Annotated in this window: 103 protein-coding genes, 2 tRNA genes and 1 pseudogene (2 of these 106 cut by a window edge); 52 read left to right on the top strand and 54 right to left on the bottom strand. The window is 71.0% G+C overall.

The features are described 5' to 3' along the window. Window positions 1-443: the 3' portion of a hypothetical protein gene (locus ACIRR9_RS04055; RefSeq protein ID WP_365340565.1), read on the top strand. It extends 34 nt beyond the left edge of the window; only the last 443 of its 477 coding nucleotides appear in the window; its start codon lies beyond the left edge, outside the window; the stop codon is at window positions 441-443. Window positions 444-464: 21 nt separating this feature from the next. Here the strand turns inward: ACIRR9_RS04055 and ACIRR9_RS04050 are convergent, their stop codons facing one another. The 3 genes from ACIRR9_RS04050 to aspS all read right to left on the bottom strand — a co-directional run bounded on the left by ACIRR9_RS04050 (window position 465) and on the right by aspS (window position 4,472). Then, window positions 465-1,442: a dioxygenase gene (locus tag ACIRR9_RS04050; RefSeq protein WP_403747281.1), complete on the bottom strand. Its 978-nt coding sequence runs from the start codon at window positions 1,440-1,442 to the stop codon at window positions 465-467. A 173-nt stretch (window positions 1,443-1,615) separates the two neighbouring features. After that, complete coding sequence (locus tag ACIRR9_RS04045) at window positions 1,616-2,569, bottom strand: intradiol ring-cleavage dioxygenase (protein ID WP_403747280.1); 954 nt, start codon at window positions 2,567-2,569, stop codon at window positions 1,616-1,618. A gap of 139 nt (window positions 2,570-2,708) precedes the next feature. Continuing rightward, window positions 2,709-4,472 (bottom strand): aspartate--tRNA ligase, encoded by a 1,764-nt coding sequence (aspS, locus tag ACIRR9_RS04040; RefSeq protein ID WP_365340571.1) that lies wholly within the window; start codon window positions 4,470-4,472, stop codon window positions 2,709-2,711. A gap of 157 nt (window positions 4,473-4,629) precedes the next feature. On the opposite strand from aspS, the gene ACIRR9_RS04035 reads away from it, so the two are divergent. Beyond that, complete coding sequence (locus ACIRR9_RS04035) at window positions 4,630-6,789, top strand: SpoIIE family protein phosphatase (protein WP_403747277.1); 2,160 nt, start codon at window positions 4,630-4,632, stop codon at window positions 6,787-6,789. Here ACIRR9_RS04035 and ACIRR9_RS04030 read toward each other — a convergent pair. The 4 genes from ACIRR9_RS04030 to ACIRR9_RS04015 form a co-directional block, all read right to left on the bottom strand. Continuing rightward, on the bottom strand, window positions 6,786-7,817 hold the full coding sequence (locus tag ACIRR9_RS04030; RefSeq protein WP_403747274.1) for an AI-2E family transporter: 1,032 nt from the start codon (window positions 7,815-7,817) through the stop codon (window positions 6,786-6,788). The genes ACIRR9_RS04035 and ACIRR9_RS04030 overlap by 4 nt on opposite strands. A gap of 231 nt (window positions 7,818-8,048) precedes the next feature. Beyond that, window positions 8,049-9,026, bottom strand: a complete 978-nt coding sequence (locus ACIRR9_RS04025; RefSeq protein WP_403747272.1) for a pirin family protein — start codon at window positions 9,024-9,026, stop codon at window positions 8,049-8,051. Between the two features lie 54 nt (window positions 9,027-9,080). After that, complete coding sequence (locus ACIRR9_RS04020) at window positions 9,081-9,503, bottom strand: hypothetical protein (RefSeq protein WP_403747269.1); 423 nt, start codon at window positions 9,501-9,503, stop codon at window positions 9,081-9,083. A 53-nt stretch (window positions 9,504-9,556) separates the two neighbouring features. Next, window positions 9,557-10,039, bottom strand: a complete 483-nt coding sequence (locus ACIRR9_RS04015) for an SseB family protein (protein ID WP_365340581.1) — start codon at window positions 10,037-10,039, stop codon at window positions 9,557-9,559. 176 nt (window positions 10,040-10,215) lie between these two features. Here ACIRR9_RS04015 and ACIRR9_RS04010 point away from each other — a divergent pair, with 176 nt between their 5' ends. The 4 genes from ACIRR9_RS04010 to ACIRR9_RS03995 all read left to right on the top strand — a co-directional run bounded on the left by ACIRR9_RS04010 (window position 10,216) and on the right by ACIRR9_RS03995 (window position 14,003). Continuing rightward, entirely contained in the window at window positions 10,216-12,042 is a 1,827-nt protein-coding gene (locus ACIRR9_RS04010) for an acyl-CoA dehydrogenase (protein ID WP_403747265.1), read from the top strand. A 92-nt stretch (window positions 12,043-12,134) separates the two neighbouring features. Continuing rightward, window positions 12,135-13,439: a M18 family aminopeptidase gene (locus ACIRR9_RS04005; protein ID WP_403747264.1), complete on the top strand. Its 1,305-nt coding sequence runs from the start codon at window positions 12,135-12,137 to the stop codon at window positions 13,437-13,439. A gap of 86 nt (window positions 13,440-13,525) precedes the next feature. Continuing rightward, window positions 13,526-13,771, top strand: a complete 246-nt coding sequence (locus ACIRR9_RS04000; RefSeq protein ID WP_403747263.1) for a DUF6458 family protein — start codon at window positions 13,526-13,528, stop codon at window positions 13,769-13,771. Between the two features lie 85 nt (window positions 13,772-13,856). After that, window positions 13,857-14,003 (top strand): hypothetical protein, encoded by a 147-nt coding sequence (locus ACIRR9_RS03995; protein WP_403747261.1) that lies wholly within the window; start codon window positions 13,857-13,859, stop codon window positions 14,001-14,003. A gap of 99 nt (window positions 14,004-14,102) precedes the next feature. Here ACIRR9_RS03995 and ACIRR9_RS03990 read toward each other — a convergent pair whose 3' ends face one another. Beyond that, window positions 14,103-15,938 carry a thioredoxin-like domain-containing protein gene (locus ACIRR9_RS03990; protein WP_403747258.1) on the bottom strand — a complete coding sequence of 612 codons (1,836 nt, stop codon included), beginning with the start codon at window positions 15,936-15,938 and terminating at the stop codon, window positions 14,103-14,105. Between the two features lie 65 nt (window positions 15,939-16,003). Then, window positions 16,004-16,396: a cupin domain-containing protein gene (locus ACIRR9_RS03985; RefSeq protein WP_403747257.1), complete on the bottom strand. Its 393-nt coding sequence runs from the start codon at window positions 16,394-16,396 to the stop codon at window positions 16,004-16,006. A gap of 53 nt (window positions 16,397-16,449) precedes the next feature. Here ACIRR9_RS03985 and ACIRR9_RS03980 point away from each other — a divergent pair, with 53 nt between their 5' ends. Next, window positions 16,450-17,457, top strand: a complete 1,008-nt coding sequence (locus ACIRR9_RS03980) for a GlxA family transcriptional regulator (RefSeq protein ID WP_403747255.1) — start codon at window positions 16,450-16,452, stop codon at window positions 17,455-17,457. Beyond that, window positions 17,454-17,948: an LURP-one-related/scramblase family protein gene (locus ACIRR9_RS03975; protein ID WP_123975650.1), complete on the top strand. Its 495-nt coding sequence runs from the start codon at window positions 17,454-17,456 to the stop codon at window positions 17,946-17,948. Before ACIRR9_RS03980 ends, ACIRR9_RS03975 begins: the two co-directional genes overlap by 4 nt. Here ACIRR9_RS03975 and ACIRR9_RS03970 read toward each other — a convergent pair. Then, window positions 17,945-18,742 carry a carbon-nitrogen family hydrolase gene (locus ACIRR9_RS03970; protein ID WP_403747251.1) on the bottom strand — a complete coding sequence of 266 codons (798 nt, stop codon included), beginning with the start codon at window positions 18,740-18,742 and terminating at the stop codon, window positions 17,945-17,947. The two genes, ACIRR9_RS03975 and ACIRR9_RS03970, sit on opposite strands and share 4 nt — an antisense overlap. A gap of 182 nt (window positions 18,743-18,924) precedes the next feature. Here ACIRR9_RS03970 and ACIRR9_RS03965 point away from each other — a divergent pair, with 182 nt between their 5' ends. Then, on the top strand, window positions 18,925-19,749 hold the full coding sequence (locus ACIRR9_RS03965) for a maleylpyruvate isomerase family mycothiol-dependent enzyme (RefSeq protein WP_403747249.1): 825 nt from the start codon (window positions 18,925-18,927) through the stop codon (window positions 19,747-19,749). A 74-nt stretch (window positions 19,750-19,823) separates the two neighbouring features. Next, on the top strand, window positions 19,824-20,588 hold the full coding sequence (locus ACIRR9_RS03960; RefSeq protein ID WP_403747248.1) for an SAM-dependent methyltransferase: 765 nt from the start codon (window positions 19,824-19,826) through the stop codon (window positions 20,586-20,588). A gap of 321 nt (window positions 20,589-20,909) precedes the next feature. Here ACIRR9_RS03960 and ACIRR9_RS03955 read toward each other — a convergent pair whose 3' ends face one another. Both ACIRR9_RS03955 and ACIRR9_RS03950 read right to left on the bottom strand, forming a co-directional pair. Beyond that, window positions 20,910-22,211 carry a nitrate/nitrite transporter gene (locus ACIRR9_RS03955; protein WP_403747246.1) on the bottom strand — a complete coding sequence of 434 codons (1,302 nt, stop codon included), beginning with the start codon at window positions 22,209-22,211 and terminating at the stop codon, window positions 20,910-20,912. Next, the gene (locus tag ACIRR9_RS03950; protein WP_365340601.1) at window positions 22,208-22,858 is read right to left on the bottom strand and encodes a GntR family transcriptional regulator; all 651 of its coding nucleotides are present in this window, start codon (window positions 22,856-22,858) and stop codon (window positions 22,208-22,210) included. The genes ACIRR9_RS03955 and ACIRR9_RS03950 overlap by 4 nt, the downstream gene beginning before the upstream one ends. Window positions 22,859-23,051: 193 nt before the next feature. On the opposite strand from ACIRR9_RS03950, the gene ACIRR9_RS03945 reads away from it, so the two are divergent. Next, window positions 23,052-23,951 (top strand): serine hydrolase, encoded by a 900-nt coding sequence (locus tag ACIRR9_RS03945; protein WP_365340603.1) that lies wholly within the window; start codon window positions 23,052-23,054, stop codon window positions 23,949-23,951. Between the two features lie 135 nt (window positions 23,952-24,086). Beyond that, a pseudogene (locus ACIRR9_RS03940) lies at window positions 24,087-24,710 on the top strand (DNA-binding protein); the annotation flags it as partial. 74 nt (window positions 24,711-24,784) lie between these two features. On the opposite strand, the gene ACIRR9_RS03935 reads toward ACIRR9_RS03940, so the two are convergent. From ACIRR9_RS03935 to pdhA (ACIRR9_RS03925), 3 genes are read right to left on the bottom strand one after another with little or no spacing between them, the layout of a single operon-like run. Further along, a complete protein-coding gene (locus ACIRR9_RS03935) occupies window positions 24,785-26,176 on the bottom strand; it encodes a dihydrolipoamide acetyltransferase family protein (RefSeq protein ID WP_403747244.1) in 1,392 nt (463 codons plus the stop codon). Between the two features lie 10 nt (window positions 26,177-26,186). After that, window positions 26,187-27,164 (bottom strand): alpha-ketoacid dehydrogenase subunit beta, encoded by a 978-nt coding sequence (locus ACIRR9_RS03930; protein ID WP_365340609.1) that lies wholly within the window; start codon window positions 27,162-27,164, stop codon window positions 26,187-26,189. Window position 27,165: 1 nt separating this feature from the next. Further along, on the bottom strand, window positions 27,166-28,383 hold the full coding sequence (gene pdhA, locus ACIRR9_RS03925) for a pyruvate dehydrogenase (acetyl-transferring) E1 component subunit alpha (protein ID WP_403747240.1): 1,218 nt from the start codon (window positions 28,381-28,383) through the stop codon (window positions 27,166-27,168). A gap of 646 nt (window positions 28,384-29,029) precedes the next feature. On the opposite strand from pdhA (ACIRR9_RS03925), the gene ACIRR9_RS03920 reads away from it, so the two are divergent. Beyond that, window positions 29,030-30,046: a phosphotransferase gene (locus tag ACIRR9_RS03920; protein WP_185149242.1), complete on the top strand. Its 1,017-nt coding sequence runs from the start codon at window positions 29,030-29,032 to the stop codon at window positions 30,044-30,046. Between the two features lie 125 nt (window positions 30,047-30,171). On the opposite strand, the gene ACIRR9_RS03915 is transcribed toward ACIRR9_RS03920, so the two are convergent. Beyond that, window positions 30,172-31,761: a protein kinase gene (locus ACIRR9_RS03915; protein ID WP_403747236.1), complete on the bottom strand. Its 1,590-nt coding sequence runs from the start codon at window positions 31,759-31,761 to the stop codon at window positions 30,172-30,174. Window positions 31,762-32,080: 319 nt separating this feature from the next. Between ACIRR9_RS03915 and ACIRR9_RS03910 the strand changes: the two genes are divergently transcribed. Continuing rightward, on the top strand, window positions 32,081-33,715 hold the full coding sequence (locus ACIRR9_RS03910) for a protein kinase (RefSeq protein ID WP_403747234.1): 1,635 nt from the start codon (window positions 32,081-32,083) through the stop codon (window positions 33,713-33,715). Window positions 33,716-33,832: 117 nt separating this feature from the next. On the opposite strand, the gene ACIRR9_RS03905 is transcribed toward ACIRR9_RS03910, so the two are convergent. Continuing rightward, window positions 33,833-34,372 (bottom strand): bacterial proteasome activator family protein, encoded by a 540-nt coding sequence (locus ACIRR9_RS03905; RefSeq protein ID WP_403747231.1) that lies wholly within the window; start codon window positions 34,370-34,372, stop codon window positions 33,833-33,835. A gap of 188 nt (window positions 34,373-34,560) precedes the next feature. Here ACIRR9_RS03905 and ACIRR9_RS03900 point away from each other — a divergent pair, with 188 nt between their 5' ends. After that, entirely contained in the window at window positions 34,561-35,088 is a 528-nt protein-coding gene (locus tag ACIRR9_RS03900; protein WP_403747229.1) for a hypothetical protein, read from the top strand. A gap of 100 nt (window positions 35,089-35,188) precedes the next feature. Here the strand turns inward: ACIRR9_RS03900 and ACIRR9_RS03895 are convergent, their stop codons facing one another. Next, on the bottom strand, window positions 35,189-36,169 hold the full coding sequence (locus ACIRR9_RS03895; RefSeq protein ID WP_123975664.1) for an NAD(P)H-quinone oxidoreductase: 981 nt from the start codon (window positions 36,167-36,169) through the stop codon (window positions 35,189-35,191). A 212-nt stretch (window positions 36,170-36,381) separates the two neighbouring features. On the opposite strand from ACIRR9_RS03895, the gene ACIRR9_RS03890 reads away from it, so the two are divergent. Further along, entirely contained in the window at window positions 36,382-36,816 is a 435-nt protein-coding gene (locus ACIRR9_RS03890) for a hypothetical protein (RefSeq protein WP_403747226.1), read from the top strand. Between the two features lie 66 nt (window positions 36,817-36,882). On the opposite strand, the gene ACIRR9_RS03885 is transcribed toward ACIRR9_RS03890, so the two are convergent. Then, the gene (locus tag ACIRR9_RS03885; RefSeq protein WP_403747223.1) at window positions 36,883-37,395 is read right to left on the bottom strand and encodes a hypothetical protein; all 513 of its coding nucleotides are present in this window, start codon (window positions 37,393-37,395) and stop codon (window positions 36,883-36,885) included. Between the two features lie 247 nt (window positions 37,396-37,642). Between ACIRR9_RS03885 and ACIRR9_RS03880 the strand changes: the two genes are divergently transcribed. Then, window positions 37,643-40,246, top strand: a complete 2,604-nt coding sequence (locus ACIRR9_RS03880; protein WP_403747220.1) for an ATP-binding protein — start codon at window positions 37,643-37,645, stop codon at window positions 40,244-40,246. Between the two features lie 303 nt (window positions 40,247-40,549). Here ACIRR9_RS03880 and ACIRR9_RS03875 read toward each other — a convergent pair whose 3' ends face one another. The 5 genes from ACIRR9_RS03875 to pdhA (ACIRR9_RS03855) form a co-directional block, all read right to left on the bottom strand. Further along, complete coding sequence (locus ACIRR9_RS03875) at window positions 40,550-41,923, bottom strand: molybdopterin molybdotransferase MoeA (protein WP_403747217.1); 1,374 nt, start codon at window positions 41,921-41,923, stop codon at window positions 40,550-40,552. Beyond that, window positions 41,920-42,864, bottom strand: coding sequence for an NTP transferase domain-containing protein (locus ACIRR9_RS03870; protein ID WP_403747215.1), 945 nt, complete (start codon window positions 42,862-42,864; stop codon window positions 41,920-41,922). The genes ACIRR9_RS03875 and ACIRR9_RS03870 overlap by 4 nt, the downstream gene beginning before the upstream one ends. A 169-nt stretch (window positions 42,865-43,033) precedes the next feature. Continuing rightward, entirely contained in the window at window positions 43,034-44,362 is a 1,329-nt protein-coding gene (locus ACIRR9_RS03865; protein ID WP_403747213.1) for a dihydrolipoamide acetyltransferase family protein, read from the bottom strand. Next, on the bottom strand, window positions 44,362-45,366 hold the full coding sequence (locus ACIRR9_RS03860) for an alpha-ketoacid dehydrogenase subunit beta (RefSeq protein WP_365340632.1): 1,005 nt from the start codon (window positions 45,364-45,366) through the stop codon (window positions 44,362-44,364). The genes ACIRR9_RS03865 and ACIRR9_RS03860 overlap by 1 nt, the downstream gene beginning before the upstream one ends. Next, on the bottom strand, window positions 45,366-46,511 hold the full coding sequence (gene pdhA / locus ACIRR9_RS03855) for a pyruvate dehydrogenase (acetyl-transferring) E1 component subunit alpha (protein WP_403747210.1): 1,146 nt from the start codon (window positions 46,509-46,511) through the stop codon (window positions 45,366-45,368). Before pdhA (ACIRR9_RS03855) ends, ACIRR9_RS03860 begins: the two co-directional genes overlap by 1 nt. Window positions 46,512-46,682: 171 nt before the next feature. Between pdhA (ACIRR9_RS03855) and ACIRR9_RS03850 the strand changes: the two genes are divergently transcribed. Then, window positions 46,683-47,186 carry an Lrp/AsnC family transcriptional regulator gene (locus ACIRR9_RS03850; protein WP_403747208.1) on the top strand — a complete coding sequence of 168 codons (504 nt, stop codon included), beginning with the start codon at window positions 46,683-46,685 and terminating at the stop codon, window positions 47,184-47,186. A gap of 2 nt (window positions 47,187-47,188) precedes the next feature. Here the strand turns inward: ACIRR9_RS03850 and ACIRR9_RS03845 are convergent, their stop codons facing one another. Beyond that, window positions 47,189-47,776 carry a TetR/AcrR family transcriptional regulator gene (locus ACIRR9_RS03845; protein WP_316771682.1) on the bottom strand — a complete coding sequence of 196 codons (588 nt, stop codon included), beginning with the start codon at window positions 47,774-47,776 and terminating at the stop codon, window positions 47,189-47,191. Beyond that, window positions 47,773-49,287: a 3-hydroxyacyl-CoA dehydrogenase gene (locus ACIRR9_RS03840; RefSeq protein WP_403747205.1), complete on the bottom strand. Its 1,515-nt coding sequence runs from the start codon at window positions 49,285-49,287 to the stop codon at window positions 47,773-47,775. The genes ACIRR9_RS03845 and ACIRR9_RS03840 overlap by 4 nt, the downstream gene beginning before the upstream one ends. A gap of 148 nt (window positions 49,288-49,435) precedes the next feature. Here ACIRR9_RS03840 and paaN point away from each other — a divergent pair, with 148 nt between their 5' ends. Continuing rightward, the gene (gene paaN, locus ACIRR9_RS03835) at window positions 49,436-51,127 is read left to right on the top strand and encodes a phenylacetic acid degradation protein PaaN (protein ID WP_403747203.1); all 1,692 of its coding nucleotides are present in this window, start codon (window positions 49,436-49,438) and stop codon (window positions 51,125-51,127) included. Window positions 51,128-51,208: 81 nt separating this feature from the next. Here the strand turns inward: paaN and ACIRR9_RS03830 are convergent, their stop codons facing one another. The 4 genes from ACIRR9_RS03830 to pepN all read right to left on the bottom strand — a co-directional run bounded on the left by ACIRR9_RS03830 (window position 51,209) and on the right by pepN (window position 56,727). Continuing rightward, window positions 51,209-51,943 carry a TrmH family RNA methyltransferase gene (locus tag ACIRR9_RS03830; protein ID WP_403747200.1) on the bottom strand — a complete coding sequence of 245 codons (735 nt, stop codon included), beginning with the start codon at window positions 51,941-51,943 and terminating at the stop codon, window positions 51,209-51,211. Next, window positions 51,940-53,163, bottom strand: a complete 1,224-nt coding sequence (locus tag ACIRR9_RS03825; protein ID WP_403747197.1) for an HTTM domain-containing protein — start codon at window positions 53,161-53,163, stop codon at window positions 51,940-51,942. Before ACIRR9_RS03825 ends, ACIRR9_RS03830 begins: the two co-directional genes overlap by 4 nt. Continuing rightward, window positions 53,160-53,927: a DUF5819 family protein gene (locus ACIRR9_RS03820; protein WP_403747195.1), complete on the bottom strand. Its 768-nt coding sequence runs from the start codon at window positions 53,925-53,927 to the stop codon at window positions 53,160-53,162. The genes ACIRR9_RS03825 and ACIRR9_RS03820 overlap by 4 nt, the downstream gene beginning before the upstream one ends. 376 nt (window positions 53,928-54,303) lie before the next feature. Continuing rightward, window positions 54,304-56,727: an aminopeptidase N gene (gene pepN / locus ACIRR9_RS03815; RefSeq protein ID WP_403747193.1), complete on the bottom strand. Its 2,424-nt coding sequence runs from the start codon at window positions 56,725-56,727 to the stop codon at window positions 54,304-54,306. Between the two features lie 197 nt (window positions 56,728-56,924). Here pepN and ACIRR9_RS03810 point away from each other — a divergent pair, with 197 nt between their 5' ends. Next, window positions 56,925-58,058: an acyl-CoA dehydrogenase family protein gene (locus ACIRR9_RS03810; RefSeq protein ID WP_403747190.1), complete on the top strand. Its 1,134-nt coding sequence runs from the start codon at window positions 56,925-56,927 to the stop codon at window positions 58,056-58,058. A gap of 146 nt (window positions 58,059-58,204) precedes the next feature. Here the strand turns inward: ACIRR9_RS03810 and ACIRR9_RS03805 are convergent, their stop codons facing one another. The 5 genes from ACIRR9_RS03805 to ACIRR9_RS03785 form a co-directional block, all read right to left on the bottom strand. Then, window positions 58,205-58,534 carry a rhodanese-like domain-containing protein gene (locus ACIRR9_RS03805; RefSeq protein ID WP_123981709.1) on the bottom strand — a complete coding sequence of 110 codons (330 nt, stop codon included), beginning with the start codon at window positions 58,532-58,534 and terminating at the stop codon, window positions 58,205-58,207. Between the two features lie 39 nt (window positions 58,535-58,573). Then, window positions 58,574-59,386: a hypothetical protein gene (locus ACIRR9_RS03800; RefSeq protein WP_316771667.1), complete on the bottom strand. Its 813-nt coding sequence runs from the start codon at window positions 59,384-59,386 to the stop codon at window positions 58,574-58,576. A 9-nt stretch (window positions 59,387-59,395) separates the two neighbouring features. After that, window positions 59,396-59,860 carry a hypothetical protein gene (locus tag ACIRR9_RS03795; RefSeq protein WP_403747189.1) on the bottom strand — a complete coding sequence of 155 codons (465 nt, stop codon included), beginning with the start codon at window positions 59,858-59,860 and terminating at the stop codon, window positions 59,396-59,398. Between the two features lie 44 nt (window positions 59,861-59,904). Further along, entirely contained in the window at window positions 59,905-61,368 is a 1,464-nt protein-coding gene (locus tag ACIRR9_RS03790) for a DUF2252 domain-containing protein (RefSeq protein ID WP_403747187.1), read from the bottom strand. A 109-nt stretch (window positions 61,369-61,477) separates the two neighbouring features. Next, complete coding sequence (locus ACIRR9_RS03785; protein ID WP_403747185.1) at window positions 61,478-62,425, bottom strand: ACP S-malonyltransferase; 948 nt, start codon at window positions 62,423-62,425, stop codon at window positions 61,478-61,480. A 222-nt stretch (window positions 62,426-62,647) separates the two neighbouring features. Here ACIRR9_RS03785 and ACIRR9_RS03780 point away from each other — a divergent pair, with 222 nt between their 5' ends. The 11 genes from ACIRR9_RS03780 to ACIRR9_RS03730 all read left to right on the top strand — a co-directional run bounded on the left by ACIRR9_RS03780 (window position 62,648) and on the right by ACIRR9_RS03730 (window position 74,819). Beyond that, window positions 62,648-64,270, top strand: a complete 1,623-nt coding sequence (locus tag ACIRR9_RS03780) for an acyl-CoA carboxylase subunit beta (RefSeq protein ID WP_403747182.1) — start codon at window positions 62,648-62,650, stop codon at window positions 64,268-64,270. Continuing rightward, entirely contained in the window at window positions 64,267-64,488 is a 222-nt protein-coding gene (locus tag ACIRR9_RS03775) for an acyl-CoA carboxylase subunit epsilon (RefSeq protein ID WP_384574671.1), read from the top strand. Before ACIRR9_RS03780 ends, ACIRR9_RS03775 begins: the two co-directional genes overlap by 4 nt. Window positions 64,489-64,637: 149 nt before the next feature. Next, window positions 64,638-65,687, top strand: coding sequence for an AfsA-related hotdog domain-containing protein (locus ACIRR9_RS03770; protein WP_403747180.1), 1,050 nt, complete (start codon window positions 64,638-64,640; stop codon window positions 65,685-65,687). Next, window positions 65,684-66,721 carry a 3-oxoacyl-ACP synthase gene (locus ACIRR9_RS03765; RefSeq protein WP_403747177.1) on the top strand — a complete coding sequence of 346 codons (1,038 nt, stop codon included), beginning with the start codon at window positions 65,684-65,686 and terminating at the stop codon, window positions 66,719-66,721. Before ACIRR9_RS03770 ends, ACIRR9_RS03765 begins: the two co-directional genes overlap by 4 nt. A 46-nt stretch (window positions 66,722-66,767) precedes the next feature. Further along, the gene (locus tag ACIRR9_RS03760; RefSeq protein WP_403747175.1) at window positions 66,768-68,519 is read left to right on the top strand and encodes an FAD-dependent monooxygenase; all 1,752 of its coding nucleotides are present in this window, start codon (window positions 66,768-66,770) and stop codon (window positions 68,517-68,519) included. After that, complete coding sequence (locus ACIRR9_RS03755; protein ID WP_403747172.1) at window positions 68,516-69,535, top strand: beta-ketoacyl-ACP synthase III; 1,020 nt, start codon at window positions 68,516-68,518, stop codon at window positions 69,533-69,535. The genes ACIRR9_RS03760 and ACIRR9_RS03755 overlap by 4 nt, the downstream gene beginning before the upstream one ends. Window positions 69,536-69,628: 93 nt before the next feature. Further along, on the top strand, window positions 69,629-69,892 hold the full coding sequence (locus ACIRR9_RS03750) for an acyl carrier protein (protein WP_384574657.1): 264 nt from the start codon (window positions 69,629-69,631) through the stop codon (window positions 69,890-69,892). Window positions 69,893-69,897: 5 nt separating this feature from the next. After that, window positions 69,898-71,130 (top strand): beta-ketoacyl-[acyl-carrier-protein] synthase family protein, encoded by a 1,233-nt coding sequence (locus ACIRR9_RS03745; RefSeq protein ID WP_403748155.1) that lies wholly within the window; start codon window positions 69,898-69,900, stop codon window positions 71,128-71,130. Window positions 71,131-71,213: 83 nt separating this feature from the next. After that, the gene (locus ACIRR9_RS03740; RefSeq protein ID WP_403258978.1) at window positions 71,214-72,179 is read left to right on the top strand and encodes an aldo/keto reductase; all 966 of its coding nucleotides are present in this window, start codon (window positions 71,214-71,216) and stop codon (window positions 72,177-72,179) included. A gap of 33 nt (window positions 72,180-72,212) precedes the next feature. Continuing rightward, window positions 72,213-73,994, top strand: a complete 1,782-nt coding sequence (locus ACIRR9_RS03735; protein ID WP_403747169.1) for a 3-hydroxyacyl-CoA dehydrogenase family protein — start codon at window positions 72,213-72,215, stop codon at window positions 73,992-73,994. Window positions 73,995-74,078: 84 nt separating this feature from the next. Next, window positions 74,079-74,819: an HAD family hydrolase gene (locus ACIRR9_RS03730; protein WP_403747167.1), complete on the top strand. Its 741-nt coding sequence runs from the start codon at window positions 74,079-74,081 to the stop codon at window positions 74,817-74,819. On the opposite strand, the gene ACIRR9_RS03725 is transcribed toward ACIRR9_RS03730, so the two are convergent. Beyond that, the gene (locus ACIRR9_RS03725) at window positions 74,779-75,708 is read right to left on the bottom strand and encodes a ScbA/BarX family gamma-butyrolactone biosynthesis protein (protein ID WP_403258971.1); all 930 of its coding nucleotides are present in this window, start codon (window positions 75,706-75,708) and stop codon (window positions 74,779-74,781) included. The two genes, ACIRR9_RS03730 and ACIRR9_RS03725, sit on opposite strands and share 41 nt — an antisense overlap. Window positions 75,709-75,824: 116 nt before the next feature. On the opposite strand from ACIRR9_RS03725, the gene ACIRR9_RS03720 reads away from it, so the two are divergent. Then, window positions 75,825-76,511 (top strand): ScbR family autoregulator-binding transcription factor, encoded by a 687-nt coding sequence (locus tag ACIRR9_RS03720; RefSeq protein WP_403747164.1) that lies wholly within the window; start codon window positions 75,825-75,827, stop codon window positions 76,509-76,511. Continuing rightward, on the top strand, window positions 76,508-77,272 hold the full coding sequence (locus ACIRR9_RS03715; RefSeq protein ID WP_403747161.1) for an HAD family hydrolase: 765 nt from the start codon (window positions 76,508-76,510) through the stop codon (window positions 77,270-77,272). Before ACIRR9_RS03720 ends, ACIRR9_RS03715 begins: the two co-directional genes overlap by 4 nt. A gap of 190 nt (window positions 77,273-77,462) precedes the next feature. Here ACIRR9_RS03715 and ACIRR9_RS03710 read toward each other — a convergent pair whose 3' ends face one another. Further along, window positions 77,463-78,212 (bottom strand): SDR family NAD(P)-dependent oxidoreductase, encoded by a 750-nt coding sequence (locus tag ACIRR9_RS03710; RefSeq protein WP_403747159.1) that lies wholly within the window; start codon window positions 78,210-78,212, stop codon window positions 77,463-77,465. A gap of 210 nt (window positions 78,213-78,422) precedes the next feature. Between ACIRR9_RS03710 and ACIRR9_RS03705 the strand changes: the two genes are divergently transcribed. The 3 genes from ACIRR9_RS03705 to ACIRR9_RS03695 all read left to right on the top strand — a co-directional run bounded on the left by ACIRR9_RS03705 (window position 78,423) and on the right by ACIRR9_RS03695 (window position 81,574). Next, the gene (locus ACIRR9_RS03705; RefSeq protein ID WP_403747156.1) at window positions 78,423-79,043 is read left to right on the top strand and encodes a TetR family transcriptional regulator; all 621 of its coding nucleotides are present in this window, start codon (window positions 78,423-78,425) and stop codon (window positions 79,041-79,043) included. A 297-nt stretch (window positions 79,044-79,340) separates the two neighbouring features. Further along, window positions 79,341-80,516, top strand: coding sequence for an IS701 family transposase (locus tag ACIRR9_RS03700; protein WP_403747153.1), 1,176 nt, complete (start codon window positions 79,341-79,343; stop codon window positions 80,514-80,516). 251 nt (window positions 80,517-80,767) lie between these two features. Next, on the top strand, window positions 80,768-81,574 hold the full coding sequence (locus ACIRR9_RS03695; protein WP_365340692.1) for an AfsR/SARP family transcriptional regulator: 807 nt from the start codon (window positions 80,768-80,770) through the stop codon (window positions 81,572-81,574). A 32-nt stretch (window positions 81,575-81,606) separates the two neighbouring features. On the opposite strand, the gene ACIRR9_RS03690 is transcribed toward ACIRR9_RS03695, so the two are convergent. Next, window positions 81,607-82,545 (bottom strand): LysR family transcriptional regulator, encoded by a 939-nt coding sequence (locus tag ACIRR9_RS03690; RefSeq protein WP_384574627.1) that lies wholly within the window; start codon window positions 82,543-82,545, stop codon window positions 81,607-81,609. Window positions 82,546-82,687: 142 nt separating this feature from the next. On the opposite strand from ACIRR9_RS03690, the gene ACIRR9_RS03685 reads away from it, so the two are divergent. Further along, a complete protein-coding gene (locus tag ACIRR9_RS03685; RefSeq protein WP_403747151.1) occupies window positions 82,688-84,184 on the top strand; it encodes an MFS transporter in 1,497 nt (498 codons plus the stop codon). A 161-nt stretch (window positions 84,185-84,345) separates the two neighbouring features. Next, a complete protein-coding gene (locus ACIRR9_RS03680; protein ID WP_403747148.1) occupies window positions 84,346-85,173 on the top strand; it encodes an MBL fold metallo-hydrolase in 828 nt (275 codons plus the stop codon). 146 nt (window positions 85,174-85,319) lie between these two features. On the opposite strand, the gene ACIRR9_RS03675 is transcribed toward ACIRR9_RS03680, so the two are convergent. Continuing rightward, a tRNA-Leu gene (locus ACIRR9_RS03675) sits at window positions 85,320-85,403 on the bottom strand. Between the two features lie 407 nt (window positions 85,404-85,810). Here ACIRR9_RS03675 and ACIRR9_RS03670 point away from each other — a divergent pair. The 7 genes from ACIRR9_RS03670 (at window position 85,811) to ACIRR9_RS03640 (ending at window position 95,207) form a co-directional block, all read left to right on the top strand. Continuing rightward, window positions 85,811-86,677, top strand: coding sequence for an FhaA domain-containing protein (locus tag ACIRR9_RS03670; RefSeq protein WP_403747145.1), 867 nt, complete (start codon window positions 85,811-85,813; stop codon window positions 86,675-86,677). A gap of 10 nt (window positions 86,678-86,687) precedes the next feature. Further along, on the top strand, window positions 86,688-87,209 hold the full coding sequence (locus tag ACIRR9_RS03665; protein WP_123975685.1) for an FHA domain-containing protein: 522 nt from the start codon (window positions 86,688-86,690) through the stop codon (window positions 87,207-87,209). A gap of 98 nt (window positions 87,210-87,307) precedes the next feature. Further along, on the top strand, window positions 87,308-88,876 hold the full coding sequence (locus ACIRR9_RS03660) for a Stp1/IreP family PP2C-type Ser/Thr phosphatase (protein WP_403748153.1): 1,569 nt from the start codon (window positions 87,308-87,310) through the stop codon (window positions 88,874-88,876). Between the two features lie 27 nt (window positions 88,877-88,903). Next, window positions 88,904-90,343 (top strand): FtsW/RodA/SpoVE family cell cycle protein, encoded by a 1,440-nt coding sequence (locus ACIRR9_RS03655; protein ID WP_365351131.1) that lies wholly within the window; start codon window positions 88,904-88,906, stop codon window positions 90,341-90,343. Beyond that, entirely contained in the window at window positions 90,340-91,824 is a 1,485-nt protein-coding gene (locus tag ACIRR9_RS03650) for a peptidoglycan D,D-transpeptidase FtsI family protein (protein ID WP_403747142.1), read from the top strand. The genes ACIRR9_RS03655 and ACIRR9_RS03650 overlap by 4 nt, the downstream gene beginning before the upstream one ends. Window positions 91,825-91,993: 169 nt before the next feature. Beyond that, window positions 91,994-93,976, top strand: a complete 1,983-nt coding sequence (pknB, locus tag ACIRR9_RS03645) for a Stk1 family PASTA domain-containing Ser/Thr kinase (protein WP_403747139.1) — start codon at window positions 91,994-91,996, stop codon at window positions 93,974-93,976. 247 nt (window positions 93,977-94,223) lie between these two features. Beyond that, the gene (locus tag ACIRR9_RS03640) at window positions 94,224-95,207 is read left to right on the top strand and encodes a restriction endonuclease (protein WP_403747136.1); all 984 of its coding nucleotides are present in this window, start codon (window positions 94,224-94,226) and stop codon (window positions 95,205-95,207) included. Window positions 95,208-95,303: 96 nt separating this feature from the next. Here ACIRR9_RS03640 and ACIRR9_RS03635 read toward each other — a convergent pair whose 3' ends face one another. The 6 genes from ACIRR9_RS03635 to ACIRR9_RS03610 all read right to left on the bottom strand — a co-directional run bounded on the left by ACIRR9_RS03635 (window position 95,304) and on the right by ACIRR9_RS03610 (window position 99,485). Next, complete coding sequence (locus tag ACIRR9_RS03635) at window positions 95,304-96,056, bottom strand: class E sortase (protein ID WP_403747133.1); 753 nt, start codon at window positions 96,054-96,056, stop codon at window positions 95,304-95,306. Window positions 96,057-96,075: 19 nt separating this feature from the next. Beyond that, entirely contained in the window at window positions 96,076-97,134 is a 1,059-nt protein-coding gene (locus ACIRR9_RS03630) for a class E sortase (protein ID WP_403747131.1), read from the bottom strand. Next, on the bottom strand, window positions 97,131-97,769 hold the full coding sequence (locus tag ACIRR9_RS03625) for an aminodeoxychorismate/anthranilate synthase component II (protein ID WP_403747128.1): 639 nt from the start codon (window positions 97,767-97,769) through the stop codon (window positions 97,131-97,133). Before ACIRR9_RS03625 ends, ACIRR9_RS03630 begins: the two co-directional genes overlap by 4 nt. After that, window positions 97,766-97,927, bottom strand: coding sequence for a hypothetical protein (locus ACIRR9_RS03620; RefSeq protein WP_123975693.1), 162 nt, complete (start codon window positions 97,925-97,927; stop codon window positions 97,766-97,768). Before ACIRR9_RS03620 ends, ACIRR9_RS03625 begins: the two co-directional genes overlap by 4 nt. A 61-nt stretch (window positions 97,928-97,988) precedes the next feature. Continuing rightward, on the bottom strand, window positions 97,989-98,669 hold the full coding sequence (locus ACIRR9_RS03615; protein ID WP_403747126.1) for a class E sortase: 681 nt from the start codon (window positions 98,667-98,669) through the stop codon (window positions 97,989-97,991). Window positions 98,670-98,696: 27 nt separating this feature from the next. Further along, entirely contained in the window at window positions 98,697-99,485 is a 789-nt protein-coding gene (locus tag ACIRR9_RS03610) for a DUF881 domain-containing protein (RefSeq protein ID WP_123975695.1), read from the bottom strand. 152 nt (window positions 99,486-99,637) lie between these two features. Between ACIRR9_RS03610 and crgA the strand changes: the two genes are divergently transcribed. Beyond that, a complete protein-coding gene (crgA, locus tag ACIRR9_RS03605; RefSeq protein WP_123975696.1) occupies window positions 99,638-99,892 on the top strand; it encodes a cell division protein CrgA in 255 nt (84 codons plus the stop codon). 294 nt (window positions 99,893-100,186) lie between these two features. Here crgA and ACIRR9_RS03600 read toward each other — a convergent pair whose 3' ends face one another. Both ACIRR9_RS03600 and ACIRR9_RS03595 read right to left on the bottom strand, forming a co-directional pair. Then, window positions 100,187-101,086, bottom strand: coding sequence for a rhomboid family intramembrane serine protease (locus tag ACIRR9_RS03600; RefSeq protein WP_403747122.1), 900 nt, complete (start codon window positions 101,084-101,086; stop codon window positions 100,187-100,189). Window positions 101,087-101,190: 104 nt separating this feature from the next. Beyond that, window positions 101,191-101,724 (bottom strand): peptidylprolyl isomerase, encoded by a 534-nt coding sequence (locus ACIRR9_RS03595; protein ID WP_365351122.1) that lies wholly within the window; start codon window positions 101,722-101,724, stop codon window positions 101,191-101,193. Between the two features lie 290 nt (window positions 101,725-102,014). Here ACIRR9_RS03595 and ACIRR9_RS03590 point away from each other — a divergent pair, with 290 nt between their 5' ends. Next, window positions 102,015-102,710 (top strand): DUF5324 family protein, encoded by a 696-nt coding sequence (locus tag ACIRR9_RS03590; protein WP_384560879.1) that lies wholly within the window; start codon window positions 102,015-102,017, stop codon window positions 102,708-102,710. Between the two features lie 60 nt (window positions 102,711-102,770). Here ACIRR9_RS03590 and ACIRR9_RS03585 read toward each other — a convergent pair. Beyond that, a tRNA-Ala gene (locus ACIRR9_RS03585) sits at window positions 102,771-102,843 on the bottom strand. A gap of 142 nt (window positions 102,844-102,985) precedes the next feature. Here ACIRR9_RS03585 and ACIRR9_RS03580 point away from each other — a divergent pair. Further along, the gene (locus tag ACIRR9_RS03580; RefSeq protein ID WP_316771601.1) at window positions 102,986-103,534 is read left to right on the top strand and encodes a DNA-binding protein; all 549 of its coding nucleotides are present in this window, start codon (window positions 102,986-102,988) and stop codon (window positions 103,532-103,534) included. 164 nt (window positions 103,535-103,698) lie between these two features. Further along, the gene (locus ACIRR9_RS03575) at window positions 103,699-105,477 is read left to right on the top strand and encodes a serine/threonine-protein kinase (protein WP_403747119.1); all 1,779 of its coding nucleotides are present in this window, start codon (window positions 103,699-103,701) and stop codon (window positions 105,475-105,477) included. Here the strand turns inward: ACIRR9_RS03575 and ACIRR9_RS03570 are convergent. Next, entirely contained in the window at window positions 105,441-106,742 is a 1,302-nt protein-coding gene (locus ACIRR9_RS03570) for a hypothetical protein (RefSeq protein ID WP_403747117.1), read from the bottom strand. The genes ACIRR9_RS03575 and ACIRR9_RS03570 overlap by 37 nt on opposite strands. Window positions 106,743-106,962: 220 nt before the next feature. Continuing rightward, window positions 106,963-107,091 carry a DLW-39 family protein gene (locus tag ACIRR9_RS03565; protein ID WP_003999697.1) on the bottom strand — a complete coding sequence of 43 codons (129 nt, stop codon included), beginning with the start codon at window positions 107,089-107,091 and terminating at the stop codon, window positions 106,963-106,965. A gap of 361 nt (window positions 107,092-107,452) precedes the next feature. Here ACIRR9_RS03565 and ACIRR9_RS03560 point away from each other — a divergent pair, with 361 nt between their 5' ends. From ACIRR9_RS03560 to ACIRR9_RS03550, 3 genes are all read left to right on the top strand, one after another. After that, the gene (locus tag ACIRR9_RS03560) at window positions 107,453-107,794 is read left to right on the top strand and encodes a DUF6344 domain-containing protein (RefSeq protein WP_365351113.1); all 342 of its coding nucleotides are present in this window, start codon (window positions 107,453-107,455) and stop codon (window positions 107,792-107,794) included. Between the two features lie 169 nt (window positions 107,795-107,963). Beyond that, window positions 107,964-108,752 (top strand): GntR family transcriptional regulator, encoded by a 789-nt coding sequence (locus ACIRR9_RS03555; RefSeq protein ID WP_403747114.1) that lies wholly within the window; start codon window positions 107,964-107,966, stop codon window positions 108,750-108,752. Window positions 108,753-108,760: 8 nt separating this feature from the next. Next, window positions 108,761-109,519: a glycosyltransferase family 2 protein gene (locus ACIRR9_RS03550; RefSeq protein WP_403747112.1), complete on the top strand. Its 759-nt coding sequence runs from the start codon at window positions 108,761-108,763 to the stop codon at window positions 109,517-109,519. On the opposite strand, the gene ACIRR9_RS03545 is transcribed toward ACIRR9_RS03550, so the two are convergent. The 4 genes in view from ACIRR9_RS03545 to ACIRR9_RS03530 are tightly spaced (at most 56 nt apart) and all read right to left on the bottom strand, a layout consistent with a single transcriptional unit that may run on beyond the window. Next, window positions 109,516-109,692 carry a hypothetical protein gene (locus tag ACIRR9_RS03545; protein WP_403747110.1) on the bottom strand — a complete coding sequence of 59 codons (177 nt, stop codon included), beginning with the start codon at window positions 109,690-109,692 and terminating at the stop codon, window positions 109,516-109,518. The genes ACIRR9_RS03550 and ACIRR9_RS03545 overlap by 4 nt on opposite strands. Window positions 109,693-109,716: 24 nt before the next feature. Continuing rightward, on the bottom strand, window positions 109,717-110,646 hold the full coding sequence (locus tag ACIRR9_RS03540) for an FkbM family methyltransferase (protein WP_365351109.1): 930 nt from the start codon (window positions 110,644-110,646) through the stop codon (window positions 109,717-109,719). A gap of 3 nt (window positions 110,647-110,649) precedes the next feature. Continuing rightward, on the bottom strand, window positions 110,650-110,853 hold the full coding sequence (locus ACIRR9_RS03535) for a ferredoxin (RefSeq protein ID WP_365351108.1): 204 nt from the start codon (window positions 110,851-110,853) through the stop codon (window positions 110,650-110,652). 56 nt (window positions 110,854-110,909) lie between these two features. Continuing rightward, a protein-coding gene (locus ACIRR9_RS03530; protein WP_365351107.1) for an amidohydrolase family protein crosses the window boundary here: on the bottom strand, window positions 110,910-111,917 show its 3' portion. The gene runs 204 nt beyond the window's last position; only the last 1,008 of its 1,212 coding nucleotides appear in the window; its start codon lies beyond the right edge, outside the window; the stop codon is at window positions 110,910-110,912.

The raw sequence follows: 111,917 nt of genomic DNA, 5'->3' as shown, positions 1-111,917 counted from the left end.
AGCCGCACGGCCGTACCGAGGCGATCGGCCGTTACGCCGACGGACAGTTCCTGGCGTCGGTCACCTACGCGTTCCCCGAGGGGTTCCGGCTCGACGAGGGCTGGGAGGAGCAGAAACGGCTCTACTCGGTGGTCCATCTCTTCGACGCCGAGGGCCGCTACCGGGACTCGCAGATCTGGTGTGCGGGCAGCTGGGCCGAACAGCAGCGGGACCCGGACGGCACCGGCTCGGTGCTGTCCCGGGCCCGCGCCCACCTCGCGACCATGCTGCGCAGCCTGCCGAGGCGGACCTACACGGACATCGCGATACGCCCGTTCCAGCTCACCGTCGACGGTGTGTTCTTCGGCCTGGTCGCCAAGGAGGACGACGACGGCCCGTGGGCCGAGCTCTACCCGGACCACCTGGGCTTCGGCGAGCCGTGGGACGGCCGGTACGACACCTGACGCACCGGCCGTCCCACGGGTTCAGCTCGCCGAGGCGGACGGCGACGCCGAGGCCGAGGCCGAGGGGGCCGGGCCGCTGTCCTCGCCGTCGTTGGTGGCGTCGGAGTCCACGGTCATGGTGATCGAGCCCAGGACGCCCTTGGCGATGTCGTCCTTGCGGTAGCGGAGCTTCAGCAGGCCGCCCTGGGTGCCGGACTGGTCGTAGATCGTGTCCTCGGTGAGCGTGGTGCGGGTGGTGGTGTTGGTGACGTACGGGTCGAGGGTCGTCGTCGCGATGACCGACTCCTCGTCGAAGAAGAACTGGCCGGTGTGGCAGGTGTGCCCGCCCTCGTAACCGGCGTCCGTCCACTCGCCGTCCACGTGCACCTTGACGTGGACGTGCACGCAGCGGCCCCGGTACCAGCCCGGGAAGATCGTCTTGAAGGTGACATGGCCGTGCCGGTCGGTGCGCCAGGTGCCGCGCAGGTAGCGCTTGTCGTCGGTGGGGTCCTGGTGGCCGCCGCCACCGCCGCCGGGCGGGGGTCCGGTCGGGGTGTCGGTGGGCGTGCCGGTCGGGGAACCCGTCGGCGCGGGACCGCCGCCGCCACCGCCGCCGCTGGCCGCCTCGTAGCCCGAGTAGTAGCCGATCGCGTCGCAGTGCCAGATGTCCACCGCCGCGTTGCGCACCGGGCGGCAGGTCTCGGTGTCGATCACCCGCAGGGCGAGGGTCAGCGGGATGCCCTCCTTGTCCTCGGTGATGTCCTGACGGATCTTGTCCGCGTCGATGTAGTAGGGACCCTCGGTGGTCTCCGAGGTGAGCTGGTAGCAGTCCTCGGGCGGCGCAGGCCGATGCCCGTGCTGCGGGCCGTCCCCGGGCGTGTTTCTCTCCCCTGCGGCCGCGTTCGCCGCGAACGCCCCGACCAGACCCACCGCCGCGACCGCGCCCGCGCCCACGGTGACGACCTTGCGCCGGGTCGGGTCGTCGAGACGCCTCTCGCTGAGCTTTTCGTTGTCTGTCATGCGGCTGGAAGGTAGGTATGAAAGCTGGGAGCGAGCTGAGAAAAAGGCACTCTTTTTCCAGCACGGGGGATTAGGGCCGGAAACCATCACCGGAGACACCGGACATCTCTCCGAAAAACAACGGAAAAGGCGCCGTAAGCGAGTACGACGCCTTTTCGGGAGCGCGGGGTGAATCAGCTGGACGTGGCCGAGGCCGACGCGCCCGGCTGGACCGAGTCGTCCGTGCCGTCGTGCGTCGCGTCGGGCTCGACGCCGACCGTGAGGGACGCGCGGACCCCCTTCGCGATGTCCTTCTTGTGGTACTCCAGCTTGAGGAGACCGCCCTGGGTGCCGGACTGGTCGTAGATCGTGTCCTCGGTGAGCGTGGTGCGCTCGGTGGTGCTGGTGGAGTACGGCGCGACGGCGGCCGAGGCGATGACCGCTTCCTCGGCGAAGAAGAACTGGCCGGTGTGGCAGGTGTGCCCGCCCTCGTAACCGGCGTCGGTCCACTTGCCGTCCACGTGCACCTTGACGTGGATGTGCACGCAGCGGCCCCGGTACCAGCCCGGGAAGATCGTCTTGAAGCTCACCCGGCCGTGTTTGTCGGTCTTCCAGGTGCCGCGCAGGTAGCGGGTGTCGCTGGTGGGCTCCTCGTGCTGGCCGCCGCCGGTGCCGCCGGAGGGCGCGCCGGACGGGGGCTCACCGGTGGGGGTGTCCGTCGGGGTGCCGGAGGGGGCGTCCGAGGGGGCGGAACCGCCGCCGCTGGACAGGCTCTCGTAGCCCGAGTAGATGCCGAGGGCGTCGCAGTGCCAGACGTCGACGGCGGCGTTGCGCACCGGCTTGCAGGTCTCCGAGTCGATCACGCGGAGGCTCAGGGTGAGCGGGATGCCCTCCTTGTCCTCGGTGATGTCCCGGCGGATCTTGTCCGCGTCGATGTAGTAGGGACCCTCGGTGGTCTCCGAGGTGAGCTTGTAGCAGGCCTCGGCGGAAGCCGACGCCGTGGCCGTCGTGGACGTCGACTCGTCCGCGAAGGCATTGGCGGCGAGCGCGCTGCCGACACCCGCGACCGCCACGGCCGCGCCGCCCGCCACCACGACCTTGCGTCGCGTCAGATCCCTTTTGTGTGCTGGTTTCTGTGTTCCCGTCATGATCGGGACGCTAGGTAAGAAGGCTGTCCGGGTGATGGGAACAACCTGTGATCAGCCAAGAAATCTGAAAGCGCGGGCCGGCACAGAGAAAGAGGGCCGGAAATCTACGGCGATTTCCGGCCCTCATCCATGTTCGGGATTACTTCGGCTGCGGCTTCCGGATGGTCAGGTGCAGCTCGCGCAGGCGGGTCTCCTCCAGCTCGGTCGGCGCGCCCATCATCAGGTCCTGGGCGTTGCCGTTGAGCGGGAAGGCGATGGTCTCGCGGATGTTGGGCTCGTCGGCGAGGAGCATCACGATGCGGTCCACGCCCGGGGCGATACCGCCGTGCGGCGGGGCGCCGAAGCGGAACGCGCGCAGCATGCCGGCGAACTTGTCCTCGACGGTCTCCCGGTCGTAGCCCGCGATCTCGAAGGCCTTGAGCATGATCTCGGGCTCGTGGTTCCGGATCGCGCCGGAGGACAGCTCGACGCCGTTGCAGACGATGTCGTACTGCCAGCCCAGGATGTCCAGCGGGTCCTGGGTCTCCAGGGCCTCCAGACCGCCCTGCGGCATGGAGAACGGGTTGTGCGAGAAGTCGATCGCGCCGGTGTCCTCGTCCTTCTCGTACATCGGGAAGTCGACGATCCAGCAGAACCGGAACACGCCCTCCTCGAAGTGCCCGGCGCGCTTGGCGGCCTCGACCCGGACCGCGCCCATGATCTTCGAGACCTCGCCGAACTCGCCCGCGCCGAAGAACACGGCGTGACCGGCGGCCAGCTGGAGGCGCTTGGTCAGCTCGGCGACGTTGTCCTCGGTGAGGAACTTGGCGATCGGGCCGGACAGCGAGCCGTCCTCGGCGACGCGGACCCAGGCCAGGCCCTTGGCGCCCTGCGAGACCGCGAAGTCACCGAGCTGGTCGAAGAACTTGCGGGGCTGCGCGGAGACGTCCGGGACCGGAAGGGCGCGCACGTGCTTGCCGGCGAAGGCCTTGAACTCCGAGCCCTCGAAGATGTCGGTGATGTCGACGAGCTCCAGCTGGGCGCGGAGGTCCGGCTTGTCGGAGCCGTACTTCAGCATCGCCTCGCGGAACGGGATCCGCGGGAACGGCGAGGTGACATGGCGGCCGCCGCCGAACTCCTCGAACAGCTCGGTCATCAGCTGCTCGATGGGCCGGAAGACGTCCTCCTGCTCGACGAAGCTCATCTCGACGTCGAGCTGGTAGAACTCGCCCGGCGAGCGGTCGGCGCGGGCGTCCTCGTCGCGGAAGCAGGGCGCGATCTGGAAGTAGCGGTCGAAGCCGGAGATCATCAGCAGCTGCTTGAACTGCTGCGGGGCCTGCGGCAGGGCGTAGAACTTGCCCGGGTTCAGCCGGGAGGGGACGACGAAGTCGCGGGCGCCCTCGGGGGAGGTCGCCGACAGGATCGGCGTCGCCATCTCGTTGAAGCCCAGCGCCGTCATCTTGTGGCGGATGGCCGAGATCACGGCCGTACGCAGCATGATGTTGCGGTGCATGCGCTCGCGGCGCAGGTCCAGGAAGCGGTACTCCAGACGCCGCTCCTCGTTCACCCCGTCCTCGGTGTTGATCGTGAACGGCAGCGGGGCGGCCGCGCCGAGCAGCTCGACCTCGCCGACCTCGACCTCGACCTCGCCGGTGGGCAGGTCGGGGTTGATGTTCTCGCCACCGCGGGAGACGACCTTGCCGTCGACCCGTACGGTCGACTCCTTGCTCACCTTGTCCAGGGCCTCGTAGGCGGGCGTACCCGGACGGGCCACGAGCTGGGTGATGCCGTAGTGATCGCGCAGATCGATGAAGAGGATGCCGCCCAGGTCGCGCCGATTGTGCAGCCAGCCACTCAGCCGGACGTCGGTGCCGACGTCAGAGGAGCGGAGCTCGCCGCAGGTGTGGGACCTGTACCGATGCATCGTGGTTCATCCAGCCTTCGCGGATCGGGGTGGGATTTCAGCCTGGTGTTTCACGTGAAACACCACCCAGCGTACCGGGCCCCTCAGGGCCGCCTCCCCCGATTACCCACTCGGTGATCGGTAGCATTTTCCGATCCGGTCTTCTTAAAGTGGGGCAATGCGAACTGGCGAGCCCCTGCCCGCCGTGGAGGACGTCCTCGCCGCCCTCGCGACCGGGCTGTGGCACTGGGACACCGCCACCGGGCTGGTCACCGCGGACGCGGAGGCGGCCCGGCTCATCGGGCTGCCACCCGAGCCGGGCATCCTCTCGGAGGCCCTGGTCAGGTCCCGTTTCCACCCCGTCGACTGGAACGAGAACACCAGCATCACCCGGCTGGCCGCCGTCGAGGGCACGCTCGGCGAGGTACGGCTGCGGGTCATGGACGAGCGGGGCCGGCTGATCCGGACCGTACGCAGCCGTTTCAGACCGGTGTACGACTCCGAGGAGCGCGTCTACCGGGTCACGGGCACCATCCAGGAGGTCACCGAGCCGTCCCCCGGCGCCGCCGCCCAGCATCCGGTCACCGGTGACTGGCGGCGCTCCCGCGAGGCGTTCCTGCTGGACGCCGGACGGGCGCTGGCGGAGGCACGGTCCACCGAGGAGGTGCTGCGGGTCGCGGCGGGCCTGTCGATGCCGGGGTTCTCCCCGGACGGGCTGGTCCTCTACGGCGCCAAGGGCGACCGGCTGACGATGCTCGGCCACCACGGCCAGCACATCGACGAGGACAGCCCCTTCACCAGCATGCCGCTGGAGACGGACTACCCGGCGGCGGAGGTGGTGCGGACCGGCCGGGCCGTCTATCTCTCCTCCCCCGAGCAGTACAAGTCCCGCTACCCGGTGACCTGGCCGCTGGCCGAGCGGTTCGGCCGCAAGTCCTGGGCCTTCCTGCCGCTGACGGTGGCCGGACGGACCATGGGCGCCTGGATGGCGGGCTTCGCCTATCAGGTGTCGTTCACCCCCGACGAACGCTCCGTGCTCACCACGGTGGCCCGGATGCTGGCGCAGGCCCTGTCCCGGGCCGGGATCGCCGACTCGGAGCGGGAGCTGACGGACGGTCTCCAGCGCTCCATGCTGCCGACGCTGGGCCCCGAGATCCCCGGCATGGAGGTGGCCGCCCGCTACATACCGACCGGCGGCGGGCTCCAGGTGGGCGGCGACTGGTACGACATGATCCCGCTGCCCTCCGGCCGCTACGCCCTTGTCATCGGCGACGTCCAGGGCCATGACGTCCGCGCGGCCGGCCTGATGGGCCAGCTGCGGATCGCGCTGCGCGCCTATGCCTCCGAGGGCCACCGCCCGGACGCGGTGCTCTCCCGGGCCTCGCGCTTCCTGCACGGGATCACCTACGACGAAGAGATCGCCGACCCGCGCTTCGCGACCTGCCTGTACGTCGAGGCGGACCCGGTGACCGGGGTACTGGAGATCGCCCGCGCGGGGCATCTGGACCCGGCGATCCGGATCGCGGACGGCACGATGCTGCGACGGCCGACGGCGGGCGGGCTGCCGCTCGGCATCGACCCCGACGCCGACTATCCGACCACGCGGTTCGCCCTCGAACCCGGCGAGACCATGATGATGTGCACCGACGGTCTGATCGAGACCGGCGGCCACGACATCGAGAGCGGCTGGCGGCGGATCCGGGCGACCATGGAGGAGCACGACGGCGACCTGGAGAAACTGGCCGACGCGCTGGTCCAGGCCGTGCACGGACCCTCCTCGCACCACACCACCGGGCCGCTGGCCGACCGCCGCGAGGACGACATCGCGGTCCTGCTGCTGTCCCGGCCCGGCACCGGCCGCGGCGACGAGCCCTTCGCGGTACGGCCCCGGGTCCGCCGCACGCTCCTCTCGGTGGCCCAGGACGAGCCCGAGCGGGTCGCCGAGGCCCGCCAGCAACTGCGTGAGCTGCTGCACGACTGGGGCTCGCCGGACCAGCTCGACTCGGCGGTGCTGCTGGTCTCCGAGATGCTCACCAACGTGCTGGTCCATACCGACGTCGATGCGCTGCTGCTCGCCGAGGTCTCCGGACAGGCCCCCGAGCGCCGGCTCCGCGTCGAGGTCACCGACGCCGGCGACGACCTCCCGCACAAGCGCCGGCCCGGCGAGCTGGCCTCCTCCGGCCGTGGCCTGGTGCTGATCGAACTCCTCGCGGACGCGTGGGGCGTCGCCCCGCGCGGGGAGGGCAAGAGCATCTGGTTCGAGCTGTACGAGGGCAACGAGGGGAAGGAGGGGGAAGAGAGCGCGGAGGGGGAGGGACTCCTGGACGAAGGCGTCTAGGTGGTGGCGAAGCGGGCGCGCAGTTCGTGGACGACCCCGAAGGCGGCCGCGGTGAGCGGTACGGCCAGCAGCATGCCCAGGATCCCGGCGACGGAGGCCCCGGCCGTGATCGCCAGCATCACCACCGCCGGGTGCATCTGCACGGTGCGGCTCTGGATCATGGGCTGCAGCACATGCCCCTCCAGGACCTGCACGGCGAGGACGACACCGAGCGTCCACAGGGCGATGACGAAGCCGCGGTCGGCGAGGGCGACCAGCACGGCGACGGCGCCGGAGAGGAAGGCGCCGAGGTAGGGGATGTAGGCGCCGACGAAGACGAGCGCGCCGAGCCCGACGGCCCCCGGCACCCGGAGGATCAGCAGGCCGATGGTGATGCAGGTGGCGTCGATGAGGGCGATGACGGTGGTGCCGCGCATGAACCCCTCGATGCCCTCGAAGGCACGGCGGGCCATGGCCTCCAGCATGTCGGCGCTGCCGCCGGGTGCCACGGCCCGCAGGGTGTCGACGAAGAGGTGCGAGTCGCGCAGGAAGAAGAAGACGAGCAGCAGCGCGAGCACGGCCATGGCGATGGACTCGCCGACCACGCTCACGCCGCTGATGACGTTGGAGGCCGCCGTCCCGCCGAACTTGCTCAGCAGTTCCCTGGCGCTGCCCGCCAGGTCGCCGAGCGAGGTCCCGGCGGCCCCGAAGTGCTCGGCGACCGACTTCGCCGCGTCCTTCAGCGAGGCGACGATCTCGTCGCCGGTCTCCACGAGCGCGGCGACGACGACGTAGACGGCACCGCCGACGACCGCGACCACCGCGACACAGGTGAGGCCGGCGGCGAGGGACCGCTGCACCCCGGCCCGTACGAGCCACCGGTAGAGCGGCCCGAGCAGCGCGGTGCCGAGCAGTGCGAGCAGCACGGGTGTCACCGCGGTACGGAACTCCGAGCAGAGCCGGATCCCGACCCAGCCGACGCCGGAGGCCAGCAGCAGCACGGCACACCAGGCGGCGAACCGGCGCACGGACTCGGGCAACAGCGACACGGCACCAGCGGATCATGCGCGCCGACGCCTGTCCTGCCGTACACCTCCCGGCGGGTGAACCGGCGCTCCGGGCCCCGTACCAGGGGGCTCCGCCCCCTGGACCCCCCAGACCTCTGCCCGCCCACCACCCGACTCGGTCCGTCGAGAAGCGCGGTCGAAAAGCGCAGTCGAGGAGCAGGGAAGGAAAGAGGCCTGACGCGAATGCCGCGTCAGGCCTCTGTCGTTGTCCGGTTACGCCTGCGGGCCGCTCTCGGTCATTCCGTGCACCGCCGGGATCGTCCCCAGGCGGCCCTTCTGGAAGTCCTCGAAGGCCTGCATCAGCTCGTCCTTGGTGTTCATGACGAACGGGCCGTAGTGGGCCATCGGCTCACGGATCGGCTGTCCGCCGAGGAGCACGACCTCCAGGTCCGGCGTGTGCGAGTCCTGCTTCTCGTCCGCGCGGACGGTGAGGGAGGAGCCCGCGCCGAAGACCGCCGTCTGACCGAGCTGGATCGGGCGGCGCTCGGCGCCCACCGACCCCTTGCCGGCCATGACATACGCCAGGCCGTTGAAGTCCTCGCGCCACGGGAGCGTGATCTCCGCGCCCGGGGCGAGCGTGGCGTGGATCATCGTGATCGGCGTGTGGGTGATGCCGGGGCCGGCGTGGCCGTCCAGCTCGCCCGCGATGACGCGCAGCAGCGCACCGCCGTCGGGGGACGTCAGCAGCTGGACCTGGCCGCCGCGGATGTCCTGGTACCGCGGCGCCATCATCTTGTCCTTGGCCGGGAGGTTCACCCACAGCTGGAGGCCGTGGAAGAGACCGCCGGACACGACCAGCGACTCCGGCGGAGCCTCGATGTGCAGCAGGCCCGAGCCCGCCGTCATCCACTGGGTGTCGCCGTTGGTGATGGTGCCGCCACCGCCCTGGGAGTCCTGGTGGTCGAAGATGCCGTCGATGATGTAGGTGACGGTCTCGAAGCCACGGTGCGGGTGCCACGGCGTGCCCTTGGGCTCGCCCGGCGCGTACTCCACCTCACCCATCTGGTCCATCATGATGAACGGGTCGAGGTGGCGGTAGTTGATCCCCGCGAACGCCCGGCGCACCGGGAAGCCCTCACCCTCGAAACCGCTCGGCGCGGTCGTGACGGCGAGCACGGGCCGGGCCACGGCATCGACGGATGCGGCCACTCGGGGCAGGGTCAACGGGTTCTCGACGGTCACTGCAGGCATGTTGGCTCCTCCTTGTGCGCCCACTTTAGTTGAGCGTTGAACTTTCTGCCACCCCTAACGGAGCGCGGCCGGCGAACATTCCCGGATCGCCGTCAGGCGCGCAGGGCAGCCGGCGCGCTCGCCGCCCTGCCGAGGCCGACTCGGCTCCACGGACACCAGCGAGGCGCCGTCCGGGCGCGGCTCGGCGGCGTCCCGCACGGGCAGCGCACGACGCGGGGCCTCCGCGAACTCCCGTACGGCCGGGGCGCTTCGGGAGACGAGGGAGCGTCCGGGCGCGGCCGGACGCGGATCGTTGGAGGTCAGAAAGACGGCGAGCTCTCGCCCCGTGCGGCCGCGCACTTCCACGCGTTCGATCGCGGCCACGGGTATCCGGCGCCGTACCCCGCCCTGTTCCCGCAGCAGTACGCCGGACCGCAGCCGGGCAGCAGAACGCCGCCGGCCATGCAGGACCAGCGGCGATGAGTCGATCTCGGTCACGCGGGCACAGTAGGCGAGCCCGACGAGCGGAAGGGGATATTCAGGAGTAAGGCTCAGCCGTACATCCGGCGCATCGCGAACTCGACCATCTGCTCGACGGCCTTGGCGTCGAAGACCATCCGGTGCTCGCCCTCCATGTCGAGGACGAAGCCGTAGCCGGTCGGGAGGAGGTCGATGACCTCCGAGCCCGTGATCACGAAGTACTTGGACTCCTTGCCCGCGTACCGGCGCAGTTCCTTCAGCGAGGTGAACATCGGGATCACCGGCTGCTGGGTGTTGTGCAGGGCGAGGAAGCCGGGATTGTCACCGCGCGGGCAGTAGACCTTCGACGTGGCGAAGACCTGCTGGAAGTCCTCGGCGGTCACCTGACCGGTGGTGAAGGCCCGCACCGCGTCCGCGAGGGACGGCGGGGACGGCTCGGGGTAGAGCGGTGGCTGCTGGCCGTATCCGCCATGGCCGCCCGGCATCTGCTGCTGCGGCTGGGCGTACTGCTGCTGAGCAGCCCCACCGTCCATGGGCTGGCCGTATCCATACATGCGCGCAAGCCTACCGAGACACGCGGTGCACGCGAGAAGGTAGACCCATCTCACACTTCACCGGATGGGGGTTGCGTCTTATTACCGACGGGTAGCATCATCTGAGCTACTCGTTGGTATGTGAAAGCTTGCGCGAGGATTCAGTGCCTCGCCGATCCGGATACGGAGCCGTCACCATGGGGCACTACAAGTCCAACCTGCGCGACATCGAATTCAACCTGTTCGAAGTGCTCGGTCGCGACAAGCTGTACGGCACCGGTCCGTTCGGCGAGATGGACACCGACACCGCGAAGAGCGTCCTGGAGGAGCTGACCCGGCTCGCCGAGAACGAGCTCGCGGAGTCCTTCGCCGACGCCGACCGCAACCCGCCGGTCTTCGACCCGGAGACCAACACCGCGCCGGTCCCGGCGTCCTTCAAGAAGAGCTACAAGGCCTTCATGGACTCCGAGTACTGGCGCCTCGGCCTGCCCGAGGAGATCGGCGGCACGACCGCTCCCCCGTCGCTGATCTGGGCGTACGCGGAGCTGATCCTCGGCGCCAACCCGGCCGTGTGGATGTACTCCTCCGGCCCGGCGTTCGCCCGGATCCTCTTCGAGGAGGGCACCGAGGAGCAGAAGAAGTGGGCGCAGATCGCGGTGGACCGCACCTGGGGTTCGACCATGGTGCTCACCGAGCCCGACGCGGGCTCGGACGTGGGCGCCGGCCGTACCAAGGCGATCCAGCAGGAGGACGGCTCCTGGCACATCGAGGGTGTGAAGCGCTTCATCACCTCCGGTGAGCACGACATGGAGGAGAACATCCTCCACTACGTGCTGGCGCGCCCCGAGGGTGCCGGTGCCGGCACCAAGGGCCTCTCCCTCTTCCTCGTCCCGAAGTACCTGTTCGACGGCGAGTCCGGCGAACTGGGCGAGCGCAACGGCGTCTACGCGACCAACGTCGAGCACAAGATGGGCCTGAAGGCCTCCAACACCTGCGAGATGACCTTCGGCGACCGTCACCCGGCCAAGGGCTGGCTGATCGGTGACAAGCACGAGGGCATCCGCCAGATGTTCCGGATCATCGAGTTCGCCCGGATGATGGTCGGCACGAAGGCCATCTCGACGCTGTCGACCGGCTACCTCAACGCCCTGGAGTACGCCAAGGAGCGCGTCCAGGGTCCGGACCTCGCGAACTTCCTGGACAAGACCGCGCCCAAGGTCACCATCACCCACCACCCCGACGTGCGCCGCTCGCTGATCACGCAGAAGGCCTACGCCGAGGGCATGCGCGCCCTGGTCCTCTACACGGCCTCGGTCCAGGACGCGATCGCGGTCAAGGAGACGACCGGCGAGGACGCCTCCGCCGAGCACGCGCTCAACGACCTGCTCCTGCCGATCGTCAAGGGCTACGGCTCCGAGAAGGGCTACGAGCAGCTCGCCCAGTCGCTGCAGACCTTCGGCGGCTCCGGCTTCCTGCAGGAGTACCCGATCGAGCAGTACATCCGCGACGCCAAGATCGACACCCTGTACGAGGGCACCACCGCGATCCAGGGCCAGGACTTCTTCTTCCGGAAGATCGTCCGCAACCAGGGCGCGGCCCTGAACTCCCTCGCCGAGGACATCAAGAAGTTCCTCGCGCTCGGCACCGGCGGCGAGGACCTGGCGGGCGCCCGCGAGCACCTCGCGAAGGCGGCCGTCGAGCTGGAGGCGATCGTCGGCCTGATGCTGACCGACCTCGCGGCCACCGAGCAGGACGTCAAGAACATCTACAAGGTGGGCCTGAACACCTCCCGCCTGCTGCTCGCCTCCGGTGACGTGATCGTCGGCTACCTGCTGCTCAAGGGTGCCGCGATCGCCGCCGAGAAGCTCCAGACGGCGTCGAGCAAGGACAAGCCGTTCTACACCGGCAAGATCGCGGCGGCGAAGTTCTTCGCGGCCAACGTGCTGCCGGGTGTCACCCTGGCCCGCAAGGTCGCGGCCGACGTGGACCTCGACCTGATGGAGCTGGACGAGGCGGCTTTCTGACCGTCCCGGTCCACTGATCCTCTGATCCGCCGACGGAGGCCCGGTCCCCTTTCCAGGGGAGCGGGCCTCCGTACGTCGTTAAGGTGAGGCACATGAGCGCATCCGCACCCTCTCGCTTCGACCGCGGGCACACCGACGACCTGATGTCCTTCCTCGCGGCGAGCCCGACGCCGTACCACGCCGCGGCGAACGCCGGTGAACGGCTGGAGAAGGCCGGTTTCCGGCAGGTCGCCGAGACGGACGCCTGGGACGGTACGGCCGGCGGCAAGTACGTGCTGCGCGGCGGCGCGATCATCGCCTGGTACGTCCCGGAGGGCGCCGCGCCCCACACACCGTTCCGGATCGTCGGCGCGCACACCGACTCCCCGAACCTGCGGGTGAAGCCGCGGCCCGACACCGGGGGGCACGGCTTCCGCCAGGTGGCCGTGGAGATCTACGGCGGACCGCTGATGAACTCCTGGCTCGACCGGGACCTGGGCCTGGCCGGCCGGCTGAGCCTGCGGGACGGCACCACCCGCCTCGTCGACGTGCACCGGCCGCTGCTGCGCGTGCCCCAGCTCGCCATCCACCTGGACCGTGCGGTCAGCAGCGAGGGGCTCAAGCTCGACCAGCAGCGTCACCTCCAGCCCATCTGGGGCATCGGCGACGACGTCCGCGACGGCGACCTGATCGCCTTCCTGGAGCAGGAGTCGGGCCTGCCGGCCGGCTCGGTCACCGGCTGGGACCTGATGACCTACGCCGTCGAACCCCCGGCCTACCTGGGCCGCGACCAGGAGCTGCTGGCCGGGCCCCGGATGGACAACCTGCTGTCCGTGCACGCCGGCACGGCGGCACTGGCGGCCACGGCGGCGGGCGGCTCCGCGCTCCCCTGCATCCCGGTCCTCGCCGCCTTCGACCACGAGGAGACCGGCTCCCAGTCGGACACCGGCGCGGACGGACCGCTGCTCGGCAACGTGCTGGAGCGCTCGGTGCTGGCGCGCGGCGGATCGTACGAGGACCGGGCGCGGGCCTTCGCGGCCACCGTCTGTCTCTCCTCCGACACCGGCCACGCCGTCCACCCCAACTACGCGGAGCGGCACGACCCGACGCACCACCCCCGCGTCAACGGCGGACCGATCCTCAAGGTCAACGTCAACAACCGCTACGCGACGGACGGTTCGGGCCGCGCGGTCTTCGCCGCCGCCTGCGAGAAGGCCGGGGTCCCCTTCCAGACCTTCGTCTCCAACAACTCCATGCCCTGCGGCACCACGATCGGCCCGATCACCGCGGCCCGCCACGGGATCCGGACCGTCGACATCGGCGCGGCCATCCTCTCCATGCACAGCGCCCGCGAACTGTGCGGCGCCGACGACCCGTTCCTGCTGGCGAACGCGCTGGTGGCGTTCCTGGAAGGGTAGTTGCGCGGGGAGACGCACATGACCCGCCCGCCCTTGGGTACCCGGCGCGGACCGGAACCACCGGACCTGAAGGGGAGGCAACACTCATGGGGCTCGGCGGGTGCATCATCCTCATCGCCGTGGGGGCCATCCTCACGTTCGCGACCGACTGGCACATGCAGGGAGTCAACCTCGACGTCGTCGGCCTGATCCTGATGGCCGTCGGGATCATCGGCGTCGCCACGTTCAGCAGCATCGCCCGCCGCCGGCGGGTCATGGTGCCGCCGACGGCCGTCGTCGAGGAGGACCGGCACCGTCACCGTGACGGCTACACCGACCGGTATGGCATGTAACGGACACAACCGCACCCACAGGGCCATCACAGGCAACCGTGAACAATCCGTTACGGAATTCAACTACCGCGGTTGTAGGAGTTTCGTGATTGGCGCGGGCACGGCAGGCGCGGGCGGTGCGACCCTGGCCGCCACCGGGCTGTGGATCAACAGCATGGCGATGGTGGTGGCGGCCACGACGTTGGTGGCGGCCGGGGTGGCGGTGTGCAAGTTGGTTCCGCGACGGCGGTAACCGGTCGCGTTCCGACTGCGGGTGGGTGGGGGCTGGTCGCGCCCACGCGGCGGCAGCCGCAAATCGACACAGCCCCGCACCCCTTCCGGGGCGCTGAGGCTAGGCGTCTTGATCCATTCCGGCCAGGACCAGGGGCAGTCGGTCCGCCCCGCCCTCTGTCAGTCTCACCGGAACTCCCCAGTCCTGCTGATGCACATGGCAGGCCGGGTATTCGTTGGCCTCGTCGTCGTCGCAGCTCGCCGCCATCGCCGAGACGTGCAGGACGCCTTCCGCCACGGCCGGGTTCAGGTCCAGCTCTCTCGACAGGTCGGTGTCGGCGCCCTCGCCCTTGAGCAGCAGTTCCGGCGGGGTCGAGGAGACCAGCAGACGGGTCGAGGGGCCGTACCGGGTGTCCAGCTTCTGGCCCGCCGGGGCCTGGAAGATCACGTCCAGGCGGAGGCGGCCGGGGGCCACCTCGGTCGCCGCCCGCTGGGTGCGGTGGGCGACCGACTCCACCCGGACCGCACCCTCGGGCAGCCGCAGCCGGGTCAGGCGGTGACGGGCCGACTCGACCACCACGATGTCGTCGCCGACCAGCACCGCGTCGCTCGGTTCTCTGAGGTCCGTGGCCAGTGTGGTGACTTCCCCGGTCGCGGGGTCGTAGCGGCGCAGTGCGTGGTTGTAGGTGTCGGACACCGCCACCGAACCGTCGGGGAGGGCGGTCACGCCCAGCGGATGCTGGAACAGGGCCTGTTCGGCCGCGCCGTCACGATGCCCGAAGTCGAACAGCCCTGTCCCCACGGCGGTGTGGACATGTCCCTCCGGGTCGACCCAGCGCAGGGCGCTGGTCTCGGAGTCGGCGAGCCAGAGCCGGTCGGCGGTGGCCGCGAGCCCGGACGGCTGCGCGAACCACGCCTCGGCCGCCGGGCCGTCCACCAGCCCCTCGTTGGTGGTACCGGCGGCGACGGCGACCGTCCGGCGCTCCGGGTCGTACGCCCACAGCTGGTGCACGCCCGCCATCGCGATCCACACCCTGCCGCCGAAGACCGCCACGTCCCAGGGGGAGGACAGGTCGATCTCGCGGGCCGGGCCGGAGGTCGGGGAGCCCTGCCACCACTGGCGGCCGGTGCCGGCGAGCGTGGTGACCTCACCGGTGGCCGGGTCCAGGCGCCGTAGCGCGTGGTTGACGGTGTCGGCGACGACCACCGAGCCGTCGTCGAGAAGCGCCAGCCCCTGCGGCTCGCTGAAGGAGGCCTCGGCCGCCGGGCCGTCCGTGAAGCCGCGCGTCCCGGAACCGATCCGCCGCACGACCGTCTCCGCGTCCTGTGCAAGCTCCACCAACTGGTGCCGGGTGGTGTCGCTGACCAGGAAGTTCCCGGAGGGGAGCAGCAGCGCCTTGCCGGGGAAGCGCAGGGCGGTGGGCTCGGGCTCCGGCGGCACGTAAGGGCCGTCGCCGCGGCGCAGGGTACCCTTCGCCGCGTGCTCCGCCTCCAGCTCCTCGACCAGCCGGCCGATCGCGTGCGCGTGCCCCTCACCGGCGTGCTGCGCGACCACGTACCCCTCGGGGTCGATCACCACCAGCGTCGGCCAGGCCCGCACCGCGTACTGCTTCCAGGTGGCGAGCTCCGGGTCGTCGAGCACCGGGTGCTCCACGCCGTACCGCTCCACGGCGTCGACGACCGCCTGGTGCTCCGCCTCGTGCACGAACTTCGGCGAGTGCACCCCGATGATCACCACCGTGTCCCGGTGCCGCTCCTCCAGCTCGCGCAGCTCGTCCAGGACGTGCAGGCAGTTGATGCAACAAAATGTCCAGAAATCGAGGACCACGATGCGTCCTCGCAGGTCAGCGAGGGTGTACTGCTTGTCGCCCGTGTTCAGCCAGCCGCCCTTGCCGGTCAGCTCGGGGGCACGGACGCGGGCACGGCGCGGGGTGGGGGCCGGGGATGTCTCGCTCATGGATCAAGAGTGCCACTCGCCGCCGACAGGCGATCCCGCCTGTGGACAACTCGAATCGGCCCTGGTCAGGACAGTGTGTGCCCCGTCGTAACGTCCACGTGGTCCGGGATGTCGTCGTGGCGGTCGCCGACCGTGGACGTGCCGGTCGGTTCGAAGAGGAGGATCGATGCCCCGGCCGGGGCGACCGGCTTGTGCTCGGTACCTCGGGGAACGGTGAAGACGGAGCCCTTGGGAAGGACGACCGTGCGCTCGCCGGCCGCTTCCCGCAGGGCGATGCGCAGCTCGCCCTCCAGGACCAGGAAGAACTCGTCGGTGTGGTCGTGGACGTGCCAGAGGTGTTCGCCGTCGACCTTGGCGACGCGGACGTCGTAGTCGTTGACGGCGGTGACGATGCGGGGGCTCCACAGGTCGTCGAAGGAGGCGAGGGCATGGGCGAGGGAGACGGGTTCGCTGGTCATGACGATCATCCTGGGGCGTCGGCCGGCCTCCGCGTGAGTGCTAGAAATCGCATATGACGCAAGGATCCTCTCAAGCGAACGGGTCGACCCATCGTGTCGCCGTGATCGTCGACGCGGGCACCAATCCGTTCGAGGTCGGGGTCGCCACCGAGCTGTTCGGGCTGCCGCGGCCCGAGCTGGGACTGCCCGTGCCGCCGTACGAGGTGACGGTGTGCGCGCCCACGCGCGAGGTGCGCATGAACCACGGCTTCTTCACCCTCAGCGGGGTGGCGGGGCTGGCGGCCGTGGACGGGGCGGACACGGTCGTCGTACCGGGACGGCCCGACAACGTCGTACCGCGCGGCGCCGACGTCCTCGACGCCGTCCGGCGTGCACACGCTCGGGGAGTGCGGATCGTGAGTTTCTGCACCGGGACCTTCGCGCTCGCCGAGGCCGGGCTGCTGGACGGACGGCCGGCCACCACGCACTGGCGCTGGGCGGACGCCTTCCGGGAACTGCATCCCCGGGTGCTGCTCCGGCCGGACGTGCTCTTCGTCGACGACGGCGACCTGCTCACCGCCTCGGGCAGCGCGGCCGCGCTCGACCTGGGGCTGCACATCTGGCGGCAGGACCACGGCGCCGAGATCGCCAACGCGGTGTCCCGGCGGCTGGTGTTCGCCTCGCACCGCGACGGCGGGCAGCGGCAGTTCGTGGAGCGGCCGGTGCCCGAGGTGCCGGACGAGTCGCTCGGCCCGCTGCTGGCCTGGGCGCAGGAGCGGCTCGGACAGCCGCTGACCGTGGCCGACCTGGCCGCGCGGGCCGCCGTCTCCCCCGCCACCCTGCACCGCCGGTTCCGCGCCCAGCTGGGCACCACCCCGCTGGCCTGGCTGACGGGGGAACGGGTCGCTCTCGCCTGCCGTCTGATCGAGCGCGGGGAGGAACGGCTGGACGTGGTGGCGGCGCGCAGCGGGCTCGGTACGGCGGCCAATCTGCGCGCGCGGCTGCGGCGCGAGACGGGACTCAGCCCGTCGGGCTACCGCCGGCGTTTCGGGCCGGTGGCCCGGGAAGGGGTACAGGTATGAGATTCCTGGTACGCGACCGGCTCCTCGGCTTCGGCGAGGACTACTGGATCGAGGACGAGCACGGCGACAAGGTGTTCCTCGTCGACGGCAAGGCCATGCGGCTGCGGGACACGTTCGAGCTGAAGGACCGGCACGGGCGCGTGCTCGTCGACTTCCACCAGAAGATGTTCGCCCTGCGCGACACGATGGTGATCGAACGCGAGGGCGAGCCGCTGGCCACCATCAGGCGCAAGCGGCTCTCGCTGCTGCGCAACCACTACCGGGTGCGCCTGGCCGAGGGCACCGAACTGGACGTCAGCGGCAAGATCCTCGACCGCGAGTTCGCCGTCGAGTACGACGGCGAACTGCTCGCCGTGATCTCCCGGCGCTGGCTGCACGTACGGGAGACCTACGGCGTCGACATCGTGCGGAACGACGCGGACCCGGCACTGCTGATCGCGGTCGCGGTGTGCGTGATCCATCTCGCGGAGAAGGAGCGGGAGGAGGACTAGCGGTGGCTCGGGGGCTCCAGGCCCAGCAGGCGGTCCTTGAGGGCGGGGAACTGTTCGCGGGTCGTGGCGACCCTGGCAGGGTCGAAGTCGACGGTGAGGATCTCCTCGCCGGCGCCCGCCTCGGCCAGTACCTCGCCCCAGGGATCGACCACGATCGAGTGACCCGCCTGCGGAACTCCGGCGTGTGTCCCGGCCGTTCCACACGCGAGCACGAACGCCTGGTTCTCGACCGCCCGCGCCTGGGCCAGCAGCGTCCAGTGCGCGCGTCGCCGCTCGGGCCAGCCCGCCGAGAGCACCATCGTCTCGGCGCCGGCGTCGACGAGTCCGCGGAAGAGTTCGGGGAACCGGAGGTCGTAGCAGGTGGCCACGCCCAGCGTGGTCTCCGGGAGCCGGACGGTCACCAGTTCCCGCCCGGCGCCCATCAGCACCGCCTCGCCCTTGTCGAAGCCGAAGCGGTGGATCTTGCGATAGGCCGCGGCCAGCTCACCGGAGGGGGAGAAGACGAGAGACGTGTTGTAGAGGGGGCCGTCAAGGTCCCGCTCGGGGATCGAGCCGGCGTGCAGCCAGACGCCCGCGTCGCTCGCCGCCTTCGCCATCGCCTCGTACGTCGGGCCTTCGAGCGGCTCGGCCTCCGTGGCGAACTCCTGGTAGGCGAACGCACCCGTCGTCCACAGCTCGGGCAGTACGACAAGATCGGCACCAGCCTGCTCGCGTACCAGCGCGGTCACACGCCGCCGACGAGATTCGACCGATTCGCCCTCGTTTACATCGATCTGGATGAGCGAGGCGCGCACACTACCACCGTCCTGGCATTCGAGCCGTCCACACGGGCCTACGATCGTCACACGAAAGCACTGCCGGGGTGCCTCACAGCAGCGTAACTTAGCGTCTCAAGACACCCGCCGACAGCAGCCACCTCCCGCTGGCAGCGCCGCCACAACCTGCCCGAGTACCGACCGCCGAGGGGTCCCGTTCCGTGAGTCTGCATCCCACCCTCCAGCCCTACGCCGACGCCTGGACCCACTCCATCGAAGCGATATCCGAGCTGGTGACGCCTCTGGTCGAGGGCGAGTGGAACCGGCGGACGCCATGCCCGGGCTGGTCGGTGCGGGACGTGGTCTCCCATGTGATCGGCCTGGACTGCGAGATGCTCGGCGACCCGCGTCCCATCCACACCCTGCCGCGCGACCTCTTCCACATCACCAACGAGCACCAGCGCTACATGGAGATGCAGGTCGACGCCCGCCGCCACCACACGGCGCCCGAGATGACCTCCGAGCTGGAGTACACGGTCATCCGCCGCAACCGTCAGCTGCGCAACGAGTCGCGGGAGCCGGGGCACCTGGTGCGCGGGCCGATGGGCAAGGAGATCACCCTCGAAACGGCCATGCGCAACCGCGCGTTCGACGTGTGGGTGCACGAGCAGGACCTGCGGGCGGCACTCGGACGGCCCGGCAACCTCGACTCGCCGGGCGCGCAGGTCGCCCGGGACGTGCTGCTCGCCGACCTGCCCCGGGTGGTCGCCGAAGACGCGAACGCGCCGCGCAGTTCGGCCGTCATCTTCGATGTGCACGGGCCGGTGGAGTTCCTGCGCACCATCCGCATCGACATCCAGGGCCGCGGCACCCTGGAGGCGACCCCCGCCCTCGGCCCCGCCGCCATCTTCACCCTCGACTGGGAGACCTACGTCCGTCTGGCCTGCGGCCGTACGACCCCGGAGGCGGTCGCGGACCGGGTGAAGGCGGAGGGCGACCCGGAACTGACGGCGGCGATCCTGCGGAACTTCGCGGTCACGCAGTAACGGCGGCCGCCGAATCGATCGGTACCCGATTAATTCGGTGTCCCCCAGCGGCCGGGGGATCTACCTTGCCCGGCATGACAGCTGACACCGCGCCGCACACCGATCTCCCGCCCCGCCTCACCCGGCTGACCTTCCACGGCCCGCTCTCCGAGACCCGCGCGACGGGGATGGTGAGGCGCCTCGCCGCGACCCGTCCTGCCACGGTGCTCGACATCGGCTGCGGCTGGGGCGAGCTGATGCTCCGGCTGCTGGAGGCCGTACCGGGGGCGGGTGGGGTCGGAGTGGATCTGCGTACGGAGGATCTGGAGCGGGGGCGGCGGGGCGCCGAGGCGCGGGCGCTGGCCGACCGGGTGGAGTTCGCGGAGGAGTCGGCGGTGGGCACCGGGCGCGGCCCGGCCGACGTGGTGCTGTGCCTCGGGGCGAGCCAGGCGCTGAGCGACGACCTGGTGACCGCCCTGCGGGAGCTGCGGCGGCTGGTGGCCGACGGCGGGCGGGTCCTGCTGGGCGAGGGCTTCTGGCAGCGCACCCCGACGGAAGCCGAGCTCGCCCGGATGTGGCCGGGCGCGTCGGCCGACGACCACCACGACCTGGCGACCCTCACCGACCTCGCGGTGGCCGCCGGCTTCCGCCCGGAGTGGACCGAGACGGCGAGCCCGGACGAGTGGGAGGAGTTCGAGTCGGCGTACCAGGCGGACACGGAGGTATGGCTGGCGGCCAACCCCGACCACCCCCTGGCAGCAGAAACCCGCGACCGCCTCGACACCCACCGCACGGCCTGGCTGACCTACCGCGGCGTCCTGGGCCTCGCCTACCTGACCCTCGTCCCGACAACCGGATGACCACACCCCTCGTCCCGACGACGCGGTCGCCGCCCCACTCCCACCGACGCCCGCCGGGTCACCGCACCGACGCCCGCCGGGTCACCGCACCGGCAGCCGCCGGGTCACCGCACCAGCGACTGCCGGGTCACCGCTCCGGTGGCCCCGGGCACCGCACCAGCGAGTGACCATTCATCGCCCGGAGCGGCCGCACAATCGCCGCGCACCAGCAGCCGCCCGATCGCGTCGCACGCGCGGAAAGCCGCCGACGGCGATCGCCCCGGCGGGTCGCCCAGCCTCTCTGCCCACTTGAACGGGCGGTGCGCGGGTGGGAGAAGGAATTCACGCAGGCACGTGCACCGTCTCCACCCGGCTCGCCACCAACCGCTCCCGCTCCCGCCGAGCCGCCCGCCCCCGCAACCGCAGGATCTGACTCACCCCCAGCGCCTGCAGCACAAACACACACGAGAACGCCACCGAGTAGTTGTCATCGGTCGCATCCAGCAGCACACCCACCACGAACAACGTCGTCATCGAGGCCACGAAACCACCCATGTTGGTGATTCCCGACGCGGTCCCCTGCCGCTCCGGCGGATTCGCGGGGCGCGCGAAGTCGAAGCCGAGCATCGACGCCGGCCCACACGCCCCCAGCACCGCACACAACACCACCAGCAGCCACATGGGCGCATGCTCGGCCGGATAGACCAGCGTCGCCGCCCAGACCACGGCGGTCGCGGCGACCGTGCCCAGCGCCAGCGGCAGCCGCGCCGTGTGGTGCCGGGCGACGATCTGGCCGTAGACCAGCCCGATCAGCATGTTGGAGAGGACGACCAGGGTCAGCAGTTCACCGGCCGTGGCGCGGGACAACCCCTGCGCCTGGACCAGGAACGGCAGCCCCCACAGCAGCAGGAACACCATCGCCGGGAACTGGGTGGTGAAGTGCACCCACAGGCCGAGCCGTGTCCCGGGCTCCCGCCAGGACGCGACGATCTGCCTGCGCACGTACGCCGCACCCTGGTGCGGGAAGGACTCCGGCTCGTACCCCTCGGGATGGTCCTTCAGGAACGAGAACACGAGGACCAGTACGACCACGCCGGCCAGCGCGCTGCCCGCGAACGCCGGGGTCCAGCCGACGCCGTGCAGCAGCCGGGCCAGGACCAGCGTGGAGACGAGGTTGCCCGCCATGCCGACCAGACCGGCGAGCTGGGCTATCAGCGGCCCGCGCCGCACCGGGAACCAGCGGGTGCCGAGCCGCAGCACGCTGATGAACGTCATCGCGTCGCCGCAGCCGAGCAGCGCGCGGGAGGCGAGCGCGGTGCCGTACGAGGGGGAGAAGGCGAAGCCCAGCTGCCCGGCGGTGAACAGCAGCGCGCCGATGCTCAGCACCTTCTTCGTGCCGAGCCGGTCGACCAGCAGGCCGACGGGTATCTGCATGCCTGCGTAGACCAGCAGCTGGAGGATGGAGAAGGTGGACAGGGCCGAGGCGCCGACATGGAAGCGGTCGGCCGCGTCGAGGCCGGCGACACCCAGGGACGTACGGAAGATGACGGCGACGAAGTAGACCGAGACGCCTGTGCACCACACCGCGACGGCCCGTCGGCCGCCCGGAGGATCACCGGGCAGGCTGGTGGCGGCGCGGTTCATCGGACCTCACCCCGCGCCAAGTGCGAGAACCAGTCGACGTGCCGGTGCACCAGTTGGACCGCGCGCTCGGCGTCCCCGGCGCGCAGCGCGTCCAGGATCTCCTCGTGCTCGGTCAGCGACTTGGCGATGCGGTCGGGGTGCGCGTGCATGATCGCGACGCCCATCCGCAGCTGGCGGTCGCGCAGTTGGTCGTAGAGACGGGAGAGGATCGCGTTGCCGCCGTCGCGGACGATCTCGGCGTGGAAGCAGCGGTCCGTGACGGCCGCGGCGGCCAGGTCACCGGCGGCGGCCTCGGCCTTCTGCCGGGTGAGCAGTTCCTCGAGCCGGGCCACGAGCGCCGGCGACGGGGGCACGGCCTTGCGTACCGCGTGCTCCTCGACCAGCATCCGGGTCTCCACCACGTCCGCGATCTCCTGCGCGGAGACGGGCAGCACCATGGCGCCCTTCTTGGGGTAGAGCTTGATCAGGCCCTCGACCTCCAGGCGCAGCAGCGCCTCGCGCACGGGGGTGCGGGAGACCCCCACAGCCTCGGCCAGCTCGCCCTCGGTGAGAAGCGTGCCGCCCTCGTAACGACGGTCCAGGACGCCTTGTTTGACATGGGAGTAGACACGGTCGGCGGCGGGGGGCTGCTTGACGGCCAGGCTCATGACCACAGCTTAGATACAACACGTACGCAAGAGACTTCGGCGTCCACCATGCGGACGTGACGTAGATCGCACCCAGCAACCGCACAACCATCTGTGCTACTTACGTGTCACACACGTGCGGCCCCACCCGCTTTGGCACCCCCAACTCGGCCGCACTCTCAGGGGCATTACGACTCGACTCGGGGTATTTCACTTGATTACCGGTATTAAGGGCACCCGCCTCCGCAAGGCCGTCGCCGTCGCCGTCACGTCCGGCGCGATGCTCGCGACCGGCGCCCTCACCGCGGCACCCGCGCAGGCCGTCACCGCGCCCTCGATCGTGGCCAAGGGTGGCTACGTCATGAACAACGGGACCGCCAAGACGCTGTACACGAAGGCGGCGGACACCAAGCTGTCCACCGGCTCCACCACGAAGGTCATGACCGCCAAGGTCGTGCTCGCACAGTCGAACCTGAACCTCGACAAGAAGGTCACGATCCAGAAGGCGTACAGCGACTACATCGTCGCCAACACCGCCTCCTCGGCTCACCTGATCGTCGGCGACAAGGTCACCGTCCGCCAGCTCCTCTACGGGCTGATGCTGCCCTCCGGCTGCGACGCCGCCTACGCGCTCGCGGACACCTACGGCTCGGGCACCACCCGCGCCGCGCGCGTCTCCAACTTCGTCGCCAAGATGAACACCGCCGCGAAGAGCCTGGGTCTGACGCACACCCACTTCGACTCCTTCGACGGCATCGGCAACGGCAACAACTACTCGACGCCGCGCGACCTGACGAAGATCGCCAGCAGCGCGATGAAGAACGCCACGTTCCGCACGGTCGTCAAGACGAAGAGCTACACGGCGAAGACGATCACCAAGACCGGTTCCACCCGCACCATGGGTACCTGGACCAACACCAACACGCTGCTCTCCAGCTACAGCGGCGCGATCGGCATCAAGACCGGCTCCGGCCCCGAGGCCAAGTACTGCCTGGTCTTCGCCGCGACCCGCAACGGCAAGACGGTCATCGGCACCGTCCTCGCCTCCACGTCGATCACCCAGCGCGCGACGGACGCCACGAAGCTCCTGAACTACGGCTTCGCGACCAGCTGACACACCTCGCACCGAACCGACGAAGGCCCGCCGCAACGCTTGTCCGCGACGGGCCTTTGCCATACCCGGACGACCCGACGCAGCAGAACGCGGGTTCTTCCCTCGCATTCATGAACATCGAGGTATTTGGCTGTCAAGCCCGCCGCAGCTCCCTTCAAACAGTGGGCCGCCGAAGTGATCGCGACCGTCCATCAGGATGGCTCCTACTCTCTCGAAGAAGCCGAGGTGCAGCCGACCGACCCGGGCGCGCCCACCGCGTACATCGTGCCGGACCAGGTCACGGAGGCCGTAGTGCGACTTGAGGCTCACAACCTTGAGCTGGACGAGGAACTGAAGGGCGGACAGCGCGAATCGATCAGGCTGCAGAAGAAGATGCTGGCAACGCAGAAGGAGATGCTGGCCACACAGAAGGCCATGCTCCGGGCACTGGAACGCATTGCCGACCGGTTCGACGCCCTCGTCCTCGGTCTTCCGGCCCTCAGCGGCAATCACGTTCCGCCAACCATCCAAGCCGTGCTGGCCGACTGGCGGCGACGAGTACCAGAGACGGGTGATGTGTGGACCGTGGCCGTCGCCGTCGTCCCCGTCCTCGTCGAGCAGGACCAGCTGCGCGAGCCGCTCGAATCGAGCGCCGGCCGGACCGGCCTGACGGTGCACCGCGTCGACGAGTGTCTCCGGCTGCTGCGCAAGCACGCCTGTATCCGCTCACGGGGCGGAACGGAGGACGGGGCGCCGGTTTATGTGCTGAATCGGCCCTGACACGTCGTGAACGAAAGAGAGCGGGCGGTCGCAATCCGAAGTTGCGACCGTCCGCTCTCTTGACCTGACTGCCCTTACCCCCAGGTGATCAACCGCTTCGGCTGCTCCAGGATCGCCGCGATGTCGGCGAGGACCTTCGAGCCGAGCTCGCCGTCGACCAGTCGGTGGTCGAAGCTCAGTGCCAGTGTGGTCACCTGACGTGGCTTCACCTTGCCCTTGTGGACCCAGGGCTGGAGCTTGATCGCGCCGACCGCGAGGATCGCCGCCTCGCCCGGGTTGAGGATCGGCGTGCCCGTGTCGATGCCGAAGACGCCGACGTTGGTGATGGTCACCGTGCCGCCCTGCATCGCGGCGGGCGAGGTCTTGCCGTCCCGGGCGGTGGCCACCAGCTCACCGAGGGACTCCGCCAGCTGCGGCAGCGTCTTCGCGTGGGCGTCCTTGATGTTCGGGACGATCAGGCCGCGCGGGGTGGCCGCGGCGATGCCCAGGTTGACGTAGTGCTTGAGCACGATCTCCTGGTTCGCCTCGTCCCAGGACGCGTTGATGTCCGGGTTGCGCCTGATGGCGACCAGCAGGGCCTTGGCGATGAGCAGGAGCGGGTTCACCCGGAGGCCCTGCAGGTCCTTGTCCTGCTTCAGCTCCTCCACCAGCTTCATCGTGCGCGTCACGTCCACCGTCACGAACTCCGTGACATGCGGCGCCGTGAACGCTGACCCGACCATCGCCGCCGCCGTCGCCTTGCGGACACCCTTGATGGGGACACGGGTCTCGCGGGCGGTGTCGTACGAGGCGACGGGGGCCACCGGAGCGACGGGAGCGACCGGGGCCGGCGCCGCCGGCTCGGGCACGGCCACCGCCGCGTGCACGTCCTCGCGCGTGATGATGCCGTCGGGGCCGGACGGGGTCACCGTGGCCAGGTCGACGCCCAGGTCCTTCGCCAGCTTGCGCACCGGCGGCTTGGCCAGCGGACGGGGGAGTTCCGCCAGGGCTTCCGCGGGGGCGGGCGCGTGGCTGTGGCCGTTCAGTTCGGTCTGGATCGACGCCTGGACCGCCACCTCGGTGACCGTGATCTCCGGGCCCTTGCGCGGACGGCGCTTGGTGGAGGAGGCCGCCACTCCGTAGCCGACGAGGACCGGCTGGCGGCCCTCCGGCTTCTTCTCCGGCTCCGGCTCCGGGGCCGCGGCCGGCTCTTCGCCCGGGGCGCCGCCCGCCACGTACACCGTGATGATCGCCATGCCCACGTCCACCGTGGTGCCCTCGGCGAAGCGGAGTTCGCGGACCACACCGTCGTAGGGGATGGGGAGCTCGACGGCCGCCTTCGCCGTCTCGACCTCGCACACCACCTGGCCGTCGGTGACCGTGTCGCCGGGCTGGACGTACCACTTGAGGATCTCGGCCTCGGTGAGTCCCTCGCCCACGTCCGGCATCTTGAACTCGCGTACGGACGCTTCCGTCATCGTCGTCACGACCCTCTCCTCAGTACGCCAGGGCACGGTCGACGGTGTCGAGCACCCGGTCCAGGCCCGGAAGGTACTCCTCCTCCAGGCGGGCCGGCGGATAGGGGGCGTGGTAGCCGCCCACCCGGAGTACCGGGGCCTCCAGGTGGTAGAAGCAGCGCTCGGTGATACGGGCGGCGATCTCCGCGCCGGAGCCGAAGAACACGGGCGCCTCGTGGACGACGACCAGGCGGCGGGTCTTCTCGACCGAGGCCTGGATGGAGTCGAAGTCGAGCGGGCTGACCGAGCGCAGGTCCAGGACCTCCAGGGACTTGCCCTCCTCGGCGGCCGCGTCGGCGGCCTCCTGGCAGAGCTTCACCATCGGGCCGTAGGCGGCCAGGGTGAGGTCGGTGCCCTCGCGGACCACGCGTGCCTTGTGCAGCGGGCCGGGGATGGCCTCGGTGTTGACCTCGCCCTTGTCCCAGTAGCGGCGCTTGGGCTCGAAGAAGATCACCGGGTCGTCGCTCTGGATGGCCTGCTGCATCATCCAGTACGCGTCGGAGGCGTTGGAAGGGCTGACGATCTTCAGTCCGGCCACGTGCGCGAAGAGTGCCTCGGGGGACTCGGAGTGGTGCTCGACCGCGCCGATGCCGCCGCCGTAGGGGATGCGGACGACGACCGGCATCTTCACCTTGCCCAGCGAGCGGGCGTGCATCTTCGCGAGCTGGGTGACGATCTGGTCGTAGGCCGGGAAGACGAAGCCGTCGAACTGGATCTCCACCACCGGGCGGTAGCCGCGCAGGGCGAGGCCGATCGCGGTGCCGACGATGCCGGACTCCGCGAGGGGGGTGTCGATGACGCGGCTGTCGCCGAAGTCCTTCTGGAGGCCGTCGGTGACGCGGAAGACGCCGCCGAGCTTGCCGACGTCCTCGCCCATGATGAGGACCTTGGGGTCCGTCTCCAGGGCGCGGCGCAGCGACTCGTTGATCGCCTTGGCGAGTGCCATCTTCTCCGCCATCTCAGTTACCCCCCTCTACGTCAGCGAACGTCGCCTGGTAGGCGGCGAACTGGGCTCGTTCCTCGTCGACGAGCGCGTGCCCGTCCGCGTACACGTTCTCGAAGATGGCGAAGTTGTCCGGGTCCGGCATGGCTCGCACCGCTTCGCGCACTCGCCTGCCCAACGCCTCGGACTCGGCCTCGAGTTCCGCGAAAAATCCCTCGTCCGCGTGGTTTGAGGCCTCCAGGTAGCGGCGAAGGCGCAGGATCGGGTCCTTGGCCTCCCAGGCCTCGCGCTCCTCGTCGGCCCGGTACTTGGTGGGGTCGTCGGAGGTGGTGTGGGCGCCCATCCGGTAGGTGTACGCCTCGACGAGCGTCGGTCCCTCGCCGCTGCGGGCGCGCTCCAGCGCCCACTTGGTGACCGCGAGGCAGGCCAGCACGTCGTTGCCGTCGACGCGGACGCCGGGGAAGCCGAACCCCTGGGCGCGCTGGTAGAGCGGGACGCGGGTCTGCTTCTCGGTCGGCTCGGAGATCGCCCACTGGTTGTTCTGGCAGAAGAACACCACCGGGGCGTTGTAGACCGCGGAGAAGGTGAACGATTCGGCGACGTCGCCCTGGCTGGACGCGCCGTCGCCGAAGTAGGCGATCACCGCGCTGTCCGCGCCGTCCTTGGCGACGCCCATCGCGTAGCCGGTGGCGTGCAGCGTCTGGGAGCCGATGACGATCGTGTAGAGGTGGAAGTTGTTGCTGTTGGGGTCCCAGCCGCCGTGGTTGACGCCGCGGAACATGCCCAGCAGGTTGGTCGGGTCGACCCCGCGGCACCAGGCGACGCCGTGCTCGCGGTAGGTCGGGAAGACGTAGTCGTCCTCGCGGGTGGCACGCCCGGAACCGATCTGGGCGGCTTCCTGGCCGAGCAAAGACGCCCACAGGCCCAGTTCACCCTGCCGCTGCAGGGCGGTGGCCTCGGCGTCGAAGCGGCGGGTGAGCACCATGTCGCGGTACAGGCCGCGCAGCTCGTCGGGGGTGATCCCGGCGACGTAGGCGTCGTACTCGGCGTTCTTGACCCGCTTGCCCTCGGGGGTCAGCAACTGCACGAGCTCGGGATCGGCGCTCTTCTTCGAGGTGGTGCGCGCGGTGGTACGAGTGGTGGTGCGCTTGGTGCCGGTCTTGCTGCCGGTGGTACCGGCCTTGCCTGCGGCGCTGCGTCGCGGTTCGCTCGCGGCACTGCTGTCCACGGTCACGTGTGCTCCTCCGTCGGTCCGGCCCCCGGGGTTGCCGGGTGAACCAGTGCGGCTCACCTGCTTCCGACACCCGTGGCACGGGGTGTGTGCCACTCGGCCGGGAACAGGCGTGACAGGTGCCCCGGCGAGCGCCCTGCAACAAGCACGTTACCCAGTGCCCCACATTTCTGTGAAACCCCTCCTGACCTGCGTTTTTGCTTGGAAATCCAAGTACTTTTTGCTTGGGTTTCCTAGTAAATCGGCGCGGGTCGGAAGCTAGCTGGTCAGAGCCTTGCAGGAGGCCGGAGCAACGGCACGTTATCCCGCCGGACCGGGCGACGGGAAGACTTCGCATGCAAGACCGACGTCGCCCGCGGTGAAGGAAAAATCACCGCATTCCCGCTCGACGCCCATGAGGCCGCCCGCCGGGGCGCCCGCGCATTCCGGCCACCCGGCCCGGCACCGGGACCCGGGGTGCGCCGAGCGCTCCGCCGCGACCCTACGCCCGGGAGCGCACCACCGGGTGCGCCTTCCGTACTTGCGCACGCCACGGACCATCGCGTGACCGAAAGCGACCATCAGCGACTGCCTGTGACAACGCGCAGCTCACAGGCCCGCGGCTTGCCCTAGCATCTGGCGCGTGCCGCGCTCTTGTGTACTACCCCTCGTGCCTCACGCGCCCCCTCTGGGCGCTCTGCTCCGGCTGTACGCCGCCGGTTCCGCGCTCGCCTGCGAGCCCGTGGAGCAGGGCCTGCTCAACCGCGGCTATCGCCTCTGCACGACCCGTGGCAGCTACTTCCTCAAGCACCACTTCGACCCGGACACCGCCGACCCCGCCGCCATCGAACGCCGCCACCGGGCCACCGAGCGGCTGGCCGCCCTCGGCGTCCCGGTCGCCCCGCCGCTGGCCCACCGCGAGGGCCGTACGGTCGCCGTGGTCGGCGGCCACGCCTACGCCCTGCACCCCTGGATCGACGGCCGGCACCGGCATGGCGGACAGCTCACGCGCGGGGAGTGTGCGCGGCTCGGCGCGCTCCTGGGTGCCGTGCACGCCTGTCTGGAGCGCGTGATGCCGCCCAAGGGGCGCACCCGCCCCGCCACCAGCCCCCATCCCGTCGAGAGCGCCGACCCTGCCGACACCTTCGCGCTCATCGACGACCTGCTCGCCCACGTCAGCCGCCATCGCCCCGCCGACGCCTTCGACGAACTGGCCCGCCACCGGCTCCTCGAACGCCGTGCGCTCCTGGAGCAGCACACCGGACGCCGCCCCCCGCCAGGTGGTTCGGTGGGCTGGGTGCACGGCGACTTCCACCCGTTCAACCTGCTCTACAAGGACGACGCGCCCGCCGCGATCGTCGACTGGGACCGGCTCGGGGTGCAGCCCCGCGCTGAGGAGGCCGTACGCGCCGCCGCGATCTTCTTCGTCCGCCCGGCGGGCGCGCTCGACCTGCGCAAGGTGCGGGCGTACGCGCGCGCGTACCGGCGCGCGGCCGGGGCCACACCCTCCGAGCTCGCGGCGGCCGTGCATCGCGTGTGGTGGGAGCGGCTCAACGACTTCTGGATGCTGCGCTGGCACTACGAGCGCGGCGACACCCGCGCGGACTGCCAGTTCCCGGCCGCCTCGGCGCTCGCCGTGTGGTGGACCAGGGAGTACGACGCGGTGTGCGACGCGTTCACGGCCTGACACCGGTAGTACACGTTCACGGCCTGACACCGGCAGGCCAAAAGGGAAGAGGGAAGGAAGAAGGCGCCCCCCGATGACCGGAGGGCGCCTTCTCAGTTGCCGAGGGGCGTGGTCGTCGGTGTCCTTCAACCGCCGCCCAGGCCGGTGTTGCCGGCGATCGTGCCGGCGTTGTCCCCGCCGCTGTCGCCCGTGCCCGTCGGGTCGGAGGGCTGCGTGTCGGGCGAGCTCGCGGTGTCGGTGGGCTGCGAGACGCTCGCCGTGTCGCTCGGCTTGTCGCTCGGCTCGCTGCTCTGCGCCTGGGTGTGGCTGTACGTCGGGGTCGGCGACGACGTGTACCCGCCGTTGTTGTTGGTGTCCGAGCCGCTCGTGTCGGTCTCGGTGTCCGTGGCCGTGTCGCTCGCCTCGTCGGACGGGCTCGCGCTGGGCGTCTCGTCCTTGGCGGTCTGCGAGACCGTCGGCGACTGTGACGTCCCCGCGCCGCCGCCGTTGCCCCCAGTCCCCTGGTTCAGCGCCAGCGCGACACCCGCCGCGATGGCGATCACCGCGAGGACGGCGAGGATCCACAGCTTGCCGCGGCCGCTGCCCGTGTTGCCGTGTCCCTCGAAGCCGCCGTCGTCGCCGTTCCCGTAGCCGGTCGGCAGTATCGGCTGCGGGATCTGCGTGGTCCCGGCGGGGTTCATCGGGCTGGCCATCACGGTCGTACCGGCGAAGCCGCCCGACGGGGTGTGCCGGCCGTCGTGCACGGTGACCGGGCCGGTGTTCCAGGTACCGGTGTGGCTGCCCTGCTCGTACAGCATCTGCAGGCCGTACTGGACCAGGCCGCGCATCTCCTCGGCGGTCTGGAAACGGTCGTCGGGCTCCTTGGCGAGCGAGCGCATGACCAGGCCGTCCAGCTCCGGCGGGGCCGCGCCCTCGGAGGTCTGGGACGGCGGCACCGGGATGTCCTGGACATGCTGGTAGACCACCGACAGCGGGGTCTCGCCGATGAACGGCGGGCGCAGCGAGAGGAGTTCGTAGAGCAGACAACCGGTGGCGTACAGGTCGGAACGATGGTCGACGGCCTTGCCGAGGGCCTGCTCAGGGGAGAGGTACTGGGGCGTGCCCATGACCATGCCGGTCTGCGTCATCGTCGTGGACGCGCCGTGCAGGGCGCGCGCGATGCCGAAGTCCATCACCTTGACGGAACCGGTCTGGGTGATGATCACGTTGGCCGGTTTGATGTCGCGGTGCACGATGCCGTGCTGGTGCGAGTAGGCGAGCGCCTCCAGCACCCCGGAGACGATGGTCAGGGCCTGCTCCGGGCCCGGCGCCTCCGCGTTGATCAGCAGGTCGCGGATGGTGTGGCCCTCGACCAGCTCCATCACGATGTACGGCACCGACTGACCGCCGACGACGTCCTCGCCGGAGTCGTACACCGCCACGATCGCGTGATGGTTGAGCCCGGCGACCGACTGTGCCTCGCGGGTGAAGCGGGCCTTGGAGACCGGGTCCTCGGCGAGGTCGGCGCGCAGCAGCTTGACGGCCACGGTCCGGCCCAGCCGGATGTCCTCGGCCGCGAACACCTCGGCCATGCCGCCCCGGCCGAGCCGGTGGGTCAGCCGGTACCGGCCGTCGCCGACCAGCCCTCCGTTGCCCCACATCTCCGGCGTGTCTGACATGCCGCCGCCAGTCGCCTCGGGGTCGGACGGGCCCTGGGCGCTGTGCGTCTGTGCCATCGGTCCTCGCCGTCGTTTCTGCCCGCGGTGCGCGCGGTGTTGTCACGGTCTCCGTCGGCCACGCTACAGCCTCCGCGCAACCCGCAGGTCCGGGATCCGGCCCGTGGACGGACCGGCCATCAAACCCGCACCACTCGCCGCCGTGCAAATTCCGTGTACCGGAGGTACGGCGGCTGTAACGCTTCCGCGAGTCTTCTTTCGCGTACGGTCACGGAACGGGCACCGCGCTTGACGTGTCAGTGCCCTGGGGCAGACTTGGCCGGGAATGAGACATTCGATCAACAAGGGTGCCTGAAATGCCGGGCGGGGGACGGGGAAAATGAGCCAGGACGGCACACACGGCCGTTACGCGGGGCGGGCTCTGGCCGGTGGCCGCTACCAGCTGCGCGACCTGCTCGGCGAGGGCGGCATGGCCTCCGTGCACCTGGCGTACGACACGGTCCTGGACCGTCAGGTCGCGATCAAGACCCTGCACACCGAACTCGGCCGGGAACAGGCCTTCCGCGAGCGCTTCCGCCGCGAGGCCCAGGCAGTGGCCAAGCTCACGCACACCAATATCGTCTCCGTCTTCGACACGGGCGAGGACGAGGTGGACGGCTCGACGATGCCGTACATCGTCATGGAGTACGTCGAGGGCCGCCCGCTCGGCTCGGTGCTGGAGGAGGACATACGGCAGTTCGGCGCGATGCCCGCCGACAAGGCGCTGAAGATCACCGCCGATGTGCTGGCCGCCCTGGAGATCAGCCACGAAATGGGCCTGGTCCACCGCGACATCAAGCCCGGCAACGTGATGACGACCAAGCGTGGGGTCGTCAAGGTGATGGACTTCGGCATCGCCCGGGCCATGCAGTCCGGGGTCACCTCGATGACCCAGACCGGCATGGTCGTCGGCACCCCGCAGTATCTGTCGCCGGAGCAGGCGCTGGGCCGGGGCGTGGACGCCCGCTCCGACCTCTACTCGGTCGGCATCATGCTGTTCCAGCTGGTCACCGGGCGGCTGCCGTTCGACGCGGACTCACCGCTGGCGATCGCCTACGCGCATGTCCAGGAGGAGCCGGTGGCCCCCTCCTCGATCAACCGTTCGCTTCCCCCGGCCGTGGACGCGCTGGTCGCCCGCGCCCTGAAGAAGAACCCGAACGAGCGCTTCCCGACCGCCGAGTCCATGCGCGACGAGTGCCTGCGGGTGGCCGCCTCCCTGCAGCCGGCCCCGCCGAGCATCGTCCCGGGCGTCCCGCGGACGCAGAGCGGCTCCGGGGTCGGCTCCGCGGTGTTCCCGCCGGTCGGCCAGGCGACGCCGGCGCCTCCCGGGCCGGTACAGACGCCGTACCAGCCGAATCCGGCCCCGAATCCGTACGGGACCCCGGCTCCTTCACCCGCGTACGGCTATCCGCAGCAGGCGGGCTACCAGACACCGGCCGGCTACGCCCAGCCCGCGCCGTCCACCCCGCCGCCGTACACCATCGCCGCGCAGTCGCCGTCCTTGGGCGGAGGCGGGAAGAGCAACCGGCCGGTGGTCGTCGGGTCGATCGCCGTGTCACTGGTCGCGGTGATCGGACTGATCGTCGCGCTGGCGATCAACAACGGCGGCGGAGACGACACCGGGAGCACCGGCGGTGGCGACAGCACCGCGAGCGCCTCGGCCTCGCACGCGTCGGGCTACCGCGGGCCCGACACCTCGAAGACCGTCGAGACGACCGAGTGCACCGAGCCCGAGGAGTCCTACAACGACCCGAACAAGGTGCGGGTCCCGGACTTCAAGTTCAAGTACATCAAGTCGGTCAAGGCGTGCTTCCAGGCCGCCGGATGGCGCATGAAGATCACTTACGTGGACGAGAACACGTACGGCGACGGCACGATCATGGACGAGTTCCCGTCCGCCGGCACGGACGTCGATCCGAAGAACGTGCCGACCATCGAACTCAAGGTGTCGACGGGCAACCCGCCGACCGGCTGAGACGCGCGGACGCGAGCGGACGTGCGCGGACGTGACAAGGGCCCGGCGGTCGCGCCGGGCCCTTTCGCCTGCTACGGGTTCTGGAGGTCCTGGAGGCCTCGGAGGCCCCGCAAGGTCCTAGAGGTACGGTCCGCCGGCCCGGCCGGCCGGGCCGTGCTCGTCGCCCTCGTGACCGACGCCCGGTGGCAGCGCACGGCGCATCTGCTCCAGCTGGGCGCGGGCGGCCATCTGCTGGGCGAACAGGGTCGTCTGGATCCCGTGGAAGAGCCCCTCCAGCCAGCCCACCAACTGGGCCTGCGCGATCCGCAGTTCCGCGTCGGACGGAGTCGAGTTCTCGGTGAAGGGCAGCGAGAGCCGCTCCAGCTCCTCCACCAGCTCCGGCGCCAGACCGTCCTCCAGCTCCTTCACGGAGCTGGCGTGGATCTCCTTGAGCCGGACCCGGCTGGCCTCGTCGAGGGGAGCCGCTCGCACCTCCTCCAGGAGCTGCTTGATCATGCTGCCGATCCGCATGACCTTGGCGGGCTGTTCCACCATCTCCGTCACCGGGATCTCGCGGGAGTCCTCGTCCCCATTGCCGCCACCGAGCGCCATCCCGTCCTGGCCCACGACCAGGATCTGGGGATTCTCGGGCGACCGTTCGTTCCTCGGCATCTCCATGCCGCCATTCTCTCGCACGCGTACACCTCACCACCGTGGTGCCCCCCGTTGGAGCTGATCCACCTTTCCAAGCCGCCCCGGACCGGTCGTAGACCCATCGGACCAACGAGAAATGACGGTTTTGCCATTAAATGTGAAGCTGGTGTGCGTCGACCCTGACGACAACCGTGCTCCAGGAGGTCACCGACGTGACTCCAAGGCTGCAATTCCTTCCCGACGGCGTACGGCTCACGCCGGTCCGTCTGCTGCTCGTGCTCGCGACGATCCTGCTGCCGTGCGACACGGCCGTCGCATACGGTCCAGATCCCCAGTCCTCGGACTCCGCCCGCGCCTCGGCCACCCCCGCTCCGTCCCGGGCCGGGACCCTGGCAGGTGAGGGCCGGACACGGCCGGGACGGCCCCAGGGACCGGCGGTGAAGGTCGAGGGACAGGACCCGGACGGGGACGAGGACGGCACCGACGAGGAGACGGCGACGGAGCCGGCGGAGATCGGTGCCGAGAGCCCGGGCGCCGCCTCCACGCAGCCGCCCCGGGAGGCCGACTTGGTGCCGCCCACCCAGTCCCAGCAGGCACGGCCCGCCCAGCAGGCCGTCACCCACACCCAGGACGGCGACAGCGAGCCCGTGCTGCAGATCCTTCCGCTGGGCAGCGGCCTGGTCCTGATCGGCCTCGGACTCGGCCTGGCCTTCATCGGTCTGCGGGTGCGGCGGAGCTAGGGGCCGACGACCGGCGGGTGCGGTGGGGCGACGGCTTGCGGGGACGACGGGGGGACGGCCTGCGGGTGCGACGGGGCGACGGCCTGCGGGTGCGGCGGGGCTATGGGGCGACGAGGAGGACCTTGCCGATGTGCTCGCTCGCCTCCACCACCCGCTGCGCCTGTGCCGCCTCCGCCATCGGCAGCTCCCGGTCGACGACCGGACGGACGTGGCCCTGGGCGATCAGCGGCCACACGTGCTCCCGCGCGGCCGCGACGATGGCCGCCTTCTCGGCGAGCGGACGGGCGCGCAGCGAGGTCGCGCTGACCGCGGCCCGCTTGCCGAGCAGCGCACCGATGTTCAGCTCACCCTTGGCACCGCCCTGCAGACCGATGATCGCGAGCCGCCCGTTGACGGCGAGGGCCTGCACGTTCCGGTCCAGGTACTTGGCGCCCATGTTGTCGAGGATGACGTCGGCACCCGCGCCGGCCGTGGCCTGCTTCACCTCGGCGACGAAGTCCTGCTCACGGTAGTTGACCAGGATGTCCGCGCCGAGCTCGGCACAGAAGTCCAGCTTCTCCTTCGTACCCGCGGTGACCGCGACCTTGGCCCCGATCGCCCGGCCCAGCTGGATCGCCATGGTGCCGATACCGCTGGAGCCGCCGTGCACGAGCAGCGTCTCGCCCGGGCGCAGATGGGAAATCATGAAGACGTTCGACCAGACCGTGCAGACCACCTCGGGCAGCGCGGCGGCCTGCCTGAGGTCCAGCCCCTCCGGCACCGGCAGCAGCTGCCCGGCCGGGACGGCGACCTTCTGGGCGTAACCGCCGCCCGCGAGCAGCGCGCACACCTCGTCGCCGACCGACCAGCCGGAGACACCGGGGCCGAGCGCGGCAATCCGCCCGGAGCACTCCAGACCGGGATAGGGAGACGCGCCCGGCGGCGGGTCGTAGAAGCCCTGCCGTTGCATGATGTCGGCGCGGTTGACCGCACTGGCCACCACCTCGACCAGCACCTCGCCCTCGCCGGGTACGGGATCGGGGACCTCGTCCCACACCAGCGCCTCGGGCCCACCAGGTTCGGGAATCGTGATCGCATGCATACCGCGACGCTACTCTCCGTCCGGCCGCCGCGGCTCCCTCGACCACACCCTCGACTCTTCTCACACACGCTGATGGTCGCGTCACGGATTCTGAGGCTGTACGGGGGAAAAGGCGGCGACTGCCGCGTGCCTAGTAATCATTCAAAGCCTGACGTCGCCATCCTGTTCATTAAAGCCAAGATTCCACACAGGGACGACGAAAGGTCGATCGAGTGAAGCTCACCAAGCGGCTTGCCACCATCAGCACCGCTGCGACGGCGGCGATTCTCATCAGCGCCGGTGGCGCCCAGGCGCAAAGCGCCGGCGGATCCATCCCGCTTCTGGACAACATTCCACTCCTGCGGGTCCTCCAACCGACTGGATTCGCCGGGCTGCGCGACGCGGCGACCGGAACCCAAAGCACCAACAATGACAACAACAATAACAACGCCACCGGCGGCCCGAACAACAACAATAACAACAACTCGGGCAGGACGAACAACAACAATAACAACAACAACGGCGACACACCGACCCAAGGTGACGGGGGGATCGTCCCGCTTCTGGGGAAGTCGCTTTTCAACTTCCAGGTCTGCTATCCGACAGGCCAGCACGGAGCCGTGAACAAGTTCCGCGGAAATCAGAACATCAACTGCCACCAAAGCTGAGGGCGGTACACCGAACCAGTCCGGCGGCCGCGTGGATCTGCACCACCGGCCGCCAGACTCTGAACTTCACCCGTTGTTGTTGTTATTGTTGTTGTTGTTCCCACCTCCGCCATTGTTGTTGTTATTGTTGTTGTTGTTCCCGCCCCCGCCGTTGTTATTGTTGTTGTTGTTGTTGTTCCCGCCTCCACCGTTGTTGTTGTTATTGTTGTTGTTGTTCCCGCCCCCGCCGTTGTTATTGTTGTTGTTATTGTTGTTCCCGCCTCCACCGTTGTTGTTATTGTTGTTATTGTTGTTGTTCCGGCCTCCGTTGTTGTTGTTGTTATTGTTGTTGTTCCGGCCTCCGTTGTTGTTGTTGTTGTTATTGTTGTTGTTGTTCCGGCCTCCGTTGTTATTGTTGTTGTTATTGTTGTTGTTGTGGTGCTTGTTGCCGTGGCCTCCACCGTTGTCACTCGGCACCACGGCGTGAACGCCGGTGGGCGTCGGGGCGGCGAAGGCGGTGGAAGGCGCCAGGGCGCCTCCTGCGGCCAGTGCGGCCGATGCGGTCAGTACCGCTGTGCGTTTTGCGATCTTCTTGATCATGACGATTCCTTCTCGATGCGAGGGACCGTTTCGATTCGCGGCCCAATTCGGACGGCGGAGAACAACTTCACGTGTCTCATTCGCGAAACACGGGCCTCCGCAATCTCTCCTGGAATCGTGCCCTGCCGTGGACGGGGGCACATCGGGCGGAGACCCCAAATTGCACCCGGCGTACCCCACATCTCAGCCTCGGAACCCCGGCCGGATCTTTTGCGCAGCTCCGGCCACAGGCGGAAACTTGCTGGTAATGAACCTGCTAGAGCGAGAGGCTTTGCTCCAGGACCTCACCAGCCACCTGCAGGATGCCGTGAGCGGCCCTGGACGTCTGGCCCTTGTGCGCGGCGAGGCCGGTATCGGGAAGACCACCGTGGTCAACCGTCTGGCTCAGCTGGCCGATCCCCACATCCGGATCCTGGTCGGCGCCTGTGACCCGCTGGCCGTACCCCGCCCCCTGGGCCCCCTGATGGATCTGGCCCCTCGCCTGGGCCAGGCGGCACGCACCGTCCTTGCCGGGGCCCTGGCGGGTACCTGCCGTCCCGACGAGGTCTTCGACTGCCTGCTGGCCGACCTGAACGCCTACCCCAGCCTGCTGGTCGTGGAGGACGTCCACTGGGCCGATGAGGCCACGATGGACCTGCTGCGACACCTGGCCCGGCGGCTGCCCAGCGTTCCGGCGTTGGTGGTGGCCACCTACCGGGACGATGAGATCGGCCGCACCCACGACCTGACCGCTCTCCTCGGCACCCTGGCCGCTTATCCCTGGGTGTGCCGCCACGACCTGGCCCCGCTGAGCCGTGGGGCTGTGGGCCGACTGGCTGCCGGACACGCCGTGGACGCCGAGCAGGTGTACCACGTCTCCGGCGGCAACCCTTTCATCGTCACCCAGATCCTGGCCGCCCCTGCCGAGTTCATCCCGGCCACCGTGCGCGAGGCCGTCGCCGGCCGCCTGGCCGGCCTGACGGCCACGGCTCGCCGGGCCGTCGACGTGCTGGCCGTCCTGGGGCGCCGGGTCGCACTGCCGTTGTTGGCCAGCGTGCTGCCGGGCCTGGAGGAGACGCTCGACGAGGCCGTGGCCGCTGGAATCGTGCGAACCGACGGTCAGGTGACCGAGTTCCGCCACGAGCTGACCCGGCTGGCGGTGCTCGAGTCCGTTCCCGCCGCTCACCGTCTGCAGGTGCACCGGCAGGTGCTGGCGGCGATGCGGTCCCGCCCGATCGCCGCGGATGACCTGGCACTGCTGGCCGATCATGCCGAAGGTGCCGGGGATCCGGTTGCCGTCCTGGAGTACGCGCCCGACGCGGCCACCCACGCTGCCGCGTCGGGGGCACACCGGGAGGCGGCCGCGCAGTACGCCCGCGCCCTGCGGTACGCCGACCGTCTGCCGACCGACCGACGGACCGACCTGCTGGAGGGCCATGCGCAGGCATGTCTCCTGTCCAGTCAGCTGGACGAGGGGATCGCTTCCGGCCGCAGGGCGGTCAAGCTGCGCCGTGCGCTGGGCGACCGGCGGCACGAAGGGGACGACCTGCGCTGGCTGTCGTGCTGGCTGTGGCTGATCGGGCGGACTGCCGAGGCCAGACGCACCGGCCAGGCAGCCGTGCGGGTGCTCGAAGGCCTGGAGCCGGGCCGGGAGCTGGCCAGGGCATACCTGAACCTCTGCCAACTGGCCTGCTACGAACATGAGCCGGTGGCGGTGACCGCCGCCTACGCCGAGAAGGCGATCGCTCTGGGTGAGCGCTTCGGCGATGCGGGGGCCGTCGTCCAGGCCCGCTTCCATGCCTCGGCGGCACGCATGTTGGACCAGGGGGCCGGCTGGGAGAACTGCGAAAAGGCGGTGTCCAGCGCGATGGCGCAGGATCTGCCGGAGGACGCGGGTCTTCTGGCGCTCATCATGTCCTGGTTCACGGTGCTGCAGGGTGATGCCGACCGGACCGCGGCGGCCGTGGACCGGGCGGAGGCGTACTGCCTGGATCACGGACTGCTGTCCTACCTGCTGTGCACAAGGGCCTGGAACAGCTGGGGGCTGCTGAACCGGGGCCGGTGCGCCGAGGCCGCCGATACCGCGCAGAACGTCCTGTCCCACCCCGGCTCGCCACCGGTGGTCCGGTCCCTGGCCCTGACCGTGCTGGGTCTGGTGCGGGCCCGCCAGGGCAAGGCTCAGGTCTGGCAACTGCTGGAGCAGGCGGCGAGCCTCGTCGACCCCGACTGTCTGCTGGACACGGGCCTGGGGTGGGAGGCCCGGGTCGAGACGGCCTGGCTGCTCGGTGACCACGAACTGGTGCAGGCAGAGGCAGAACGCGGTCTGGACGCGTTGGCGAATCGTGGCCACCCCTGGTTGTCCGGGCCCCTGGCCTGCTGGGTCCGCCGCGTCGGAGGAGTGCCGCCGCCCGTGGCCGCGGCAGGACCCTACGCGCTGGAGCTGGCCGGCGACTGGGCCGGCGCCGCGGCCCAGTGGGACGGACTCGGCTGCCCGTACCACGCCGCGCTGGTCCGCCTGTCCGGCGACGCGTCCGCGTTGCACCAGGCGTTGGCCACCTTCGAGGCCCTCGGGGCCCGGGCGGCCGTGGGGCGCACCCGCGCCATGATGCGTTCCCGCGGTGTCCGCCCGATCCGGCGCGGCCCGCGGGCGGCCACCCGGTCCAACCCGTACGGGCTGACCATCCGGGAAATGGACGTCCTCAAGCTGCTGCACGAGGGCTTGTCGGACGCCGAGATCGCCGCCCGTCTCTATATCGCGCCCAAGACCGCTGGGCATCACGTGGGCGCGGTACTGGCCAAACTCGGCGTCCACACGCGCCAGGAAGCCGCCCGGAAAGTCCACGATTCCGATCACACGCAACCGCACGGGTGATGAGAATGCAGAGATCAGCATTCCGGAGCATCAGCCTCATAGCCGCGCTCACCTGCTGTGCGGTGTTTGGCGCACAGGGCGCGTCAAGCACCGAGGCATCCCCGAAGTCGGCCCTTCAGTGTTACGCGACACACCGCAGCCCGAACACGATCGTGTGCTACCAGAAGTCCTGGAAGGCCGAGTTCAGACACGGCGACATGGTCTACGTCCCCATTCTCATCCAGGTGCCGACCCCTTCACGTCCGCCGTCCGTGGTGATCGTCGGCAGTCTGGACGACATTCACCCGTGACGGCCCGGACGTTTCACGTGAAACACACCCCGATACCCGCGGTCGCCCACGGCAGGTCAAGCAGTTCCGTCTCCTCACCCCGCTGTGCCCCGCCCGGCGGTACGACCGCGAGTGCGTCGGCAGCGGCGATGCCACGGAGCATCGCCGGGCCGTTGTAGTGCAGCGGAACGGCGGCGTCACCCCGCAGGACAACCGGGATGAGCCGGGTGTCGTACGGGTGGCCGTGCGTCGTCTCCGCCAGCGGCACTGTGTACGGCTCGGGGGCCGGGTGGGCCGCGAGGGTGCGCAGCAGGGGTTCGGCGAGGGTGAGCAGGCCGGAGACGGCGGCGAGGGGGTTGCCGGGGAGGCCGACGAGGTGCTGGTTCTGCTTGATACGGGCCAGCAGCATGGGATGACCGGGCCGCACCTGGACGCCGTCGACGAGGAGTTCGGCGCCGACGCGCTCCAGCGTGGGGTGGACATGGTCCACCGGACCGGAGGCGGTACCGCCCGTGGTGACGACGAGATCGGCCGTGGACGAGGTGATCGCCCGGTACAGGGCCTTGGCGTCGTCGCCGATCCTGCGTACGGCGGTCACCTCGGCTCCGAGTGCCCGCAGCCAGGGCGGCAGCATCGGGCCGAGCGCATCCCGGATGAGTCCTTCGCGCGGAAGCCCTTCGGTCAGCAACTCGTCGCCCAGGACCAGGACTTCGGCGCGGGGCCGGGGGACGGCGGTGACGGTGTCGTACCCCGCCGCCGCGGCGAGGCCGAGGACCGCCGGGGTGACCAGGGTGCCGACGGGCAGCAGCTGGTCACCGGTACGGCATTCCTGGCCGCGCGGGCGGATGTCCTGGCCGTGGTCGGTCTCTCGGGTGGGATGCAGCCGTCCCTGGGGGTCGATGCGGCCGTGCTCGCTGCGGAGCACGGCGGTGGTGTCCGCCGGCACCCGGGCGCCGGTGGCGATCCGGACCGCCTCGCCGTCGGTGAGCGGCTCGGGCTGCGCATGCCCGGCCAGTACGCCCTGCTCGCGCACCTGCCAGGGGCCGGGGCCCGCGACTGCCCAGCCGTCCATGGCGGAGGTGTCGAAGGAGGGCAGGTCGGTGAGTGCGTCCAGCGGGGCGGCGAGGGTCAGTCCGAGGGCACCCGTGAGCGGCACGGAGACGGGGGCCCGGCGGGCGCCGGAGCGGGCGGCACGGGCGGCGATCTCGCGGGCCCGGGGCCAGGGGGTGGCGCGGTGGCGGTGCGCCGACCGGCCGCCGGAGGCGTGCTCGCCGTGGGAGGCGGGCGCGGGGGGAGCGCCCTCTCGGGGTTGTCGGGGCTCTCTCACGAGGGCGAGCGCCTCCTCGACGTCGAGATCGTCGTCGGTGTCCATGGGGGTCGCGCCGGCCCGGATCCCGGGGGCCGTCACCGGCCGGGCCCGGGGTCGGGGGTGTCGGAGGCCGGCTCGGCGGAGCCGGGTTCACCGGAAGCGGGCTGCTCCGGAGCCGGCTGCTGCTGGGGAGAGTTCGCCTCTTCCTCCCAGCGCAGGGCCAGCGCGACGGCCTTGCGGGCCGCCTCGGCGACCGCCTCGGGTCCGCCCTTGCCCTGCGCTGCCGCGTAGCCGACGAGGAACGTGGTCAGCGGAGCGGCCGGGCGGGCCACACCGTGCGCGGCGTCCCGGGCCAGATCGAGCAGGACGCGGGTGTCGACGTCCAGGTCGATGCCCAGCTCGTCCTTGACTGCGGAGATCCATTCATCCAACACGTGTCCATGCTCCCTGATGCGTGCCCTGGCGTCGGCGATGTCGTCCCAGGTGTCGCAGTCGAAGGACGCGAGCGGGTCCGGGACGCGGGTGATGTTCAGTGCGGCGGTCAGGCGCCGAAGGGGGAGGCCGGTGAGGCCGCGGTCGCCTTCGGCCAGAGCGGACAGCGCGTGGCGCAGTGCGGCTGTGCGGTGGGCCGCGACGAGGGGCTGGTCCCTGCCGTCGGCGTCGGTGAGCAGCGCGGCGTCCGCGCCGGAGGTGTGCAGGGCCGACAACAGGCGCCCCACCGTTGGCTCTTCGAGGAACGGGAGGTCGGCGGAGAGTACGACCGCGTAGTCGGCGGTGGTGTGGCGCAGGCCGGCGTCGAGGGCGGCGACCGGGCCGCCGCCCGGGGGGGCCTCGCGGGTCCAGTGAACCGGGCGCGAGGTGGGGCGGGGGGTGGCCACGACGACGGTCCGCCGCGCGCCGGCGCAGGCCGCGAGGACCCGGTCGAGCAGGGGGCGGCCGCCGACCCTGACGGACGGCTTGTCGGCCCCGCCGAGCCGCTTCGCGGCGCCGCCGGCCAGCACGATCGCGTCGTAGGGCTGCGGCGGCTCGGTGTCGGTCACCTTTCGAGTATGGGGTGCGTTCTGATCACGGGGAACAGAGAGGGCATGGTGCGCCCAAGGGGGTGGGGCTGTGTGCAGGTGCGCGCGTGCGGGTGGTCGGTGGCTGGTCGCGCCCACGCGGCGGAGCCGCATATCGATACAGCCCCGCGCCCCTCACGGGGCGCCACAGCTAGAGCGTCCTGAGAAGTACCGTCGGGTTTTCCACGCAGTCGGCCACGTAGCGCAGGAAGCCGCCTGCTGTGCCGCCGTCGCAGACCCGGTGGTCGAAGGTGAGGGACAGCTGGACGACTTGGCGGACCGCCAGCTCGCCCTCGTGGACCCATGGCTTCGGGACGATGCGGCCCACTCCCAGCATCGCCGCCTCGGGGTGGTTGATGATCGGGGTGGAGCCGTCGACGCCGAAGACGCCGTAGTTGTTCAACGTGAAGGTGCCGCCGGTGAGTTCCGCCGGGGTCAGGGCTCCGGCGTGGGCGGACTCGGTGAGGCGGGCGAACTCCGCCGTGAGGGACTCGGCGTCGCGGGTGTGGGCGTCCCGGACCACCGGGACGACCAGGCCCCGCTCGGTCTGGGCGGCGAAGCCCAGGTGGACCTGGTCGAGCTGGACGATCTCGCGGGCCTCGACGTCGACGTAGGAGTTCAGCTCGGGGTGACGGGCCAGGGCCGCGGTGCAGATCCGGGCGAGGAGCGCGAGGAGGGAGATCTTCGGGCCCGCCGTCGCGTTCATCGCGGTCCGCGCGCGCATCAGCTCCGTCGCGTCGGCGTCCACCCAGCAGGTCGCGTCGGGGATCTCCCGGCGGCTGCGGGAGAGTTTGTCGGCGACCACGCCCCGGATGCCCTTGAGGGGTGTGCGGGTGCCCGCGGATCCGGGCGGTGCGGTCCTGGCGCCCGCGCGGGCCGCGTTGGCGCGCAGTGCGTCCTCGACGTCGGCGCGGAGGATGAGCCCTTCGGGGCCCGAGCCCTCCAGCCGGCGCAGGTCGAGGCCGTTGTCGCGGGCCAGGCGGCGCACCAGCGGGGAGATCACCGGGGCAGGGCCGTCGGTGAGCGCGGCGGGCGGTACGGGCACGCGCGGGTGGGTCGCCGCTTCCGGCGCGGCGACCTGGTGCGGCCGTTCCGGAACGGTGCTCCGGGCGGCCGTGCCGTTGGCCCGCTCCGGGGCGGACGTACGGACTCGTCGGCGGCGCGCCGGGGGCGTGCCCGTGCCGTAGCCCACCAGGACGTTGCCGGAGCCCTCCGCCTCGGGGACCGTGGCCGCCTCGCCGACGGCGACCGTCAGCAGCGGGGCGCCGACGGGCAGTTCGGTGCCCTCCTCGCCGAAGCGGGCGGTGACCACACCGCCGTAGGGGCAGGGAACCTCGACCATCGCCTTGGCCGTCTCGACCTCGACGACCGGCTGGTCGATCGCGACGACCTCGCCGACCTGGACCAGCCAGGTGACGATCACCGCCTCGGTGAGCCCCTCCCCGAGGTCGGGCAGTTTGAACTCCAGCACCTGTGCCATCAGCCCTCGGCCTCCCACTGCAGACGCGCCACCGCGTCCAGGATGCGGTCCACACCGGGCAGGTGGTGACGCTCCAGCATCGGCGGCGGGTAGGGAATGTCGAACCCGGCCACGCGCAGCACCGGCGCCTCCAGGTGGTGGAAGCAGCGCTCCGTGACCCGGGCCGCGATCTCCCCTCCCGGTCCGCCGAAGCCGCCCGACTCGTGTACGACGACCGCTCGCCCGGTGCGCCGTACCGAGGCGCAGACCGTCTCGTCGTCGAACGGCACCAGGGAGCGCAGGTCGACGACTTCCAGGTCCCAGCCCTCCGCCTGGCCGGCCTCGGCGGCTTCGAGGCAGACCGGTACGGACGGGCCGTAGGTGATGAGCGTGGCGCTGCGCCCTGTGCGGCGCACCACCGCGCGGCCGATGGGTTCAACGTCCGTCGGATGCTCGGGGTTCCAGGAGTCCTTGGACCAGTACAGCCGCTTGGGTTCGAGGAAGACGACCGGGTCGTCGGAGGCGATGGACCGGCGCAGCAGGCCGTAGGCGTCGGCGACGGTGGCGGGGGTGACGACGTACAGGCCGGGGGTGGCCATGTAGTAGGCCTCGGAGGAGTCGCTGTGGTGCTCGACGCCGCCGATGCCGCCGCCGTAGGGCACACGGACGGTGATCGGGAGGGGCATCCTGCCGCGGGTGCGGTTGCGCATCCGGGAGACATGGCTGATGAGCTGCTCGAAGGCGGGGTAGGCGAAGGCGTCGAACTGCATCTCCACGACCGGGCGCAGTCCGTACATCGCCATGCCCACCGCCGTGCCGAGGATGCCGGCCTCCGCGAGGGGGGTGTCGGTGCAGCGGGTCTCGCCGAACTCCTTGGCGAGGCCGTCGGTGACCCGGAAGACGCCGCCGAGGGCGCCGACGTCCTCGCCCATGACATGCACGGACGGGTCGGCGGCCATCGCGTCGCGCAGCGCGCGGGTGAGGGCCTGGGCCATGGTGGCGGGCTTGACGGCGACGGTGGTCATCAGTGGCCGCCTTCCCGCCGGTCGTCCTGCGCGGCTTCCAGCTCGGCCCGCAACATGGCGCGCTGTTCGCGCAGTTGCCCGGTGGTCTCGGCGTAGACCTGGTCGAAGAGGTCCATGGGGTCGAGTTCCGGGTCGCGGTTCATACGCTCGCGCAGGTCCGCGGCCATGGTCTCGGCGTCCTCGCGCGCCCGGCGCACGATGTCCTCGTCGAGGAGCCCGCGGTCGGTCAGCTCGCGCTCAAGCAGCAGGATCGGGTCGTGGTCCCGCCAGGCGTCGACCTCGGCGTCACCCCGGTAGCGGGTGGCGTCGTCGGCGTTGGTGTGGGCCTCGATGCGGTAGGTCACCGCCTCGACCAGGGTGGGTCCGCCGCCCTCGCGCGCGTGCCGTACGGCGTCGGAGAGGACCTCGTGCACGGCGGCCGCGTCGTTGCCGTCGACCAGGCGGCCCGGCATGCCGTAGCCGACGGCCTTGTGGGCCAGGGAGGGGGCGGCGGTCTGCTTGGCGAGCGGGACGGAGATGGCGAAGCCGTTGTTCTGGACCAGGAAGACGACCGGGGCCTGCCAGACGGCGGCGAAGTTCAGCGCCTCGTGGAAGTCGCCCTCGCTGGTGCCGCCGTCGCCGACCATGGCGAGCGCGACCACGTCGTCCCCCTTGAGGCGGGCCGCATGGGCGAGGCCCACGGCGTGCGGGAGCTGGGTGGCGAGCGGGGTGGAGAGCGGGGCCACCCGGTGGGCGTAGGGGTCGTAGCCCGTGTGCCAGTCGCCGCGCAGCAGGGTGAGCGCCTCGACGGGGTCCACGCCCCGGGCGATCACCGCGAGGGTGTCGCGGTAGCTGGGGAAGAGCCAGTCCCGCTCCTGGAGGGCGAGGGCGGCGGCGACCTCGCAGGCCTCCTGGCCGGTGCTGGAGGGGTAGACGGCGAGCCGGCCCTGTTTGGTGAGGGCGGTGGCCTGTGCGTTGTACCTGCGGCCGCGCACGAGCTGGGTGTACAGCCGGCGCAGCAGCTCGGGGTCGGCCTTGGCGACCGCCTCCGTGCCGAGGACACGGTACGGACGCTCGTCGGGCAGCAGCGGCGCGGGGTCCGTCCGGGGCTGCCAGGCGGGCGGCGGCGACGGACGGTACGCGCCGCGCTGCTCCATGACCGTCATGACGGCACCTCCTCATGGGGGTACGGGAGACGGATCGGCTGTGACCCGTCCCACCTACCGATTGTTCGGTCGTCGGCACATTTTGGCTACAGGCACCTTCAGGCTGTGGACAAACGGTTCTCCACAACCTGGAATGAACGCAGTACGTCCACGGCAGGAAGGCGGGGGGACATGGCTCCTGAACAAATGGCCGAGGGCCCGCAGGATCGCACGGCCCTGCCCCCCGCGCGCCCGCTGGACGCCATCGATCAGGACATCCTGCAGATCCTCCAGGCGGACGGCCGAGCGTCGATACGGTCGGTCGCCGAACGCGTCCATGTCTCGCGCGCCAACGCCTACGCGCGTATCAACCGTCTCATCGAGGACGGGGTGATCCGCGGTTTCGGGGCCCGGGTGGACCACGAGCGGGCGGGCCAGGGCACCTCGGCGTACATCACGCTGAAGATCGTCCAGAACACCTGGCGCACGGTCCGGGAGCAGCTGCGCCAGCTGCCCGGGGCCTCCCACATCGCCCTGGTGGGCGGCGACTTCGACGTCCTGCTGCTCGTGCACACGCCCGACAACAAGGCGCTGCGCGAGCTGGTGCTGACCCGGCTCCAGGCCATCCCCGAGGTGCTCAGCACCCGCACGCTGCTGGTGTTCGAGGAGGAGGACCTGGAGCCGGACGACGACTGACGTCAGTGTGCGCGCAGGCCCGTGAAGGCCAGCCGCACCACGGCGTCGGCGACCTCGCGCTCGCTCGCGCCGCGCCCGTCCGGGCGGTACCACTCGACGACCGAGTTGACCATGCCGAAGACCAGCCGGGTCGCGAGCCGCACTTCGACGTCGCCGCGTATGTCCCCCTCGGCGGCCGCCGCCTTCAGCAGCTCGGCCACCCGGTGGTCGAAGTCCCGGCGCCGCTCCAGCGCCCACCGCTCGGTGTCGGTGTTGCCGCGCACCCGCAGCAGCAGCGTCACATAGGGCAGTTCGGTGACCAGCACCTCGACCATGCGCCGTACGACGTGCTCCAGACGGTCGGCGGCGGGGCCCACGCGCGCGTGCTCCTCGTCGAGGATCCCGAACAAACCGTCCAGCGCCCGGCTGACCGCGCGGCGCAGCAGCTCCTCCTTGCCCGAGACGTGGTGGTAGATCGACGACTTGGAGATGCCGGCCGCCTTGGAGAGGTGCTCCATGGAGGTGCCGTCGTAGCCGCGCTCGTTGAAGACCTGGACGGCCACCGAGAGCAGGGTCTCGGGGGTGTAGGTGTCACGCTTGGCGGTGGTCATGAGGCGCCCTCCCGCTTCTCGGTGGCGTAGGCGTGCCGGTAGAGCGCGAGGGAGGGCGCGTAGCGGCCGCTGGGATCACGCAGATGCAGGTCGTCGAGGAGGTCATAGGCGAAGTCGCGGCCGAGGCGGCGGCTCCACTCGAAGGGGCCGAGCGGGTAGTTGACGCCCAGGCGCATCGCGGTGTCGATGTCCTCCTCGGTGGCCACGCCCTTGGCGACGGCGTCGTGCGCCAGGTCGACGATCCGGGCGACCGTCCGGGCGACGATCATGCCGGGCACGTCGCCGATGACGCTGACCTGCTTGCCGAGCGCCTGGAAGAGGCCGATGGCCTCGCTGAGCGTCTGGGGCAGGGTGTCGTGTCCCGCGGACAGGGCGATACGGGTGGCGCGGCGGTAGTCGAGGGCGAGGTCGAAGTAGACGACGTCCCGGAACTCCACCGACGTCTGGCCGTCGGTGAGCACCAGCTGGCCGCCGCTGGGCAGGACGAGGCGGGTGCCGTGGTCCTCGTCCTCCTCACGGACCTGGATGCCCGCCTCGCGGATCAACGGCAGCAGCTCGGCCGCCGGGCCCAGACCGCCCTCGGCGACGACGTAGGCGGGCGGCCGGGCCGGCTCGGCGGTGAGCGGTTCGGAGCGCTCCTCGCCGTCCGCGTAGTCGTACCAGCCGTGCCCGGTCTTGCGGCCGAGCCGGCCGGACTCGACCAGTCGGCGCTGGGCGAGGGAGGGCGTGAAGCGTACGTCCTGGAAGAAGGCCTGCCACACGGAGTGCGTGACGGACTCGTTGACGTCCTGGCCGATCAGGTCGGTCAGTTCGAAGGCGCCCATCCGGAAGCCGCCGCTCTCCCGCAGCACCGCGTCGATGGTGGCCGGGTCGGCGGCCTGCGCCTCGTAGACCGCGAACGCCTCGGCGTAGAAGGGCCGCGCGATGCGGTTGACGATGAAGCCGGGGGTGTCCGCGCTGGCGACCGGCGTCTTGCCCCAGGCGCGGGCGGTTTCGTACGCGCGCGTGGCCGACGTGACGTCGGTGGCGAACCCGGAGACCACCTCCACCAGCGGCATCAGCGGAGCCGGGTTGAAGAAGTGCAGGCCCACCAGCCGGGCGGCACCCCGCAGGCCTCCGCCGATGGCCGTCACCGACAGGGAGGACGTGTTGGTGGCGAACAGACAGTCCTCGCCGACGATGTCCTCCAGGGCGCGGAACAGCTCCTGCTTGACGTCCAGGCGCTCCAGGACGGCCTCCACGACCAGGGCGCAGTCCGCGAACTCTGTGAGCTCCTCGGCGGGAAGCAGCCGCTCGCGGGCCGCGTCCCTGGCGGCAGCCGTCATCCGGTCCTTCTCGACGAGCCGGTCGAGGCGGGCGCCGATCGCCGCGGCCGCGTCCCGGGCCCGCCCGGGGACGGCGTCGTACAGCCGTACGGCATGGCCCGCGACGAGTGCGACCTGGGCGATGCCCTGGCCCATGGTGCCGGTGCCGACGACTCCCACGGGGCTGCTGAGGTCGATTGCTGTCATGTGCGCGATCCTCCCGCACGGGGTTTTCCACAGATGCGGCAGGCCCCCTTGTCCCGACCGATCGTTCGGTTACTCTAACTCTGTCCGGCTGTTTCTGCCCAGGTCATGAGCTCGAAGGGGAGCTCATCAGACGAGGAGTTGGTCCCGCATGACCGCCGAACTCACCGTGCACGAGCTGATCGCCAAGCACCGGCCCACGCTTGACCAGGCGCTGGAGGCGATCCGCACGCGCGCGTACTGGTCCCCCCACCCCGAGCACCCCAAGGCCTACGGCGAGCACGGCAGCCTGGACCCGGCGGCGGGCAAGGCCGCCTTCGACGCCCTGCTCGGCGGCCGGATCGACCTCGGCCAGCCCGGCACCGACGACTGGGTCGGCGGCGAGGTCTCGCCGTACGGCATCGACCTGGACGTGACCTACCCGCACACCGACGTCGACACGCTCCTTCCCGCCATGCAGGCCGGGCAGCGCGCGTGGCGCGACGCGGGCGCGGAGGCGCGCGCGGTGGTGTGTCTGGAGATCCTCAAGCGGATCAGCGACCGCACGCACGAGTTCGCGCACGCGGTCATGCACACCAGCGGCCAGGCGTTCATGATGGCGTTCCAGGCGGGCGGCCCGCACGCCCAGGACCGCGGCCTGGAGGCGGTGGCGTACGCGTACGTGGAGCAGGTCCGCACCCCCCACACGGCCGAGTGGACCAAGCCCCAGGGCAAGCGCGACCCCCTCGCGCTGACCAAGACGTTCAAGCCGGTCCCGCGCGGGATCGCCCTGGTCATCGGCTGCAACACGTTCCCGACGTGGAACGGCTACCCGGGCCTGTTCGCCTCCCTCGCCACCGGCAACGCGGTCCTGGTCAAGCCGCACCCGCGCGCGGTGCTCCCGCTCGCCCTCACCGTCCAGGTCGCCCGTCAGGTCCTCGCCGAGGCCGGCTTCGACCCGAACCTGGTGGCCCTGACGGCGGAGCGCCCCGGCGAGGGCATCGCGAAGACGCTCGCCACCCGCCCGGAGATCAGGATCATCGACTACACGGGTTCCACCGCCTTCGGCGACTGGCTGGAGGCCAACGCCCGGCAGGCACAGGTCTACACGGAGAAGGCCGGCGTCAACACGGTGCTGGTCGAGTCCACCGACAACTACAAGGGGATGCTCTCCAACCTGGCGTTCTCGCTGTCCCTGTACAGCGGCCAGATGTGCACGACGCCGCAGAACCTGCTGATCCCCCGCGACGGCATCCGCACCGATGAGGGGCCCAGGACCTACGACGAGGTGGTCGCCGACCTCGCCCGCGCGGTCGACGGTCTGCTCGGCGACGACGCCCGCGCGAACGCGCTCCTCGGCGCGATCGTCAACCCCGACGTCAAGGCCCGTCTGGAGGCCGCGGCCGGCCTCGGCGAGGTCGCCCTGGCGTCCCGGGAGATCGCCAACCCGGAGTTCCCGAACGCGGTCGTCCGCACACCGGTCATCGTCAAGCTGGACGGGGCCAAGCCGGACGACGAGGCGGCCTACATGAGCGAGTGCTTCGGGCCGGTGTCCTTCGCCGTCGCCGTGGACTCGGCCGCCGACGCGGTGGACCTGCTGCGGCGGACGGTGCGGGACAAGGGCGCGATGACGGTCGGGGCGTACACGGTCGACGCGGACGTGGAGAGCGCCGTGGAGGAGGTCTGCCTGGAGGAGGCGGCCCAGCTGTCGCTGAACCTGGTGGGCGGGGTGTATGTGAACCAGACGGCGGCGTTCTCGGACTTCCACGGGTCCGGGGGCAATGCGGCGGCGAACGCGGCGCTGACGGACGGCGCGTTCGTGGCGAACCGGTTCCGGGTGATCGAGGTGCGCAGGGAGGCGTAAGACCGGCCCTTCACTGCGGGTGCGTGGGGGCTGGTCGCGCAGTTCCCCGCGCCCCTGAAGGGGCGCACCCGCCCAGGTGCCTTACAAAGCGCTCCAGTGGTACAGCGTCATCGCCACGCTCGTCGCCAGGTTGTAGCTGCTCACCTGCGGGCGCATCGGCAGCCGTAGGAGATGGTCGGTCCTCGCTCGCAGTTCCGCCGAGAGACCCGTGCGCTCCGAGCCGAAGGCGAGGATGGCGTCGTCCGGGAGCTTCGTGCCCCGGACGTCCTCGCCCTCCGGGTCCAAGGCGTACACAGGGCCCTGCGGCAGCTCCGCCACCGTCAGCCGTTCCACCGCCGTCGCGAAGTGGAGCCCCGCACCGCCCCGCACGACCGTCGGATGCCAAGGATCGAGCGTGCCGGTCGTGATCACTCCCGTCGCTCCGAAGCCCGCCGCCAGGCGGATCACCGCGCCCGCGTTGCCGAGGTTGCGGGGCTCGTCGAGGACCACGATCGGGGCCGTGCGCGGGACGCGCGCCAGCGCGCGGAGGTTGGCCTCGCGGGAGGGTCGTACGGCCAGCGCGGCGACGCCCGTCGGGTGGGCGCGCGCGACGAGCTTGGCGTACGACTCCGCAGTCACCTCGGTCAGCAGCGCGGCCAGCGCGTCCCGGACGTCGGGGGCGAGGTCGGCCGCGAGGGCCAGGGTCGCCTCCCGGTCCGTCGTGACCGCCACCGGCACCTCCGCGCCGAAGCGCAGGGCGTGCTTGAGGGCGTGGAAGCCGTCGAGCAGCACGGCGGAGCCCGCCTGCTGTGCCCAGCGGTCAAGGGGGTCGGTCATGCCCCGAAGCCTACGCGGGGCTGTTCGTCGGCCTCGGGGGAGCGAGGACGGGGCAGTGACGGGGCGCCCCGCCGGAAAACGCGGGCCCGCGCGCGTACCGCCCAGCCGCCGAGCCCGAGCAGGAAGGACGTCGGCAGGAAGACCGAGTCCGCCGCGATCATGGCGAGGGAGAAGAAGGGCAGGCCGAGGACGACCGCGATCACCGCGTGCTCGGTCATCATCGCGGCCAGCAGCACGTTCTTGACCCGCCGGTTGAACAGCGTGAACGGGAAGGCGACCTGGACGATGACCGTCCCGTAGGTCACCAGCATCACCATCGTGCCGTTGGCGGACAGCAGGTCGGCGAGGGCCGGCCAGGGTGAGAAGTAGTCCAGGTGGAGCGGGTAGTAGACGGCGGTGCCGTCCTGCCAGCGGGAACCCTGGATCTTGTACCAGCCGGCGGTGGCGTAGATGAGGCAGGCCTCGGCCATGATCACGAACAGGGCGCCGTTGTGCAGGATGTTCGCGATGACGTCCAGCAGGATCCGGGGCTCGGCGGTGCGCGCCCAGCGGCCCACCGCCCACCACAGGGCGGCGCCCGCCCAGGTCGCCCACATGAGGGCCGGTACCAGCCAGCCGCCGCCGGTGCGGCCGGTGAGGGCCGCCGCGACCAGCAGCAGACCGGAGACCGCCCACAGGGCCGGGCCCACCCGGTCGGAGGCGCGGTCGGGGGCGACGAGCTCGCCACGCGCGCGTGCGGCGCTCGCGCGGGCCGCCCGGCGGGCGTCCAGGGACCAGACCTGGCCGCAGCGGGTGAACACCAGGTAGAAGGACATCAGGTGCAGCACGTTGTCGCCGCCGTCGCCCACGAACACGCTGCGGTTCTGCAGGGACAGCACCCCGACCATGAACAGCAGGGATGTGGTTCGGGTGCGCCAGCCCAGCAGCAGCAGAGCACTGGTGAGCACGGCCAGGAAGTAGAAGACCTCGAAGAAGACCCGGCTGTCGGAGAACAGCAGCGCCGTGAAGGCGTGGTTGTCGGAGGTCAGCTGCTGGGCGAGGCCGAAGCTCCAGGGGCCGTCGGGGCCGTACAGCTCCTGGCGGTGCGGGTACTCGCGCAGCAGGAAGAGCAGCCAGGTGGCGGCGAACCCGATACGGACGACGGCCGTCTGGTACGGCCCGAAGGCCGACCCGGTGACCCGGGCGATGGCGCGGGACAGGCACAGGGCGAGCCGGCTCACCGCACACCCCCGTTCGCCTCGTCCGCCGTGACCCTCCACCAGGGCAGCACCCGGTAGACAGGGTTGTCGGAGACCTTCTCGCCGCTCCAGTCCGGCGGGGGCACGTCGGTGGTGCTGGAGCGCACCTGGACGCGCTCGATGGTGCCCTTCTCACTGGTCGCGTCCCCCCGGTACATGCGCATGACGACGATCCGGCGCAGGTACTGCTCGGAGAGGGAGCCGCGCAGGCCGATGGGACGGTTGTCGTTGCCGTGCGTGGTGACGAAGAAGTCCCAGGCCCGGCGCAGCTCGTTCTGCACGGTGTGGCTCGGCAGCAGACTGCCGTCGATGGCCTTGCCGTCCTGGACCGACAGGTCGTTCCAGCCGGTGGTGGTCGTGGTGCCGTCCTGCATCAGCACGTCGGCACGCACCTGCACCGCGATGTTCTGCTGCAGCGGGTTGGGCGCGAAGAGCTTCCAGTTCTGCTCGAACTCCGGATACACCCATTCCTCGATCGCCTTGCCGTGCTGCTTGGTGACCGTGTTCGCCGGCGCGACGCTCAGGAACACCATCCCGAGGTGCACACAGGCGGCGACCGCGACCAGGGCCAGGGCGAGGGCCGCGCCGACCTGGTAGCGGGGGGAGAGGGCGGCGACGCCGGTGCGGGGGACGGACGGCGGCGGTCCCGCGGGCGCGGCGGGGTCACCGGTCCGCACCGCACGCGCTCCGCTCGGACCCTCCGGCCCCTGCGGGGCGGCCGCGTCCTCGTCGTACGCGTCGTCCATTCCGCCCCGTTCCCCGATCCCGCCGCCCGATCCCGCTGTCCGATCCGGACGGCCGGTCCGGGACCACCCGGTGTGCCGCTGCCCGGCACTCGCACGGAACGGTACTCAGCACCGGCCGCCGGGCGCAGCCCCGTGGCGGAGCCCGGGAGCGTGTCCATCGCCACTCCGAGCGGGCCCGGCGGCGCGCCGCCGGAGCCTACCCGCCGACGTCATCGCAGGTCACAAGGCCTCCAAGGACCATCTGCGGGCCTTCGGCCGACGAGTTGTCCACAGGCTGGGCCGAAGGTTTTCCACACCGGTGACTCCTCACATCACCACCACACCTCACATCACAGCCACACCTCGCACCTCACGCCGGCCGGGCGGCCCGGGAGGGTCAGCCGCGGGCCCGCAGCATGCGGCTGATCACGTCCGAGCGTTCCAGAAGGGTCTTGCGGACCACGGGGGCCGCGTCCTGGGCCGACTGCCGGGCCTTCTCGATGTACGCCGGGTCGACGGCGTACGGCGGGAAGAGCTGGGAGGTGTAGACCATCGCCAGGATCATGCCGCCCTGGTGCAGCTGCGGGATCGTGTCCAGATAGCGCTCGGCGTACGGGGCGAGCAGGTCGTCCTGGCCGGGGCGCCAGAAGGCCACCGCCACCGGGTTGACCGACCCGACCGGCACCGCGCGGTCCACCGCCAGCCGCTGCCAGACCTCGGCCTTCGCCGCCGGGTCGGGAAGGGCGGCCCGGACGGTGAGGGCGCGGACCCAGGCGTCGGGGTCGGGGTCGCGTTCGAGCAGGGCGGTGGACTCGGCGGCGACGTCGGCGCCGAGTTCGGCCTCGCGGACGAGGGCCCGCCAGCGCAGGTCGATGTCGTCGCCGGCCCGGTCGCGGAGCCGGCCGAGATCGTCGGCACCGCCCACCCGGGCCAGTCCGCGCAGGGCGACCTGGCGGCGGCCCGGGTCGGCGGCGAGCTGCCGGCAGACCGCGGCCACGGCCTCCGACAGCGCGGGGCGTTCGGCCGGCGGGGCCCAGAGTTCGGCGATGTTCGTGACGAGGTTCAGATAGGGCTCGATCACGGCGTCGGACGTCTCGGCGGCGAGGACCGCGGTGAGGCAGTGCCCGGCCTCGGCCGCCGTGGCCTCACCGGCCGTGAGCATGTCCCAGACGGTGGCGGCGGCCGCGCCCCGGGAGATGGCCGTGGGCAGCTGGGCCGCGGCGCGCAGGAGGGTGTCCCGGGTGCCGGGTGCCGGGCGGGTGGTGGCGAAGGTGAGGTCGTCGTCGTTGATCAGCAGGAGGTCGGCGGTGGCGGGGAGCCCGGTGACCGGGGTGCGCGGCTCGGTCACCTCGACGCGGACCAGGGCGGCGCGCGCGAGGGCGTCGCCGTCGCGGCCGTACGCGCCGACCGCCAGGACCTGGGGGCGCGGGGTGCCGTCGGCGACCAGGGTGACGGTGTCGCCGTCGTGCTCCAGGGTGAAGCGGTCGGTGCCGGCGGTCTCCAGCCAGGCCTTCCGCCAGGCGGCCAGGTCGCGGCCACTGGCCTCGGCGAGCGCGTCGATCAGGTCCTGGAGGGTGGTGGTGCCCCAGGCGTGGCGGGCGAAGTAGGCGGCCATGCCGGTCCGGAAACGGTCCTCGCCGACATAGGTCATCAGCTGCTGGAGGACGGAGGCGCCCTTGGGGTAGGTGATGTTGTCGAAGATCGACGCGGCCTGGGCGACATCGTGGATGGGCTGGTGGATCGGGTGGGACACCGGGCCCTGGTCGGAGAGGTAGGCCTTGAGCTTGCCGTCGGCGAGGTGGCCGGCCCAGGCGTCGGTGTAGCGGGTGGCGCCTTCGGCGGCCCAGTGGCAGGCGAACTCGGCGAAGGCCTCGTTCAGCCAGAGGTCGTCCCACCAGCGCATGGTGACGATGTTGCCGAACCACATGTGCGCCATCTCGTGCAGCAGCACGAGCGCGAGCAGCTCGCGTTCGGCGGGCGTCGGCACGGCCCGCCGCAGGAACGCGTCCGACCAGGTCACACAGCCGTAGTTCTCCATCGCGCCGCCGAACTCGGGCATGAACACCTGGTCGTACCTGCGCTGCGGGAACGGCATCGCGAAGGCCTCGGCGAAGAAGGCGAGGCCCTGGGCGGTGAGGGTGAAGATCTCGTCCGCGTCGCGTTCCAGGACCTCGGCGAGCGAGCGGCGGGCGTAGATGCCGAGGTCGTGGCCGTCGGCCTCGCGGCGGATCCCGTGGAAGGTGCCCGCGTTGACGACGGTGTTGTACACCGACAGCGGCGGGGTGTCCGGGAAGGTCCAGCGGCGGGCCGCGCCCTGCTCCTCGACCTGCGGGTCGCCGGAGTTGCTGAGGACGGTCCAGGCGGCCGGGGCGGTGACGGTGAAGGCGTGCGGGGCCTTGAGGTCGGGCTGGTCGAAGCAGGCCCAGACGAAGCGGGCCTCGTCCGGTTCGAAGCTCGTCCAGACGTAGACCTCGCCGTCGGCGGGGTCCACGGCCTTGTGCACACCCGGACTGGCGGTGGTGTCGGCCTGGACGCTCTCCACGCGCAGCACGTTGTGCGCGGCCAGGCCGGGCAGCGCGATACGGCCGTCGCCGGAGGGGGTGAGGGGGGTGCCGTTCAGGGTGGCGGCGCGGACCTCGGCCGCGCAGTCCACGAAGGTCTCCGCGCCGGGCTCATGGCAGGCGAAGGCGACCGTGGAGACACAGCGGATCTCCGGTCCGTCGGGCAGGGCGGTGAGGTCGATGTCCACGTCGTACCGCTCGACCGAGATCAGCGCGGCGCGGTGCTCGGCCTCGGTGCGGGTCAGGCTTCGGATCCCCATTGAGTCCTCCCTAGGGTGTCCGTCCCCCATTGGCGGACACACGGGCGCCAGCCTACGACGGGGGGAGCCGGAGATCGCAGGGCTTTTCGGTTCCCTTCTTCTAGAACCTGTTCTATCTTGACGGACCGTCAGATGACGTCGTCGGATCACGCCGACAGGCACTTTCCGATCACCGGATCCGTCGGGAGGACAGGACCGTGGACTTCACCTTCACCGAGGAGCAGTTGGCGGCGGCCGAGGCCGCACGGGGGGTGCTCGCCGCGGTGGCACCGGACGGGGTGCCGAGCCCGGCGCTGACCACCGGTGCCGTCGCCGCGGGCTTCGACCGGGAGCTGTGGGACAGGCTGGCGGGCGCGGATCTGCTGAGCCTGCCGCTGGACGAGGAGTACGGCGGGGCCGGGCTCGACGCGATCGCGCTGTGCCTGGTGCTGCGGGAGTCGGCGAAGGTGCTGGCACGGGTGCCGCTGCTGGAGAACAGCGCGGCCGTGGCGGCTCTGCAGACCTACGGGGACAAGGAGCTGGGGACGCGGCTGCTGGCGCCGGCCGGGCGCGGGGAGCTGGTGCTGACCGTCGCCGCGAGCGGGCGCACCGGGCACGACCCGGCCGAACTCGCGGTGACCGCCCGGCCGGACGGGGAGACCTGGGTGCTGGACGGGGTGCAGACAGCGGTGCCATGGGCGTACGACGCCGATCTCGTCGTCGTACCGGCGCACACCGACGGCGACCGGAACGTGCTGGCGCTGGTGGCGCCGACGGGTGCCGGGGTCGCGCTCGCCGAGCAGGTGTCGACCAGCGGGGAACGCCTCGGCGAACTGCGGCTGGAGTCGGCGCGGGTCGCGGGGCGGGACGTGGTGACGGCGGCGGGGGCCTGGGAGTGGCTTCGGGAACTGCTGGCGACCGGGACGTGCGCGCTGGCGCTCGGGCTCGGTGAACGGGTGCTGCGGATGACCAGTGAGTACACCGGGAAGCGGGAGCAGTTCGGGCATCCGATCGCCACGTTCCAGGCGGTGGCCGTGCAGGCCGCCGACCGGTACATCGACCTGCGGGCCATGGAGGCGACGCTGTGGCAGGCGGCCTGGCGGATCGCTTCAGGGGCGCCGGGAGCGCTGCCCCTGGCCGGGGACGTGGCGGTGGCGAAGATCTGGGCTGCCGAGGGGGTGCGGCGGGTGGTGCAGACCGCGCAGCATCTGCACGGGGGGTTCGGGGCCGACACGGAGTATGCGCTGCACCGGTATCACGCGTGGGCCAAGCAGCTCGAGCTGGCGCTCGGGGGTGCGGGGGCGTATGAGGAGGCGCTGGGGGATCTGCTGGCCGCGCATCCACTGGGATAGGGCGGACTGCAGATCAGGGAGCGTTCGGTGGTGTGTCGAGTGCCGGCCGGTGGGGGCTGGTCGCGCCCACGCGGCGGTAGCCGCAAATCGAGTACAGCCCCGCGCCCCTGAAGGGGCGCTCCAGTGCGGGGCGCCAGCAGTCCCCCTCAGACGACGAACCCCGGCTCGCCCGTGTCCGTCACGATCTCTCGGCCCGCTGCCTGCCATACCTGCATGCCGCCGTCCACGTTCACCGCGTCGATGCCCTGCTGGACCAGGTACATCGTGACCTGGGCCGAGCGGCCGCCGGAGCGGCAGATGACGTTGACGCGGCCGTCCTGGGGCGCGGCCTCGGTGAGCTCGCCGTAGCGGGCCACGAACTCGCTGATCGGGATGTGCAGGGCACCGGCCGCGTGGCCCGCCTGCCACTCGTCGTCCTCGCGGACGTCCAGCAGGAAGTCGCCGTCCTTGAGGTCCGCGACCTCGACCGTGGGCACACGCGCTGCGAAGTTCATGGCTACGACGCTACCGGACCGCTACTCCTGCATGAGCAGCGCGGCCAGCTCCGCCTCCCGCTCGGCGACGTCCTTGTGGAGCTTCTCGGCGATCTCGTCGAGGAGCCTGTCGGGGTCCTCGGGGGCCAGCCGGAGCAGACCCGCGATGGGCCCGTCCTCCAGTTCCCTGGCCACGAGGGTGAGCAGTTCCTTGCGCTGGGCGAGCCATTCGAGGCGGGCGTACAGTTCCTCGGCGCGGCTCGGCTTGCGCTCCGGCGGGACCGGGCCGGCCGCCCATTCCTCGGCGAGCTCCCGCAGCAGGGCCTCGTCGCCGCGGGCGTAGGCCGCGTTGACCCGGGTGAGGAACTCCTCGCGCCGCTCCTGCTCGGCGCCCTCCTGCACCAGGTCGGGGTGGGCCTTGCGGGCCAGCTCCCGGTAGAGGCGGCGGGCCTCCTCGCTGGGCCGCACCCGCTGCGGGGGCCGTACCTCCTGCTCGGTGAGCATGGCGGCGGCCTCCGGGAACAGGCCGTGGCCGTCCATCCAGCCGTGCAGCAGTTCCTCGACGCCGGGGATGGGCATGACCCGGGCCCGGGCCTCCTCGGCGGCGCGGATGTCCTCGGGGTCGCCGGTGCGGGCGGCCTTGGCCTCGGCGATCCGCGCGTCCAGCTCTTCGAGCCGGAGGTAGACGGGGCCGAGTTTCTGTTCGTGCAGCCGGGAGAAATTCTCGACCTCGACGCGGAAGGTCTCCACCGCGATCTCGTACTCGATCAACGCCTGCTCGGCGGCCCGTACGGCCCGCTCCAGGCGCTCCTCGGGCCGCGGTGCCTGGGACTGCTCAGCTTCCGGGGTCGTCACCCGACCAGCCTAGGCCCTGTCGTCGTCATCGGTGGCCGGGACCCACTGTGCGACCAGGTCCGTGCAGGCCACGACGAGGGTGCCGGGGCGGCAGGCCAGCTCGTGGGTGCAGCCGTCGGGGTGCGGGAGGATCTCGTCGAGGATGACCTCGCCGAGCGAGGTGAGGTCGCAGGCGCCCAGGATGTCCGTCTGGAAACGGGAGACGCCCGAGTAGCGGACGACCAGGTCCTCGTCGTGCTGGAAGCAGTTGTGGCCGAAGCGGATCTCGATGTCGGCGGGGGCCGTGCGGCGCATGTCCAGCGGGCGCAGGTCCTTCACACAGCGACGGCCGCCGAACTCGTAGTGGCGCGGGTCGGTGGCGAAGGCGCGAGCGCCGGGCGGCAGGCCGCCGGCCAGTTCCGGCAGCCGCGCCAGGTAGGGGCCGGGGTCGATGGAGACCGCGGGCCCGCCCTCGTCGATCTCGACGTACTTCACCTCGGCACCTCATCCGCTTCGACGTACGTCACCATCTGCGGGGCTCACACCCCGAGCTCCGCCGCGATCCGTCCCGAGCGCACCGCGGCCACCAGTTCCCCGTGGTCCGCCTCCGTGCGGTCGGCGTAGGCCACCGCGAAGTCCGCCACCGCCTCGTCCAGCTCCTCGCTCTTGCCGCAGTAGCCGGCGATCAGGCGCGGGTCGGCGCTGTGCGAGTGGGCGCGGGCCAGCAGGGCGCCGGTCATCCGGCCGTAGTCGTCGATCTGGTCGGGGGACAGGGCGGCCGGGTCGACGCTGCCCTTGCGGTTGCGGAACTGGCGGACCTGGAAGGGGCGGCCGTGCACCGTGGTCCAGCCCAGCAGGATGTCGCTGACCACCTGCATCCGCTTCTGGCCCAGCACCACCCGGCGGCCCTCGTGGTCGACGGCCGGAGCGTCGAAGCCCGCAGTGGCCAGATGCGGGACGAGCGCGGACGGGCGGGCCTCCTTGACCTGGAGGATCAGCGGCTCGCCGCGGTGGTCGAGGAGGAGGACGACATAGGAACGGGTGCCGACGCTGCCGGTGCCGACTATGCGGAAGGCGACATCGTGCGGGGTGTGCCGGGAGAGGAGGGGGTGGCGGTCCTCGGAGAGCGTGCCGACGTAGTGCTCCAGGGCCTCGGTGACCGCCTCCGCCTCCGCGTCCGGGACCCGGCGCAGCACCGGTGCGGCGTCGACGAAGCGGCGGCCGCCGTCCTCGGTGAGCTCGGTGGAGCGGGCCGCGAACCGGCCGCTGGTGTTGGCCCGGGCCTTCTCCGAGACCCGGCGCAGGGTGCCGACCATGTCGTGGGCGTCGGAGTGGGAGACCAGCTCCTCGTCCGCTATGGCGTTCCACGCGTCCAGGACCGGAAGCCTGGCCAGCAGGCGCATGGTGCGGCGGTAGGCGCCGGCCGCGTCGCCCGCCGCCTTGCGGCACGTCTCCTCGTCGGCGCCCGCCTCCCGGCCGGCCAGCACCAGGGAGGCGGCGAGCCGCTTGAGGTCCCACTCCCAGGGGCCGGGCACCGTCTCGTCGAAGTCGTTCAGGTCGATGACGAGGTCGCCGCGCGGGTCGCCGTACAGACCGAAGTTGGCCGCGTGGGCGTCACCGCATATCTGGGTGGCGATCCTGGTCATCGGGGTGCGGGCCAGATCGTGCGCCATCAGCCCGGCCGAACCGCGCAGGAACGCGAACGGGCTCGCCGCCATCCTGCCGACCCGTATCGGGACGAGCTCCGGGATACGGTCCCGGTTGGACTCCTCGACCGCGCTCACCGCGTCCGGACGGGAGCCGTCCAGGTCGAGGGCGTGATGGCTGCCGCGCGGGACCGCCGAACGCAGCGCCTTGCCCTCCTGCTTGGGTGAACCCTTCGGGGGCCACTGCGCAAAGCCCCTCGGCGAGGGCAGCTTGCGCGCCCCGGCCGTCGCCGACTCTTCCGGTCCGGTCACGCCGACCGCCTCCCCCGTACGCCACGCACGCACACTCTCGAACATCAACTCGTGGAGACGGTACAGGTGGGGGCCGGAAGACGTCAGACCCTGTGGACAACTTCGGGGCGTTCCGGGCGAATCGGGGCGGCCGGCACCGTCGTACACCTGTGGGTCAGGCCGGCTGGGCGGCCGGGGTCGCGAAGCGGTGGGCCGGGACCTCCGGCAGGGTGCGCCTGGCCAGACCGGCCAGGGTGGCGCCGGGGCCGATGTCCAGGAACGCGGTGGCGTCCAGCTCCTCGTTCAGGACGCGCAGGGTGTCCGCCCAGCGGACCGGGCCGACCAGTTGACGGGCGCTCAGTTCCCGCCAGTGGCCGCCGCCCCGGTGAGCACGGGCGTCGACGTTGGCGACCACCGGAACCGACCCGGTCGCGAAGTCCGTCAGCTCCAGAGCCCGGCGCAGCGCCGTGCCGGCCGGCTCCATATAGGGGCTGTGGCAGGCGGCGGTGACCGGCAGGACGCTGTAGCGCAGGCCCGCCTCGGCCGCGCGGGCGGCGGTGGCCGCCACGGCCGTACGGCTGCCGGCGACCACCGTCTGCACGGGGCTGTTGTGGTTGGCCACCCACAGCTCGGCGCCGTCCGCGCGGGCCGCCTCCACCAGGGCCGTGGCCTGCGCCGGATCGCCGCCCATCACGGCCGCCATCGCCCCCGGCCGCTGCCGGGCCTCCGCGGCCATGGCCCGGCCCCGCTCGCCCACCAGCCAGGCGCCGTCGGCCACCGACAGCACCCCGGCGGCCACCAGGGCCGAGTACTCGCCGAGGCTGTGCCCGGCGACCGCCACCACGCGGGCCTGCGGATCGTTCCGGCGGAACTCCGACCAGGCCAGCAGTGACGCCGTGAACACCGAGATCTGGGCGTGGTCGGTGCGGGACAGGGTCTCCTGGTCCGCCGTCAGCAGCAGCTCGGCGACGTCGAAACCGGACGACCGGGAGACGGGGCCGACGAGTTCCCAGGACGGGGTCCCCCGCCACGGCTCGCCCATGGCGGGGCGCTGCACCCCCTGGCCGGGGAACAGGACGGCGTACCGCGGTTCGGTGGCGGGCCCGTGAACGTGCGCAACCATGATCTTCCCTCTCGGTGATTCCGACGGCGGTCGGAAACATCGTCCGGGGTGCCCGCTCAAGTCCGGGCCCACGCCCCGCTCAAGGCCCGGCTCGCCTTTCACTCAAGTCCCGGAAACGAAGTCGGCGGCTTTTCACCGGCTTGAGTCAGGCATTGTCCGCGACCCCGAATCCTTCTTCCGGGCGGCCTCGGTCCAGAGGGCGTCCGGAAGGGAGGACAAGGCATGACCACCGTGGTCGAGAAATCCGTGCCGGAAAACCCGGTGCCGTTCGCCGAACCGGAGCCCGAGCGTCCCGACAGCGTGCATGTGCGCGTCGAGGAGCTACGACGGCTGCGTGCCGAGGTGCAGGCGGGTCCCGGAGCGCGGGCGACCGAGGCGCAGCGGTCCAAGGGCAAGCTGACCGCCCGCGAGCGCATCGGACTGCTGCTGGACGAGGGGTCGTTCACCGAACTGGAGCCGCTGCGCCGACACCGTGCGACCGGCTTCGGCCTGGAGCGGCGCCGCCCGCACACCGACGGTGTCGTCACCGGCTGGGGCACCGTCGACGGCCGCCAGGTCTTCGTCTACGCGCACGACTTCCGTATCTTCGGCGGCGCGCTCGGCGAGTCCCACGCGGCGAAGATCCACAAGCTGATGGATCTGGCGGAGGCGTCCGGCGCCCCGCTGGTGAGCCTCTGCGACGGCGCGGGCGCCCGCATCCAGGAAGGAGTGACCGCACTCGCCGGATACGGCGGCATCTTCAGCCGCAACGCGCGCTCCTCGGGCGTCATACCGCAGATCAGCGTGATCCTCGGCCCGTGCGCGGGCGGCGCGGCCTACTCGCCGGCGCTGACCGACTTCACCTTCATGGTGCGGGGCGTGGCGCAGATGTTCATCACCGGCCCGGACGTCGTGCAGGCGGTCACCGGCGAGCGGGTGAGCATGGACGAACTGGGCGGCGCCGATGTGCACGCGTCGGTGTCCGGGGTCGCGGCGTTCGCGTACGACGACGAGGCGAACTGCCTGGAGGACGTGCGCTATCTGCTGTCGTACCTGCCCTCCAACAACCGGCAGGCACCGCCCGTGCTGCCCGCCGACGATCCGGCGGACCGGCGCACCGACCGGCTCACCGACCTGGTCCCGGCCGACCCCGCGCGCGGGTACGACGTGCGCGAGGTCATCGAGGAGATCGTCGACCACGGCGAGTACTTCGAGGTCCAGCCCACCTGGGCGGCCAACGTCGTGTGCGCCCTGTCCCGGATCGACGGGCACGTGGTCGGCGTCGTCGCCAACCAGCCCATCGCCAGCGCCGGGGTGCTGGACATCAAGGCCAGCGAGAAGGCGGCACGGTTCGTGTCCCTGTGCGACGCCTTCAACATCCCGCTGATCACCATGCTGGACGTGCCCGGCTTCCTGCCCGGCGTGGCGCAGGAGCACGGCGGCATCATCCGGCACGGCGCGAAGCTGCTGTACGCGTACTGCAACGCCACCGTCCCGCGCATCCAGCTGATCCTGCGCAAGGCGTACGGCGGCGCCTACATCGTCATGGACTCCCGCTCGGTCGGGGCGGACCTGTCCTTCGCCTGGCCCACCAACGAGGTCGCGGTCATGGGCGCGGAGGGTGCCGCCAACGTCATCTTCCGCCGGCAGATCGCCGCCGCCGACGACCCCGCCGCGATGCGCGAACAGATGGTCAAGGAGTACCGGGCCGAGCTCATGCACCCGTACTACGCGGCCGAACGCGGCCTCGTCGACGACGTCATCGAACCGGGTGAGACCCGCGCGGTGCTCGCCCGCTCGCTGGCCATGCTGCGGGCCAAACACCGGTCGCTGCCGCAGCGCAAGCACGGGATCACCCCGCTGTGAGCGCCGCGCCGCCCCCCACCGACGTGCTGCGCGAGGCCGCCTTCCGCGTGGTGCGCGGCAACCCCGACGCCGACGAACTGGCCGCGCTGGTCGCCGTGCTGACCATCCTGCGGGCCCGCGCCCGTGCCGACGGCGATCCCGCCGGCCCGTCCGCACCCCGCGCGACCTGGGACCGGGCCGGCAACGGCTACCGCAGTCCGCTCGCCTGGCCGGCCTAGAAAAGAGCGGCCCGATTTCCCGGGGCCGCCCTTGAGTTCGCTTTTAGTCAGCGATGTGCCACCTCCCCCGACAATGAAATCACGCGAGAGGAAAGGGAATTCCTCCCGGAACACCTCCCCGTTCTCGCCGTATCAGGAGGCCGACGAAAATGACCCCCGCCGAAAAGAAGACCTGCCTTCCGGGCGCCGCGAACCTCGAATTCATGCGCACCGTGGACCGTTCTCTGCTGCACCGCTGGGCGCTTTCCGAGGTCTTCCTCACGGACGCCCGCCAGACCGGCGAGAACGAGTACCTCGCCGCCGCCCAACTGCCCCCGCTGCACGCCTACTACACCGGGCACGCCTCACGGCTCGGCTGCCCCGACCCGCTGCTCCTGCTGGAGTGCTGCCGACAGGCCGAGACCTACGGCGGCCACGAGTACGCCGGGGTCTCGCGCAAGAGCAAGTTCCTGCTGCGGTCCTGGTCGATGGAGCTGCCGGGGCTGCTCACCCTCCCGCAGCAGGAGCAGCCCGGCGAACTGCGGATCTCGGTGCGCACCAGCAAGCGCCGCGGCAGCCCCGGCGATGTGCGCCGGCTGGCCTTCGGCATCGACATGAAGCTCGCCCAGCGCTGCCTCGGCTTCGTGCACATGGACGTCGGCTACATCCCCGCCGAGGTCTACGACACGGTCCGGCTCAACGGCCGCGGCCGGCCGCTGGTGCCGTTCGGGGACCTGCCCCGGCAGACCGCGTACGTCGACCCGCACCTGGTCGGCCGCAGCGACCCGGCGAACGTGGTGCTCGCCTCCGCCACCGTGGGCAGCGACAACGCCTCCGCGACCGTGCGGGTCCCGCTGGAGAACCGCAGCATGTTCGACCACGGCCAGGACCACGTGCCCGGCATGGTGCTCATGGAGGCGGCCCGCCAGCTGTGCCTGCTCGGCGTCTCCGACCTGTGGGGCGCCTCCGTCAGCCGCAGCACGGTCGCCGGCTTCGACTTCTCCTTCACCCGGTACGCCGAGCTGGACGCCCCCACGACGGTGCACATCCGCAAGACCGAACCGTACGCGCACCAGGACAACCTCAGCCTGATGCTGCCGGACCTGCGGACCTTCCACATCGACTTCGAGCAGGACGGCGATGTCATCGCCTCCGGACAGATGCACACCACCACCGCGTCGACGGGGGTCCCGCTGCTGGAAGGCGAGGAGTGCGCATGACCCCCGACGAGGTGTGGATCGCCCCCGCCGAATGGCTGCCGCCGGCCGCCGAGAAGACGGCGGACGCACTGGCCGCCAGCCGGGTCACCGCCGAGGAGGCGGACGCGATGGGCTACGAACAGCTGCCCGTCTCCCCCGACCTGTCGGCTCCTCAGATGGCGGTCCGTGCCGCCCGGCGCGCCCTGTCCCGGGCCGGGGTCCCCGCCGCGGACCTGGCCACGGTCCTGCACGCCTGGACGTACTACCAGGGCCACGACTTCTGGTCGCCCGCGCACTACGTGGCCGCCGAGACCGGTGCCGGCGACGCGATCCCGACCGGCGTCCAGCAGATGTGCAACGGCGCCGCGGCCGCGCTGCGCACCGCCCTGCTCCAACTCGCCGCGCACCCCGGCGCACCGGTCCTGGTGACCACCGGCGACCGCTTCGCCCCGCCCGGCTTCGACCGGTGGGGCGGCGACTACGGCGTCTGGTACGGCGACGGCGCCACCGCGGCCGTAGTCGGCTCCGGAGGCGACCGCGTCCCCGAAGGCTCGCTCGCCCTGCGCGCCCTGCACACCCGGGCGGCGCCCGAGCTGGAGAGCGCCCACCGTGACGTGGCCGCCTTCCACGAGGCACCGCATCTGCGGGACGCGGCCGTGAACGTCCGCCGGACCAAGAAGGCGTACTTCACCGGCCGGGGCAAGTCGGCCTTCCTGGACCGGCTGCGCAGGGAGACCACGGCCGTACTGGCCGCCGCCCTGGCCGAGGCGGGCATCGGCCCGGGCGGGCCGGGGCTGAGCGCGGTGCTGCTGCCGCGGCTCGGCCGGGCCACCGCACGGGACGTGTACGGCCCCGCCGTCGCCGAGGTCACCGACGCGCCGACGGCGGACCTGGGCGAGCGCACCGGCCACCTGGGCGCCGGGGACCTGCTGTCCAACCTGGCCGCCCTGGCCTCCGACACCGGCCCGCACCGCCTCGAACGCGGCCGGTACGCCGCGGTGCTGAGCGCCGGCGCCGGGTTCACCTGGAGCGCCGCCGTGGTGCAGCGGACCTGAACTCCCCGGCCGGCCCCTCCTCTCCCGTTCGACGAAAGGCACTGTCATGACGATCCCCCAGCGCGAGGGCCCCGACGAGCGGCGTCCGGTCCTGATCGTGGGCGCCGGCCCCGTGGGACTGGTCCTCGCCACCGAACTGCTCGCCCAGGGCATCGCGGTCCGGCTGATCGACCACTCGGCCGCCGGCCCCGTCCAGCACTCCCGGGCCAGCGTGGTCTGGCCGCGCAGCCTGGAACTCCTCGGCCGTATCGGCGCCTGTGAGCCGCTGATCGAGCTGGGCAACCGGCTGGACTCGGTGCAGTACTACTCCGACAAGAGGTTTCTCGGCGCCGTCGAGATGAGCCGGCTCACCGACACCCCGTACCCCTTCGGTGTGGTCGTCCCGCAGGACACCACCGAAGAGGTGATCCGCACCCGGCTGGCCGCGTACGGCGGCGAGATCGAGTTCGGCTCCCTCACCGGGCTCGACACCTCGGGGCCCCGGCCGGTAGCCGACGTGGAGCGGGCCGACGGGAGCACCGAGCAGATCGAGGCGGACTGGGTGGTCGGCGCGGACGGTGCGCGCAGCGCGGTGCGCCGCTTCGCCGGGATCGAGTTCCTCGGCACCGGGAACGACGTGCTGTTCGCCATCGGCGACGGCCCCGTGGCCGGCGACATGGACCCGCACGCGCTGGTCTACTGCTACTCCCGCTCGGGTGCGCTGGGCATCGCCCCCTTCGGCGGCGGCACGTTCCGGCTCGCCATCAGCGTGCCGGACTGGCGCGAGGAGCAGGGGCCGCCGCCCAGCCTCTTCCAGCGGTTCCTCGACGAGCGCTCCCCGCGGCCCGGCATCGTCGGCGAGCTGGAGTGGTCGACCATCTTCCGCGCCCGGCGCCGGGTGGCCGAGACCATGCGCGCGGGCCGCGTCTTCCTCGCCGGCGACGCCGCCCACGTGTTCAGCGCGGCCGGCGCGCAGGGGATGAACACCGGCATCCAGGACGCGGTCAACCTCGCCTGGAAGCTGGCCGGCGTCGTACGCGGCGCCTTCGAACCGGGCATCCTCGACACCTACGACAGCGACCGCCATCTGGCCGCGGAACGCATCGTGCTGACCACCGCCAAGCAGACCAGCTGGGGTCTGTTCAAACGACGCCATGAACTCGCCCTGCGCGACGGCGCCGTACGGCTGGCCCACCGGACCGGAGCACTGCAGCGGTTCGGGGCCCCGCTGATGGCACAGCACGACGTCAGCTACCGGCCGGCCGGGTCGCTGCGCGACACGCTGCCCGGCCTGACCCGCCGGCTCCGCGCCGGCGACCGGCTGCCGGTGTTCGCCGCGCACGGTGCGCCCCAGCCGGGCGCCGACCGCTGGCCCTCGATCCACCCGGCGCGGCTGACGCTGCTGCTGTGGGCCGGTGAGCGGCAGGACTCCGGTTGGGTGGCCGCCCGAGAGGCGGTGACCGCGGTCGCACCCGAGGGGGTGCCGGTGCGGGACATCTCCGCCTGGCCGGGCTTCGCCCCCTTGCTCGGCACGGCACCCAAGGCCGTCCTGGTACGGCCCGACGGGCACATCGCGGCGCTCACCGCACCGGAGCCCGCCGCGGTCCGTACGGCGCTGCGCCGTGCGGGCAGCACCTTCCGCCCCGGCCGTACCGCCGTGCCGGACGTCCAGGCCGCACGGCTGACGGCCGTGGCACAGCCCGCCGGCCGCACGGCCGGTGGCGGGAGCGACCGCCTGGCCGGTCACGCGGGCGAAGGACCCGCAGGTCACGGGGGCGAAGGACCCGCCGGTCACGAGGCCGGGGAGCTGGTCTCATGAGCCGCGCCGCGGTCCTGTGCGGACTGGGCGGTGCGCTGCCCGCGACAGCCCTCTCGAACGAGGAGCTGGCCGCCCGGCTCGACACCTCCGACCAGTGGATCCGCACCCGTACCGGGATCCGGCAGCGCCATGTCGTCGCCCCGGGCGAGGCCACCTCCGACCTCGCGGTCGCGGCCGGGGCGGACGCCCTGGCCTCGGCCCGCCGTACGGACGGGGACACCGCCGCCGACGTGGACCTCGTCGTACTGGCCACCAGCACGCCGGACCGGCCCTGCCCGGCCACCGCACCGGACGTCGCCCACCGGCTCGGGCTGAAAACGGTGCCCGCCTTCGACGTGGCCGCCGTGTGCACGGGGTTCGTGTACGCACTGGCCACCGCGTCCTCCATGATCAGCGCGGGGATCTCGGAGCGGGCCCTGGTGATCGGCGCGGACACCTTCTCCACCATCCTCGACCCGGGCGACCGCACCACCCGGGCCATCTTCGGCGACGGGGCCGGAGCCGTGGTGCTGCGGGCCGGCGAGGCCGCCGAGCCGGGGGCGCTGCTCGGCTTCGACCTGGGCAGCGACGGCTCGGGCGCCGACCTGATCACGGTGCGCGCCGGAGGTTCCCGGCAGCGCTCGGCGGACGGAGCCCCGCCCGCCTCGGACCACTTCTTCACCATGGACGGCCGGCCGGTGTTCACCCAGGCCGTGCTGAACATGAGCCGCTCCTCGCAGGCGCTGCTCGACCGGGTCGGCTGGCCGCCCGCAGAGGTGGACAAGGTCGTGGCGCACCAGGCCAACATCCGCATCCTGCACGCCGTCGGCGAGCAACTCGGCCTGGAGGACAAGCAGATCGTGGCCAACCTGGACCGGGTCGGCAACACCGTGGCCGCCTCGATCCCGCTCGCCCTGCGGGACGCCGCCGCCGACGGCGAGCTGCTGCCGGGCCACCGCGTCCTGCTCACCGGCTTCGGCGGCGGCCTCACCTGGGGCTCGGCCGCACTGGTCTGGCCGGAGCTGCACACCGGCTGACCCACGTACCGCATCACTCCATGTCGCTCCACGTCACTTCACATCACCCAGATCACCCAGATCACCCAGATCACCCACGAAGGGAAACCCATCATGAACACTCCCGTCATCGCCGCCCAGGAGTCCCTCAAGCACCGCGTCTCCGCTCTGATCAGCGAGAAGTTCGGCCTCGACGAGGCGGAACTGCTGTCCGGCGTCACCTTCGACGAGCTGGAGATCGACTCCCTCATCCTCGTCGAGCTGAGCCTGATCCTGCGCAAGGAGATGGACATCGTCCTGGTGGAGGGCGAGCTGAAGTCCTCCTTCACCCTGGACGAGGCGGTCGCCGTGATCCGTGCGAAGGCGGACCAGGCGTGAGCGGGGTGGCCCGGGGCCGCGGAGTCGCGGTCACCGGCATGGGCCTCGTCACCCCGGCCGGCATCGGGGTGGAGGAGAACTGGCGGCGCGTCCTGTCCGGCGTGTCCGCCGCGGCCACCGACCCCGAGCTGAAGGGCGAGAAGGTCGACATCTCCTGCCGGGTCCCCGGCTTCGACGCGACGGCCGAGCTGGGCCGGCGCACCGCCTGGAGACTGGACCGCTTCGCCCAGCTCGCCATCGTGGGCGCCCGGCAGGCGGTCGCCGACTCCGGCCTGGACACCGGGTCCTGGGACTGCACCCGGGTGGGCGTGGTCATCGGCAACTCACTGGGCGGCGCGACCACCCTGGAGAAACAGCTGCGCACCTACTTCGAGGGCACCCCGGAGGACGTGTCGGCGCTGATGATCCCCATGGGCATGGTCAACATGGTCGCCGGCTACGTCGCCATGGACCTGCGTATCCACGGTCCCAGCCTGGTCACCGCGACCGCGTGCGCGTCGGGGGCGTCCGCGATCGGCACGGCCCGCGAATGGCTGCTGTCCGGGCTGTGCGACGTCGTCCTGGCCGGCGGCACCGAGTCGGCGATCAGCCCCGGCACGCTCAACGGCCTGTCCCGCATGGGGGCGCTGTCGGGCCGCACCGACGAACCGGCCGCGGCATCCCGCCCGTTCGCGGCGGACCGGGACGGCTTCGTGGCCGGCGAGGGCGCGGCCATCCTCGTGCTGGAGCGGTGCGAGGACGCCACCGCCCGCGGTGCCCGGCGCTACGCGGACATCGCCGGATTCAGCGCCACGTCCGACGCACACCACGCCACGGCCCCGCATCCGCGGGGCGAGGGCCTGGCGCGCGCCCTGCAGTCCGCGCTGCGGGACGCCGGGGTGCTCCCCGACGAAGTGGAGCACGTCAACGCGCACGGCACCTCCACCCCGATGAACGACCTCACGGAGGCCCGCGCCCTGAACGCGGTGCTCGGCGACCGTGCGGCGGTCACCTCCACCAAGGGCGTCACCGGCCACACCCTGGCCGCGGCCGGTGCCGTCGAGGCGGCGTACACGGCGCTGGCGCTTTACCACGGAGCCGTGCCGCCCACCGCCAACATCGAGTCGGTGGACCCGTCGTTCGACGTCGACATCGACGTCGTCACGGGCGCACCACGGCACCGGCGGATGAGCGTCGCGGCGAGTACGTCCCTGGGCTTCGGCGGTCACAACGCCGCCCTGGTGCTCACCGCGGCCTGACGGCGGGGCCGGGGTCCCCGCCCCGGCCCCGCCCCCCGGCCAAGCCTCCTTGGCCAAACCCCCTGAACAGAATTGGAGTTCGTATGACCACGCGTCGCCTCGGCCCGACCGGGCTCGCCGTTCACCCCGTCGGCCTCGGCTGCATGGGGATGAGCTGGGGCTATGCCGAGTCCCAGCGTGACGACACGGTCTCGGTCGAGGTGATCCGGCGCGCCCTGGACGCCGGCCCGGTCCTGCTGGACACGGCCGACGCCTACGGCGAGGGCCACAACGAGACCCTGGTCGGCCGCGCCCTCGCCGGACGCCGCGGTGACGCCGTGGTCGCGACCAAGACCGGCATCGTCGTGGACGACCTGGCCACCCGGACCCTGAGCCGCGACGCCTCCCCGGAGCGCATCCGGCGCTCGGCCGACGCGTCGCTGCGGCGGCTCGGCGTCGATGTCATCGACCTGTACTACCTGCACCGCGTCGACCCCGCCGTACCGCTGGAGGAGTCCTGGGGCGCGCTGTCCGAGCTGGTGCGCGCCGGCAAGGTGCGCCATCTCGGGCTGTCCGAGGTGACCCGGGAGCAGGCCGGCACCGCCCACCGCATCCATCCGGTGGCCGCGGTGCAGTCCGAACTGTCCCTGTGGACACGGGAACCGCTCGACCCGGACACCGGGATCGCCGGCTGGTGCGCCGGACACGGTGCCTCCTTCGTGCCGTTCGCGCCGCTCGGCCGGGGCTTCCTCACCGGCCGCTATGCCCGGCCCGACGAGTTCGAGGCAGGCGACTTCCGGGCCACCAACCCGCGTTTCACGGGCGAGGCGTTCACCGCCAACCTGCGCATCGTGCGGGCGGTGCAGAAGGTCGCCGCCCGGTACGGCGCCACCACCGCCCAGGTCGCCCTGGCCTGGACCCTCGCACAGGGCGAGCACGTGATCCCGATCCCCGGCACCAAGCAACCCCGCTACCTGGCGGACAACCTGGCCGCGGCCGGCCTGCGCCTCACGGAGCAGGACCTGCGGGACCTCGGCGAGGTGCCCGCCGCCACCGGTAGCCGCTACTGACCCCAGCCCGCCCTCGACAGGCAGGAACACACCATGTCCGAACAGCTCGACCAGCAGGACGGCGCCGCCGCGCCGCCCCCGTACACCGTGGCCGTCGTCGGCCTCGGCGGCACCGGACTGGCCCTGGCGCGCCGGCTGGCCGGCGCGGGGCTCACCGTCGTCGGCGTGGACGACGACCCGGCGGCCCTGACCCGCGCCGGCCAACTGCCCGCTTCCGAGCGCCCCCGCACGGTGACCCGCTTCCCGGCCGGCGTCGCCGAGGCCGACCTGGTCATCGAGGCCGTACCGGAACCGGCGTCGCTCAAGCGGCAGGTGCTGGCCGAGGTGCGGCGGCACCGGCGGCCCGGCACCCCGGTGCTCACCACCGCGCTGACCACACCCCTCGCCGCCCTGGAGGACGCCGCGGGCCCCGGCCTGCTGGCACTGCGCTTCCTTCGCGCGGACGCCCTGGACGCGGTGGAGGTGGCCCGCGCCCCAGGCGCCGGGGATGCCGCGGCCGAGCGGGTCGAGCGGGTTCTGGCGGCGGCCGGGATCACGGCGCACCATGTCGTGGACCGGCCCGGCTCGCTCGCCCCCGGCCTGCTGTTCGGCCTGCTCAACCGGGCCGCGTGGATGGTCCACGACGGGTACGCCACCGCCGAGGCGGTCGACACCGCCGTGCGGCTGGGCTGCGGCTGGAGCCAGGGGCCGCTGGCCGTGCTGGACGCCATCGGCCTGGACACGGCACGAGACGTCCTCACCGGACTCACCGGACTCACCGGGCCCGGCGGGCCGGGAGCCGGGCACGCGGCACCGGCCCCGGTGCTGGACGAGCTGATCGCCCGGGGCTCGCTCGGCCGCAAGACGGGCCGCGGCTTCCACCGGTACGACGCGGGCGACGAGCCGCGCCGCCCGGCCCTGCCGACCGCGGCGCCCGGGCGCCGGGTGGCGGTCGTCGGCTCCGGGACCATGGCCACCGGCATCGCCGAGGCGTTCGTACACGGCGGTTTCGAGACCGTGCTGCTGGCCCGGACGCAGGACAAGGCGCGGGCGGCCGCGGAGCGCGTGGAGTTCGCGCTGCAGCGCAAGGGTGCGCACGACGAGCCGCGGCGGGCACGCTTCACGGCCACCGCGGACCGTTCGGTGCTGGGCGCGGTGGACATCGTCGTCGAGGCCGTGGTGGAGGACCTGGAGGTCAAGCGGCGGCTCTTCGCCGAGCTGGGCGAGATCTGCGCGCCGCGCACGCTGCTGGCCACCTCCACCTCCAGCCTGCCGGTGGCCGCCTGCACCGAGCCCGCGGGCCGCCCCGGGGACGTGCTGGGCCTGCACTTCTTCAACCCGGCGCCGGTGATGCGGCTGGTGGAGCTGGTGCCGGCGCACGGCACCAGCGAGCACACCCTGGCCCGCGCCCGCGCGGTCGCCGAACAGCTCGGCAAGCAGACCGTGCAGTGCGGTGACCGGGCCGGGTTCATCGTCAACGCGCTGCTCTTCCCGTATCTGAACCAGGCCCTGGAACTGCTGGACGCGGAGGGGACGACGACGGTCGCGCTGGACGCGTCCGCGCGGGCGGTGGGCGGCCAGCCGCTCGGTCCGGTACGGCTGCTCGAGACGGTCGGCACCGACGTCGCCCTGGAGGTGCAGCGCCGGCTGTGCGCCGCCCCGGGCGGCCGGGCACCGGAACCGGCCGCACTGCTGGAGCAGTTGGTGGCCGCCGGTCACCTGGGCCGCAAGACACCGGGCCGCAACACCCGGACCTACCTGACCGCCCGCACGGCAGTCCCCGCCCGCACCACAGCCCCCGTCCGGGCGGCCGCCCCGGTGTCGGCCGTCGCCTGATCCCGCCGGGCCGCGGCCCGCCCTCCCCGGTCAGGGCCGCCGCCCGGTCCCCGCCTCACACCCCCGCACGGAAGGCGCTTGCCCATGTCCGTCTGGCCCGACTCTTCGAACGACCCTGTCGAGATCGCCTTCTTCGATGTCGACGAGACGCTGATCACCGTCAAGAGCATGTTCCGGTTCCTGGAGTTCCACTACCGCGAGCGCGGCCTGCCGCCGTCCGCCTACGACGAGGCCGCGGGCGCGCTGCGGCGCAGGTCGGCGGCGGGCGTCTCGCGGCTGGTGACCAACCGCGAGTACTACCGGCTGTACGCGGACCGCCCGCGCAGCGAGCTGTTCGCGCACGGCCGTGCCTGGTTCGACGCGGAACTCGCCGGCGGCACGCTGCTGCATCCGCCGGTGGTCTCCGCCCTGCGCCGGCACCGGGCGCAGGGAGCGCTGATCGTGCTGGTGTCGGGCTCGTTCCGGCCGTGTCTGGAGCCGCTCGCGGAACTGCTCGGCGCGGACGAGATCCTGTGCAGCGAGCCGGAGTACGTGGACGGTCGCTGCACGGGTCAGGTGGACCGTCCGGTCATCGGCGTGCAGAAGGGCCGGCTGGCGCGCACGCTGATGCGGCGGCGCGCGGTGTCCCCGTCGCGCGCCGCCGCCTATGCCGACCACGCCTCCGACCTCGATCTGCTCCGCTCCGTCGGCCGTCCCTTCGCCGTCGGCGACGACATGGTGCTCGGCGCCCATGTCGCCGGGGTGGGCGGCGGCACGCTGCCGGGGGTCGGCCGGACGGCGGGCGTCAGCCGACCGGCTCCTTGGCGACCGACACCAGCGCGGTGAAGCAGAGCCTGTCGTCCTGGTGCATCGTCACCAGCAGCCGGGCCCGTCCGAGTTGGTCGTCCGGCAGGAGCTGGGCGTCCACCCGGCAGGGGGAGTCGAGCTCGACGTAGCGGTGGAAGATGGTCTCCATCGCCTCGGCGACGCCGGCCCGGGGGTGCCGTACGGCGCGGGCGGCCTGCTTGGCGGCCTCCAGCAGCAGGATGCCCGGGGCATGGTCGCTGGGGTGGTCGAAGTACATCGGGTGGCGGGTGTCGATCCGCAGCTGCCAGCGGTCGCGGGCGTCGGTGGGCGAGAGCACCGCGTCCCGGAACTCGTCGCTGGTCCCGGAGACCGGGGGCGGCAGCGGGCGGCTGCGGGCCAGCTCCAGCATCCGGTGGGCGTCGCCGTGCGGGCCGCGCAGCCGCTCGTAGATGGCGGGCGACTGGATGCTGAACCGGGTGTGGGCGGTGGCCAGCTGCTCGCCGTCGCGCAGCACCGTGATGTCCAGGGACAGGCCCGAGACCCGGCCGCGCCGGCGGACCACGTCGTGGCAGCGGACGTGCAGATCGGGCCGGCCCCCGGTGCCGCCGTCGCGCAGGGCCGTCAGGTTCAGCGTGTAGCGGTACTCGTCCCAGAGCAGACGGTCGCCGAACGGCACGGCGTAACCGGCGTGTGCCAGCAGCGGAAACGTCTGCCGAATCGTCTCGGTGAGCAGGACGGCCCCGTCCTGGTGGCTGTGCCGGGTGGCCGCGAGTCCGCTGGTGTCCGTCCAGTCGGCGGCGATGAGGAACTCGTCCTCGGCGAGGCGCCTCAGCCCCGAGAGCAGCACCTGGTCGGCATCGTGCTTGTGGACCAGGTCCTTCGCAACCCGGGCCGGCCTCGAAACGGCAGCCGTGATCGTCTCGTTCATATGGATCCCCCTGTGTCCGAACGCTGAGAAACACTGCACCCCGCGCGCTGGCGGAGTGGCGCCACGGCACGTAACATAGAGGACGTTCTTTTTTTTGTCGAGAGCGGGGCGCAGCCATGCCACCAGCCAAACAGGAACGCGCACTCAAGCAGGAGCGCGCCATTCACACCCGCGAGCAGCTCTTGAAGGCGGCGGCGGAGGTCTTCGACGAATACGGCTACGCCGGCGCCGGGATCAGCAAGATCCTGCAGCGCGCGGGGGTGACCGCGGGGGCGCTCTACTTCCACTTCAAGAACAAGCAGAACCTCGCGGTGGAGGTGATGAACGCCCAGCGGGGCACCATCGAGCCGCATGTGCCCTCCACGGGGCTGCAGCGCCTGGTGGACATCACCCTCATCTGGTCGCACTCGCTCCAGGCCGACCCCGTGCTGCGCGCGGGCGTCCGGCTCACCGGCGAACAGGCCACCTTCGGGCTCGCCGACGCCACGCCGTACACCGTGTGGGCCCGCAGCTTCGAGGAGTGCCTGGTGGCGGCACGGGAACAGGGCGAGCTGCGCGAGCACGTACGGCTCGACGAGCTGGCCCAGTTCATCGTCGGCGCGTGCACCGGTATGCAGGAGTACGCGCAGGTCGTCTCCCGGCGCGCCGACCTGCCGCACCGCACGGTGAGCATGTGGCACCTGCTGCTGCCCGGCATCGCCACCGGCCCGGCGCTCGACCGGATCGAGAACAGCGAGGAGCGCGCGCTGTCCCTGTGGACATCCGTGAGCGCGCCCGACAAGGGGGAGGGAACCCGATCATGACCGACCGGCTGCACCGACTGAGACTGGCCGCCGTCAACATCGACGGCGTCCTGCTCAACGACACGTTCAGCCCGCTCATCCACCGGTTCGTCACCCGCCGCGGGGGCACCTACTCGGCCGACGTCGAACGCAGCGTCTTCTCCCAGCGGCAGGCCGACGCCGGACGCGCCATGGCCGCCGCGGTACCGCAGCGGCTGACCGGCGAGGAGGCCCTGGCCGCCTACTTCGAGGAGCGCGCCACCTATCTCGTCGACCATCCCGTCGAGGTCACCGAGGGGGCGGGGCCGCTGCTGGAGCGGCTGCGCGCCGCCGGACTCCAGGTGGTCTGCTACGGCGGACTGGACAAGTCCCACTTCGACGAGCATCTCGCCGCGTACGCCGGGATGTTCACCCCGCCCGGCTATGTCTGCACCAACGATGTGCGCCCGGGGCTGCGGGAGATCACCGCACAGTTCGGGCTGGAGCACGGCCAGGTGCTCTTCATCGACGACGTGGCCCGGGTCGCCGAGGCGGCACGAGCCCTCGGCGCCCCGTTCATCGGGCTCCCCAGCAGCTTCGAGCACAGCCACCAGGCCGAACTGATGCGGCAGGCCGGGGTGCGCCATCTCGTGGGCTCTCTGGCCGACATCGACGTCACCCTGCTGCGCACGGTGGACGCGGAGGCGGAGACCGGCACGCTCTGGTCAGGGCCGGCGGCGGAATCCACCTCGGCACCCGCGGAGTCCGCCGCGATGGCCGCGGAGCCGGCGGTGGCCCGCTAGGGCCCTCCGGGAAAGTGCGTGCCAGGCCTGTGTGCCGGGCCCCGCGCCGCCGGGCAGATCCAGAAGACACCCCTGCCCTGCGGCTCCGGGGCCGCCGGGGCGCCGCGTCCACCGCGCGCCCCGGCAGCCCGGCTCCCCGGCAGCTCCCCGGCAGCTCGTCGGCCCGGCGGCACCTGCCGCCCGTCGGCGTCTAGACGGCCAGCGTGCCGCCCTCGACCGGCAGGGTCGCGCCGGTCACGAAGGACGACGCGTCGCTGCACAGCCACAGGGCCGCCCGGGCCACCTCCACCGGGGCGGCGAACCGTTTCTGTATGGCCCGGGCGAAGAACGTCTGCTCCACCCCGGGCAGTTGCTCGATGACCGACTCCATCATCTCGGTGAGCGTGCTGCCCACGGCCAGCGCGTTGACCCGGATGTTCCGGTCCCCGTACGACGCCGCCGCGGCCTTGGTCAGGCCGATCACCGCGTGTTTGGAGGCCACATAGGGTGCTCCCACGCCGGTGGCGATGAGGCCGGCCACACTCGCGGTGTTGACGATCGTGCCGCCGCCGGTGGTGAGCATGGCGCGGATCTGGTGGCGCATGCAGTTCCACACGCCCCGGACGTTGACGTCCATGACGGCGTCGTAGTCGTCGTCCGACATCTCGTGCAGGTCCTGGCCCAGTGCGGTCCGCCCGGCGTTGTTGAAGGCGGCGTCCAGGCGTCCGAAGCGGTCGACCGTCGTCTCCACGACCCGTGCCACGTCCTCGCCCCGGCGTACGTCCGCGGGAACGGCCACCGCCCGGCCGCCCCCGGACTCGATCTCCTCGGCCAGTGAGCCGAGCTGCTCGTGGCGGCGGGCCGTGAGCACCACCCGCGCGCCGTGCTCGGCGAAGAGCCGTGCCGCCGCTGCGCCGATGCCCGACGAAGCCCCCGTGATCATGACTACCCTGCCATCCATTTCGCACATCTGATCGATCATGGCGGGCAGTCAAGCAGCCGGGCGACGGACCGTCAGCCGGATCCTGTGCGTCCTTACCAGCCAACCTGCCAAGAACGTTCCGAGCTGCCCGTTCGCCGGACCTCTTGGGTAATTCTTGACCTACGCTGGACGCCGTTCCGGACGGCATCCAGGCCGTCGAACGGGACGGGAGAGGGTGTGCGAGCGCAGGTGGCGAAGCAGGAGAGGGCAGAGCAGACCCGGCAGCGGATCGTCGAGGCCGCGGCCGCCGAGTTCGCCGAGCACGGCTACGCCGGCACCTCCCTGCACCGGATCGTCAGCTCGGCCGGGGTCACCACGGGCGCGCTGACCTTCCACTTCTCCAGCAAGTCGGCCCTGGCGGACGCCGTCCAGGAGGCCGGTGCCGCCGCCACCCGCGCGGTGGTCCACGAGGCCGCCGCCGCACCGGGGCTGCAGGGCGCGCTCGCGGAGGTACTGGCGCTGGCCGACGCGCTGCGCACCACGCAGAGCGTCCGGGCGGCCGCCCGGCTGACCCGTGAGGGCCATGGCACCGACCCTGGCTGGTACGACTCCTGGGCCGGCGGCCTGCGCGAGTCGCTGGAGCGGTCCTGGCGCGAGGAACGACCGGACGGCGGGCTGACCCCGGTGATGGCGGGCTCGCTGCTCTCCCACGTCCTGCTCGGCGTCGAGGCGACCTCCGCCGCGCCGGACGCCCTGCGCGCGCTCACCGGCGACGGCCCCGAGGAGAGCCTGGCGCAGGCCCTGACCGCGCTGGGCACCCTGCTCACCCGGGACACCCCGGCCACCGCCCGGACGGGCACCGCGGACTGACGGCCCGCCGACATCCACAGAGCCCTGCTCCGGCCCGATATCGTCACCGAACGCACCGTTCCGCACACATAAAGTGTCACCGCACTCCACACGCAGGCCGTCCCCACACCCCGCACCGGGAGATTTCCGCGCCCGGTCCGACAGTCGCGGACGCCACCCCCGCCGCAGCTCAGACCCCCTGAGCACACTCCCGCGCGCACATCCGGGCCATCCCCTCACACCCGCCTTCCCGACGCCCGCCCTAGAAACATAGCGAATGTTCTCTATACTTCTGGGGTCGGAAGAGAGGAGCTACCCATGCATGCGGCCAAGGACCACGCCGACGTTCCCGGCGCGGCGGTCCCCGCCCCGCCGGCCCACCGGCTCTTCGCCCATATGCCGCGGGCCGACCAACGGCGATGGGCCGGCGTGTATCTGAAGGGGCTGCTGACCACCCAGGGCAAGAAGTCGCTACGGCGCCTGGCGGCCTCGGTGACTCCGTCGCCGACCGCCCCCCAGTCCCTGCAGCAGTTCGTCAACGACAGTGCCTGGCGGTGGCGACCGGTCCGCGCCGAACTCGCCCGCTGGATCGCCGAGCACACCACCGCGCACGCATGGACGCTCTCCCCCGTGGTCATCCCCAAGCGGGGCGAACTGTCCGCCGGCGTCCACCGGCGCTTCGTGCCGGCCCTCGGACGCACCGTCAACTGCCAGCTCGCCATCGGCGCGTTCCTCTCCGGCGAGCACGGCGACCTCTCCGTGGACTGGCAGCTGTACCTGCCACGGCGCTGGACCGAGGACGACCGGCTGCGGCTGCGGGCCCGTATCCCCGACACCGCCGGCCACGACTCCGCCGCCGGGCTGTGCCTCGCGCTCGCCGACCGGCTGGCGCAGACCACGCCCGGCACCCTGCCGGTGGTCGTCCACACCGACGGGCACATCGACGCCAGGACCGTGATCGAGGGGCTGGACGCACGCGGCCTGGCCTGGATCGTGGCCGTGCCCGACGCCCTGCCGCTGTCCCTCGCCCGGGCGGCGGACCCCCACCGGGCAGTCGGCGGGGCGGTCCCCCACCCGGCTCCGGAGCCCGCACGCACCCTGCTGCGCCGGCACACCGGGCCGCACACCACCGCCTCCGCCCCCGGCTGCCCCCGGCCCGGCACCCTGCCGGTGCTGCTGCCCTCACCCGTCGATCCCCGGCCGGCCCTGCTGGTCGGCGCCCGGACCACCGCCACCACCCGGCCCGGCCGGATCTGGCTGACCAACCTGCCCCCGGCACGGCACGCCCAGGCCCTCGATCTCATCTGCTCCGCCGACGCGGCCCGGATCGGCGCCGCCGAGACCGAGATGGGCCTGCACGACTTCGCCGGCCGTTCCTACCCCGGCTGGCACCGCCACGCCACGCTGGTCTCCGTCGCCTCGGCACACCGCAGGCTCGGGCACGACCTGTGCCCGGCGGGCGGTGGCCGCTCCCGCACACCGGGCCACGGCTGACCGCCACCGCACACCAGCAGCTCGGCATCGTACGAATGCCGGCAACTCTGCGCCGTACGGACACCGGCAGCTCGGCGCCGTACGACGGCACGTGACCGCCGTGACCCGGCCCGCGCCCGCCGGCCGACGGCCCGTCCTCCCCGCACGCACAGCACCACGGGAAGCCTGCAGCGGCGCAGGGTTCCTGCCGATCTGTTCGCCCGCACACCGCCCGCCGCGCCGGACGGTGCCGCCCACCTTGAGGAGGGGCCGTGGAGTTCCGTGTCCTCGGACCGATCGACGTCCGCGAACAAGGGCGTGACGTCACGCCCAGCGCGCCCAAGCAACGGCAGGTGCTCGCTCTGCTCATGGCACAGGCCAACCACCGTGTGTCGGTGCCGGCGCTGCTGAGCGAGGTCTGGGACGGCGAGCCGCCCCGCACCGCCACCACCGCCCTGCAGACCTACATAGGGGCGATACGCAAGGCGCTGGCCGCCGCCACCGGCACCAGCGCCCGGGACATCGCCGACCACCGCCTGGTCACCGACGGAAACGGTTATGTGCTGCGGCTGGCGGACGACGAATGGGACCGGCCGCGCTTCGAACGGCTGGTCCTCGAGGCCCGTGGCCTGCTGGAGAGGAGGGAGACGCACAGCGCCACCGAAGTCCTCGGCAGGGCACTGGCGATGTGGCGCGGCGCGCCCTTCTGCAACGTCCGGCACGGCAGCCGGCTCACCACACAGGCCCGGGTGCTGAACGAGGCGCATCTGGCCGCCTGCGAGGTGCGCATCGACGCCCTGCTGCTGTGCCGGCGCTTCCAGGAGGCGGTCGGCGAGGCCGTCGCCCTGGTCGGCGACCACCCCTACCACGAGAACCTGCACGCCCAGTTGATGCGCGCGCTGTACGCCTCGGGACGCCGTGCCGCGGCCCTGGAGGTCTACCAGTCGCTGCGCCGCCGGATGACCGACGACCTGGGCATCCCTCCCTCGCCGTCCACCACGACCCTGCACCATGTGATGCTCCAGGACCGCCCCGACCAGCGCTACCTCGCCGCCGTAGGAGCCGGGGCGCTGTCCTGACCCGGAGTCACCGAACGGCCCCGGACGGCCCCTCAGGCGCCGTCGCCCTCCCACAGACTCTCCACGGCGTGCGACGGGCCGCCCACCGCACGGACGTGCCCCATCGCCGCCTGGACGAAAGCACGTAGCCGGGCCGTCTCGTGTCCGGTGGGCCAGATGAACGCGTAGTCGATGCGCGGGGCGTCCGAGAACGGCTTGAAGACCAGACCGGGCCGGCTGTAGTAGTGCGCGCCCGCGGCCGCCACCGGCGTCACGCCCTTGCCGGCGAGGACGAGGGAGAGCGCGTCCTCCCAGTGCGTGATCGCCTGCCCGTGCGGGATGGGCCGGCCCGACGGCGTCTGCCGCGGGAAATGGTGGTCCAGCCATTGTGCCGACACGTTCCCGCCGACCGTCAGCAGCGTCGCCTCCGCCAGGTCCTCCACGCTCACCGCATCGCGCCGCGCGAACGGGTGCGCCGACGACATCAACAGCACCCTGGGCTGCGACACCAGCACCGGACCCAGCGTCAGATCCGGCTCGGTCACCGGTGGTTCGGTGACCTGGAGCTCTACGTCCCCGGCGCGCAGCGGCCCGTAGGGGTCCGAGATCTGCACCTGCCGTATCTGCACGTCCACGCCCGGATGCCGGCGGCCGAACACCTCGGCGACGCTGTGCAGCAGATGGCCCGTGAACGCGCCGGAGAAACCGATCCGCAGTGCGCCGGTGACACCGCGGCCCGCCGCCATGGCCTTCGCGACGGCCTCCTCGATCCCCTGCCAGGCCGGCGCGATGTCGTCCCTGAGCTGTTCCCCGATGGCGGTCAGCGTGACATGGCGGCTGGTGCGCTCGAACAGTCTGGCGCCGATCCGGCGCTCCAGCCGGGCGATGGTCTGGCTGACCCTGCTCTGCGACACCCCCACGCGGTCGGCGGTACGGCCGAAGTGCAGCTCCTCGCCGAGAGTCAGGAAGATCTCGATCTCCTGGCGTTCCATGACCGAATCCCCGCGCCCCTCATTTCCGCGACCTTGGACGATGAGCCCAGCGAATCGATCGTTGCACAGATCGTTCTTGTTGCGCAGGTCCCCCGATTCGAAGCTGGTCAGGCCATACGGATCGTCAGGAAGGACCCCGCTCATGGCCGTCACCGAATCCTCGCCCCCCACCGAACCCGCCCGCGACGTACGCGCACCGGCCGGTCCCGCCGCCGAGGCGGCCGCCGCGCCGGCCGCGCCGGCGACCGCCTTCTCGTCGCGCGAGTGGCTGGTGCTCCTCACCCTCTGCTGCGCCACCTTCATGTGCGGCCTGGACTTCTCCATCGTCACCGTCGCCCTGCCCGACATCGGCAGCGGCCTCGGCTTCTCCTCCGCCGGCACGCTGCAGTGGGTGGCCACCGCCAGCCTGCTGCCCTCGGCGAGCCTGCTGCCGCTGTTCGCCCGGGTCGCCGACCTGATCGGCCGCAAGCGGCTGTTCACGCTCGGCGTCGCCGTGTTCACCCTGTTCTCGCTCGGCGCCGCCGTCGCGAACAGCCCCGGCGTGCTGATCGCCACCCGCATCGGCCAGGGCACCGCTGCCGCGATGATCGCCCCGGCCGCCATCGCCCTGATGACCGGCTACTTCACCGAGGGCCCCAAGCGCGCCCGCGCCCTGGGCCTCAACGGCGCCGTCATGTCGCTGGGCTTCGTGCTCGGCGCGCTCGGCGGCGGCATCATCACCAGCGGCTTCAGCTGGCGCTGGACCATGGTCGCGCTGTGCGTGATGGGCGTCCTGGCAATGGCCGGCGCGGTGAGCCTGCCGGCGATCCGCGAGTCCGGTGCCGCGAAGCGGATGGACATCCCCGGCGCGATCCTGGCCACGGCCGGTCTGTTCGGACTGGTCTACGGCATCTCCAACGGCGGCGACCAGGGCTGGAGCCGCCCGGCGGCCTTCGGACCGATCGTCGGCGGCCTGGTGCTGCTGGCCGCGTTCCTGCTGGTCGAGCGGCGCCACCCGGAACCGCTCGTGCCGCTGTCGGTGCTGAACCGGCCGACCGTGAAGTGGTCGGGGCTGTTCGGTGTCATCACCTTCGGCATGTGCGCCGGCACGACCGTGCTGCTGAGCCTGTACATGCAGGACGTGCTCGGCTTCACCGCCCTGCAGGCGGGTCTGAGCTACCTCGGCGAGGGCGCGGCCGCGACCCTCGGCGGCATGTACGTCGCGAAGCTGCTGGGCCGGTTCGGCGGGGTGAAGGTGCTGAGCGCGGGCCTGCTCATCCAGGGCGTCGGCACGGTCGCGATGTTCGCCCTGCCGGTCCACGTCAACCTGGCCGCCCTGCTCGTCACTTCCTCGGTCATGGGCCTCGGCCACGTCTTCAGCGTGGTGTCCTTCATCACCATCATGACCTCGGGGGTCAGCGAGCAGGACCAGGGCGTCGTCGGCGGCCTGTCGCAGCTGCCGCAGTACGTGGCCGCGATCGGCGTCTCCGGGCTCAGCGCCATCGCCGCCGCCCGCACCAACGCCCTCGCCTCGGGCGCCTCCCCGTCCCGCGCCGACATCCTGGGCGGACTGCACGCGGGCATGGTCACGGCCGGTGTCGTCGTCCTCGCCGGTGCCCTGCTCGTCGGCGCCACGCTCCGCAAGCGGACCGCGGCGTAGGCCGTCCCGTGCCCGGCACCCGGCGCCGCCCGCCGGCGCCGTCCGCGCACCCGGCGCGTCCGTCCGCCCCGATCCGGCGGACGGACGCGCCGCCCCCGTATCCGCGCCGCCCCGTATCCGAGCCGCGCCGGGCGCCGTCGCCGCCCGGGAGGAGACCAACCGTGAACGACAGCCGACTGCGCAGGCCCTCCGCGGTGCGCACCCTGCGCGTGGGAGAGCTGAAGGTCAGCTATGTGCCCGACGGGGCCATGCTGCTGAAGCCGGCCGGCTCTCTGCCCGCAGCCCCGGACCGGCACGGGGCCGGGTACGGGGCCTACCTCAACGACACCCGCCGGCTGGTCGCCAACACCGGCGGCCTGCTCGTCGAGCACGGCGGCCGGGCCCTGCTGATCGACGCCGGGTTCGGCCCGCGCGCGGTGCCGGAGGACCCCGGCCACCCCTACCGGGGCGCGGTGCACGGCGGCGCGCTGCCCGGCAACCTGGCCCTGCTCGGACGGCCGCCGCAGGACATCGAGACCGTGGCCTTCACCCACCTGCACCCCGACCACATCGGCTGGGCCTGCGTCGAGCCGGCCCTCTTCACCCGGGCCGCCTTCCTGGTCCCCAAGGGCGAGTGGGACCAGCGCGGCCCCGCGGCGACGGCCATGGAATCCCGGACGCGGCTGGTGCTGCCCGGCGAGGAGATCTTTCCCGGTGTCCACGCGCTGGCGCTGCCCGGCCACACCGCGGGCCACACCGGCTTCGTCATCGCCTCCCGCGGCACCCGCCTGCTGGCCTTCGGCGACGCCCTGCTCTCCCCCCTCCAGGTACGGCACCCCGAGTGGTCCGCCGGCCACGACGACGACCCCGCCCAGTCCGCACGCCACCGCCGCCGTCTGATCGCCGAGCTTCGACGCCCGGACACCCTGGGCTTCGGCATCCACTTCGCGGACGTGGTCTTCGGCCGGGTACGACCGCACGGCGAAGGGGCGGCCTGGCAGCCGCTGTGACGAGTCGCGTCCGTGACATAGCTCACGGACGCGACCAGCCGCGTCCGGCCCCGGGCTGTGCGATCCCTCACAACCCGAGCACAACGAGAAACGGGCCCCTGCCGTGACTTCCGTCACCGGCAGAGACCCGTTCATCGGTATCTCTGTGCGCGAGGGGGGAGTTGAACCCCCACGCCCTTGCGGGCACTGGAACCTGAATCCAGCGCGTCTGCCTATTCCGCCACCCGCGCATTGGGTGTGTCCTCCGGTCCCGGCCCCGTGTTTTTTGCGGGCTGGCCCCTTCCGACATCCAGAACACTAGCACGTGGGACAGGGTGGGTTCACATCCCCTTTTCCTGGGCAGCGGCCACCCGGCGACCACGTACCGGGCAGCCGTCGTTCACGTATCAACCTCGTACCGGTCCTGCCCATCTGCCCAGGAGGCGGATCGGGTCCACAGTCAGGTGCGGGACACTGGTCGTAGGCCACCTCTACGATCCTGTGCAGAAGACACGCGGATCCTTGACAGGAGAAGCGCGCGGAGGAGTTCGAAGGGGAGCCACTCGGGGAACCGGCTGATTGCCGGGCGCGTGGATACGATCAGTGAGCGGTAACGGAAGCAGCAGCAGTACGGGCAAGGCGACAGAGGAGGTGCCCTGTGGGAGTCCTGAAGAAGTTCGAGCAACGTCTCGAAGGTCTGGTCAACGGCACCTTCGCCAAGGTGTTCAAGTCCGAGGTCCAGCCCGTGGAGATCGCCGGCGCACTGCAGCGCGAGTGCGACAACAACGCGACCATCTGGAACCGCGACCGGACCGTCGTACCCAATGACTTCATCGTGGAGCTGAGCGCCCCCGACTTCGAGCGCCTCAGCCCCTACTCCGGGCAACTCGGCGACGAGCTCGCCGGAATGGTCCGCGACTACGCCAAGCAGCAGCGCTACACCTTCATGGGGCCGATCAAGGTCAACCTGGAGAAGGCCGAGGACCTCGACACCGGCCTGTACCGGGTGCGCAGCCGTACGCTCGCCTCCTCCAGCAACCAGCAGGCCCCGGAGCGCGCCCCCGCGAGCGGCGCCCCGCAGCGGCCGGCCGGCTACGGCTACCCGCAGCCGGGCTCCGGCGCCCCGCCGATGCCGAGCGCACCACCGCCCGGCGCCCCGCAGCGCCCCGGCGGCTACGGCTACCCACAGCCGACCCAGCCCGCCGGCCCCTCCGGACCGGTCGGCGCCCCGGCGCCCGGCTCCCGTACCCGCTACTGGATCGAGATCAACGGCACCCGCCACCAGATCTCCCGCGCGACACTCGTGCTGGGTCGCAGCACCGAGGCCGACGTGCGGATCGACGACCCCGGCGTCTCCCGCCGGCACTGCGAGATCCGGACCGGAACGCCCTCGACGATCCAGGATCTCGGATCCACCAACGGCATCGTGGTGGACGGGCAGCACACCACCCGCGCTACGCTCCGCGACGGCTCGCGGATCGTCGTGGGCAACACCACCATCATTTACCGGCAAGCCGAAGGGTGAAGCGGGGGCAATGTCAGAGCTGACCCTCACGGTCATGCGGCTGGGTTTCCTGGCCGTACTGTGGCTGTTCGTGATCGTGGCCGTGCAGGTCATCCGCAGCGACCTGTTCGGTACGCGCGTCACCCAGCGCGGATCGCGTAGGGAAGAAGGACGCCGGCAACAGCCCGCCGCCCGGCAGCAGGCCGCGCCCCCGCAGCAGCGCGCCCAGCAGCCCGCGAGCGGCGGACGCCGGCGCAACGCCCCCAGCAAGCTGGTCGTCAGCGAGGGCACCCTGACCGGGACGACCGTCGCGCTCCAGGGCCAGACCATCACCCTGGGCCGCGCCCACGACTCCACGATCGTGCTGGACGACGACTACGCCTCCAGCCGCCATGCCAGGATCTACCCGGACCGCGACGGCCAGTGGATCGTCGAGGACCTCGGGTCGACCAACGGCACGTACCTGGACCGGTCCCGGCTGACGACTCCCACACCGATCCCGCTGGGCGCGCCGATCCGCATCGGCAAAACCGTCATCGAGCTGCGGAAGTAGTGCTACATCATGAGTAGGCGCGAGCGGAGCGAGCACGCAGCGGCGGACCGGACGCCGGTCCTTTGCGCGCTCCCGACCGGAGGGTGGGCACCGTGCGGATGTATCCGGAGCCGACGGGCGAGGTGCGCATGAGTCTGTCACTGCGCTTCGCCGCCGGATCGCACAAAGGCATGATCCGGGAAGGCAACGAGGACTCCGGTTACGCCGGTCCCCGCCTGCTCGCCATCGCCGACGGCATGGGCGGCCAGGCCGCCGGCGAGGTCGCCTCCTCCGAGGTGATCTCCACCCTGGTCACGCTCGACGACGACGTGCCCGGCTCCGACATCCTCACCTCCCTCGGCCACGCCGTGCAGCGCGCCAACGACCAGCTGCGCGCCATGGTCGAGGAGGACCCGCAGCTGGAAGGCATGGGGACCACCCTCACCGCCCTGCTGTGGACCGGCCAGCGCCTCGGCCTGGTGCACGTCGGCGACTCCCGCGCGTACCTGCTCCGTGACGGCGTGCTCACCCAGATCACCCAGGACCACACCTGGGTGCAGCGGCTCGTCGACGAGGGCCGCATCACCGAGGAAGAGGCCACCACCCACCCGCAGCGCTCCCTGCTGATGCGCGCGCTGGGCAGCGGCGAGCACGTCGAACCCGATCTCTCCATCCGCGAGGTCCGCGCCGGCGACCGTTACCTCATCTGCTCCGACGGACTCTCCGGGGTGGTCTCCCACCAGACCCTGGAGGAGACCCTCGCCAGCTACCAGGGCCCCCAGGAGACCGTGCAGGAGCTGATCCAGCTCGCCCTGCGCGGCGGCGGCCCCGACAACATCACCGTCATCATCGCCGACGTCCTCGACCTGGACACCGGCGACACCCTCGCCGGACAGCTCTCCGACACCCCGGTCGTGGTCGGCGCCGTCGCCGAGAACCAGCAGCACCTGCACGACAACGGCTTCATGCAGACCCCCGCGGGCCGCGCCGCGAGCCTCGGCCGCCCGGTCCCCGGCCAGGGCGGAGGCGGCGAGTTCGGCCCGCCCGGCTCCGACGACACCGGATACGCCCCGGCCGGCAGCTACGGCGACTACACCGACGACGACTTCATCAAGCCCCGCAAGGGGCGGAAGTGGCTGAAGAGATCCTTCTACAGCGTGCTCGCCCTCGCCGTCATCGGCGGGGGCATGTACGGCGGCTGGCGCTGGACGCAGACGCAGTACTACGTCGGCGCCAACGGCGAGCACGTCGCGCTGTACCAGGGCATCAGCCAGGACCTGGCCTGGGTCTCGCTTTCGAAGGTGCAGCAGGACCACCCCGAGATCGAACTCAAGTACCTGCCGCCGTACCAGCAGAAGCAGGTCAAGGCCACCATCGCCGAGGGCGGTCTCCCCGACGCCCAGTCGAAGGTCCAAGAGCTGGCCGTGCAGGCCTCCGCCTGCCAGAAGGAGTCGGAACGCACCGCGTCCGAGTCCAAGGCCAACTCCAAGACGGGCCAGGGCCAGGCCGGAGGCACCACGGGAACCACCAAGACCTCTCTCACGTCCAAGGCCTCGCCCGCACCGTCGAAATCGACGTCCTCCACGGCGTCACCGTCCCCGTCCACCTCAGCGACCGCCACTCCCAGCCCCGGCCCCACTCTCTCGGAGGATGAGCAGAAGGTCGTCTCGCTGTGCGGTAAGCAGTAGGCAAGCCGTGAGAGGCCCCGTCACACGATGAGCAGTACTACCAACACGTCGACGAACCAGACGTCCACGATCGGCTCCATCGGCACACCGAGCCGCCGCAACACCGAGCTCGCGCTCCTGGTGTTCGCCGTCGCCATCCCGGTGTTCGCCTACGCCAACGTGGGCCTGGCCATCAACGACAAGGTCCCCGCGGGACTGCTGAGCTACGGACTGGGCCTCGGCCTCCTGGCCGGCGTCGCCCACCTCGCCGTCCGCAAGTTCGCCCCCTACGCGGACCCCCTGCTGCTGCCGCTGGCCACCCTGCTCAACGGCCTCGGCCTGGTCGTCATCTGGAGACTCGACCAGTCCAAGCTGCTGCAGACGATCAAACAGGCGGGCACCGCGGCACCACGGCAGCTGCTGTACACCGCGATGGGCATCGCGCTGTTCATCGTCGTGCTGATCTTCCTCAAGGACCACCGCGTCCTGCAGCGCTACACCTACATCTCCATGGTCGGCGCGCTCTTCCTGCTGCTGCTGCCGCTCGTACCGGGCCTCGGCCAGAACATCTACGGCGCCAAGATCTGGATCTCCGTCGCGGGCTTCTCCATCCAGCCCGGCGAGTTCGCCAAGATCGTCCTCGCGATCTTCTTCGCCGGCTACCTGATGGTCAAACGGGACGCCCTCGCACTCGCCAGCCGCCGCTTCATGGGCCTGTACCTGCCGCGCGGCCGCGACCTCGGACCGATCCTGGTCGTCTGGTTCATGTCGATCCTCATCCTGGTGTTCGAGACCGACCTCGGTACCTCGCTGCTGTTCTTCGGAATGTTCGTCATCATGCTGTACGTCGCCACCGAGCGGACCAGCTGGATCGTCTTCGGTCTGCTGATGGCCGCGGCCGGCGCGGTCGGCGTGGCCAGCTTCGAACCGCACGTCCAGCAGCGCGTCCAGGCCTGGCTCAGCCCGATGAACGAGTACAAGCTCTCCCAGAAGGGCGTCGCCGGCCACTCCGAGCAGGCGATGCAGGCCCTGTGGGCGTTCGGCTCCGGCGGCACCCTCGGCACCGGCCTCGGCCAGGGCCACTCCGAGCTCATCCGGTTCGCCGCCAACTCCGACTTCATCCTCGCCACCTTCGGCGAGGAGCTCGGCCTGGCCGGCATCATGGCGTTCCTGCTGCTCTACGGCCTGATCGTGGAGCGCGGCGTACGCACCGCCCTCGCCGCCCGCGACCCGTTCGGCAAGCTGCTCGCCATCGGCCTCTCCGGCGCCTTCGCCCTCCAGGTCTTCGTCGTCGCAGGCGGCGTCATGGGCCTCATCCCGCTCACCGGTATGACGATGCCGTTCGTGGCGTACGGCGGTTCCTCCGTCATCGCCAACTGGGCACTGATCGGCATCCTCATCCGCATCAGCGACACCGCCCGCCGCCCGGCCCCGGCCCCCGCAGCCAACCCCGACGCCGAGATGACCCAGGTGGTCCGCCCGTCATGAACAAGCCCCTACGCCGGATCGCGATCTTCTGCGGCCTCCTGGTCCTCACCCTGCTGCTGCGCGACAACTGGCTCCAGTACGTCAAGGCCGACAGCCTCCGCGAGGACACGGCCAACCGCCGCGTCACGATCGCCCGCTACTCCACACCGCGCGGCGACATCATCGTCGACGGCAGCCCCATCACCGGCTCCACCGCGTCGAGTTCCTCCGGGCTCAACGACCTGAAGTACAAGCGCACGTACAAGAACGGTCCCATGTGGGCCCCGGTCACCGGCTTCGCCTCCCAGGCCTTCGGCGCCACCCAGCTGGAGAACCTGGAAGACGGCATCCTCACCGGCAACGACGACCGGCTCTTCTTCCGCAACACCCTCGACATGATCACGGGCAAGCAGAAGTCGGGCGGCAACGTCGTCACCACGCTCAACGCGGCCGCCCAGAAGGCCGCGTACAACGGCCTGAAGTCCCAGGGCGGCAAGGGCGCGGTCGTCGCCCTGGACCCCTCCACGGGCAAGATCCTGGCCCTCGCCTCCTACCCGTCGTACGACCCCTCGGCCTTCGCCGGCACCTCGGACACCGACGCCACGGCCTGGAAGAAGCTGCAGAAGACGTACAACCCGAACGACCCGATGCTGAACCGGGCGCTGCGCGAGACCTACCCGCCGGGCTCCACCTTCAAGGTGGTCACCGCCTCGGCCGCGCTGGAGAACGGGCTGTACAACTCGGCCGACCAGGCCACCAACTCGCCACTTCCGTACGTCATGCCCGGCACCACCACCGAGCTGAAGAACGAGGGCAACATCCCCTGCAAGAACGCGACCATGCGGATCGCGCTGCAGTACTCCTGCAACACCGTCTTCGGCAAGATCGGCGCCGACCTCGGCAACGCCAAGATGCTCGCCGAGGCCAAGAAGTTCGGCTTCGACGCCCAGCAGTTCACCCCGGTCCGCTCCAGCGCCTCGGTCTTCTCCAACGACATGAACCAGTCGCAGACCGCGCTGTCCTCGATCGGCCAGTACAACACCGCCGCGACCCCGCTGCAGATGGCCATGGTCGCCTCCGCGGTCGCCAACGACGGCAAGCTGATGAAGCCGTACATGATCGACAAGCTCCAGTCGCCGGGCCTCGACACCATCTCGCAGACCGACCCCCAGGAACTGAGCCAGCCGCTGACCTCGTCCAACGCCCAGATCCTCCAGTCCATGATGGAGACGGTCGTCAAGGACGGCACCGGCAAGAACGCGCAGATCAACGGCGTCACCGTCGGCGGCAAGACCGGCACCGCCCAGCACGGTGTGGAGAACAGCGAGAACCCGTACGCCTGGTTCATCTCCTACGCCAAGCTCCCCGACGGCAGCAAGCCGGTCGCTGTCGCCGTGGTGATCGAGGACGACCAGGCCAACCGTGACGACATCTCCGGCGGCGGCCTCGCGGCCCCGATCGCGAAGAGCGTGATGGAGGCGGTCATCAACTCCAAGAAGTGACCCCGCTCACGTTCCCTTCACATCGGTGCACGTTGCGATACCGGTCCTGTATCGGGTTACGGGCTTGGCCAGGTCACACGAACACAGCCGGGTACGGTAGGCCCGGACGGCAGCCTCCGACCGCACACCCGTGCCGGTCGGGACCCACGGAGAGGGCTGGTAGGTAGCTATGGAAGAGCCGCGTCGCCTCGGCGGCCGGTACGAGCTGGGCCACGTGCTCGGCCGTGGTGGCATGGCGGAGGTCTACCTCGCGCATGACACCCGGCTCGGCCGCGCGGTGGCGGTGAAGACGCTGCGCGTGGACCTCGCGCGTGATCCTTCCTTCCAGGCCCGGTTCCGCCGGGAGGCCCAGTCTGCCGCCTCGCTCAACCATCCCGCGATCGTCGCGGTCTACGACACGGGCGAGGACTACATCGACGGGGTCTCGATCCCGTACATCGTCATGGAGTACGTGGAGGGCTCGACACTGCGCGAGCTGCTCCACTCCGGACGCAAACTCCTGCCCGAGCGTGCGATGGAAATGACCATCGGCATCCTCCAGGGCCTGGAGTACGCGCACCGCAGCGGCATCGTCCACCGGGACATCAAGCCGGCGAACGTCATGCTGACGCGCAACGGCCAGGTCAAGGTGATGGACTTCGGCATCGCCCGCGCCATGGGCGACTCCGGCATGACCATGACCCAGACAGCCGCGGTCATCGGCACCGCCCAGTACCTGTCTCCCGAGCAGGCCAAGGGCGAGCAGGTCGACGCCCGCTCGGACCTCTACTCGACAGGCTGCCTGCTCTACGAGCTGTTGACGGTACGCCCGCCGTTCGTGGGCGACAGCCCGGTGGCGGTGGCCTACCAGCACGTACGGGAGGAACCGCAGCCCCCGTCGGTCTTCGACCCCGAGATCACCCCGGAGATGGACGCGATCGTCCTCCGGGCCCTGGTCAAGGACCCGAACTACCGCTACCAGTCGGCCGACGAGATGCGCGCCGACATCGAGGCCTGCCTGGACGGCCAGCCGGTCGCCGCCACCGCGGCGATGGGCTCCGTGGGCTACGGCGGCTACCCGGACGACCAGGCGACCACCGCACTGCGCGCGGACGCCGGCGCGACCACCATGCTCCCGCCCATGAACCCGGACGACGGCGGCTACGGCTACGACGACCGCCCGGACCGCCGCCGCCAGCAGAAGAAGAGCAACACCTCCACGATCCTGCTCGTGGTCGCCGGCATCCTGGTGCTGGTCGGCTCCGTCCTGATCGGAAAATGGGTGGTCAGCGGAAACGGCGCGGACAAACCCTTCGCCGCCCCGAACTTCGTGGGCTCCACGTACACGGACGCACAGAAGATGGCCGTGAATTCGGGCCTGAAGCTGGGCACACCGACCAGGAAACCCTGCGAGAACGCACCGAAGGGCAGCGTCTGCTCCCAGGACCCGACGGAGGGCTCGAACGTCAAGAAGGGCGACACGATCAACCTGGTGGTGTCGACGGGGGCGCCGAAGGTCTCCGTCCCCAGCGTGATCGGCCTGAGCCTCAGCGACGCGCAGTCGAAGCTGCAGGGCGACGACTACAAGTTCGTGGTCAAGACGCAGGCCCGTACCTCCACCGAGGACCCGAACACCGTCCTGGACCAGAACCCCATCGGGGGCAAGGAAGTCCAGAAGGGCTCCACGATCACCCTCACCATCGCCAAGGCCGAGGAGAAGTCCACGGTCCCCGACGTCACCGGCCAGACCTGTGACCAGGCCAAGGCACAGATGACGGCCAACAACCTGACCGGCAACTGCACCAACGTGGACACCAACGACTCCAGCCTGATCGGCAAGGTCGTCTCGACCGACCCCCAGGCCAACAGTCAGGTCACGAAGAACTCCACGGTGAACATCCAGATCGGGCAGGCCCCGGCGAACCAACAGGTCCAGATTCCACAGGACATTTCGGGCAAGACCTTGAAGGACGCCCGGAACGAGCTCCAGAGCCTCGGCCTCCAGGTCAACGTCCAGGGTTCTCAGGACGACAACGCCACCGTCGTCACCTCGTCGCCCTCCCCGGGCAGCACCGCCAACAAGGGCGACACGATCACCCTGTTCGCCACCGCCCAGAACAACAACGGCGGCAACAACGGCGGTACCAACATCTTCGGCGGTACCAGCGGCTGACGCCCCGATCACGACAGCGGAGCCCCGGCATCCTTCTTCCAGAAGGGCGCCGGGGCTCCGCTTTGCTCGGGCTCACCAAACCCGCACATAAGTTCCTTCATCGATCGTGCCCTCGTACGCCACACCTCGTTGACCGGATGGGGTGGGGAATCTGTTCGCCGCCCCGGCCATGCGGCCACGACGAACAAGGGGGCAGAACATGATCGACCAAACAGCCCTGCTGGAGTCCCAAGCTCTGCGCAGCAGCGTGCTGGACCGCACCGACGTGCTCGACAAGGTGAAGGCACTGTCACTGCTGCCGGACGGGATGCATGTGACGACGGCGATGGTGGCGGCGTACTTCGAGGTGAGCCGCAAGGCCATCGAGTCACTGGTACTCGATCACCGCGAAGAGCTGGTGGCCAACGGCTACCGCGTTTTGGCAGGTACAGAACTGACCTCCTTCAAGGAGGTCAGTGGGTTTCAGTCACGGTCCCGATCCCTTGCACTGTACCCACGCCGAGCCGTCCTCAACGTCGCCATGCTCCTCCGCGACAGCGAAGTCGCACGTCAGGTACGCGTGTATCTCCTGGACATGGAGTACCTGGCCCGGACGCAGCCTGTGGAAAACCCGACCCCGACAGACCTCGGGGACCTCGACGACCGCATCGACCAGCGCATCACACACATCCTCGGCAAGACCGTCGTCCCGATGTTCAACGCCCTGATCGAGACATCGGGCGACCACCGCAAGGAGCTGATCGCCCTGCGGGCAGGAGTCCAGCGCATCGAGCGGCGGCTCCACCAGCACCACGCACGGCTGAAGAGGCTAGAAGGGATCCGGGACGATCGCCCCGCCATCGGAGTCATGGCCGCCATGGACGCCATGAACGGCCGCACCTTCGAGCGTCACATCGCCAAGCTGCTGATCCGCGACGGTTGCACCAACGTCGTCGTACAGGGCGGTCACGGCGACCGGGGCGTCGACATCATCGGACTCACGGCCGACGGGCGACGCCTCGTCGTCCAGTGCAAGAGGTTCGCGCCCTGTCTCAACATCACCAGCCCCGACGTCCAGAAGTTCATCGGGGCCGCAAAGGTCCTGTACAGCGCGGACGTGGCGCTCTACGTGGCAACGTGCCCCTTCACAGCGGCAGCCCTGGACATCGCCGCCGAAGCCGGGATCATCTCCGTACACCGTGGGAAGCTTGAGGACTGGAGCGCCGGGGAACCGCTGAAGGTTCTGGAGTAGGCGGGATGTGACACGCAAAGGCCCGAAGCCGCAAGACAAAGTTGCGGCTTCGGGCCTCCGCCATGCTAGACGACAGAGGTCCTCGAAGGACCTCTGTCAGTCGCGCAGCTCCTTCGGCAGCGTCCGCTTGCTGTCCACCTTCTCCACCCGCACCAGCTCGCCCCACACCACGTACCGGTACCGGCTCGTGTACACCGGTGTGCACGTCGTCAGGGTGATGTAGTGGCCCGGCTTGGTCCTGCCGGACTCCTTGGGGATCTGGGTGAGGACCTTGACGTTGTACTTCGAGGTCTCCGGGAGGATGTCGTAGACCTTGTAGACGTACCAGTCGTCCCGCGTCTCGAAGACGACCGGGTCGCCGACCTTCACCTTGTCGATGTTGTGGAACTTCGCGCCGTGACCGTCCCGGTGCGCCGCGAGGGTGAAGTTGCCGGTCTTGCCCGTCGTCGGGAGCGCGGCCTTGACCGGATCCGTGTAGTAGCCGGCCACACCGTCGTTGAGGACATCCGTCGACGTGCCCTTCTCGACCAGGACCTCGCCGTTCTTCATCGACGGCACATGCAGGAAGCCGATGCCGTCCTTCGTGTCCAGCGCCCCCGGACCGGTGTCCGGCTGGGCCCAGGTGTCACGGACCTTGTCACCCTCCCGGTCCGCCTTGCGGTCGGCTATGACGTTCGTCCACCAAAGGGAGTAGACGACGAACAGCCCGAGCACCAGGCCCGCCGTGATGAGGAGTTCACCCAGGACGCTGACCGCCATCGCGATCCGGCCGATCGGCCGACGGCCCGGGACGGGTACCGCGTCCGGCGCGTCGGTCTGCTCTTCGGTGTCGTCGGCGGTCGCTGCCACTGTTCCTCTGCCTCTGCCCTTACTCGACGAGCGCGTCCGGCTTGCCCTTGCTGCGCGGGCGTTCCTCGACCATCTTGCCCCACACGATCAACCGGTACTTGCTGGTGAACTCCGGTGTGCAGGTGGTGAGTGTGATGTAGCGGCCCGCCTTGGTGAAACCCGAACCCTTCGGAATCGGGTCCAGCACACTCACGTTGCCCGGTGACGTCACCGGCAGCATCGACGTCACCTTGTACACGAAGTACTCGTCCTGCGTCTCGACGACGACCGCGTCACCGGCCACCAGTCTGTTGATGTACCGGAACGGCTCGCCGTGCGTGTTGCGGTGCGCGGCCAGCCCGAAGTTGCCGGTCTTGTCCTGAGGCATCGCGGTCTTCAGCGCACCCTCGCCGTAGTGACCGACCATGCCCTTGTCGAGCACCTTCTTGTTGCTGACGCCCTCGGCGATCGGCGCCACCACGTCCAGCTTGGGGATGTGCAGGATGGCGAAACCCTGCCCCGGCGCGAAGACACCGGGCGAACGCTTGCCGCTCGCCCAGTCCTGCTGCAGGGTGCTCGCCTCACTGCCCGCCTGGGCATGGGCACGGACGTTCGTCCACCACAGCTGATAGGTGACGAACAGCAGCATCAGCACACCGGTGGTGATGAACACCTCGCCTATCGCCCGGCTCGCCACGACGGCCGGGCTGGGCTTGCGCAGCCGCTCCCGGCGACGCGCCTCGACCCGGGACAGCGGACGTCCCGAGGCGCTGTTCCCGCTCGGCTGTGCCTCCGCCGCCTCCGATACGCCACCGTGCCGCCCGCCACGCCGCCTGGCTGCCTTTCTGCGGGCCGCTCGGCCGCCCTCTGGTGTCCCAGGGGCAGAAGAGGCTGCCGTGCCCGCAGACGCCGACATGGGCGGCGGATCGGGGATCCGCAGGGCGACGGTCTCCTCGTCGATCGGCGGGAGATAGGCCGCCGCCGGCTCCTCGGCCGCGACCGGAGGCAGATACGCCGTCTCCCCGAGCGCGCTCGACGCCCCGTACGGCTGAGTCCCGTACGAGGTATCGGTCTCGCGCTCGGGGCGCAGCGCGGTCACGCCGTGGCCCTGCCCACCACCGGGGCGAGCCCCGCCGACCTCGCCACGGCCTCCTGGTCGCCGCACTCCACCAGCCAGTTGGCCAGCATCCGGTGCCCGTGCTCGGTCAGCACCGACTCGGGGTGGAACTGCACCCCCTCCACCGGGAGTTCACGGTGCCGCAGCCCCATGATGATCCCGTCGTGGGTGCGGGCGGTCACCTCCAGCTCGGCCGGAACCGTGTCCGGCTCGGCCGCGAGCGAGTGGTAGCGGGTCGCGGTGAACGGGGTCGGCAGGCCGGCGAAGACCCCCTTGCCCTCATGCTCCACCAGCGAGGTCTTGCCGTGCAGCAGCTCCGGCGCCCGGTCCACCACACCGCCGTACGCCACCTGCATCGACTGCATGCCGAGGCACACCCCGAAAACGGGCACACCGGTCTCGGCACAGTGCCTGACCATCTCCACACACACCCCGGCCTCCTCCGGCGTACCGGGGCCCGGCGACAGCAGCACACCGTCGAAACCGTCCTGGGCATGCGCCGTCGACACCTCGTCGTTGCGCAGCACCTCGCACTCGGCGCCCAGCTGGTACAGGTACTGGACCAGGTTGAAGACGAAGCTGTCGTAGTTGTCGACGACGAGAATCCGCGCGCTCACTGGTTGTCCACCGTCACATCGTTGAAGGGCAGCAGCGGTTCGGCCCAGGGGAAGACGTACTGGAAGAGGACGTAGACCACGGCCAGGACGAGCACGAGTGAGATCAGCGACTTCACCCATACGTTCCCCGGCAGATGCCGCCAGATGTAGCCGTACATGCCGTCCCTGCCGTCCCTTCCGTTCCGTCACGGCACCAGAATCCCGCCGTACTGCACCAGACTAACGGCGCAGCGCCGCGGGTTTGCCTGCCTCCACAGGCTGTGTGGAGTCCAGATGGGCCCAGACGATCAGCCGATGACTGTGCCCCCATTCCGGATCACACGTGGTCAGCGTGAGATAGCGCCCCGGACGCGTATACCCCGACTTACGTGGCACAGGGTCGATCACTTCAACGTCCGTCGGAACTGTTTTGTAAGGGCCTTTGTCGATCCGATACGTGAACCAGGTGGTCCCGTCCGTCAGCACGATCGCATCGCCCTTGCGCAGCTCCGGGAAGTCCAGGAACGGGTCGCCGTACGTGCGGCGATGGCCGGCGACCGCGAAGTTGCCCTCCTGGCCGAGCCGCGCGGTCCGGGCGTAGTGGGCCAGGCCCTTCTTCAGCACATCGGTCCCCGTGCCCTCCAGGACCGGCTTGTTCCACGTGAAACCGAACCGCGGGATGTACATGATCGCGAAAGGCCTGCCGTAGTGGTAGGCCGCGGGAGCGGCGGGAGTGGACGCCCTGGCCGTCGGGTGCAGCGTGGCGTCGGCCGACCACTGCCTCTGTAACCGGTCGATCTGTTCGTGCATCACGCTGTCGGCCTTCACCCCGGTCCAGAACAGCACATAGACCACGAAGAGGACGATGAGCGTGCCGACGGTGATGCAGAGCTCGCTCACGGTCCTGACGATCACGCGCACCGGCGGCTCCAGAAGGTGACGAGCTGCTTACTCCACGGGCTTCGCGTAGTGCAGATCCACTGTGCCCGAGTAACCCGGCAGAGTCACCGTCCCGTCCTCGGTGACTTTCCAGCCGAGGCCGTAGACGTTCACGTACACCATGTAGTTCTGGATCGCCTCGGAGTCCGCGAGCCCCTGCTGCATCTTCGCCGGGTCCCCGACCGCCTGGATCTTGTACGGCGGTGAATAGACCCGGCCCTGGAGAATCAGCGTGTTGCCGACGCAGCGCACCGCACTGGTGGAGATCAGCCGCTGGTCCATGACCTTGATGCCCTGGGCGCCGCTCTTCCACAGGGCGTTCACCACGGCCTGCAGGTCCTGCTGGTGGATGACCAGATAGTCGGGCTGCGGCTCGGGATAGCCGGGCAGCTTGGCCGTCGCGTTCGGCGGAGCGTCGTTCAGCGTGACGGTGATCGCCTTGCCGCTGAGCTTCCGGGTGCCCGCGTCCTTCTCCAGCCCCGTGAGCTTGTCGTCCTGGGCCCTGGTGGAACCGTCGTCGCGTTCGGCGAGCTTCTCGTTCTGGTCGCGCGAACTCGCGTTGGCCTCGTCCAGCTCCTTGTTCTTGCGGCTGCGTTCCTGGATCAGGTCGGACAGCTTCAGCAGATTGTCGTCCGAGCGGATGTCGGTGCCCTTGGCCGTGTTGAAGCTGGTGAAGAAGAGAAGGCCGGCGAGGGCGAAGACTCCGACGGTAAGAACCCGCACCGGACGGAAGCCACCCTTACGGGCCGGGTCGGAACCCGTTGATCCGGTCGCGTTGGAGTCGGCAGAATTGCTCAACGTACCCTTATCTCCTTCGGCGCCGTAGAAGCACTACGCTAACGGACGCCCGGGGGAGCGCTCAGTGCGCCCTTACTGTCCCCTTGTACGCTGCCCCGAGCCCGACCCAGTTACCTGCGCGGCCACGCAGCGCATCGACAGGAGAGACCCTCGTGCCGAAGTCACGTATCCGCAAGAAGGCCGACTACACGCCGCCCCCGGCGAAGCAGACGACCGCCATCAAGTTGAACAACCGGGCCTGGGTCGCGCCGGTGATGCTGGCCATGTTCCTCATCGGGCTGGCCTGGATCGTCGTCTTCTATGTGACCGACGGCTCGCTGCCCATCGACAGCCTCGACAACTGGAACATCGTCGTGGGCTTCGGCTTCATCGCCGCCGGCTTCGGTGTCTCCACGCAGTGGAAGTAGCTCGGCGGTAGCTCTACCCAGGGCTGTTCACTGAGTTATCCACAGGCCTGACCTGCTATCCACACCCTCCTGGGGAAAAGACGACGATCTGTGGATAACCCATCAGGCGTTGACACCGATACGACTACCACAACACCGCTCGCTTGACTGTTCGCCCCCTCCCTCACCTGCAGAAACGCAGATGAGGGACAGGGGGCACAGTTGTGCGCACACGTTGTGTATAAGATCGTCACCGTCTGTGGACAACGGTTCGGTATCGGTGCGGTGAGCCGCGGTGAGCCGCCGTGAACAGGCTCAGGTGAGCTGCGCGGTCCTGATGACCGTGATGACGACGGCCAGCACCAGGACCAGCGCGCCGGTGCCGTACTGGATGAGGTTCCGCCGCTCGCGCGGGGCGTGCACCATCGCGTAGCCGGTGACGACACCGGCGACCAGGCCGCCGATGTGGGCCTGCCAGGCGATACCGCCGCTGAAGGTGAAGATGAGGTTGATCACCAACAGGGCGATGATCGGCCGCATGTCGTAGTTGAGCCGGCGGATGAGCACCGCGGTCGCGCCGAAGAGGCCGAAGATCGCGCCGGAGGCGCCGAGCGAGGGCTGGTTCTGGGCGGCGAGCAGATAGGTGAGGGCGCTGCCGGCCAGGCCGGAGACGAAGTAGAGCGTGATGTAGCGGGCGCGGCCGAGGGCGGCTTCCAGGGGGCCGCCGATCCACCACAGGCTGAGCATGTTGAACGCGATGTGCATGGGGTTGCCGGGATCGTGCAGGAACATCGAGGTCAGCATGCGGTAGTACTGGCCCTGCGCCACTCCTTCGAGCGGGCTGAACTGGGAGTACTGGGCCTGGCCGATCATCTCGAAGTGGTTGGTGAAGCTGTTCCCGACCGAGACCTGGATCAGGAAGACGGCGATGTTGATGCCGATCAGGATCTTGGTGACCAGCCGCGGGTCCATGGTGACCGTGCCGCCGGCGATGGTGCGCGGGCGGGAGGCGGCCGGGGGCGGGCCGCTGTGGCCGGCGGTGGTGCCGCGCACGCACTCGGGGCACTGGAAGCCCACGGAGGCGCTGACCATGCACTCGGGGCAGATGGGGCGCTCGCAGCGGGTGCAGCGCACGCCGGTCTCCCGGTCCGGGTGCCGGTAGCACTTGGGCAGGCTGTGTGCGTCGCGGGCGCTGCCTGCCGCCTGGTCCTCCATGGGGTCCCCTCGCTCGTCGTGGGCACCATTCTGCCCCGCACATCCTTACGGACGAGCGGGGCGTTTGGTTCCCTTCGGACGCTCTCCCCGGATTCGGGGCCAGGTCAGCTGTCGCGCTTCTCGACGGCGACCGTTTTGATCACGACGTTGTTCTCGGGCCGCTTGTTCGGTCCGCTGACGGCGACGGCGGCGATCTTGTCCACGACCTTCTGGCTGTCCGGGTCGACGACCTCGCCGAAGATGGTGTGCTTGCGGTTGAGGTGGGGGGCGGGGTTGACCGTGATGAAGAACTGCGAGCCGTTGGTGCGGGGGCCGGCGTTGGCCATGGCGAGCAGGTAGGGCCGGTCGAAGCGCAGGTCGGGGTGGAACTCGTCCTCGAACTTGTAGCCGGGGCCGCCGATGCCGGTGCCGAGGGGGTCGCCGCCCTGGATCATGAAGCCGCTGATCACCCGGTGGAAGACCGTGCCGTCGTAGAGCGGGTCGGTGGAGACCGTGCCGGTGGCCGGGTGGGTCCACTCTCGCTCGCCCTGCGCCAGTTCGACGAAGTTCTTGACCGTCTTCGGCGCGTGGTTCGGGAAGAGCCGGACCACGATGTCGCCGAGGCTGGTCTTCAGGGTGGCGTAGAGCTGCTCGGCCACGGTCCACCTTCCGTTGTGCTCGGGTTCAGTGCCCAGATCCTCGCACGGTACGGCGGGTCCGTCGCCCGTCGTGGGTCTGTGGACGTGGATCCTCACGAATCACTTGCCGAACCCCTTCTGTCATGCGGGGGCGCGCGGGGCCGATCCGTGGCATTGTCGTCGACAAGCCCCTCTTAGCTCTGGTTGCACCCGTATGCCCGCCCTCGCGCGCCGCTCGGCCCGTTGGCAGGCATGATCCATAAAAGGGTGGAAAGTCGAATTACCGTACGCCACCGAGGAGGAGGAAACCCGTGACCCGCAACGACAGCGTGCGCGCCGCGACCAGCTCGGCGAAGGACAGCGTGCGCCACGCCGCGGAAGTGGTGGCGCCCTACGCCGACACGGCCAAGGAGCGTGCCGCGTACTACGCGCAGGAGGCACGCGTACGGCTCGCGCCCGTGGTGTCGCAGGCCGCTGAACAGGCCCGCGTCCAGTACGACGCCCGTCTCGTGCCGCGCCTGGAACTGGCTCGGGCGCATGTGCCGCCGAAGGTGGACCAGGCCGCGCACGATGCCGCCGATCTGACCCGTAAGGCGGCCCGGCAGGCCGCCGACTACTCGCGTCCGAGGATCGAGCAGGCGGTGGCGGCGGCCGGGCCGGTCCGTGACGAGGCCGCGACGCGGGGTGCCGCGGCGCTGGCCGCGCTGCGGGGCAATGTCTCGGCCGAGGACATCCAGAAGCTGGCTCGCCGGAACCAGCGGCGTTCGGCGTGCGGGCGTGTGTTCAAGGCGTTCGTGGTGGCCGGTGTGCTGGCCGGGGCCGGCGTCGCCGCCTGGAAGTGGTGGGACAAGCAGGCCAACCCTGACTGGCTGGTCGAGCCGCCTGCGGCGACGGAGGTGCCAGAGTCGGGCCGCCTCGGTTCGGTGGACGGCAGTTCGCCGCTCGATCCCGAGGTTCAGGCCAAGGAGGCCGAGGAGCGGGCGAACCGGGACGGCAAGAAGCACTGACCCACGACCCAAAAAAAAGAACCCCTCTGACCGCATACGTGCTGGTCAGAGGGGTTTTTGTGGAGCCTAGGGGAGTCGAACCCCTGACATCTGCCATGCAAAGACAGCGCTCTACCAACTGAGCTAAGGCCCCGGCGCAGACCAGAGTACCGGGTCACCCCCCGTACCTCGCAAAAAGATTGGGGGTCCCCGCGGATGACCACGCTCCGTAAGATGCTCGACGAGGTTCGCTGTAGCGAACCGTGGATTTTTTGGGGAAGCGATGGGGAGACGCAATGGACGCCGCACAGCAGGAAGCCACCGCCAGAGCGCGGGAGCTGCAGCGGAACTGGTACGGGGAGCCGTTGGGGGCGCTCTTCCGTAAGCTCATCGACGATCTGGGGCTCAACCAGGCTCGTCTGGCGGCGGTCCTCGGACTGTCCGCGCCCATGTTGTCGCAGCTGATGAGCGGCCAGCGGGCGAAGATCGGCAACCCGGCCGTGGTCCAGCGGGTGCAGCAGCTCCAGGACCTGGCCGCACTGGTCGCGGACGGCAGCGTGAGCGCGGCCGAGGCGACGGAGCGCATGGACGAGATCAAGAAGTCCCAGGGGGGCTCGGTGCTCAGCAACACCACACAGACGACGAGCGGTTCGGGAGCGCCGACGGTCAAGCGGGTGGTCCGCGAGATCCAGTCGCTGCTGCGTTCGGTGGCCGCGGCGGGCGACATCATCGACGCGGCCGACACCCTGGCCCCGTCCCATCCGGAGCTCGCGGAGTTCCTCCGGGTGTACGGCGCCGGCCGCACCTCGGACGCGGTCACGCACTACCAGTCGCACCAGAGCTGAGCCGCGGCCCGGTACACCGGAGGGGGTCCGGTGAACCGGGCGGGGCCACGCTCCTGGCGAGGGGGTCGCGCGAGAGGGGTCGTATCTCTCATCCGGGGGAAGCAAGGGGGGTAACAGGCAAGGGGAGTGGCAGGGGGCTTCGAGGGGGAGGGCTGCGGGCAGTCATGGGTGAGGTCTTCGCGGGCCGGTACGAACTGGCCGACCCGATCGGTCATGGCGGGGTGGGTGCCGTCTGGCGCGCCTGGGACCACCGGCGGAAACGCTATGTGGCGGCCAAGGTGCTCCAGCAGAGCGACGCCCACGCGCTGCTGCGCTTCGTGCGGGAGCAGGCGCTGCGCATCGATCACCCTCATGTCCTCGCTCCGGCCAGCTGGGCCGCCGACGACGACAAGGTCCTGTTCACGATGGACCTGGTCGCCGGCGGCTCGCTGGTCCATCTCGTCGGGGACTACGGCCCGCTTCCCCCTGCGTTCGTCTGCACGCTTCTCGACCAGCTGCTCTCCGGTCTCGCCGCCGTGCACGCGGAGGGCGTGGTCCACCGGGACATCAAGCCGGCCAACATCCTGCTGGAGGCGTCCGGTACCGCCCGTCCCCGGCTGCGCCTGTCCGACTTCGGTATCGCCATGCGGTTCGGCGAGGCCCGGCTGACCGAGACCAACCTCGTGGTGGGTACGCCGGGTTACATCGCCCCCGAGCAACTCCTCGGTGCCGAGCCCGACTTCGCGGCCGACCTGTATGCCGTCGGGCTGGTCGCGCTCTACCTCCTGGAAGGTGCCAAGCCTGACGCCAAGGCGCTCGTCCAGTACTTCGCCGAGCACGGCACCCCGGGAGCTCCCAAGGGTGTCCCGGAACCTCTCTGGCAGGTCGTCGCCACGCTCGTCCAGCCGGACCCGCAGTCCCGCTTCCGCACGGCCACGGGAGCCCGCAAGGCCCTCGCCCAGGCCAGGGAGCTCCTTCCCGAGCCGGACATCGACGACGAGACGATCGAGATCTTCGACCAACTGGGGCCGTTACCGCCGGGGTTCGAACCGGAGGGGCCGGTGCGGGTCGCGTCGGGGGTCGATACGGCGAGAGTGACGCCGGGAGACTCCGGCACGACGGCAACGGCGGGTACGGGTCCACCGACTGCGGCGGCAGCGCGCCAGGCGGGAGCGCAGGCAGCAGGAGCGGCGGACGCGCGGGCAGAAGTACCGGGCGCGGGCGGGCAGGCGGTGGCGCCGGGAACGGCGACAGGGGCGACAGGGGCGGCAAGGGCGGCAGGCGGCTCGGGGATGCCCGGGGGCCCGGCCGCGGCGGCGGAGACGGGTTCGGGTCCGGCCGCGGCCGAGGGGCCGGAACCGGGTTCGGGCACGGCGGCCGGGGCCGGTTCCGGTTCCGGTACGACGACGGGTGCGGCCGCCGCCTCGGTGTCGTCCCCGGCCTCGGCCTGGCCAGGGCACACGGACGCTCCCCCGTCCACCGGCACCGACCGCGCCGGATCCCCCTCGTCCCCTGTCTCCATGTCCGACACCGGCAGCTTTCGGCTCCCCCCGCCCCAGACGCCGGCACCCGCCACGCCGTACGCGGAGCAACCCGGGCCGACACCGCCGTATCCGCCGTACGCCCAGCAACACCCGCAACCACTGCCACACCCGCAGCCCCAACCCCAACCCCAGCAAGCCACCCCCACCCCGCAGCCGCAGACCCCCTGGCCCCCCGCGCAGCCCCTCCCCCCTGTTCAGGAAGCCCGGCCGGACGCCGACACCACCACGACCGCCACCTACACCGCACGCGACCCTCAGAGCCCGCAGGCCGCGCAGAGCCCGTTGTCGGCGGTCCGTACCCACGGCCGGCGTCGGCGGCGGGCGCGTCGGCCGGGGCCTCCCGCGAAGGCGGCCGTGCCGATCCTTCTCCTCGCGCTGGCCTGTTACGCGGTGGGTTTCTGGGCGTTGACCCGGATCTGAGAGCGCCGGGCGGACAGGGTCCACGCGCCCAGGAACAGGAGCAGGGCCGTCCCCGCCCCGATCCCTCCCACGGCGAGCGCCCTCATCGCCGTGTTGTCGTCGGCGATCGTGGTCAGGACGCCGTCCTGGTCCGACGACGCGTCGAAGACGCCCTTCGGGACGGCCGGACCGGCGTAGTCCGGGCCGGAGTTCGGGGTGCCGTCGATGCGGACCCGGAGCGTCACGCCGTACGGCCCCTTCCCGAACGTGTCCGCGGTCTGCCCGGTGAGGTGGACGACGAGGTAGTAGGCGCCGGCGAAGCGGACGGAGTTCTCCGCGGTGGGGATGGCGTACCGGTTGGCGTAGGCCACGGGCGGCAGGGGTTGGAGGGAGGACGACTTCTGGGTGCCGTCGTAGCCGAGGGAGACGTCGTCGACGTAGCCGCGGACCGGGTTGTAGAGGGAGAGGTTGAGCGCGGCGCTGACATAGCCGTGGGGGTCGCCGCCGGTGCTGCCGAGGTCGACGGTGGCGTGCAGCTGCCGGCCCCAGTCGAGGGGGACCGCGTAGAAGAGGGTCTGGCCGGGGGTGATGTCGGTCTGCCAGACGCCCTGGCCCAGTGCGCGGGCGGTGTCGAAGCCGGCGCCCCCGGAACGGTGGCGGGGTTCCCCGGTGAGCGGCTCGGGGGACGCGGAGTTCCAGGTCTCGGGGGCGGTGGTGGCCGCGGCCGCGGCCAGGGCCGGTTCGGAGACGGGGGCGATCTCCAGGTCCCAGCTTCCGGGGGTCGTGGTCCGCGAGCCGGTCACGAGCCGCTGAACGGCCACGTAGTAGGTGCCCGCGTCCTGGCACAGCGCCTTGCCGGCGTCCCGCCGCCCCAGCGCCGTGATGGGCCGGGGGCTCAGCCCGGCACCGAAGCGGGCGCTGTCGTAGGCGCAGGGGACACCGTTGGCGTCCTCGACCGAGACGGCGATGCCGTCGCTCGCGGAGACGGTGGCGCCGGCCGGCGGGACGGCGGTGACGGGGACGTAGGCCGTGGTGGTGGCGGCGAGTTCGAGGCGGAAGTACCGCTCGCCCTTCTCCGGGAGGGAGCTGCGGTAGGTGGTGCCGGGCTCCAGCGGTGCGGCGTCCGCGGTGCCCCCCGCCGCGGTGACGGTGCGGGCGTCCGGGGCGAAGGCATAGCCGGTGCCGCTGTCCGCCGCAACCGGAGAGGCGGGCAGCAGCGCCGTCAGTGCGAGGGCGGCCGCCGCGCCGACGCCCCGCCATCCCGCCGTACGCCACCGCCGTATCACGCGCGCCCCCAGCCGTAGCTCGCCAGCCGCCGAAGTCCCGGACCGGCCCCATACTGCCCCGCGCGCCCGCGCGCCACCCGGCAATCCGTACGACCGGCCGAAACACCCGCCCCACAGGCCGGTCCCGCGGGACGGTCCGGGCGGGATCGGTCCGGTCCGGGCAACGCAAAACCCCGACCGCGAGGGCGGCCGGGGTCTCAGTGTCGTCTGTTGTCGGTACTCACGAACCCGTGGGCACGGAGTCAGTCGCCTCCGTCCACAGATCCTGCTCGGCGCGATCCGCCTGGATCTGGCGGTACACGAGGAGCCCGCCGATGGCGGCCAGTGCGACCAGGAGAAGCTTCTTCACCGTGCGACCTCGTCTCTTCCTTGACGTAGGGGACCTCTGGCGCCCGACTATACACACCGACCGATACCGATCGGTGACCTGGCGTCCGACCCCGCATCCGGCCCCAACTCCGGTCCGCCGCAAGGTGTTGCACGAGGTCGGACCGTTCCGATCGGAGGGTGATCACACCTCCACGGACGGTGACTTTGCTCCCTCTCGCCCCCTTCCGGAGCCTTTCTGGGGATTTTTCCTGATCAGTACGTCCATCCGTGTGGTGTTGATCTGAACTTCGACGCGCCACGAGTCGACGTCCCCCACTTCGCGACGCCCATACACATCATGAGGAAAGTACGCAAATCGCCCGACCCGAAAGTGAGGGGCCATGGCCAGGAACGCCAAGGTCATGAAGCTGTGGACCGCCATCGTCACCGCATTCCTCGCGCTGTTCACGGCGCTCGGACTCGCCACCGCCACCACCGCCGCCGCGGTACCGCAGACCGAGACCCCGCGCAACAGCAGCAGTGACGACCACATCGCCGACCAGCTGCTGGTCCCGGCGAGTGCCCACTGGCTCCGGTCCCACGCCAGGTCCCTTCCCCCCACGATGAAACAGCGCATCCGGGCCGAGGCCCACGGAAAGACCCCCAGCTGCCGGCGCCGCCCCCTGGACAGCACCGAGTCGGAGACGCCGGACGAACCGGAGACCGCGCCCCTCGACTGCTGAGACCCTGAGTCGGACCAGACGCAACGGCGCAAGGGCGACTTGCGTACGTACCAGCGCCTACTGCGACTCAGACCCGCGACCGGGAACCGGCCGCGGGTCTTCGCACACCAGCCCCTCCGCAGAACCGCTCGACTCATCAACTCCTCTTAAGGAGTCGTAGGCTGAGCCCGTGCCCAAGGCCTACGAGGAGATCGCCGGCGACCTCCGCCGCTCCATAAGGAACGGCGAGCGCAAGCCCGGTGCCCGGCTGCCCTCCGAGGCGGAGCTGGCCCGGCACTACGGCCGGAGCGTGCCGACCATCCAGAACGCCCTGAGGCTGCTGAGCGCCGAGGGCCTGATCGACAAGCTGCACGGCAGCGGCACCTTCGTGCGCCGCCCGCGCACCCGTGCGATCCGTGACAACAAGCGGCATCAGTGGGAGAAGAACCGCGCCCGGATGCCGGAGGCCGCCCGGGCCGAGACGGGCGCGACCGAACACGACACCGGCCTGGTCCTCGACGACCTGGTCTTCTTCGCCCGCTACCGCGAGCTGACCGCGCCCAGCGACCTCGCCGACGCATTCGGGGTGCCGGAGGGCACCGTGCTGCTGGAGCGCACCTACCGGACCCGGCACTCGGCCGAGACGGCCCCCTTCAGCCTGGTGACCTCGTATCTCGTCCGCGACATGATCGCGGCGAACCCGGAGCTGCTGGACGAGACCAGGGAACCCTGGCCGGGCGGCACCCAGAACCAGCTGCACACCGTCGGCATCGAGGTCGACCGTGTCGAGGAGCGCTTCACCGCGCGCCCGCCGACGCCCGAGGAGGCCCGGGAGCTGGACCTGCCGGCCGGTACCTCGGTGATCCTGCTGCACAAGACGTCGTACGACATCCGCGACCGCATCGTGGACATCACCGCCGTCACGCTCCCCGGCGACCGCACGGAGCTGCTCTTCACCACGCACCTGGAAAGGTGGTGAGCGCTGCCGTGAGCCGGCGCATCACTGTCGTCACCGCGGTCCACGCGCCCTCGGCCCGTTTCCTGCCGGAGGCGTACAGGTCGCTGTGCGAGCAGCGGCTGCCGGACGGCTGGGAGTGGCAGTGGCTGATCCAGGAGGACGGGTACGGCGAGGAGGTACGGCCGTACGTCCCCGACGACGCGCGGGTGTCGTTCCGGCAGGGCCGCAGCGGCGGTCCCGGGGTCGCCCGCACCATCGCGCTGGCCCGGGCCGACGGCGCGTACGTCAAGATCCTCGACGCCGACGACCAGCTGTCGCCGGGTGCGCTGGCCCGCGATCTGGCGGTGCTGGAGGCCGACCCGGCCGTCGGCTGGGCCACCTCACGCGTCCTCGACCTGCTGCCCGACGGCTCCACGGCCGGTTTCCCCGGCGACCCGGAGGAGGGCCCCGTCCGGCGCGGGGCGGTGCTCGACTTCTGGACGGCGAACGGCTTCCGCGCCCAGGTCCACCCGGCCACCCTCTTCGTCCGCCGCGAGCTGCTGCTCGCCCTCGGCGGCTGGATGGCGCTGCCCGCCTCCGAGGACACCGGTCTGCTGCTCGCGCTGAACGCGGTGAGCCGGGGCTGGTTCTCGGCGGAGGTCGGGCTGCTCTACCGCAAGTGGGAGGGCCAGGTCACCGGCCAGTCCGCGCACACCGACCCGGCGGAGCGGGAGGCCCGGATGGCCGTCGTGGCGGCGCGGGCGCGCGCGCTGGCGGACTACGAGTGGCAGTACCCGCCCGCCTACTAGCCGACCGCCCACCAGTATCCGACCGGCCGTCCACCGTCCACCAGTATCCGACCGGCCGTCCACCGTCCACCAGTCACCGACCGGCCGCCCACCAGCCACCAGCCAGACGCCACCAGCACCAGCACCAGCACCAGCACCAGCACCAGCACCAGCACCAGCACCAGCACCAGCACCAGCCGGACGCCTACCGGACGCCGCTACGGCAGGGTCGCCGCGTCCACCCTGGAGAAGACCAGGTCGCTCTCCTCGGTCACCGGCCGGTCCCAGCGGACCGGGACCACCGGCTCGCCGTGCAGGGCGCGGGGGTAGCTGTCGGCCGCGTAGCTGTTGGCGAGCCGGTAGACGTGGTAGCCGGCGTCGGTCATGGTGCGCAGCAGTTCGTCCGCCGAGTCGCCGAGCTGGGCCATGCGGTCGGGGGTGACCTCGACGGTGATCTCGCAGTCGGGGCGCAGTTTCTCCAGCAGCGGGGCGAGTCCGCGCACGACCGCGCCCTCGGCGCCCTCCACGTCGATCTTGACGACCCGCGCGGTCTCGATCTCCTCCGGCAGCAGCAGCTCGGGCAGCGGCACGGCCTCGATGTCGAAGCTGGACTCGGCCGGGCCGTCCCACGGGACGATGCTGTTGGCGCCCATGTTGCGGGAGCTGGCGAGTACGAAGGTCAGGGTGCGGTGGGCGTCGGAGACGGCGGCGTTGAGGGCGCGGATGTTCCGGCAGCCGTTGAGCGCGCTCTGCTGTTCGAGCCGGCGGTGGAAGTCGGGGGAGGCCTCGACGGCCACGACCCGGCCCCGCGGGCCGACCAGCCGGGCGGCGAGGACGCTGAAGACGCCGATGTTGGCGCCGACGTCGACGAAGCAGTCCCCCGGTCCGAGCCGGCCGCGCAGCCAGTGGGTCATGTGCGGTTCCCACACCCCGAAGAGGTAGAGGTAGCGCTGGATGAGGTCCTGGGTGTCGACCGCGAAGCGGGCCCCGGAGAGCGTCCCGACGACGCGCTTGCGGGGGTGGTCGCGCAGATAGGGGTTGAGGGCGCGGGCCGCGAGGGTCTTGCCCCACGGGGCCGGGAAGTCGCGGACGTAGCGGCGGCCGAGGGTGGCCAGGAGTTCGGTGAGTTCCGTGCCGGTGCTGCTCATCCGCTAGTCAGTGACCTTCTTGCCGTCGATCCGGATCGCCTGGGACGGGCAGCGCTCGGCGATGTCCAGGATCAGCTCGTCGTCCCCGGATTCCGCACGTCCGGGCAGGACGAAACCGTACCCGTCCTCGAAGCCGAACACGGCGGGTGCCCGGAAGGCGCACTCGCCCGACCCGTAGCAGACGTCGGCGTCCACGGAGACCTTCATGCCAGGTCCCCTGCCCAGCAGGGGACCCGCCGAATCCAGGTGAAGGGCAGCTCGATCTAGGTGAAGGGCAGCTCCAGCATCCGGATGGCGTTGCCGCGCAGCAGCTTGTAGGCCACCTCCGGTGCCAGTCCGCCCACGTGTTCCTGGGCCACCCGCTTGGTCTCCGGCCAGGTCGAGTCGACGTGCGGGTAGTCCGTCTCGAAGGTCGCGTTGTCCACGCCGACGGTCTCGATCGCCTCGATGCCGTGCCGGTCGCGGAAGAAGCAGCAGAAGATCTGCCGGTAGTAGTACGTCGAGGGCGGCTCCGGGATCAGGTCCTTGACCCCGCCCCAGGCGCGGTGCTCCTCCCAGACGTCGTCGGCGCGTTCCAGGGCGTACGGGATCCAGCCCATCTGGCCCTCGCTGTACGCCAGTTTGAGCCGGGGGAACTTCACCAGGACCCCGGAGAAGAGGAAGTCCATCATCGAGGCCATGGCGTTGTTGAAGCTCAGCGAGGCCTGCACGGCGGGCGGCGCGTCCGGGGAGGCGGCGGGCATCTGCGAGCTGCTGCCGATGTGCATGTTCACGACCGTCCCGGTCTCCTCGCAGATGGCGAAGAACGGGTCCCAGTAGCCGGAGTGGATGGACGGCAGGCCCAGGTAGGTGGGGATCTCGCTGAAGGTGACCGCGCGGACGCCCCGGGCCGCGTTGCGGCGGATCTCGGCGACGGCCAGGTCGATGTCCCAGAGCGGGATCAGGCAGAGCGGGATGAGCCGGCCGCCGCTGTCGCCGCACCACTCCTCGACCATCCAGTCGTTGTAGGCGCGCACGCAGGCCAGCGCGACCTCCTTGTCCGCGGCCTCGGCGAAGGTCTGCCCGCAGAAGCGCGGGAAGGTGGGGAAGCACAGGGAGGCCTCGACATGGTTGATGTCCATGTCCTTGAGCCGTTCCCCGGGGTCCCAGCAGCCGGGCCGCATCTGCTCGCGGGTGATGCCGTCGAGCGTCATCTCGTCCCGGGAGAAGCCGACGGCCGCGATGATCCGCTTGTACGGGAAGAGCAGGCCCTCGTACTCCCACCAGTCGGT

The sequence above is a fragment of the Streptomyces sp. NPDC101234 genome (genome assembly GCF_044767525.1).
Classification (GTDB): Bacteria; Actinomycetota; Actinomycetes; order Streptomycetales; family Streptomycetaceae; genus Streptomyces; species Streptomyces sasae.
This window is presented reverse-complemented; position numbering and strand designations above follow the sequence as displayed.

What these genes read in the sequence shown, in the direction of transcription:
- ACIRR9_RS04050 (WP_403747281.1), bottom strand. Translation starts at nt 1,442, where the DNA reads ATGACAGACAACGAAAAGCTCAGCGAGAGGCGTCTCGACGACCCGACC.
- ACIRR9_RS04045 (WP_403747280.1), bottom strand. Translation starts at nt 2,569, where the DNA reads ATGACGGGAACACAGAAACCAGCACACAAAAGGGATCTGACGCGACGC.
- aspS (WP_365340571.1), bottom strand. Translation starts at nt 4,472, where the DNA reads ATGCATCGGTACAGGTCCCACACCTGCGGCGAGCTCCGCTCCTCTGAC.
- ACIRR9_RS04035 (WP_403747277.1), top strand. Translation starts at nt 4,630, where the DNA reads ATGCGAACTGGCGAGCCCCTGCCCGCCGTGGAGGACGTCCTCGCCGCC.
- ACIRR9_RS04025 (WP_403747272.1), bottom strand. Translation starts at nt 9,026, where the DNA reads ATGCCTGCAGTGACCGTCGAGAACCCGTTGACCCTGCCCCGAGTGGCC.
- ACIRR9_RS04015 (WP_365340581.1), bottom strand. Translation starts at nt 10,039, where the DNA reads ATGTATGGATACGGCCAGCCCATGGACGGTGGGGCTGCTCAGCAGCAG.
- ACIRR9_RS04010 (WP_403747265.1), top strand. Translation starts at nt 10,216, where the DNA reads ATGGGGCACTACAAGTCCAACCTGCGCGACATCGAATTCAACCTGTTC.
- ACIRR9_RS04005 (WP_403747264.1), top strand. Translation starts at nt 12,135, where the DNA reads ATGAGCGCATCCGCACCCTCTCGCTTCGACCGCGGGCACACCGACGAC.
- ACIRR9_RS04000 (WP_403747263.1), top strand. Translation starts at nt 13,526, where the DNA reads ATGGGGCTCGGCGGGTGCATCATCCTCATCGCCGTGGGGGCCATCCTC.
- ACIRR9_RS03990 (WP_403747258.1), bottom strand. Translation starts at nt 15,938, where the DNA reads ATGAGCGAGACATCCCCGGCCCCCACCCCGCGCCGTGCCCGCGTCCGT.
- ACIRR9_RS03985 (WP_403747257.1), bottom strand. Translation starts at nt 16,396, where the DNA reads ATGACCAGCGAACCCGTCTCCCTCGCCCATGCCCTCGCCTCCTTCGAC.
- ACIRR9_RS03980 (WP_403747255.1), top strand. Translation starts at nt 16,450, where the DNA reads ATGACGCAAGGATCCTCTCAAGCGAACGGGTCGACCCATCGTGTCGCC.
- ACIRR9_RS03975 (WP_123975650.1), top strand. Translation starts at nt 17,454, where the DNA reads ATGAGATTCCTGGTACGCGACCGGCTCCTCGGCTTCGGCGAGGACTAC.
- ACIRR9_RS03960 (WP_403747248.1), top strand. Translation starts at nt 19,824, where the DNA reads ATGACAGCTGACACCGCGCCGCACACCGATCTCCCGCCCCGCCTCACC.
- ACIRR9_RS03955 (WP_403747246.1), bottom strand. Translation starts at nt 22,211, where the DNA reads ATGAACCGCGCCGCCACCAGCCTGCCCGGTGATCCTCCGGGCGGCCGA.
- ACIRR9_RS03950 (WP_365340601.1), bottom strand. Translation starts at nt 22,858, where the DNA reads ATGAGCCTGGCCGTCAAGCAGCCCCCCGCCGCCGACCGTGTCTACTCC.
- ACIRR9_RS03930 (WP_365340609.1), bottom strand. Translation starts at nt 27,164, where the DNA reads ATGGCGGAGAAGATGGCACTCGCCAAGGCGATCAACGAGTCGCTGCGC.
- ACIRR9_RS03915 (WP_403747236.1), bottom strand. Translation starts at nt 31,761, where the DNA reads ATGGCACAGACGCACAGCGCCCAGGGCCCGTCCGACCCCGAGGCGACT.
- ACIRR9_RS03910 (WP_403747234.1), top strand. Translation starts at nt 32,081, where the DNA reads ATGAGCCAGGACGGCACACACGGCCGTTACGCGGGGCGGGCTCTGGCC.
- ACIRR9_RS03905 (WP_403747231.1), bottom strand. Translation starts at nt 34,372, where the DNA reads ATGGAGATGCCGAGGAACGAACGGTCGCCCGAGAATCCCCAGATCCTG.
- ACIRR9_RS03895 (WP_123975664.1), bottom strand. Translation starts at nt 36,169, where the DNA reads ATGCATGCGATCACGATTCCCGAACCTGGTGGGCCCGAGGCGCTGGTG.
- ACIRR9_RS03885 (WP_403747223.1), bottom strand. Translation starts at nt 37,395, where the DNA reads ATGATCAAGAAGATCGCAAAACGCACAGCGGTACTGACCGCATCGGCC.
- ACIRR9_RS03880 (WP_403747220.1), top strand. Translation starts at nt 37,643, where the DNA reads ATGAACCTGCTAGAGCGAGAGGCTTTGCTCCAGGACCTCACCAGCCAC.
- ACIRR9_RS03865 (WP_403747213.1), bottom strand. Translation starts at nt 44,362, where the DNA reads ATGGCACAGGTGCTGGAGTTCAAACTGCCCGACCTCGGGGAGGGGCTC.
- ACIRR9_RS03860 (WP_365340632.1), bottom strand. Translation starts at nt 45,366, where the DNA reads ATGACCACCGTCGCCGTCAAGCCCGCCACCATGGCCCAGGCCCTCACC.
- pdhA (WP_403747210.1), bottom strand. Translation starts at nt 46,511, where the DNA reads ATGACGGTCATGGAGCAGCGCGGCGCGTACCGTCCGTCGCCGCCGCCC.
- ACIRR9_RS03850 (WP_403747208.1), top strand. Translation starts at nt 46,683, where the DNA reads ATGGCTCCTGAACAAATGGCCGAGGGCCCGCAGGATCGCACGGCCCTG.
- ACIRR9_RS03845 (WP_316771682.1), bottom strand. Translation starts at nt 47,776, where the DNA reads ATGACCACCGCCAAGCGTGACACCTACACCCCCGAGACCCTGCTCTCG.
- ACIRR9_RS03840 (WP_403747205.1), bottom strand. Translation starts at nt 49,287, where the DNA reads ATGACAGCAATCGACCTCAGCAGCCCCGTGGGAGTCGTCGGCACCGGC.
- paaN (WP_403747203.1), top strand. Translation starts at nt 49,436, where the DNA reads ATGACCGCCGAACTCACCGTGCACGAGCTGATCGCCAAGCACCGGCCC.
- ACIRR9_RS03830 (WP_403747200.1), bottom strand. Translation starts at nt 51,943, where the DNA reads ATGACCGACCCCCTTGACCGCTGGGCACAGCAGGCGGGCTCCGCCGTG.
- ACIRR9_RS03820 (WP_403747195.1), bottom strand. Translation starts at nt 53,927, where the DNA reads ATGGACGACGCGTACGACGAGGACGCGGCCGCCCCGCAGGGGCCGGAG.
- pepN (WP_403747193.1), bottom strand. Translation starts at nt 56,727, where the DNA reads ATGGGGATCCGAAGCCTGACCCGCACCGAGGCCGAGCACCGCGCCGCG.
- ACIRR9_RS03790 (WP_403747187.1), bottom strand. Translation starts at nt 61,368, where the DNA reads ATGTTCGAGAGTGTGCGTGCGTGGCGTACGGGGGAGGCGGTCGGCGTG.
- ACIRR9_RS03785 (WP_403747185.1), bottom strand. Translation starts at nt 62,425, where the DNA reads ATGGTTGCGCACGTTCACGGGCCCGCCACCGAACCGCGGTACGCCGTC.
- ACIRR9_RS03780 (WP_403747182.1), top strand. Translation starts at nt 62,648, where the DNA reads ATGACCACCGTGGTCGAGAAATCCGTGCCGGAAAACCCGGTGCCGTTC.
- ACIRR9_RS03770 (WP_403747180.1), top strand. Translation starts at nt 64,638, where the DNA reads ATGACCCCCGCCGAAAAGAAGACCTGCCTTCCGGGCGCCGCGAACCTC.
- ACIRR9_RS03765 (WP_403747177.1), top strand. Translation starts at nt 65,684, where the DNA reads ATGACCCCCGACGAGGTGTGGATCGCCCCCGCCGAATGGCTGCCGCCG.
- ACIRR9_RS03760 (WP_403747175.1), top strand. Translation starts at nt 66,768, where the DNA reads ATGACGATCCCCCAGCGCGAGGGCCCCGACGAGCGGCGTCCGGTCCTG.
- ACIRR9_RS03755 (WP_403747172.1), top strand. Translation starts at nt 68,516, where the DNA reads ATGAGCCGCGCCGCGGTCCTGTGCGGACTGGGCGGTGCGCTGCCCGCG.
- ACIRR9_RS03750 (WP_384574657.1), top strand. Translation starts at nt 69,629, where the DNA reads ATGAACACTCCCGTCATCGCCGCCCAGGAGTCCCTCAAGCACCGCGTC.
- ACIRR9_RS03740 (WP_403258978.1), top strand. Translation starts at nt 71,214, where the DNA reads ATGACCACGCGTCGCCTCGGCCCGACCGGGCTCGCCGTTCACCCCGTC.
- ACIRR9_RS03735 (WP_403747169.1), top strand. Translation starts at nt 72,213, where the DNA reads ATGTCCGAACAGCTCGACCAGCAGGACGGCGCCGCCGCGCCGCCCCCG.
- ACIRR9_RS03730 (WP_403747167.1), top strand. Translation starts at nt 74,079, where the DNA reads ATGTCCGTCTGGCCCGACTCTTCGAACGACCCTGTCGAGATCGCCTTC.
- ACIRR9_RS03725 (WP_403258971.1), bottom strand. Translation starts at nt 75,708, where the DNA reads ATGAACGAGACGATCACGGCTGCCGTTTCGAGGCCGGCCCGGGTTGCG.
- ACIRR9_RS03720 (WP_403747164.1), top strand. Translation starts at nt 75,825, where the DNA reads ATGCCACCAGCCAAACAGGAACGCGCACTCAAGCAGGAGCGCGCCATT.
- ACIRR9_RS03715 (WP_403747161.1), top strand. Translation starts at nt 76,508, where the DNA reads ATGACCGACCGGCTGCACCGACTGAGACTGGCCGCCGTCAACATCGAC.
- ACIRR9_RS03710 (WP_403747159.1), bottom strand. Translation starts at nt 78,212, where the DNA reads ATGGATGGCAGGGTAGTCATGATCACGGGGGCTTCGTCGGGCATCGGC.
- ACIRR9_RS03700 (WP_403747153.1), top strand. Translation starts at nt 79,341, where the DNA reads ATGCATGCGGCCAAGGACCACGCCGACGTTCCCGGCGCGGCGGTCCCC.
- ACIRR9_RS03690 (WP_384574627.1), bottom strand. Translation starts at nt 82,545, where the DNA reads ATGGAACGCCAGGAGATCGAGATCTTCCTGACTCTCGGCGAGGAGCTG.
- ACIRR9_RS03685 (WP_403747151.1), top strand. Translation starts at nt 82,688, where the DNA reads ATGGCCGTCACCGAATCCTCGCCCCCCACCGAACCCGCCCGCGACGTA.
- ACIRR9_RS03665 (WP_123975685.1), top strand. Translation starts at nt 86,688, where the DNA reads ATGTCAGAGCTGACCCTCACGGTCATGCGGCTGGGTTTCCTGGCCGTA.
- ACIRR9_RS03660 (WP_403748153.1), top strand. Translation starts at nt 87,308, where the DNA reads ATGTATCCGGAGCCGACGGGCGAGGTGCGCATGAGTCTGTCACTGCGC.
- ACIRR9_RS03655 (WP_365351131.1), top strand. Translation starts at nt 88,904, where the DNA reads ATGAGCAGTACTACCAACACGTCGACGAACCAGACGTCCACGATCGGC.
- ACIRR9_RS03650 (WP_403747142.1), top strand. Translation starts at nt 90,340, where the DNA reads ATGAACAAGCCCCTACGCCGGATCGCGATCTTCTGCGGCCTCCTGGTC.
- pknB (WP_403747139.1), top strand. Translation starts at nt 91,994, where the DNA reads ATGGAAGAGCCGCGTCGCCTCGGCGGCCGGTACGAGCTGGGCCACGTG.
- ACIRR9_RS03620 (WP_123975693.1), bottom strand. Translation starts at nt 97,927, where the DNA reads ATGTACGGCTACATCTGGCGGCATCTGCCGGGGAACGTATGGGTGAAG.
- ACIRR9_RS03600 (WP_403747122.1), bottom strand. Translation starts at nt 101,086, where the DNA reads ATGGAGGACCAGGCGGCAGGCAGCGCCCGCGACGCACACAGCCTGCCC.
- ACIRR9_RS03580 (WP_316771601.1), top strand. Translation starts at nt 102,986, where the DNA reads ATGGACGCCGCACAGCAGGAAGCCACCGCCAGAGCGCGGGAGCTGCAG.
- ACIRR9_RS03575 (WP_403747119.1), top strand. Translation starts at nt 103,699, where the DNA reads ATGGGTGAGGTCTTCGCGGGCCGGTACGAACTGGCCGACCCGATCGGT.
- ACIRR9_RS03560 (WP_365351113.1), top strand. Translation starts at nt 107,453, where the DNA reads ATGGCCAGGAACGCCAAGGTCATGAAGCTGTGGACCGCCATCGTCACC.
- ACIRR9_RS03540 (WP_365351109.1), bottom strand. Translation starts at nt 110,646, where the DNA reads ATGAGCAGCACCGGCACGGAACTCACCGAACTCCTGGCCACCCTCGGC.
- ACIRR9_RS03535 (WP_365351108.1), bottom strand. Translation starts at nt 110,853, where the DNA reads ATGAAGGTCTCCGTGGACGCCGACGTCTGCTACGGGTCGGGCGAGTGC.